The following is a 112,847-nucleotide window of genomic DNA, read 5'->3' as shown; positions in this document are numbered from 1 at the left end:
CGTCGGGACGGACGACGACGTCGTACGGCGGGGAGGTGACGGAGGCCAGGCTGCCGACCCGGTCGGGGTCGTAGCGAAGGCCGCGGAACGGGCTGAGTTCCAGGCCCCGGCGCGCCGTTGCCTCCGAGTGACCTGCAGTGTTCATCCCGGCATCGTACGTGTGTCAGTGGCGTGCGGGATGATCGGGGGAAAGGCGGGAGAACGCCTTGGGACGACGGTTGGACGAGGAGCGATGCGGACATGAGCCAGGCGGTCAGGACGAGGCCCGAGGGCAGTGGGCAGCCCCTGAGCGAGGCGTACGACACGGCGCTGCTCGATCTGGACGGGGTGGTGTACGCGGGCGGGCAGGCGATCGCGCACGCGGTGGAGTCGCTTGCGGTGGCGCACTCCGGCGGCATGCATCTGGCGTACGTCACCAACAACGCGCTGCGGACGCCGGACACGGTGGCCGGGCATCTGACGGAGCTGGGCATACCGACCGGCGCCGATGACGTCATCACCTCCGCCCAGGCCGTCGCGCGGCTGATCAGCGAACAGGTGCCGGCCGGGGCGCGGGTGCTGGTGATCGGTGGCGAGGGGCTGCGGGTGGCGCTGCGCGAGCGGGGCCTGGTGCCGGTGGAGTCGGCGGACGACGATCCGGCGGCGGTCGTGCAGGGCTACGGCGGCCCTGACCTGACCTGGGGGAGATTCGCGGAGGCGTCGTACGCGGTGGCGCGCGGGGTGCCGTGGTTCGCGTCCAACACCGACCTGACGATCCCGAGCGGCCGGGGCATCGCGCCGGGCAACGGAGCGGCCGTGGAGGTCGTCCGGATCGCCACGGGCAAGGAGCCGCAGGTGGCGGGCAAACCGTTGCCGCCGATGCACCGCGAGACGATCCTCCGGACGGGCGCGAAGCGGCCGCTGGTGGTCGGGGACCGGCTGGACACGGACATCGAGGGCGCGTTCAACGGCGGGGTCGACTCGCTGCTGGTGCTGACCGGCGTCACCGACGCCGCCCAGCTGCTCGCGGCGCCGCCGCGGCACCGGCCGACGTACGTGGACGCCGATCTGCGCGGCCTGCTCACCGGCCAGCCGGAGGTCACCGCCGACGGCGACGGCTTCCGCTGCGGCGGGTTCACGGCGACGGCCCGGGCGGACCGGCTGGAGCTGGAGGGCGACGGCGAGGCACTGGACGGACTGCGGGCACTGTGCGCCACGGCCTGGACGGCCGCGGGTGACGGCTCCTGCACGCTGGACGGGGGGAAGGCGCTGGCACGGCTGGGACTGTGAGCGGGCTTGAGGGGTAGGCGCTGGCACGGCTCGGACCGTGACGGGGTCTGGGGCCGGTGACTGCGACCGATTCACCCCGGCATCGCAACCTACAGCGAGGGTAGGCTAACCTAACCTCGTGTTGGTCGACAGTCCTCCGGAACAGCGCGCGGAGTCCGCCCCCGCGCCCCCAACCCGTCGGTCCGCAAGGGCCGTTGGGGTCCTGCTCGCCGCCGTGCTCCTGGTGCTCGTCGCCCTGGCGAGCGTCGCGGTCGGGGCGAAGGCGCTGTCGCCGGACCAGGTGTGGCACGGCCTGTTCCACGGCACGGGGACCTACGGCGACGTGGTCGTGGACGAACGGCTCGCCCGCACGGTCCTGGGCCTGCTGGCCGGTGCCGCGCTCGGTCTCGCGGGCGCGGTGCTCCAGGCGCTCACCCGCAATCCGCTGGCCGACCCCGGGCTGCTCGGCATCAACGCGGGCGCCTCGGCCGGCGTCGTCACCGCCATCACCTACTGCGGCGTCACCAGCCTGACCGGCTATGTGTGGTTCGCCTTCCTCGGGGCCGCGGCGGTCGGGGCGCTGGTGTGGTTCCTCGGCGGCAGCCGGGGCGCCACCCCGGTGCGGCTCGCGCTCGCCGGCACGGCGATCAGCGCCGCCCTGTACGGCTACCTCCAGGCGGTGATGATCCTGGACGACGCGGCGCTGGCCAAGATGCGTTTCTGGACGGTGGGTTCGCTGGCCTCGGCCGACTACTCGACCATCGTGCAGGTGCTGCCGTTCCTCGCGGCCGGCATGGTCCTCGCGCTCGCGCTCGCCCGCCCCCTGAACGCCGTCGCGATGGGCGACGACACCGCCCGCGCCCTCGGCGCGCACCTGGGCCGCACCCGCGCGCTCGCCATGCTGGCCGCGACCGTGCTGTGCGGCGCCGCCACCGCCGCCTGCGGACCCATCGTGTTCGTCGGCCTGATGGTCCCGCACGTCGTGCGCTCCTTCACCGGCCCCGACCTGCGCTGGATCCTGCCGTACGCCACGGTCCTGTCGCCGGTGCTGCTGCTCGGCGCCGACGTCGTCGGCCGGGTCGTGGCGCGCCCCTCGGAACTCCAGGTCGGCATCGTCACCGCGGTCATCGGCGGCCCGGTCTTCATCCTGCTCGTACGACGGCGGAGGACGGCCCAGCTGTGAAGAGGCGAACCACGCACCGGGCCGTCCGCACTCCCGGGGGGCTCTCCCTGCGCCTGGACCTGCGGGCCCTGACCGTCGTCGTGCTGCTGCTGGCCGCCGCCGGTGCGGCCGGGGTGGCGCTGATCGGCACCGGCGACGCGAAGATCCCCGCGGCCGACGTGCTCAGGACCCTCGCCGGGAACGGCAACGCGTACCAGGACTTCATCGTCAACGAGCTGCGGCTGCCGCGGGTGCTGGTCGGCCTGCTGGTCGGCGCCGCGCTCGGCCTCGGCGGCGCGCTGTTCCAGTCCGTCTCGCGCAACCCGCTCGGCAGCCCGGACGTGCTGGGGCTGTCCCAGGGTTCGACGGCCGGCGCGCTCGTGGTGATCGTGCTGCTGTCCGGCAGCACCACCCAGGTCACCGTCGGAGCGCTGGCCGGTGGTCTGGTGACCGGGCTCGCCCTCTATCTGCTCGCCTGGAAGCAGGGCGTGCACGGGTACCGGCTCGTCCTGGTCGGCATCGGCGTCTCCGCGATCGCCACCGCGGTCAACGGCTATCTGCTCACCAAGGCCGACCTGGTCGACGCGGCCCGCGCGGTCGTGTGGATGACCGGCTCGCTGGACGGCCGGGACTGGGACCAGGTCTGGCCGCTGCTCGCCGTGTGCGCGGTCCTCGTCCCGCTGGTCCTCGTCAACGCGCGCGGCCTGCGGATGCTGGAGATGGGCGACGACGTCGCCGGCGCCCTCGGGGTGCGGGTGCAGCGGGTCCGGCTGGTGCTGATGGTCTGCGCCGTGCTGCTCACCGCCGCCGCCACCGCGGCCGCCGGACCCGTCAGCTTCGTCGCGCTGACCGCGCCGCAGCTGGCCCGCCGCCTGACCCGCTCGCCGGGGCCGAACCTGGTGCCCTCCCTGTGCATGGGCGCCGCCCTGCTGGTCGCGGCCGACTGGGCCGCGCAGCGCGCCTTCGGCGCCGACCAGCTGCCCGTCGGCGTGGTCACCGGCGTCCTCGGCGGCGGCTATCTGCTGTGGCTGCTGGTCACCGAGCGCAGGGCGGGCCGGATATGAGCCACATCCCCACGAAGACGACCGGGAGCACCGTGAACCGCCTGTCCGCCGAGAACGTCACCCTCGCCTACGACCAGCGCGTCATCGCCGAACGGCTGTCGGTGGAGATCCCCGACAACTCCTTCACGGTGATCGTCGGCCCGAACGCGTGCGGCAAGTCGACGCTGCTGCGGGCGCTGTCGCGGATGCTCAAGCCCAGCCAGGGCCGGGTGCTGCTCGACGGCCAGGTCATCCAGTCGATGCCCGCCAAGAAGGTCGCCCGCACCCTCGGGCTGCTGCCGCAGTCGGCCGTCGCGCCCGACGGCATCACCGTCGCCGACCTCGTCGGCCGGGGCCGCTACCCGCACCAGGGCCTGCTGCGCCAGTGGTCGGCCGAGGACGAGCGGGTCGTACAGGAATCCATGCGGCAGACCGGGGTCGAGACGCTGGCCGACCGGTACGTCGACGAGCTGTCCGGCGGGCAGCGGCAGCGGGTGTGGATCGCGATGGCGCTCGCCCAGCAGACCCCGCTGCTGCTGCTGGACGAGCCGACCACCTACCTGGACATCCAGCACCAGATCGACGTCCTCGACCTGTGCGCCGAGCTGCACGAGACCCAGGGCCGCACCCTGGTCGCCGTCCTGCACGACCTCAACCACGCGGCCCGCTACGCCACCCACCTCATCGCCCTGCGCGGCGGCGAGGTCATCGCCGAGGGCGCCCCGAACGACATCGTCACCGCCGAGCTGGTGGAGGAGGTGTTCGGGCTGCGCTGTCAGGTCATCGACGACCCGGAGACCGGCACCCCGCTGGTCGTCCCCGCGGCGCGCGGGGCCCGGCGGGAGCGGCTCACAGCAGCTTCCTGAGCCGGAACAGGTCCAGCAGGCTCGCCTCCAGCCGCACCCGGCCCGAGCCCCAGGCGGTCGCGAAGTTCAGCTCGCCGTCCACCAGCGCCACCAGGTCGTCCCCCGCCATGGCGAGCCTGATCTCCGCCTTGTCCCGCGGCGGGCCGGGGTGGGTGTCGTCCACCTCGATCCGCCCGCCCGTCATACGGCCGGCGAAGGTGACGTCCAGGTCGGTGATGTGACAGCTCACCGAGCGGTCCAGCGCGGCGGCCGCGCGGACGCCGCCCTCGGCGCCCTGCATGTTGTCCGAAAGCTTTCCCAGTGCGGCGCGGCACTCCTCGATCGTGGCCATCGCCACCGACCGTACCCCAGCCGTTCGGGGTAGCGTCTGCCCATGAGCGAGTCCGTGACCGAGGCCCCCGCGGATGCCGTGACGGAGGCCGAGCCCGAGTACGACCCCGCCGCGCCCGCCCCCCTGAGGCTCCCGCGCACCCCCACCGGCAACGCCGAGGTCGACGCCCAGCTGGAACGGCTCGCCGACGCCGACCACCTCGCCACCGACGGGCACATGGAGGTGTACGAGGATGTACACCGGGGGCTGCGCGACGCGCTCACCGCGCTCGACGCCCGCCCGGGACCTCCGGCGCCCCCGCCCTCGCACCATCAGAGCAGGAGCTGAACCGAACGTGGCAGGAGTCGCACGTCGCCGTCTGGACGCGGAGCTGGTCCGAAGGAAGCTCGCGCGCTCGCGTGAGCACGCCGGCCAGCTGATCGCCGCGGGGCGGGTCACCGTCGGCAAGACCGTGGCGACCAAGCCGGCCACCCAGGTGGAGACCGCCGCGGCGATCGTGGTCCAGGCCGACGACAGCGACCCCGACTACGTCTCCCGCGGCGGGCACAAGCTCGCCGGCGCCCTGGAGGTCTTCGTCCCGCAGGGGCTCGTGGTCGAGGGCCGGCGCGCACTGGACGCCGGCGCGTCCACCGGCGGCTTCACCGACGTGCTGCTGCGCGCGGGCGCCGCGCACGTCGTCGCCGTGGACGTCGGCTACGGACAGCTCGCCTGGTCGCTCCAGAAGGATGAACGCGTCACCGTCAAGGACCGTACGAACGTACGCGAGTTGACGCTCGAGGCGATCGATGGGGAGCCGGTGGATCTTGTCGTGGGCGATCTGTCCTTCATTCCGCTCGGGCTGGTGCTGCCGGCCCTGAAGCGGTGCGTGACGCCGGACGCCGACCTGGTGATGATGGTCAAGCCGCAGTTCGAGGTGGGCAAGGAGCGGCTGGGCAGCGGGGGTGTCGTACGGAGTCCGCAGCTGCGTGCGGAGGCCGTGCGGGGTGTGGCCGAGAAGGCCTGGGAGCTGGGGCTCGGGGTGCAGTCGGTCACCGCCAGCCCGCTGCCCGGCCCCTCGGGGAACGTCGAGTACTTTCTCTGGCTGCGGGCGGGGGCACCCCAGGTGGACCCGGCCGACGTCGACCGTGCAGTGGCGGAGGGGCCGCGTTGACACAGAACCTGGCGCGTACTGTTTTCCTGCTCGCCCACACCGGGCGGCCCGCGGCGGTCCGCAGTGCGGAACTCGTCGTCAAGGGCCTGCTGCGGCATGGCATCGGGGTGCGGGTGCTGGAGGAGGAGGCGCGCGACCTGCCGCTGCCGGACCAGGTGGCGCTGGTCAAGGAGGCGACCCCGCAGTGCCTCGACGGGTGCGAGCTGCTGATCGTGCTCGGCGGTGACGGGACGCTGCTGCGGGGCGCCGAGTTCGCCCGCGCGTCCGGGGTGCCGATGCTCGGCGTCAACCTCGGCCGGGTGGGGTTCCTCGCGGAGGCCGAGCGCGACGACCTCGACCGGGTGGTCGACCGGGTGGTGGCGCGGTCGTACGAGGTCGAGGAGCGGATGACCGTCGACGTCGTCGTGCACCGCAACGGGGACATCGTGCACACCGACTGGGCGCTGAACGAGGCGGCCGTGCAGAAGGCCGGCGCCGAGAAGCTGCTCGAGGTCGTGCTGGAGATCGACGGGCGGCCGGTGTCGGAGTTCGGCTGCGACGGGGTGATCCTCTCCACGCCGACCGGGTCCACGGCGTACGCCTTCTCCGCGGGCGGGCCGGTGGTGTGGCCCGAGGTGGAGGCGCTGCTGATGGTGCCGATCAGCGCGCACGCGCTGTTCGCCAAGCCGCTGGTCACCTCGCCGGACTCGGTGCTCGCGGTGGAGGTCCTGCCGCACATCCCTCCGGGGGTTCTGTGGTGCGACGGGCGGCGGACCGTCGAGCTGCCGCCGGGGGCGCGGGTGGAGGTGCGGCGGGGGGCGGTGCCGGTACGGCTTGCTCGGCTTCATCACTCTTCGTTCACGGATCGGCTTGTCGCGAAGTTTGCGCTGCCGACGACCGGATGGCGAGGGGCGCCCCACTAGCTCGCCCGGGTGACAATGGCGGGCCATGTGCGCTCCCCGGCCCGGACCTCGTATGGTCTGTTCCGTGTTGGAGGAGATGCGGATACGGTCGCTCGGGGTCATCGACGATGCCGTCGTCGAGTTGTCGCCGGGGTTCACCGCCGTCACCGGTGAGACGGGTGCGGGCAAGACCATGGTGGTCACCAGCCTGGGGCTGCTGCTCGGCGGCCGGGCGGACCCGGCGCTCGTGCGGATCGGGGCCGACAAGGCGGTCGTGGAGGGGCGGGTCACCGTGCCCGCGGACGCCGCCGCCGTCGTACGCGCCGAGGAGGCGGGGGCCGAGCTGGACGACGGCGCGCTGCTGATCAGCCGTACCGTTTCCGCCGAGGGCCGCTCCCGGGCGCACCTGGGCGGGCGCAGCGTGCCCGTGGGGCTGCTCGCCGAGCTGGCCGACGACCTGGTGGCCGTGCACGGGCAGACCGACCAGCAGGGGCTGCTGAAGCCGTCCCGGCAGCGGCAGGCGCTGGACCGGTACGCGGGCGACGCCGTCGCCGTGCCGCTCGCCAAGTACACCGAGGCCTACCGGCGGCTGCGGGCCGTCTCCGCGGAGCTGGAGGAGATCACCACACGCGCGCGTGAGCGGGCGCAGGAAGCCGACATGCTGCGGTACGGCCTGGAGGAGATCGCCGCCGTCGAGCCGCGCGCCGGGGAGGACGCCGAGCTGGCCGAGGAGGCCGAGCGGCTGGGGCACGCGGAGGCGCTGTCGTCCGCCGCGTCGGCCGCGCACGCCGCTCTCGCGGGCAATCCCGAGGACCCCGAGGGGATCGACGCCTCCACCCTCGTCGCGGGCGCCCACCGGGCCCTGGAGGCCGTCAGGTCCCACGATCCGGCGCTCGCCTCGCTCGCCGACCGGATCGGGGAGATCGGGATCCTGCTCGGTGACGTGGCCGGTGAGCTGGCCGGGTACGCCGACGACCTGGACGCCGATCCGCTGCGGCTGGCCGCCGTCGAGGAGCGCCGGGCCGCGCTGAACGTGCTGACCCGCAAGTACGGCGAGGACGTCAACGCCGTGCTCGCCTGGGCCGAGCAGAGCGCCGCGCGCCTGACCGAGCTGGACGGCGACGACGAGCGGACCGAGGAGCTGACCGCCGAGCGGGACGCGCTCCGCGCCGAACTGGGCGGTCTCGCACAGGCGTTGTCGGACGCGCGGAGGGACGCCGCCGAACGGTTCGCCGCCGCCGTGACCGCCGAGCTGGCCTCGCTGGCGATGCCCCACGCGCGCGTGTCCTTCGACATCCGGCAGACCGAGGACCCCGAGGGCGTCGAGGTCGGCGGGCGCACGGTCGCGTACGGGCCGTCGGGCGTGGACGAGGTCGAGCTTCTGCTCGCCCCGCACCCGGGCGCCCCGCCGCGGCCCATCGCCAAGGGCGCGTCCGGCGGTGAGCTGTCCCGCGTGATGCTCGCCGTGGAGGTCGTCTTCGCGGGCACCGACCCGGTGCCGACGTACCTCTTCGACGAGGTCGACGCCGGTGTCGGCGGCAAGGCGGCGGTCGAGATCGGCCGGCGCCTGGCGAAGCTCGCCAGGACCGCGCAGGTCGTCGTGGTGACCCACCTGCCCCAGGTGGCCGCCTTCGCCGACCGCCAGCTGCTCGTGGAGAAGACGAACGACGGCTCGGTCACCCGCTCCGGAGTGAAGGTGCTGGAGGGCGAGGAGCGCATCCGCGAACTCTCCCGCATGCTGGCCGGCCAGGAGGACTCCGAGACGGCCCGCGCGCACGCGGAGGAACTGCTGGCGACGGCCCGGGCGGACCTGTAGCCGGGCTCGGCTTCCAGGGCGGGCGGGTCCGGCTTCCCTGGCAGGCCGGCTCGGCTTCTAGGGTGGCGGGATGATCGTCAAGGGTGCGCCCCGCTCCTTCCTGCTGTCCGCCGCGCTCACCCGGGCCGGCCTCGCCCTGCTGCGCGCCAACCCGCCCGGCGGCGCGGCGCGTTGGCAGCGCGAGAACCACGCCGGCCGGAGTGTCGGGCTGCACGCCGGGCCCGCCGCGGCGCTCGGTGCGGCCGGCGCTGTCGCGCGAGTCTGTCCCGGGGCGGGGCTCGCCGTGCTGGCCGCCGGGGTGTGCGGGGCGTACGACGATGTCGCCGGCGACCACCGGCGGGGGTTCCGGGCGCATCTGCGGGCGCTGAGGGACGGTGAAGTCACCAGCGGGGCCGTGAAGTTGTTCGGGATATCGGCCGCCGGGCTGGTCGCGGGCGCGCTGATGAAGGAGCGGCTGCCGGACAAGGTGCTCGCCGGGGTCGTGATCGCCGGTGCCGCGCACTTCGTGAACCTCGTCGACGTGCGGCCGGGGCGGGCCGCCGGCGCGGTGCTCGCGCTGGGGGCGCCGGGGCTGCTGCGCGAGGGGCCCGCCGCCGGACTGTCGGCCGCCGCGATGGGCGCCGCCGCGGCCGTCCTCCCCGACGACGTCGGGGAACGCGCGATGATCGGGGACACGGGGGCGCACGCCCTCGGCGCCGCGCTGGGGGCGGCCGTCGTGGCGGGCAACCGGCGCGCAGGGCTGCTCGCGCACGCCGTCGCCGTCGTGGCCGCCGCCGTGCACGGGGACCGGGTGAGCGCCTGGGTGCGGGCACTGTGAGCGTCTGACCTCGCCGTATGCGCCGGTGCGGGGTTCACCCGGGCCGGGGCTTCCTTCCCCCGTGTGGGTGACGTGCTCCGGCGCATTGCCCTCGGCCCGCCGCAGGGTGCGCCCCCCGGATTTCCCTGAACGGCCCTGTCGGCTGGCATGCTTGAAGGGCATGCGGTCCGCGCGGGAGGCGCGCGGTGTACGTCCTTGCGCACTCCTGAGCCCGCTACGTTCTGTACGTTTCCTCGTGACCGCCCACGCCGAACCAGGAGTCCCGGCCTCGTGAGCCCCCTGAGCAGCAACGCACCGCACGGCCAGCAGCCGCTGCGCACCGTGCAGGTGCTGGGCGGAGGCAACGCCGGCAGCAGCGCGCATGTGCGCTCGCTGGCCGAGGGGCTCGTCGCGAGGGGCGTGCGGGTCACGGTGTGCGCCCCCGTCGAGGCCGACCGCGCCTACGATTTCACCGGCGTCGGCGCCGAACACGTGCACGTGCCACGCAGCAGCGACCCCGTCGCGGTGGCCGCGCTGCGGACGGCCTGCGCCAACGCCGACCTGGTGCACGCGCACGGGCTGCACGCCTCCTTCCGGGCCGTCCTCGCGCTCAGCGGCCGGCGCACCCCCCTGGTGGTCACCTGGCACAACCGGGCGTGGGCCGAGGGCCCGCGGGCGCATCTGCTCAGGGTGCTGGAGCGGCGGGTGGTGCGGACGGCGGCCGTCGTCCTCGGCACCAGCCCCGACCTGGTGGCCCGGGCACGGGAGACCGGGGCACGGGACGCCCGGCTCGGCGCCGTCGGCCTGCCGGGGCAGCGGCGGCCCGCCGTCCTCGACGACCCCGACCGGCTGCGCCCCAAGGTCCTGGCCGAACTCGGCGCCACCGGACGCCCCTTGCTCCTCGCGGTCGGCTCCCTCGAGCGGCACCGCGGCTACGACGTCCTGCTCGACGCGGCCCGCGCCTGGCGGGACCTGGACCCCGTGCCGCTGGTCGTCATCGCCGGGGAGGGGCCGCTGCGGCCGGAGTTGCAGCGGCGCATCGAGGACGAGGACCTGCCGGTGCGGCTCGTCGGGCACCGCGACGACGTGCCCCAACTGCTCGCCGCCGCCGACCTGGCGCTGCTGACCAGCAGATGGGAGTCGCGGTCCGTGCTCGCCCAGGAGGCGCTGTACGCGCGCGTGCCGCTCGTCGCCACCCGGGTCGGCGGCATCCCCGACCTCGTCGGCGACGCGGCCGAACTCGTCCCGTACGGCGACCCGGAGGCGCTCGCCGCCACCGTCGTACGGCTCCTCGCGGACCCGGAGCGCCGGGAGGAGCTGGCCGCGGCCGGGCCCAGGCAGGCCGCCAGCTGGCCGACCGAGGACGAGACGGTGGCCCAAGTGCTCAGCGTCTACGACGAGTTGACCCAGCCGACACCGCTGGCCTAGGCGCTAGGGCACGTGCCGGCGGGCGCGCAGGGCGAGGCTCAGGGCGAGGACGGTCTGCGGGTCGTCGAGGTCGGTGCCCAGCAACTCCCCGATGCGGGCGAGCCGGTTGTACAGGGTCTGCCGGTTCAGGTGCAGTTCGCGGGCCGTCTCCGCCTTGCGGCCCGCGTGCGCCAGATAGGTCTGCAGCGTCGGCAGCAGCGGCGGCTTGGAGCGGTTGTCGTGGTCGCGCAGCGGGCCGATCGCACGGTCCACGAACGCGGCGAGGTCCGGATGGTCGCGCAGCCGCCACAGCAGCAGGTCGATGTCGAGGCGGCGGGCGTCGTACCAGGGCCGGTCGGTCAGGCCCTGCGCGGCCGTCGCCGTCTCCGCCGCGTGCCTGAGCCCCGCCGACGCGGCCGCCCAGCCGCCCGCCACGCCGACCACCACGACCGGCGGCGGCGAGCCCGGCCGGCGCATCCCGGCCCGCTCCACGCCCGTGCGCAGCGCCGCCGCCACCCGGTCGGCGACGGCCGGGCGCTCCGACTCCGAGCGCAGGCCCAGCAGCACCAGCACCCGGCCCTCCACCGGCCGTACGCCCAGCAGCACCGGCACCCCGACCGCGGCCAGCTCCTCGGAGACGGCCCGGGCGAGCACCGCCCAGCCACCGCCGGGGGAGAGGCTGTCGCCGATCCGCATCACCACGGGCAGCAGCGGGCTGTCGCCGGGCTTGAAGCCGAGGACCCGGGCCTGCGCCGGGGCGTCCTCCGCGGAGATGCGGCCCTCGGCGAGGTCGGTGAGGAAGTCGCCGCGCCCGCGGGCCGCCAGCTCCTCCTCCTGCCGGGCCTGCATCAGCACCACGGCCAGGATGCCCGCGGCCCGCTCGGCGGCGATCCGGTGCACGGGCGCCAGCGGGCCGCGCACCGGCAGCAGCGCCAGTCGGGCCCGGACCGAGCCCGCCGTGCCGGGGCCGCCGCCGGGCACGTCCACCAGCACCGAGCCGGCGGGCGGCGGGGCGTCCTTGCGCGGCCCGCGCAGCCCCTCCCACACCTGGAGCGGGTCCGCTCCCTCGGGCCCCTCACCGGCGGCGTACAGCAGGCGGCCGTCGGCCGTCTCCAGGAACACCGGGTTGCCGCTGAAGTCCGCCAGGATGCCCAGCACCTGCGGCACCCCGCCGCCGCCCAGCAGCGCCTCGGTACACCGCCGGTGCACCTCCTCGGCCCGCTGGAGCAGGGCGTAGTGGCCGTTGACGATCTCCGTGTGGATCTCCTCGGTGACCGTCACGAACGGCACCTCGCGGTGCAACTGCACCAGCGGCAGCCCCGCGGCGCGCGCGGTGTCCACCAGGGCGGCCGGCAGCCGGGTGAAGCGCGGGCCCAGCTCCACCACCAGGGCGGCGATCCCGCGCTCGGCGAGGGTCCGCACGAACGCCCGCTGCTCGGCGGGCCGGGTGCCCAGGCCGTACCCGGTGGTGAGCAGCAGCTCGCCGCCCTTGAGCAGCGAGGCGATGTTCGGCACCTCACCCGCGTGCACCCAGCGCACCGTGCGCCCCAGCCGGTCGGCGCCCGCCAGGATCTCCGGCAGCCCGCTGCGCAGTCCGGGCAGCTCCAGCGCCCGCTGAAGGGTGATCCCGGCGCCCTGGGTGTCGGGTCGGTTGTCCGTACGGCTGTCCATGCAGCGGACGCTACCTGCGACAACGCCCGGAGAACATCTTCGGGCTACACCGGCTTGACGGTGTGGCCGAACCGGAAGACGTCATCGGGGTCCCAGCGCCGCTTGACCTTCTCCAGGCGCAGCAGGTTCCCGGCGCCCAGGCCCGCCCGGAGCCGCTCGGGGCCCTCGTCGCCGACGAAGTCCAGGCAGACGTCCCCGGTGCTCCAGGGCCGCACCTCGGCACACGCCTGCCGCACCCAGGCCGTCTCCCGCTCGTCGTCCGCCGGGTCCGCCCAGCAGGCGAAGGGGTGCGCGACCCAGGACGCGTCCCGGTACGCCACCGGGTACTCGCGGGGGCCGGAGGCGATCGCACCGCCCAGCGGGAACAGCGCGTGCCGGCTGCCGGGCGAGGCGGGCATGCGCTGCGCGCGGGCGTGGAAGAGGTCCACCAGCTCGTCGGGCAGGTCCGCGAGGCACTCGGCCGACCCGTCGTGGCGCACGCCGGGCGGCGGGTCCAGCAGGCACTGCACGTCCGCGTACGGCAGGGTGCCGACGATGTCCGTCTCGTGCGGCAGCGCCAGCAGCGGCTCGGCGAGCTTGCGCAGACCGGACTCGCCGCCCGCGTACGTCAGCAGGGCGGCGCACCGCAGCCCGGACTCCGCCGGCGGACCGGTCAGGTACAGCACGGCGCCGCCGGCCTCGTCGGGCCCGGTACGGACGACCTCACGGAAGGCGCGCACCAGCGCCGGGCCGGACTCCGGCGGGCACAGCAGCAGCGCCACCGAGAACTCCGGCAGTTCGCGCAGCTCCAGGGTGAGCGCCGTCACCACGCCGAAGGCGCCGTCGCCGCCGTGCAGCGCCCAGAACAGCTCCGGGTTCTCGTCGGCGTTGGCGTGCACCCGCTCGGCGTCGGCGGTCACCAGCTCGACGCCCAGCAGCTGGTCCACGGCCAGGCCGAAGGCGCGGTCCAGCCAGCCGGTGCCGCCGCCGAGGGCGTAGCCGCCGACGCCGGTGGTGGAGACGCGGCCGCCGGTGGTCGCCAGCCCGTACGGCTGGGTGGCCCGGTCCAGGTCGCTCATCGTGGCCCCGCCCGCCACCCGGACCGCCTCGGCGGCCGGGTCGACGGTCACTCCGCGCATCCGGCGCAGATCCACCACCAGCGCGCCGTCGACCCTGGGCCCTGCCGGGCCGTGCCCGCCGCCCTGCACGGCGATGTGCAGGTCCAGCTCGCGCGCGAAGCGGACGGCCCGGACCACGTCGGCCGCGTGCGCGCACCGGGCGATCACGGCCGGGCGCCGGTCGATCCGGGCGCCGGACCCGCCCCGGGCCTCGTCGTAGCCCGGGTCCGGCGGGGCGAACACCTCGCCGGCCAGATCCTCACGGAGCGCGGCGAGGGCCGTGTGCGCCTTGGAACGGGCAGCCATGGCAGCCCCCCTTCGGGCAGGGTGCTGCCTTCAGCCTAGGCGCACGGCTCAGCCGCCGTACGCCCCGGAAGCCGTCAGCCGCAGCGCCGTGTCGATCAGCGGCACATGGCTGAACGCCTGCGGGAAGTTGCCGACCTGCCGCTGGCGCCGCGGGTCCCACTCCTCGGCGAGCAGACCGAGGTCGTTGCGCAGCGCGAGGAGCTTTTCGAACAGCCTCCTCGCCTCGTCGACGCGGCCGATCATCGCCAGGTCGTCGGCCATCCAGAACGAGCAGGCCAGGAAGGCGCCCTCGTCGCCCGGAAGGCCGTCGACGCCGGCGTGGGCGCCCTCCGTGGGGTAGCGCAGGATGAACCCGTCCGGAGTGGACAGCTCGCGCTGGATCGCCTCGATGGTGCCGATCACCCGCTTGTCGTCCGGCGGCAGGAAGCCCATCTGCGGAATCAGCAGCAGGGAGGCGTCCAGCTCCTGGGAGCCGTAGGACTGGGTGAAGGTGTTGCGCTCCTTGTCGTAGCCCTTCTCGCACACGTCCCGGTGGATGTCGTCGCGCAGTTCCTTCCAGCGCTCCAGCGGGCCGTCCGCGTCACCGGACTCGATCAGCTTGATGGTGCGGTCCACCGCGACCCAGGCCATCACCTTGGAGTGCACGAAGTGCCGGCGCGGGCCGCGCACCTCCCAGATGCCCTCGTCCGGCTCCTGCCAGTGGTCCTCCAGGTAGCGGATCAGCTTCAGCTGGAGCAGGGAGGCGTAGTCGTTGCGGGCCAGGCCCGTCATGTGCGCCAGGTGCAGGGCCTCGGTGACCTCGCCGTACACGTCCAGCTGGAGCTGGTGGGCGGCGCCGTTGCCCACCCGGACCGGCGCCGAGTTCTCGTAGCCGGGCAGCCAGTCCAGCTCGGCCTCCCCGAGCTCCCGCTCGCCGGCGATGCCGTACATGATCTGCAGGTTGTCCGGGTCGCCGGCGACCGCGCGCAGCAGCCACTCGCGCCAGGCGCGGGCCTCCTCGCGGTAGCCGGTGCGCAGCAGCGACGACAGGGTGATCGCGGCGTCGCGGAGCCAGGTGTAGCGGTAGTCCCAGTTGCGCACGCCGCCGATGTCCTCGGGCAGGGAGGTCGTCGGCGCGGCGACGATGCCGCCCGTGGGGGCGTACGTCAGCGCCTTCAGGGTGATCAGGGAGCGGATCACCGCCTCGCGGTACGGCCCGTGGTAGGTGCAGTGGTCCACCCACTCGCGCCAGAACTCCTCCGTCGCCTCCAGCGAGGCCTCCGGCTCCGGCAGCGGCGGCGGCTGCTTGTGCGAGGGCTCCCACGAGATGGTGAAGGCGATCCGGTCACCCGGACCGACCGTGAAGTCGGCGTACGTGGTCAGCGACTTCCCGTAGGTCTCGGCCTCTGTGTCGAACCACACGGAGTCCGGCCCGGCGACCGCCACCGTACGCCCCTCGTGCTTGTGCACCCAGGGGATGACCCGGCCGTAGGAGAACCGCATCCTCAGGGCCGAGCGCATCGGCACCCGGCCGGTGACGCCCTCCACGATCCGGATCAGCTGCGGGGCGCCGTCGCGCGGGGGCATGAAATCGGTCACGCGGACCGTGCCGCGCGGGGTGTCCCACTCCGACTCCAGGATCAGCGAGTCGCCGCGGTAGCCGCGCCGGGCGGCCGTGGGCGGCTGCGCGTCGGCCGCGTGGGCCGGGCCGAGCCGCCAGAAGCCGTGCTCCTCGGTGCCCAGCAGGCCGGCGAAGATGGCATGCGAGTCGAAGCGGGGCAGGCACAGCCAGTCCACCGTGCCGTCCCGGCAGACCAGTGCGGCGGTCTGCATGTCTCCGATGAGTGCGTAGTCTTCGATGCGCCCGGCCACGTGCAACTCCAGTCGAACGGCCACGTCACCCCCGCGCAGGGGGCTGTCGCTAGTGCGGTCAAGGGGTCGTTTGTTGTGCTCGTTGAGCGGTGAAGCAAAGCAGCCCGCCGAGCCCTGAGGCAACACGACAGTCTTTGCTCAACGAACTGCCGCGCTCTCGTTGTTCCGGGTGATGGTGGCGGGGGTGTGCCGTCGTTCCGGCCGGGCTCGGCAGCGAGTGTCCGAGCAGGATACGACGCACGTAGATGATCTGCGTGCCGCTCCGGGCAACCCGTGTGGGCCGAACGGGTGAGGAGCGGGTGACAGCCGTGTGACCTGCGCGTGCCTGCGGTGACAGGTGTGGCGGGCGGGCCCGGAGCCGGGTGCGCGCGGCCCCCGGCGCCCGGCGGGCGAGGCGCCCCGTGCCCGGCCGGACGCGGAGCGTGGCCGGGAGCCATCCCGGCCGGGCGCTGATACCCTGGTAGCCCGTGGACCGGTGGGCCCCGAAGGAAAAAGAGGCGTCCCCCGAACCGCAGCGACGGCACCCCCGGACTCGTCCGGACCGAAGGCCGTACCGCACGACAGACCGCGACCACGGGAGCCCCCTCTTGGCCATGCCGCCGAAATCTACGACGACCAAGCACATCTTCGTCACCGGGGGTGTCGCCTCCTCGCTCGGCAAGGGCCTCACCGCCTCCAGCCTGGGCATGCTGCTCAAGGCCCGCGGCCTGCGCGTCGTGATGCAGAAGCTCGACCCGTACCTGAACGTGGACCCGGGCACGATGAACCCCTTCCAGCACGGTGAGGTGTTCGTCACCAACGACGGCGCCGAGACCGACCTGGACATCGGACACTACGAGCGCTTCCTCGACCGCGACCTGGACGGCACCGCCAACGTCACTACAGGCCAGGTGTACTCCACGGTGATCGCCAAGGAGCGGCGCGGCGAGTACCTCGGCGACACCGTGCAGGTCATCCCGCACATCACCAACGAGATCAAGCACCGCATCCGGCGCATGGCCACCGACGAGGTGGACGTCGTCATCACCGAGGTCGGCGGCACCGTCGGCGACATCGAGTCGCTGCCGTTCCTGGAGACCGTCCGCCAGGTCCGCCACGAGGTCGGCCGGGACAACGTCTTCGTCGTGCACATCTCGCTGCTGCCCTACATCGGCCCCTCCGGCGAGCTGAAGACCAAGCCGACCCAGCACTCGGTCGCCGCGCTGCGCAACATCGGCATCCAGCCCGACGCGATCGTGCTGCGCTGCGACCGCGAGGTCCCGACCGCCATCAAGCGCAAGATCTCGCTGATGTGCGACGTCGACGAGGCCGCCGTCGTCGCCTGCCCGGACGCCCGCTCGATCTACGACATCCCGAAGACCGTGCACGGCGAGGGCCTGGACGCCTACGTCGTGCGCAAGCTCGACCTGCCGTTCCGCGACGTCGACTGGACGACCTGGGACGACCTGCTGGACCGTGTCCACAACCCCGAGCACGAGATCACCCTTGCCCTGGTCGGCAAGTACATCGACCTGCCCGACGCCTATCTGTCGGTCACCGAGGCGCTGCGCGCCGGCGGCTTCGCCAACCGCGCCCGCGTGAAGATCAAGTGGGTGACCTCCGACGACTGCAAGACCCCGGCCGGCGCCAAGGCCCAGCTGGCGGACGTCGACGGCATCTGCATCCCCGGCGGCTTCGGCGACCGCGGTGTGCTCGGCAAGGTCGGCGCGATCAAGTACGCCCGCGAGAACAGGATCCCGCTGCTCGGCCTCTGCCTCGGCCTGCAGTGCATCGTGATCGAGGCCGCCCGCAACCTGGCCGGCATCCCGGACGCCAACTCCACCGAGTTCGACCCGGCCACCGCCCACCCGGTCATCTCCACCATGGCCGAGCAGCTGGACATCGTCGCCGGCGAGGGCGACATGGGCGGCACCATGCGCCTCGGCATGTACCCGGCGAAGCTCGCCGAGGGCTCGATCGTGCGCGAGGTGTACGACGGCAAGGAGTACGTCGAGGAGCGGCACCGCCACCGCTACGAGGTCAACAACGCCTACCGCGCGGAGCTGGAGAAGAAGGCGGGCATCCTGTTCTCCGGCACGTCGCCCGACGGCAAGCTCGTGGAGTACGTGGAGTACCCGCGCGACGTGCACCCCTACCTGGTCGCCACGCAGGCGCACCCGGAGCTGCGCTCGCGGCCGACGCGTCCGCACCCGTTGTTCGCCGGCCTGGTGAAGGCCGCCGTCGAGCGGAAGATCTCGCAGTAACACAACAGTTGTACGGTGGCCGGGGCGCTCGGGTTCACAACGATCGCGCCCCGGCCGCTTCGCGTACGTGTGGAAGGACAGGGCATGACGATCAAGGACACCCCCGAGGAGTGGGAGATCCGGGCGACCCAGACCCCCTTCCGGGGCAACAAGACCTCCGTCCGCACCGACGACGTGGTCATGCCCGACGGCTCGGTGGCCCGCCGCGACTACCAGGTCCACCCCGGCTCGGTCGCCGTCCTCGCCCTGGACGAGGAGGACCGGGTGCTGCTGATCAACCAGTACCGTCACCCGGTGCGGCACAAGCTGTGGGAGATCCCGGCCGGCCTGCTCGACGTGCCCGGCGAGAACCCGCTGCACGCCGCCCAGCGCGAGCTGTACGAGGAGGCGCACGTCAAGGCCGAGGACTGGCGCGTGCTCACCGACGTCTACACCACGCCCGGCGGCTGCGACGAGGCCGTACGGATCTTCCTCGCCCGCGGCCTGTCCGACGCCGAGGGGGAGCGTTTCGAGGCGGAGCACGAGGAGACCGACATGGAGCACGCGCGCGTGCCGGTCGAGGAACTGGTGCGCCGGGTGCTGGCCGGCGACGTGCACAACAACTGCCTGGTCGTCGGCGTCCTGTCCCTGGTGGCCGCCCGCGCCGGCGACGGCCTCGACGCGCTCCGCCCGGCCGACGCCCCCTGGCCGGCCCGCCCCTTCCAGTCCTGAACCGCGGCCGTTCGGCCCACTGGTGTGACGATCGCCTGATCCGATCAGGGGACGTTTCGGTCGCGCCCGTCACGGCACGTCGCAGAGCGTGAACTAGGCTCTGAAGGGCTCGTCCCGGAAGATCCGGCGGGCTTGCGTGAGGTGGGACGGGAGCGTGGCCCGTGACGGATCAGGCGGTGGACACAGGCGGCGCACGACTCTCGGCGCAGGGCGGCACGCACGACCATTTCCTGGGCCGCGTACGGGAGTTGAAGGAGCTGCGCGCCGACATCGAGCGCGCCGGGCTCGACACCCTCTCCGGCCGCAAGGCGCCACGCGCGCGCGTGCTGCTGATCGCGGGCCGCCCCGGCTCCGGCCGCACCGCCCTCGCCGAGGAACTCGTCCGTCAGGTCGCACACCGTTACCCCGACGGGGTGCTGCGGGCCCGGCTCAGCGAGCCCGACGGCACCCCCGTCCCGCTCGGGCGCGCCGCCCGTGACCTGCTCACCGCGCTCGAGCTGCCGGCCCCCGCCGGCGCCGCCGAGGACGAGCTGACCGAGGCGCTGCGCACCGCCCTCGCCGATCGGCGCGCCGTACTGCTCCTGGACGACGCGGCCGGCGCCGAGCAGGTCGACGCGCTGCTCCCCGAGGCCCCCGACTGCCTCGTGGTGGCCGTCTCCTCCGGCCCGCTCACCGGCATCGCCGACGTGCGCCCCTGCACCCTGGGCGGCCTGGACACCAAGTCGGCGGTGGAACTCCTCACCCGCTACGCCGGCGGCGTGCGCATCACGGTGGACCCGAGGTCCGCAGAGAGCCTGGCCGAGGCCTGCCAGGGCCATCCCGCCGCCCTCGTGCTGGCCGGCGGCTGGCTCGCCGCCCGGCCCCAGGCCGCCCTCTCCGACCTCGCCAAACGGCTGAACACCGACGACGGCACGGACGCCGCCCCGCCGGCCCGCCTCTTCCGGCACGTCCACGCCGACCTGCCCGCCCCGGCGGCCCGGATACTGCGCCTGCTCTGTCTCGCCCCGGCCGGCCTCGTCGACCCGCACACCGCCTCCGCCCTCGCCGGCTGCTCGGTCGACGCCGCCCGCGCCGCCCTGGACGACTTCGTCGCCCTCGGCCTGCTGCGCACGGTGGACTGCCCGCTGCCCCAGTACGACGTCCCCGGCTGGCTGCACCCGCTGCTGCGCGCCCGCGCCGAGGCCCAGGAGCGGCCCGCGGAACTGCAGCTGGCCCGCGCAAGGATGCTGGAGCGGACGGTACGGCTGCTGCAGGCCTGCCGGGCGATCACCGAGACGGACAGCCCGCAGGCCCGGGAGAAGCTCAACGCGATGCCCCGCGAGGTGCGCTTCCCGAACCCCAGGGCCGCCGCCGACTGGCTGCGCGTCCGGCGCCCCGCGCTGCTGGCGTCCGCGCGGCTCGCGGTGGCCGACGGAGAGCTGGACAACCTCGCAAGGCGGCTGATGTCCCAGCTGGTCAGGGCCATGGTGGCGCACGAGGGCACCCAGGCCGCGGCCGCCGACCTGTACGACGTGCACGGCCTCGTCCTCGACGTCGCCGAGCGGCAGGGACTGGCCCGGGAGCAGGCGGCGGCCCTGCTGAACCTGGGCGACGTGGACGCGCGGAGCGGCCGTACCCGCGAGGCGCTGGCACGATATCGGTCGGCTCTGGACGCCGGACGCAGAGCACATGACCCGTATGCGACCGGCCGCGCAATGGAATCCGTAGGTGCCGCCTACCAGGAGCTGGGCGACCACGACCGGGCCGCCGACTGGTTCGGCCGGGCGCTGGCCGAGCGGCTGGCCCGCGGCGAAGACGAGCAGGCCGCCCGGCTCTACGGCCGCATCGCCACCGCTCACGCGCAGGCGGGCCGCCACGGCGAGGCCCTCAGGAACTGGCGGGCCGCCGTCGCCGGCTACCGCAGGAGCGGCGATCTGGCCGCCCACGTGCGGGCGTTGAGCGAGCTGGCCCGGGTGCAGGAGCACGCGGGGCGGCCCGAGGAGGCGCTGCGCACCTGCCACGAGGCGGTGGAGTGCGCCCGGCGCGCCGACGACCTGAGGCTGCACGCCGCGCTGCAGCTCCGGCTCGCCGACACCCTCGAGCACCTCGGCGACCCCACGGCCGCCCGTCTGCACCGCGTGGCGGCCGAGCGCATGCTGGCCGAGGAGGCCCCGGAGGACGAGACAGGGGCGGAACAGGACGCTAACGCCTGCGAAATCCGTAGTGCATCCAGCCAAGATTAATGCAATGAAAGGCTAGACAGCCGGAACACCTTCATTAAACTGGCTCTGCCGCACGTTCCTGCGGTGTCTCCCGGTATGCCCCCGCATGTCTGGGTACGTCTGTAAAGCACCCCCATACCCTCTGAGCCAAGGACCGTGATCGACGTGAAGGTCGGCATCCCCCGCGAGGTCAAGAACAACGAGTTCCGGGTGGCCATCACCCCCGCCGGTGTGCACGAGCTGGTGCGCAACGGGCACCAGGTCGTCGTCGAGCGGGGCGCCGGCCTCGGTTCGTCGATCACGGACGAGGAGTACGCCTCCGCCGGTGCCGCCATCCTCGACACCGCCGACGAGGTGTGGGCCACCGCCGACCTGCTGCTGAAGGTCAAGGAGCCCATCGCGGAGGAGTACCACCGCCTCCGCAAGGACCAGATCCTCTTCACCTACCTGCACCTGGCCGCCTCCAAGGAGTGCACGGACGCGCTCATCGAGTCCGGCACCACCGCCATCGCCTACGAGACCGTCGAGCTGCCGAACCGCGCGCTGCCGCTGCTCGCCCCGATGTCCGAGGTCGCGGGCCGCCTGGCCCCGCAGGTCGGCGCTTACCACCTGATGCGCGCGGCCGGCGGCCGCGGCGTGCTGCCCGGCGGTGTCCCGGGTGTGACCCCGGCCAAGGCCGTCGTCATCGGCGGCGGCGTCTCCGGCTGGAACGCCACCCAGGTCGCCGTCGGCATGGGCTTCGACGTGACCCTGCTCGACCGCGACATCAACAAGCTGCGCGAGGCCGACAAGATCTTCGGCACGAAGGTCAAGGCGATCATGTCCAACTCCTTCGAGCTGGAGAAGGCCGTCCTCGACGCCGACCTGGTCATCGGCGCGGTCCTCATCCCGGGCGCCAAGGCCCCGAAGCTGGTCACCAACGAGCTGGTGGCCCGCATGAAGCCCGGAAGTGTCCTTGTCGACATCGCGATCGACCAGGGCGGCTGCTTCGAGGACTCCCACCCGACGACCCACGCCGAGCCGACCTTCCGGGTGCACAACTCGGTCTTCTACTGCGTCGCCAACATGCCCGGCGCGGTGCCCAACACCTCCACCAACGCCCTCACCAACGCGACGCTGCCGTACATCGTCTCCCTCGCCAACAACGGCTGGGTGGAGGCGCTGCGCCGCGACGCCGCGCTCGCCAAGGGTCTCAACACCCATGACGGCAAGGTCGTTTACAAGGAGGTCGCGGAGGCGCACGGCCTGGAGCACGTGGAGCTGGAGACCCTGCTCGGCTGACCCCTTGACCTGCCAAGTCGCCAAGTCGTCAGGTCATAAAAGGCGATTCGTCAACACGGCTCGTCAACAGCGCGCACCCGGCCGGACCTTGCCCGACAAGGTCCGGCCGGATGTGTGTATGGTCACTTTGCGACTCTCGGTCAACTCGCCTCGAACGCAACCCTTCGACCGATTCGTACACCGGTGAAACCTGCTGTGCGACGGCCGTACGCCCTTGACAGCGAGATGTTTCATTGCCGACACATCCTGCCGGGTCCGGCGGATTGTGTTGCTGCGGACCGCCGACACGCCATAGAGTCGCCAACCGTCGGCATGGTGCCACGCTGACCTTGTCTAGAAGTTTCCTGGTCACCAAGGAGGTAAGACGACTTGTGAATGAGTCGACATTTTCTCCCGGGGGTGGTCAACCAGGAATGCCTGCACGGGGCCGGGGCCCCGCGGGATTCGAGGCTGTCGGCTCCGTAGCTGTGCGCACCTTCGCAGCCCACCAGAGTCCGGGACCGCAGACCGCCCGGACAGCACACCAGAGCATGGATGGCCATCACGTGAACGCCATGGCCGGCGACGGAAGTGGCGCGCCCCACAACCACTTCGCCGACTACGACGAACTGCCCGAGGGGCACTTCTACGACCCCGACGCCGAGTACGAGCCCGATCCCGAGTACGCGGCCACGCTCGCGCCCGACGCGGCCCGCCAGCGCCGTGAGCGCATCGGTCCGACCGGACGCCCGCTGCCGTACTTCCCGATCCCGGGCCCGCTGACCGACCACGGCCCCGCGAAGATCATCGCGATGTGCAACCAGAAGGGCGGCGTCGGCAAGACGACGTCGACCATCAACCTGGGCGCCGCGCTCGCGGAGTACGGCCGGCGCGTGCTGCTCGTGGACTTCGACCCGCAGGGCGCGCTGTCGGTGGGTCTCGGCGTCAACCCCATGGAACTCGACCTGACGGTCTACAACCTGCTCATGGAGCGGGGCATGTCCGCCGACGAGGTCCTGCTGAAGACGGCGGTCCCCAACATGGACCTGCTGCCCTCCAACATCGACCTGTCGGCGGCCGAGGTCCAGCTGGTCTCCGAGGTCGCCCGCGAGTCGACGCTGCAGCGCGCCCTGAAGCCGCTGATGCCCGACTACGACTACATCGTGATCGACTGCCAGCCCTCGCTCGGCCTGCTGACCGTCAACGCCCTGACGGCCGCTCACAAGGTGATCGTGCCGCTGGAGTGCGAGTTCTTCGCCCTGCGCGGTGTGGCCCTGCTGACCGAGACCATCGAGAAGGTCCAGGAGCGGCTCAACCCCGAGCTGGAACTGGACGGCATCCTCGCCACGATGTACGACTCGCGCACGGTGCACAGCCGTGAGGTCCTGGCGCGTGTGGTCGAGGCGTTCGACGACCACGTCTACCACACGGTCATCGGCCGCACGGTCCGCTTCCCGGAGACCACGGTCGCCGGTGAGCCGATCACCACCTACGCCTCCAACTCCGTCGGTGCCGCCGCCTACCGCCAGCTCGCCAGGGAGGTGCTCGCCCGGTGTCACGCCGAGTGAGTCTGCCCGGGGCCGACGAACTCTTCCGTACGACAGGAGGGATGGCGCTTCAGCCGTCGACTCCCCGGCGGGCGGCGGGCGGTGAGGCCCGGGTGCCGGCGCCGGCGGGGGAGAGCGACGACGTGGCCGCCGGCGAGGACGCGCCGCAGTCGGTGCCGGTCCAGGGCGGTGACGGCGAGGGCGCCGAGCACGTCGCGGCGGAGGCCGAGCAGGACGGGACCGGCGAGTCCCGCACCCGCCCGGCGCGCCGGCAGACGGCGCAGGAAGCCTCCGGCGCGCCCTCCGCCACCGCGCAGCCGCGCAAGCGCGGGCGGGCGGCGGCACGGCGGCCCAGCGGGCGCGAACGGCACGACGAGAAGATCACGGTCTATGTGTCGGCCGAGGAGCTGATGGACCTGGAGCACGCGCGTCTGGTGCTCCGCGGCGAGCACGGTCTCGCCGTCGACCGCGGGCGGATCGTCCGCGAGGCGGTGGCCGTGGTCCTGGCCGACCTGGAGTCCCGCGGGGACGCGAGCATCCTCGTACGGCGGCTGCGCGGGCGGTAGGGGTAGCCTGCGGGGGCCATGACCTCGAACGACCATCCCGATCCCGGCGCACCGGCCGGTCGTCGGCGTGCGCTGGGCAGGGGGCCGGGGGCTTCGCGGGCGGAACCGGCCGAGAACGGCCCCGCATCGGCCGCGGCATCCACGGCGTCGGCCGGTCCGGCCGGGGAAAGCCCGCCGGTCACGGAGCCCGAGTCGAAGCCGGCCGTGTCGCTGGGGCAGGGGCCGAAGACCGAAGAGGAACGCGCCCCGCGGGCCGGTGGCGAGGCCGAGCGGCGTGCCGAGCGAGGGCCGGCCGCCGGGGCCGCATCGGATCGGTGGACCGGGTCCGAGCAGCAGCCGGCCGAGCCGGCGCCGGATCCGGGGAGTGAACTCGCGCGGCCGGCGATGCCGGCACAGGCGTCCCCCAGCGAGACCGGGCCGTCGCCCGTCGCCGCCGGTCGGGAGTCCGCGGAGCCGGCCGCACCCGAAGCCCCCGCGGAACCCCCTGCCGACGGTGTCTTCAAGGTCCGCCTGTCGAACTTCGAGGGCCCCTTCGACCTGCTCCTGCAGCTGATCTCCAAGCACAAGCTGGACGTCACCGAAGTCGCCCTCTCCAAGGTCACCGACGAGTTCATGGCGCACATCCGGGCCATGGGACCCGACTGGGACCTGGACCAGACGACCGAGTTCCTCGTCGTCGCCGCCACCCTCCTCGACCTCAAGGCGGCCCGGCTGCTGCCCGCCGCCGAGGTGGAGGACGAGGCCGACCTGGCGCTGCTGGAGGCGCGGGACCTGCTGTTCGCGCGACTGCTGCAGTACCGGGCGTACAAGCAGATCGCGGACATCTTCAACGCCCGTCTCGACGACGAGGCCCGCCGGTGGCCCCGTACCGTCGGCCTGGAACCGCACCACGCCGAGCTGCTGCCCGAGGTGGTCATCAGCATCGGCCCCGAGGGGTTCGCCAGGCTCGCGGTCAAGGCGATGCAGCCCAGGCCGAAGCCGCAGATGTACGTCGACCACATCCACGCTCCGCTGGTCAGCGTGCAGGAGCAGGCCGGGATCGTGATGGCCCGGCTGAAGGAGCTGGGCGAGGCCAGCTTCCGGGCGCTGATCGAGGACACCGAGGACACCCTGACCGTCGTGGCCCGGTTCCTCGCCCTGCTGGAGCTGTACCGCGAGAAGGCCGTCGCCCTGGAGCAGGAGGCCGCGCTCGGGGAGCTGCTCGTGCGCTGGACCGGCGGCGACGCCGACACGGCGCCTATGGTCACCGACGAGTTCGACCGCCCGCCCGAGCGGCCCGAGGAGGAGAAGAAGGCATGAGCGAGACCACCGAGCTGCCCCCGGGGCTGCGCGGCGTCGCCGATCTCGGCCTCAAGCCCGCCCTGGAGGCGATGCTCATGGTCGTGGACGAGCCCGCGACCGAGGAGCACCTGGCCAGGCTGCTGGAGCGGCCGAGACGGCAGGTCGCGGACGCGCTGCGGGAGCTGGCCGACGAGTACACCGTGCAGGGCCGCGGCTTCGAGCTGCGGTTCGTCGCGGGCGGCTGGCGCTTCTACACCCGCGCCGAGTACGCGCCCGCCGTCGAGCGGCTCGTCCTGGACGGCCAGACCGCCCGGCTCACCCAGGCCGCGCTGGAGACCCTCGCAGTGGTGGCCTACCGCCAGCCGGTCAGCCGCAGCCGGGTCTCCGCGGTGCGCGGAGTGAACTGCGACGGTGTCATGCGCACCCTCCTGCAGCGGGGTCTGGTCGAGGAGGCGGGCACGGAACCCGAAACAGGTGCGATCCTGTACAGGACGACGAACTACTTCCTGGAGCGGATGGGCCTGCGCGGCCTGGACGAGCTTCCGGAGCTCGCGCCCTTCCTCCCGGAGGCGGAGGCGATCGAGGCCGAGACCCAGGAAGGAGTTCCGTCGTTCGACCCGGACGCGCCCGACGCGCCCGGTGCAGAGGACGCAGACGACTAAGACGGAACTTTGATGCGAAGCAGCGGCAGCGGCAAGAGTGGCGGACGCGGTAACTACCGCGGCGCCGGCAACAACCGGGACGAGCGGCAGGGGCAGGGCCGTCCCCGCAAGCCCCGCCCCGAGGAGCGCCGCTACGACGTGGGCCCCGGCGCCACCAAGGACGGCCCCAAGGCCGGGCGCGGCGGCGCGGCCCGCGGCGGCCCCAAGGGCGGCCCGAAGAAGCCCCAGCAGCCCGGCCGTACGGCCCCGGCGCGCCCGCGCGAGTACGAGGCGCAGGTCGAGGAGCGCAACCGGCAGCGGTACGCCGGCAAGGAGGACGTCAAGCTGCCCAAGACCTTCCCCGGCGCCGAGCAGGAGGGCGAGCGGCTGCAGAAGGTCCTCGCCCGGGCCGGCTACGGCTCGCGGCGGGCCTGCGAGGAGCTGATCGAGCAGGCGCGGGTCGAGGTCAACGGCGAGATCGTGCTGGAGCAGGGCCGCCGGGTGGACCCCGAGAAGGACGAGATCAAGGTCGACGGCCTGACGGTCGCCACGCAGTCGTACCAGTTCTTCTCGCTGAACAAGCCCGCCGGCGTCGTCTCCACCATGGAGGACCCGGAGGGCCGCCAGTGCCTCGGTGACTACGTCACCAACCGCGAGACGCGGCTCTTCCACGTCGGCCGGCTGGACACCGAGACCGAGGGCGTCATCCTGCTCACCAACCACGGCGAGCTGGCGCACCGGCTCACCCACCCCAGGTACGGCGTGAGGAAGACCTATCTCGCGCACATCGTCGGCCCGATCCCGCGGGACCTCGGCAAGCGCCTGAAGGACGGCATCCAGCTGGAGGACGGGTACGCGCGCGCGGACCACTTCCGGGTCGTGGAGCAGACCGGCAAGAACTACCTGGTCGAGGTGACCCTGCACGAGGGCCGCAAGCACATCGTGCGGCGCATGCTGGCGGAGGCCGGCTTCCCGGTGGACAAGCTGGTGCGCACCGCCTTCGGCCCGATCACCCTCGGCGACCAGAAGTCGGGCTGGCTGCGGCGCCTGTCCAACACCGAGGTCGGGATGCTGATGAAGGAAGTCGACCTCTAAAGCGCCTTGCCGTGATCGCCATCCCCCTTTATTGTCATGGTGACGATAAAGGGGGATGGCGCATATGCCCAAGCAGCCGGCGCCCGGAGCACTCATCGGCCTCGCCCTCGGGGACGCCCTCGGCTTCCCGACCGAGTTCAACGACGTGCCCTCGATCCTCGCCAAGTGCGGGCCCTGGCGGCAGATGGAGCTGCCCGGGAAGGCCTTCGTGTCCGACGACACCCAGATGACCCTCGCCCTCGGGCGAGCCCTGCGCACGGCCATGGAGCGCGGGCCCCTCACGCCGGAGCGTCTGGAGCCGCCCCTGCGCGAGGAGTTCGTGGACTGGTACCGGTCGCCGGAGAACAACCGGGCGCCGGGCAACACCTGCCTGACCGCGTGCGGCCTGCTGGCGGACGAGGGCATGGCCTGGCAGGACGCCAGCCGGATCGGCTCCAAGGGCTGCGGCGCCAACATGCGCGTCGCCCCGATCGGGCTCGCCCCCGGCCTGAGCGACGAACAGCGCTCCGGCGCCGCCCAGTTGCAGTCCGCGCTCACCCACGGCCACCCCACCGCGCTGGCCGCCTCCGACCTCACCGCCCACGCCGTCCACCTGCTCGCCCAGGGAACCGACCCGGCCGGGCTCGTCGGACGGCTGCGCTCCTACGCCCTCGACCACCGCACCTTCTACGACCACACCTGGCTCGGCGACCTGTGGACCCGCTCCCAGGACCCCACCCCCGAGCACTTCGCCGCGCGCGGCTGGGACGAGTGCCTGGCCGTCCTCGACCGGCTCCAACAGGCCGTGCGCACCGTCTCCCCGGAGACCGACCCGTGCCTGGCCACCGGCGCCGGATGGATCGCCGAGGAGGCCCTCGCCACCGGGCTGCTGTGCTTCCTGCTCTTCCCCGACGAGCCCGTCACCGCGCTGCGCCGCGCCGCCTGCTCCTCCGGCGACTCCGACTCCATCGCCTGCCTCACCGGCGCCTTCGCGGGCGCCTGGCTGGGCGCCGAGGCCTGGCCCGCCGACTGGGCCGAGCGGATCGAGTACCGGGGCGGCCTGTCGGCACTGGGAGCGCTCTGGGACGCTTAGGCCCATGATCGACGACCTCGACATCGACCTGAGGACCGTGGTCGCGGAACAGCCCGACCCCCTGCTGTTCGCGACCGTCTCCGGAGCCCATCTGTACGGCTTCCCCTCGCAGGACTCGGACGTGGACCTGCGCGGCGTCCATCTGCTCCCGGCGGCCGACCTCGTCGGGCTGCGCGAGCCGGAGGAGACCCGCTCCCGGGCCTGGGTGCGCTACGGCGTCGAACTGGACCTCGTCACCCACGACCTGCGCAAGTTCGTACGGCTGCTGCTCCGCCGCAACGGCTATGTGCTGGAGCAGCTGCTCTCGCCGCTGGTCGTGCACACCGGTGAGGCCCACCGGGAGCTGGCCGCGCTCGCCCCCGGCGTCCTCACCAGCCACCACGCCCACCACTACCGCGGGTTCGCGGTGACCCAGTGGCGGCTGTTCGAGAAGACCGGTGAACTCAAGCCGCTGCTCTACACGTTCCGGGTGCTGCTCACCGGCATCCACCTCATGCGCAGCGGCGAGGTGCAGGCCCATCTGCCCACCCTGCTGGACACCGTCGGCGCTCCCGCGTACGTGCCCGAGCTGATAGCCGCCAAGCGCGCACGTGAGCACGGGACCGCCGACGTCGACCACGCGCGCGTGGAGGCCGACGTGGAGCGCCTGCACGCCGTGCTCGACGAGGCGCAGGCCGCCTCCGCCCTGCCCGACGCGCCCAGCGCCCACGACGCCCTGCACGACTTCGTGGTCCGGGTCCGGCTGGAGAGCTGACCGCGCGGCGCCGGGGGGTGTCCGCCGTACGCCTAGAGCACCGGCGGGGCCGGCCGGAGCGCCGAGGCCCGGCGGGTGCGGAACAGGAAGTCGGCCACGCGCGCCTCGTCCGGCTCGGGCGCAAGGGGGCTGCGGCGCAGGGCCTGCTCCGTCTCCGCGCCCAGCCGGGCCATCCACGCCTCCACCCCGGCCCAGGAGACCTCGCCCCGCTTCACCGCGAGCAGCGGCTCGCGCTGGTCGCCGACGTCGATCCGCAGCTCGCCGGTGCGCAGCAGGTCGCGGGCGCTCATCAGCAGGCGCAGCAGATGCATGGCGTGCTTCCAGCGCGGGGCGCCCGTGGCGCGGACGTCGGCGTCCAGCTTCCTGCGCTGGCCGAGGGCATACCGGGTGAACGTGTCGTGGGCCCGGCGGGAGAGGAAGGCGCCGCGCAGGGACAGCAGTTCCCGGCCGGTGTCGTCCATGTGCTCCACCAGCGGGGAGTGCAGGCACTCCAGGATGTTCGGGTTGCCGCGCAGCGCCAGTTCGCAGAACCGCTCCAGCTCCCAGGAGAACTGCTCCTCGCCCGGCCCCTCCACATTCGTCGGCGGCTTCTCGAACCGCCAGAACAGGGCGGTGGGGGCGAGGAACACACCCCGCCGGTCGGTGTCGCTCGTGTCCGTCGCCAGACCGAAGGCCCGGGACCCCATGACACAGGCGTAGACGGTGTGGTCGCGTACCAGGGTCTCGGGCTGCATGCCCGGAGCGTACGACGCTCCCTCAGGTCAGTTTGATCGAATTTCCCTGCACCTTGATCGACTTGGGAGGCAGTGGCCGGGTCGCCGGGCCGTGCGCCACCGAGCCGTCGGCGATGCGGAACCTGCTGCCGTGGCAGGGGCAGTCGATCGTGCCGCCCGCGACCCTGTTCACCGTGCAGCCCTGGTGGGTGCAGATCGCCGAGAAGGCCCTGAAGTCGCCCTTCTCCGGCTGGGTGACGACCACCTTCTGGTCCTTGAAGACCTTGCCGCCGCCCTCCGGGATGTCACTGGTCTTGCCCAGATCCCCGCCGCTCTTGACGCCGCTGCCGCTCTCCGTGGTGCTGGTGCTGGCGCCACCGCTCTTGTTGCTGCCGCATGCCGCGACGGGCACGGCGAGCGCCACCGCCGCACCGGTCACCAGAACCGTGCGCCGCCTCACGTCCTCGGTCACTGCCGCCTCCGTACATCTGTCGATATATGAAGAAGTCCATACAAAGGTCTGCCTGCATCGTCTCAGCGATCGGGCGCCGCGCATCTCGGGCGCGCGGGCTGACTACGCTTAACGGACCAGGAACAGATCCGCATGTCAGCAGGGAGCAGCGCCGTGGCGGTACGAGCGGTCCGGGGGGCCGTCCAGCTCGAACGGGACGAGGCCGGGCACATGGACGAGCAGGTCGGCGCCCTGATCACCGCCGTCCTGGAGCGGAACGGGCTGAGCACCGACGACCTGATCAGCATCTGGTTCACGGCCACCCCCGACCTGCACAGCGACTTCCCGGCGGCCGCCGCCCGCAAGCTCGGCATCGTCGACGTCCCCCTGATCTGCGCCCAGGAACTGGACATCGAGGGCGCCATGCCCCGCGTCGTACGCCTCCTCGCGCACATCGAGTCGGACCGGCCCCGCGCCGAGATCAACCACGTCTACCTGGGCGCCGCGGCCGCCCTGCGCAAGGACATCGCCCAGTGAGAACCGCCCTCGTCATCGGCACCGGCCTGATCGGCACCTCCGCCGCCCTGGCCCTGACGCAGCGCGGGGTCACCGTCCACCTCGCCGACCACGACCCCGAGCAGGCCCGTACGGCCGCGGCGCTGGGCGCCGGCACCGACGAGGCGCCCGGGGGCCCGGTCGACCTGGCGATCGTGGCCGCCCCGCCCGCCCATGTGGCCGGCGTCCTCGCCGACGCCCTGCGCCGGGGAGTGGCCCGCGGCTACGCCGACGTGGCCAGCGTCAAGGGCGGCCCGCGCCGCGAGCTGGAGGCGCTCGGCCTCGACCTGTCGGCGTACATCGGCACCCATCCCATGTCCGGGCGGGAGAAGTCCGGCCCGCTGGCCGCGACCGCCGACCTCTTCGAGGGCCGCCCGTGGGTGCTCACCCCGACCCGGGACACCGACACCGAGGTGCTGAACCTCGCCCTGGAGCTGGTCTCCCACTGCCGGGCGGTGCCGGTCGTCATGGACGCCGACGCCCACGACCGCGCCGTCGCCCTCGTCTCCCACATGCCCCACCTGGTGTCCAGCATGGTCGCGGCCCGCCTGGAGCACGCCGAGGAGGCCGCCGTACGGCTGTGCGGGCAGGGCATCCGGGACGTGACCCGGATCGCCGCCTCCGACCCGCGCATGTGGATCGACATCCTCTCAGCGAACCCTGGCCCGGTCGCCGACCTGCTCTCCGACGTCGCCGCCGACCTCGGGGAGACCGTCGAGGCCCTGCGCGCCCTGCAGTCCTCCGACGAGGCCAAGCGGCGCGAGGGCAGCGCCGGCATCGAGGACGTGCTGCGCCGCGGGAACGCGGGCCAGGTGCGGGTACCCGGCAAGCACGGGTCCGCGCCGCGCGTGTACGAGACCGTCGCCGTCCTCATCGACGACCAGCCCGGCCAGCTGGCCCGCATCTTCGCCGACGCGGGACGGGCCGGGGTCAACATCGAGGACGTGCGGATCGAGCACGCCACCGGACAGCAGGCGGGTCTGGTGCAGCTCATGGTCGAGCCGAAGGCGGCGCCGGTGCTCACGGAGGCGCTGCGGGAGCGGGGCTGGGCGCTGCGCCAGTAGGGCGGCCGGTGACGCGGGCGCACGCGTCCGGACGAGTGACCCGTACCCAGTAACCTTGTGCAGGGCGCTCTCGCCCCCTCGCACCCGCCCGCACCGCACCAGGAAGGTGTCCCTCCGTGGAAAACGGCGCCGCCCCGTCCGCCAAGCCCGTGATCGTCGCGATCGACGGTCCCTCCGGCACGGGCAAGTCGAGCACGTCGAAGGCCGTCGCCGCGCAGCTCGGCCTGAGCTACCTGGACACCGGCGCCCAGTACCGGGCGATCACCTGGTGGATGGTGAACAACGGCATCGACCTGGAGGACCCGTCCGCCATCGCCGCCGTCGCGGGCAAGCCGGAGATCGTCTCCGGCACCGACCCGGCGCACCCGACCATCACGGTCGACGGCGTGGACGTGGCCGGCCCGATCCGCACCCAGGAGGTCACCTCCAAGGTCAGCGCGGTCAGCGCGGTGCCCGAGGTGCGCTCCCGGATCACCGAGCTGCAGCGCTCGATCGCCGCCGGCACCGCGCGGGGCATCGTGGTCGAGGGCCGTGACATCGGTACGACGGTCCTGCCGGACGCCGACCTGAAGATCTTCCTCACCGCCTCCCCGGAGGCCCGCGCGGCCCGCCGCAGCGGCGAGCTGAAGGGCGCCGACCTGCACGCCACCCGCGAGGCGCTGATCAAGCGGGACGCGGCCGACTCCTCCCGCAAGACCTCGCCCCTCGCCAAGGCCGACGACGCGGTCGAGGTGGACACCACCGAGCTCACCCTCGCCCAGGTCATCGAGTGCGTCGTCACCCTGGTCGAGGAGAAGCGGGCCGGGAAGTGAGCCTGCCTTCCGTCAGGGGCGCCGAGGTCGGGCGGCGCATCGGCGTCGGCCTGATGCACGGGCTGTTCCGGCCGCGGGTGCTCGGCGCCTGGAAGGTGCCCGCCACCGGCCCGGTGATCTTCGCCGTCAACCACTCCCACAACATCGACGGCCCCATGGTCATGGGCGTGGCGCCCCGGCCGACGCACTTCCTGATCAAGAAGGAGGCGTTCGTCGGCCCCCTGGACCCCTTCCTGACCGGCATCGGCCAGCTGAAGGTGGACCGCTCGTCCGCCGACCGGGCCGCGGTCAGCCAGGCGCTCGGTGTGCTGGAGAACGGCGGAGTGCTGGGCATCTTCCCGGAGGGCACCCGGGGCGAGGGCGACTTCGCCTCGCTGCGCGCCGGGCTGGCCTACTTCGCGGTCCGCAGCGGGGCGCCGATCGTGCCCATCGCGGTCCTGGGAAGCGCGGAGCGGCCCGGACGGTTGATAAAGGCGCTGCCCCCGCTGCGCTCCCGCATCGACGTCGTCTTCGGCGACCCCTTCGACGCGGGCGACGGCAGCGGGCGGCGTACGCGCCGGGCGCTGGACGAGGCGACCGAGCGCATCCAGAAGCAGCTCACCAGCCACCTGGAAAACGCCAGGCGCCTCACCGGGCGCCGGGGCGACACTTGAGTAGTGGATCAGCCCATGCGGGGCTTTTCCACCGATCACCACGAATGAACGACGAGGTACGGACTTCATGAACGACGACATCCAGCCCGGCGACTCGGCTGAGCACGAGTACGACCACGGGGCTCTCGGCGACGCCGAGTACGCGGAGTTCATGGAGCTCGCCGCGGAAGAGGGCTTCGACATCGAGGACGTCGAGGGCGCCATCGAGGCGGCGGGCCACGGCCCGCTGCCCGTGCTCGCCGTCGTCGGCCGCCCCAATGTCGGCAAGTCGACCCTGGTCAACCGGATCATCGGCCGCCGCGAGGCGGTCGTCGAGGACCGGCCGGGCGTCACCCGCGACCGCGTCACCTACGAGGCCGAGTGGGCCGGCCGCCGCTTCAAGGTCGTCGACACCGGCGGCTGGGAGCAGGACGTCCTCGGCATCGACGCCTCCGTGGCCGCGCAGGCCGAGTACGCGATCGAGGCCGCCGACGCGGTCGTCTTCGTCGTGGACGCCAAGGTCGGCGCGACCGACACCGACGAAGCGGTCGTCCGGCTGCTGCGCAAGGCCGGCAAGCCGGTCGTGCTGTGCGCCAACAAGGTCGACGGGCCGAGCGGCGAGGCCGACGCGGCCTACCTGTGGAGCCTCGGCCTCGGCGAGCCGCACCCCGTCTCCGCGCTGCACGGCCGCGGCACCGGCGACATGCTCGACGCCGTCCTGGAGGTGCTGCCGGACGCGCCGCGCGAGACCTTCGGCGGCGCCGGCATCGGCGGCCCGCGCCGCATCGCCCTGATCGGCCGCCCGAACGTCGGCAAGTCCTCGCTGCTGAACAAGGTGGCCGGCGAGGAGCGCGTCGTCGTCAACGAACTGGCGGGCACCACCCGCGACCCGGTCGACGAGATCATCGAACTCGGCGGCACGACCTGGAAGTTCGTGGACACCGCCGGCATCCGCAAGCGCGTCCACCTCCAGCAGGGCGCCGACTACTACGCCTCGCTGCGCACGGCCGCCGCCGTGGAGAAGGCCGAGGTCGCGGTCGTCCTGATCGACGCCTCCGAGAACATCTCCGTGCAGGACCAGCGGATCATCACCATGGCCGTCGAGGCGGGCCGCGCGCTGGTCATCGCCTACAACAAGTGGGACACCCTCGACGAGGAGCGCCGCTACTACCTGGAGCGGGAGATCGAGACCGAGCTGGGCCAGGTCGCCTGGGCCCCGCGGGTGAACGTCTCGGCGCGCACCGGCCGGCACATGGAGAAGCTGGTCCCGGCGATCGAGACCGCCCTCGCCGGCTGGGAGACCCGCGTCCCCACCGGCCGGCTCAACGCCTTCCTCGGCGAGCTGGTCTCCGCCCACCCGCACCCGATCCGGGGCGGCAAGCAGCCGCGCATCCTGTTCGGCACCCAGGCCGGCACCAAGCCCCCGCGGTTCGTCCTGTTCGCCTCCGGCTTCATCGAGGCGGGCTACCGGCGCTTCATCGAGCGCCGCCTGCGCGAGGAGTTCGGCTTCGAGGGCACCCCGATCCACATCTCGGTGCGGGTGCGCGAGAAGCGCGGCGCGAAGAAGAAGTGACGCCGGTACGACGTGAAGGGCGGCGCCTGGTCCTCCAGGGGCCGCCCTTCACGCCGTATGCCGGTCACGCGCCCCGGCGCGGTCCCGGCGGCAGCGCCGCCGGGACGTGGTGCATCCCGGTGTCCTGCTGCCGCCCCAGCGTGCCGACCCGCTGCCACTGCGACTGCTGCCGCGCGCTGTACGCCCCCGCGCTGTAGGCGCTGTACGAGCTGCTGAACGAGCCCGCCCGGTGCCCGCCGTAGCCCCCCGTGCGGTCCGGGAGGTGCCCGAAGGGGCAGAACCGCAGCCCCTCCTCCCCGCTGCGGTCGCCCGGCAGCGTGCGGAAGCTCTTGACCCACTCGGCGTAGAGCGAGTCGTAGATCGGCGTGGCCGAGCCTCCACCACCCCCGTCCTGCGCCAACCGGGCGGAGGGAACAGAGACGAAGGCGGACCGGCGGGGCGGGGAGGTGTCGTATGCGTGCACGTATGTCCAAACGAGCGGAGCCCCGAAGAGATGCGGTTCTGTTACTTTCGGGCGGACGGACTCACGTGCCCGCGAGAGGCAGCGCCGCCGCGACCAGCTTTCCGTTCGCCGCCGCCTTGTCGAGGGACTCCCGCAGCAGGTCCTCCCGCGGCTGGCGCCCGATCGACCCCACCGGCGCCGCGAACAGCAGCACCTGCTGGTGCTTGTTGGCCGCGGCCCGCCAGCTGTCCGTCACCTGCAGCGGCTGGTGCGCCTGCCACCAGGCGACCGGCCGGCCCCCGTGCGCCGAGGGCTGCAGCACCGCGTGCAGCTGTCCGACGGCGAGCAGCACCGACCAGCCGTGCAGCACCGGAGGCACGGACGCCAGCCCGGTCACCGGCATGAACCCCTGCTCGATGAGCAGCGCGAGGAACTCGTCACCGGGCCCGGTGGAGCCCGGCCTGACGATCGGGGAGGTCGGCTCGACGACGAGCGCGGGGTGCAACTCGCCCTCGATCAGGACGAGTCCGCTGGTCACGCCGAGCACCGCCTGCTCGGGCACGGCCCGCTGCGGCTCGGCCGCGGCGGCGGAGCCCGCGCCGTCGGGGACGCCGCCGATGGAGCGGACGGCGCCCTGCAACTGCTCCTCGGTGACCTGGACGACCTGGGAGGGCAGGCAGCTGGCGTGGGCGAAGGCGAGGACGGCGGTCTCGTCGCCGACGAACAGAACGGTGCTGGTGCGCTCCTGCTCGGAGTCGCCCGGGGTGCGGCAGGACGTGCAGTCGTAACTGCCCGGGGCGTTCTCTCCGGCGAGCAGCCGGTCGGCTTCTTCGTCGCCGATCTCGGCGCGTACGGCGTCGCTGACGTCGAGCATGCGCGGCACGGTGGCTCCCTCGGGATGTGGTGCTGGGTCGGCCGGGTGGCTCCCGGCCGCTGAGTCCCGGGGTTCCGGGCTCATGAAGAAGACAACGGACGTCCTGTGGTGGGAGTCACGCCCCACGGGCGACCTGTTCGAACCAACCGGCGCACACGGTCACCGGAACTCCAAAATCCGCTACTCACGGTCAACTCGTCGCTGTGTCAAGGAACTTGGAGTGGTGAAGTGGGTCACAGATCGCCACGACCGTTGGTCGAAAAATCAGGAAATCAGGGAATGTAGTGGGTGGCTGAAAATCGACGATACCGGCGGTAACGGGCAACTGGCCTCGAATGACGGGGCGTTGGTTGATTCCGGCGGCTCGTCCTCCCTACATTCCTCCGCCGTGTGCAACGAGCACCGCTCGGGTACGTCCGACGCCCGGCACCGGCACCGCACCATCGCCGGCACCGGTCACGCGGACGGGGCGGGCACGAGGAACCGCGGTCCTGCGCGGCGAGGCGTGCTCCGCCCGGGGGAGCCCGGGTTCGTGGAGAGGGAATTACATGTCCGAGTGTGCCGATACCACCCGCAGTACCGCCCGTCCCGAGGGCGCCCGCAAGGGCCGTACGACCGCCGCGCTGGCCGGAGCCGCGCTGCTCGCCCCGCTGGGACTGCTCGCCGCCACCGGCAACGCCGCCGCGGCGGACAACGGAGTGTGGGACCGCATCGCCCAGTGCGAGAGCGGCGGCAACTGGCACATCAACACCGGCAACGGCTACTACGGCGGGCTCCAGTTCTCCGCCGGCACCTGGCGCGCGTACGGCGGCACCGCCTACGCCCCGACGGCCGACCAGGCCTCCAGGAGCGCGCAGATCGCCGTCGCCACCAAGGTCCAGCAGGCCCAGGGCTGGGGCGCCTGGCCGGTCTGCTCGGCCCGCGCAGGAGCGTCCGGCGCGGCTCCCGCGGCGGCCCACACCGGCGCCACGGGTACGGCGGCCTCGAAGGGCGTGACGACGAAGTCCGCCCCCGCGAAGACGCCGAAGCGCCCGGCCGGCCACACCAACCGCAGTGAGTCCCGCGGCACGGGTGACTACACCGTCCGCGAGGGCGACACCCTGAGCGTCATCGCCGCCCGGCACGGCACCACCTGGCAGCGGATCTACGCCGCCAACAAGAAGGTCATCGGCGACGACCCCGATCTGATCGTGCCCGGCCAGCGCCTCGCGCTCTGACCGACGGGCACCCGCGCAGAACAGCCGCTGCTCCTCGAGGACAGCGGCTGTCCGCGTTCCCTGACAGACTCGGCCGCATGTTGGACACCTCGGCACGTCTGCTGCGCCTGCTCTCGCTCCTCCAGGCCCACCGCGAGTGGTCCGGCGCCGCGCTCGCCGAACGCCTCGGCGTCACCGCGCGCACCGTCCGCCGGGACGTGGACCGGCTGCGCGAGCTGGGCTACCCGGTCAACGCCACCCCCGGCACCGGCGGCGGCTACCAGCTGGGCGCGGGCGCCGAACTCCCGCCGCTGCTGCTGGACGACGACGAGGCCGTCGCCGTGGCCGTGGGCCTGCGCACCGCCGCCGGACAGGGCATCGAGGGCATCGGCGAGACCTCCGTACGCGCCCTCGCCAAGCTGGAGCAGGTGCTGCCCGGCCGGTTGCGCCGCCGGGTGAGCGCCCTGAACGCCTTCACCGTGCCGATGCTGCGCGGCGGCCCGCCGGCCGCCGCCGTCGACCCGGCGCTGCTCACCGAACTCGCGCATCTGTGCCGGGACGCCGAGCGGCTGCGCTTCGAGTACCGCACCCACGACGGCGCCGACAGCCGCCGTACCGTTGAACCGCACCGGCTGGTGTGCACCGAGCGGCGCTGGTATCTGGTCGCCTGGGACGTCGACCGGGCGGACTGGCGGACCTTCCGCGTCGACCGCATCACCCCCAAACCGCCGCACGGGCCCCGCTTCACCCCGCGCGAGCCGCCCGCCGAGGACCTGGCCGCCTATGTCTCGAAGGGCGTCTCCACGCGCGCGTACGCCGCGCACTCCGCCGTACGGCTGCTGGTGCCGCTGCACGAGGCCGCCGAGCGGATCTCGCCGTCCGCCGGGGTGCTGGAGCCGGACGGGGAGGACGCCTGCGTCCTGCGCAGCGGGGCGCCGAACCTCGAGGTGATGGTCATCCACATCATGATGACCGGCTTCCCCTTCGAGGTGATCGAGCCCGCCGCACTGACCGAGGAGATCAGGCGGATCCGGGACCGGCTCGACGCGGCTCTGGCCCGGACCGCGACTCCCGCGCCTTCTGCGCGTACTCCGGGTGGTGCAGGTCGAACGCCGGGGCCAGGAAGAAGCCGAACGGCGTGAGCAGATACAGGTGCCCGATCTTCTTGTGGTCGGTGGTGGTGAGCCAGTCGACCACCGCCCGGCCGGCCCGCCTGCCGCCGCGCACGGGTCCTGCCGTCGCCCCTACGGTCTCGGTACGGATGCGCCAGGACGCTCCGGGGTCACCCGCTCCGACAGGCGGCGCATGCGCAGATGTGCTGAATCCGTGAAAATTCCTATGCCGCGTCAGGTGCCCTGGCATCACTGCCGGATTGCGCGGGTAATCGCACCCGCAGACCCGTCCGCGGCACGGTCGCCCAGCTTTCCGCGGGACAATTCGGCGGGCCGCTCGGGCATGCGTGAATTCTGTCCGATAACCGCAGCGGGCCATCCGGAAACCCCCGTACGTGTGACCGAGTTCGGGGGAATCGAGGACCGGGAAGCTGTGACAGAAGTGTGACGGGAGCCGGATACGGCTCTTACCTCGCGCTGCGCGGTAGCGTGGCGGCATGGCACCGATTCCCACTCCGCCAGCGGAGCCCCAGGACAGTCCGGAAGGGTACGTCGGCCTGGATGCCGAGAACGCCGAACGGCTCGCCCGGCAACGAGGGTGGTCGACGGTGCGGTCGCTGCCGCCGGGCGCGATCATCACCATGGAGTACCGGGTGGGACGGCTGAACTTCGAGGTGCGGGACGGCGTGGTGGCCCGCGCGTGGAAGGGCTGAGGACCGCCACCGGACAACACCCCCGCGCACACGGCGAAGGCCCCGCTCCCGGAAGAAGAGGGAGACGGGGCCTTCGCCGTGTGCGCGGGGGTGTTGTGCGTACCGGGCCCGCTGCCGGCCGGGGTGGTCAGCCGCCCGTCAGCGGGCGGGCCGGCTGGCCCGTGCCGCGGGGCAGCCGGTGGTCGGTGTGCGGGGGGCGGCGGCTGCCGGCCGGGGTGACCGGGGTGCGCTCCGCGCGGGTCGTGTGCGGTCCCGGGGCCAGATGCGCCGGGGCTCTGGAGGCGCGGGCCGAGGCGACCGGTTCGCGCACCGGGGCCGGCTGCTCCGCCGGTGCGCCGTGCGGTCTGAGCACCACCGGGGTGACGGGGACGGCCGGTTCGGGCACGGGCCGGCTGCGGCGGGCGCGCCAGCGGTCGCGCAGGTCGAACAGCCACACCTCGGCCCGGGCGATCAGCGGCTCGAACCACGGCAGGGCGAGCAGGATCAGCAGGCCGGCGGCCCAGCCCAGCAGCACGTCGCTCAGCCAGTGCGTACCGAGGTAGACGGTGGTGAGGCCGACGCCCAGCGACGTGATCGCGGACAGCGCCGACAGCCAGCGGCGCGCTCGCGGGGTGGAGGCCAGATAGGCCAGGATGCCCCAGGTCACGACCGCGTTGGCGGTGTGGCCGCTGGGGAATATATCGCCGCCCAGGCCCATCTCGTTCGAGCCGATCACGGTCGCGTAGTGCGGACCGAGGCGCCCCATGCCGTACTTGGCGGCGCCGACCGTGATGTTCAGCAGCAGCAGCGAGGTGGCCAGGGTGAGCAGCGGGCGCAGGGTGTGCTGCCGCCAGGAGCGCCAGCCGAGCCAGGCCGCGACCATCACCGCGGTGGGGCCGCGCTGGCCGAGCACCACGTAGTAGTCGAGGAAGGCGTGGATCTGCGGCCACTGCTGGTACGGCCGGAAGAACATGACCTGCCAGTCGAGCCGGACCAGCCAGGACGTGATGACCACGGCCCACACGATCGCGAGGTAGAAAGCCAGGGTCGCGGTGAACAGCACGACCCGGTGCCGGCTCATCCTCGGCACATCGATGTGGGCCGGTCGTTCCGGCTCACGGTCGAGTCTGGCGAACACCCGGTCCAGACGCCGGGTGAGGTTTCGTTCGGTACGCACCCAATCGACGTTACAGCGAGTGAGGTGTGGTCCCGGTCGAAACAGCGGCTTTGTGATGACGATGTGATGTGGGAAACCTCTCAAGGGCGGCCCGAATTCCGCTGATTCCGCAATCCTGTGAGACGGTTCCCTGCAATTCCTTTGATCATGCCGGGCGTTGTTTATATCGCGCTTATGAATGCGTTAACCCGGACCTGGCGCGGAATTCTCCGGAGCGTCATCGGCCGCCCGGGTCGGTCACGGGGGACCGGAGCCGTTCAGCCAGAACGCCCCATAGAGCGCCGCGGCGACCGCCAGTACGGCCGTGACCAGCACGGATCGGGACGTGCGCAGCCGGGCGAGGGCGCCGGCGAGCGGCAGCAGCACCGGGAAGGCGGGCATCAGCAGCCGCGGTTTGGACCCGAAGTAGCTCGACGCGCACAGGGCGAGCGCGAGGACGACACCCGTGTACACCAGCAGTTCGACCGGTTGGCGCCGGCGGACGCCGGCCAGGTACAGCCACAGCAGGAGGGCGACGCCGACGATCAGTCCGACGCCGGCGAACGCGGACGGAATTGACGTGAACTTGTCGGCCACGAAGCACGCGAAGGCGTAACCGCCGTCGAACCCGTTGCGCCATCCGGCCTGAACGTCCAGGTAGCCGAGCGGTCCCTTCCCGGTCCGCTGCCCGACCCAGAGCACATAACCGGCGGCCCCGAGCGGCGCGATGAGCATGCCCAGCGCCCGCCGCCAGGGCGGGGCTTCCGGGGCTGGCATTGCCCATGGGGTCCAAGTGGCCCCTGAGTGCGGGGGTATGTCCACCGTGCGCTCCGGCGTGCGCGCCGATGCGCGCAGATTGTCGGACGCGCCCAGCTCGCGCGCCGGGGCGTGTGCGGAGCTCTGCGCGCCGGGCGTGCGCATCCTGCTCCGGCCTCGTCCGTACGACAGCACGCCCGACACCCACACCGCCGCGACCACCGCGATCCCGACCGGCCGGGTCAGCCCCGCCAGCGCCGCCAGGGCGCCGGCGGTGATCCACCGGCCGGTCAGCACGGCGTACAGCGACCAGGCCGCCAGCGCCGTGAACAGCGACTCGCTGTACGCCATCGACTGCACGACCCCGACCGGCAGCACCGCCCACAGCAGCACGGCGCAGACCCCCGTCCGGGCGCCGTACACCCGCTCGGCGACGGCGAAGATCCAGCAGGCGGCGGCGAGCGAGGCGAGCAGGCTCACGGCGAAACCGGCGTCCGCGTACGACAGCGGCGTCACCGCGTGCAGCAGCCGCTCCAGCCACGGCAGCAGCGGAAAGAACGCCAGATTGGAGTGCACGTCGCCGTTCGGCAGCCGTACCTCGTAGCCGTATCCCAGCTCGGCGACCCGGGTGTACCAGAGCGCGTCCCAGCGCGCGGTCAGCAGGGTGTGGGCGCTCTTGCCGCGCACGGCGCTCCACAGCACCAGCACCACGAGCCCCAGGGCCCGCACCGCCGCATAACCCAGCAGGGCCGGGACGGCCCGGCGCAGGAGAGGGGCGTGGGGCGTGGCCACGCGCGTGTCAAGATCCGTCACGCACCCGATTATCGACGGGAGGTGGAACCGGACCGGCCCCCGGGGCGTGGTCAAGAGGGGTCGACGTGGCGTACGCCACACGGGTTCCGTCCTGCGTGTGAGAGGTCCGCCACGTAGCCCCGTGACGGACTCGCGTACGCTGACGAGTCACCCGCGCCGGGTTGCGCGGGCCGGAGACCCCGCTCCTCTCCGGCCGTACGACAGGGAGTCCCCACCCCGTCGGTCCGCCCCGCGTGAGGCACATCTGGGAGGTACGTACATGTCCGGGACGACCACGGCTGCCGTACGGCCACGCCGTAGGACGGCCGGGCCCGGTGCGAACCGCTGGGTCGTCCTCGTCGTCCTCTGCGTCAGCCTGCTGCTCGTGGCCCTCGACGCGACCGTGCTGCACGTGGCGGTCCCCGCCGTCACCAAGGACCTCAGGCCCAGCGGCATAGAGCTGCTGTGGATCGTCGACGTCTATCCGCTGGTCTGCGCCTCGCTGCTGATCCTCTTCGGCACCCTCGGCGACCGGGTCGGCCGCAGACGCGTCCTGCTGCTCGGCTACGGCCTGTTCGGCGTCGCCTCCGCCGTGGCCGCCCTCGCCCAGACCGCCGAGACGCTGATCCTCGCCCGTGCGCTGCTCGGCGTCGGCGGCGCCATGATCATGCCGGCGACGCTGTCGATCCTGCGTCAGGTCTTCCCCGACCGCCGCGAGCGGGCGCTCGCGATCGGCGTCTGGAGCGCGGTGGCCGCCGTCGGCGCGGCCGTCGGCCCGCTGCTCGGCGGCTTCCTGCTGGAGCACTTCTGGTGGGGCGCGGTCTTCCTCGTCAACATCCCGCTGATGCTGGTCAGCCTGCCGGTGGGCCGGATCCTGCTGCCCGAGTCGTACGGCGACCGGGAAGGCCCCTGGGACGTCGTCGGCGCCCTGACGGCGGCCGGCGGTCTCTTCGGCGTCGTGCTCGGCGTGAAGCGGCTGGGCGGCGGCGAGGCGCCGGCGAGCCCCTTCACCGTGCTGCCGCTGCTGGCCGGCGCGGCCCTCCTCGTGCTGTTCGTACGGCGGCAACGGCGGCTCGCGCACCCGCTGGTGGACCTGCGGATGTTCCGCCGGCCCGGGTTCAGCACCGCGGTGGGCTGCATCGTGCTGGCGATGCTCGCGCTCGTCGGCCTGGAGCTGATCGCCGCCCAGTACCTGCAACTGGTGCTCGGGCTCTCCCCGCTGCAGACCGGTCTGCGGCTGCTGCCGCTGACCGTCGCGGCGATGGCGGCGGGCCTGGCGGGCGCGCGGATGCTGCGCCGCTTCGGGCCGCGCCGGATGGTGTGCTTCGGCTTCTGCCTCACCGCCGGCGCGGTGCTGTTGCTCACCGCGATGGGCGCCGCCGACGACGCGCCGCTGCTGCTGTCCGGTTTCGTGCTGCTCGGCTTCGGTCTGGAGACCACGCTCTTCGGGGCGTACGAGTCGATGCTCAGCGAGTGCCCGGCCGACCAGGCCGGCGGCGGGGCCGCGATCGGCGAGACGTCGTACCAGCTCGGCGCCGGCATCGGCATCGCGCTGCTGGGCAGCGTGATGAACGCGGCCTACACGCCGCATCTGCGCGAAGTGCCGGGCGTTCCCCGGCACGCCTCCCGGGCGGCCGGCCACTCGCTCGGCGAGGCCTACGAGGTCGCCGGACGGCTGGGCGGACCCACCGGCGAGGCACTGCGCCGGGTCGCGCGGGACTCCTTCGTGTACGGGCTGCATGTGACGCTGCTGGTGAGCGCGGGCCTGTTGCTGCTGGGCGCGCTGATGGCGCTGCGGCTGCCGCGGGTCATGCAGTGCGCGGAGCCGTCGGCGGCGGTGGAGCTGCCCGCGCCGAGGGAAGTGGAAGCAGCGGAGCCGAGGGTCTCGGCCTGACGCACTGGACGTGCGGGACACCACGCCGTAACGTCGGCTCCGAAATGTAACTAGCGGTGCTAGTTTTCTTGTGCCGGAGGGTGTCCCATGTCCGCGTCGCCGAAGCCGCCCGCCTTCGACCCCGCCGATCCGCTCGGGATCGACGACCTGCTGGAACCGGAAGACCTGGCCGTACGGGACACCGTGCGGACCTGGGCGGCGGACCGGGTGCTGCCGCACATCGCCGAGTGGTACGAGCAGGGCGAGCTGCCCGGCATCCGTGAACTGGCCAGGGAACTGGGCGGGATCGGGGCGCTCGGGATGTCGCTCAGCGGCTACGGGTGCGCGGGGGCCAGCGCCGTGCAGTACGGCCTGACCTGCCTGGAGCTGGAGGCCGCGGACTCGGGCATCCGGTCGCTAATCTCCGTGCAGGGCTCCCTCGCCATGTACGCGATCCACCGGTTCGGCAGCGAGGAGCAGAAGCTCCAGTGGCTGCCGCGCATGGCGGCCGGCGAGGTCATCGGCTGCTTCGGGCTGACCGAGCCCGACCACGGCTCCGACCCCGCCTCCATGCGCACCCACGCCAAGCGCGACGGCGGCGACTGGGTACTCAACGGCCGCAAGATGTGGATCACCAACGGCTCGGTCGCCGGGGTGGCCGTCGTCTGGGCGCAGACGGAGGACGGCATCCGCGGTTTCGTGGTCCCCACCGACACCCCCGGCTTCTCGGCGCCGGAGATCAAGCACAAGTGGTCCCTGCGCGCCTCCGTCACCAGCGAACTGGTACTGGACGACGTACGGCTGCCCGCATCCGCCGTACTCCCGGAGGTCACCGGACTGCGCGGCCCGCTCAGCTGTCTGTCCCACGCCCGCTACGGCATCGTCTGGGGCGCGATGGGCGCCGCGCGCAGCAGCTTCGAGGCGGCTCTGGACTACGCGAAGACCCGGGAGCAGTTCGGGCGGCCCATCGGGGGGTTCCAGCTCACCCAGGCCAAGCTCGCCGACATGGCGGTGGAACTGCACAAGGGGATCCTGCTCGCCCACCATCTGGGGCGGCGGATGGACGCCGGCCGCCTGCGTCCCGAGCAGGTCAGCTTCGGCAAGCTCAACAACGTCCGCGAGGCCATCGAGATCTGCCGTACGGCGCGGACGATCCTCGGTGCCAACGGGATCTCCCTCGAATACCCCGTGATGCGGCACGCGACCAACCTGGAATCGGTGCTCACCTACGAGGGCACCGTCGAGATGCACCAGCTGGTGCTGGGCAAGGCGCTCACCGGGCTCGACGCCTTCCGGTGAGCCTCCACGCCAGGCAGGGCCGGTGAGCGGCCCTGCCTCAGCTCTGGTTGAAGAAGCCGTCCTCGCGGTGCGCGGCCGGCTCGCCGCTGACGATCTCCGTGTTCGCCGGCGTCAGCAGGAAGACCCGGGTCGCGACCCGCTCGATCGTGCCGCGCAGACCGAAGGTCAGCCCCGCCGCGAAGTCCACCACGCGCTTGGCGTCGGCCGGCTCCATCGCCGTGAGGTTCATGATGACCGGGACGCCGTCCCGGAACAGCTCGCCGATGGCGCGGGCGTCCCGGAAGCTGTCCGGGGTGACCGTGCCGATCCGGCGGCCCTTCTCCTCGGCCGTGTCCGACGCCACCTTCACCCGGGGGTCCGTGACCCAGGCGTCCCCGGATTCGGTGCCCTCGGAGTACTCGTCGTCGTAGTAACGCTCGTCATCGTTGTCGTCGACGAGGCCGAGCCACGCACTCGCCTTGCGTACCGATCCCATGGACGCCTCCTCTCACAGCGGTCTTTTTTCTGCTCTCCGCGTCCCTATGGTCATCCATGATGCGGACGGCGCGCCAAGTGAATAGACGCCGCGCGGGGGGTTTGTGACGGTACTGGTGCACAGCCGATCCGTCGAGAGTCCTTGTGCCCCAAGGGTCGCGACTCATACGGCTGCTGACTGAGAGTGAAATATGATTGTCGGCGGCGGATGGGTGATGATCGGTGCGTCCGGGTGAACGTCAACGTCGTACCACATCACGGGGGATCGTCGTGTTCGGAATCGTCAGACCGTGCGCTCATCGACTCGGGGAAAGCCTGAAGGCCGAGTGGATGGCGCACTTGTGCGGGCTCTGCCTCGCGCTGCGCCGCGACCACGGACAGCTCGCGAGAATCGTGACGAACTACGACGGGCTGCTCATCTCGGTCCTGACAGAGGCTCAGACCGGACGGACCGCCGACGGCCGCCGTACGGCCGGGCCGTGCGCGCTGCGCGGGCTGCGCACCGCGTCCGTCGCCCAGGGCGAGGGCGCCCGGCTCGCGGCCGCCGTCTCGCTGGTGCTGGCCTCGGCGAAGGTGCGCGACCACGTCGCCGACCGGGACGGACTGCTGGCCCGCAGGCCCATGGCCGCCGCCGCCCGCCGGGTCGCCGCCGGCTGGGGCAGGGCCGGAGCCGACAGCGGCGCCGCGGTCGGCTTCGACACCGGCGTCCTCGTCGAGGCCGTCGACCGGCAGCTCGGCCTGGAGGTCCTCGCCGGGTACGGCACCCCGATCCTGACGGTCACCGAGCCGACCGAGACCGCGACCGCCGCCGCCTTCGCGCACACCGCGGTGCTGGCCGGCCGGCCCGGCAACGCGGCGCCGCTCGCGGAGGTCGGCCGGCTCTTCGGGCGGCTCGCGCATCTGCTGGACGCCGTGGAGGACCAGCAGGCCGACGCCGCGTCGGGCGCCTGGAACCCGCTGACCGCCACCGGCACCTCACGGGCCGAGGCCCGCAGGCTCGCCGACGACGCCGTGCACGGCATCCGGCTCGCCCTGCGCGAGGCGGAGTTCACCGACGGCAGGCTGGTCCATCTGCTGCTCGTGCACGAGCTGCGGCGTTCCGTCGACCGGGCCTTCGGCACGCAGACGTGCGGACACCCGCCCGAGGCCGCGTTCGGACCGCCGCCGGGACGGCGGGCGCCCACGCCGCCGGGTCACCCTTACGGCGACCCCTTCGGCGGACACCCCCCGCGCCCCGAGCGGCGCGGCTTCTGGGCCGGCTGCGCGGCCGCCCTCGGCCTGTGCTGCACCTGCAAGGTGTGCTGCGCCGACGAGTTCGAGGGCCCCTGGTCGCGCAAGCGGCGCGAGGGCGCGTGCGCCAACTGCGACTGCGACTGCGGGGACTGCGACCTGTCGTGCTGCGAGATCTGTGAGTGCTGTGCGTGCTGTGACTGCGACTGCTAGCGCGAGGGGAGGGGTGCGCGTGTGAAGGCGAAGGAAAGAGGAGAACGCGAGCGCGCACGCCCGCGGGACGGGCGCATGCAGGGGGTCGGCTCAACAGGAAGAGGACCACACGCGACCGAAGTCGATGTGGGAGCGCGTGACCAGCCACTGCTGCGAATGCATGGGCCAAGTGGAACAGGCATCCGGTTCCGCGTCAACTGACATGAGACGTACGGCTCACAGTATGGACAGCCTTGACAGTGCACCGAAACGCACGCGTACTCTCGACGGACGGTCCTGCTGAGGGGCTCGGCCGTACCGCGCCGCACGGCGCACCCGTGTGAAGGCACCACCCGTGTTCTGACGTCTCTTCGCGTCACGGAGCCTTCGCATGTCATCCGACACCCTCGCCCATTCCCCCGCCGCACCGGGGACTCCCGACCCCGCACCCGCCCCGTCGAGGCCCTCGCTGGTGATCGTCGGAGCCGGTCCGCGGGGGACCGGGCTGCTGGAGCGCATCGCCGCCAACGCCCCCGAGCTGTACGCCGGTTCGGGCCTCGACATCCATCTGGTCGACCCCCATCCGCCCGGCGGCGGCCGCATCTGGCGCCAGGCGCAGTCACCGCTGCTGTGGATGAACTCGCACGCCGAGGACGTCACCATGTTCACCGACGAGACGGTGACCATGGACGGCCCGGTGCGCGAGGGCCCCACCCTGCACGAGTGGGCCGGCCTCGACGCCGCCGCCTTCGCCGACCGGCAGCTCCAGGGCCGCTATCTGCGCTGGGTGTACGAGCGCGCACGGGCCGAGCTGCCCGAGAGCATCGCCGTTCACCACCATGCCCGGCGCGCCGTGCGGATCAGCGGGCCGCGCGACGCACGCCAGCAGGTCTGGCTGGAGGGCCGCCCGCAGCCCCTCCTCGCCGACCTCGTGATCCTCGCGATCGGCCACCTCGACGCCGAACTCGACGACGAACAGGCCGAGTTGGCCGCCTACGCCCGCGAGCACGGACTGGTGCACCTGCCGCCCGACTTCACCGCCGACACCGACCTGAGCGCGCTGCGGCCCGGCGAACCCGTCCTCGTGCGCGGCTTCGGACTGGCCTTCGTCGACCTCATGGTGCTGCTCACCGAGGGGCGCGGCGGGCGGTACGAGGGCGACGCCTATCTGCCCTCGGGCCGGGAGCCGGTGCTCTACGTCGGCTCCCGGCGCGGAGTGCCGTACCACTCGAAGATCGGCTACGACTGGACCGGCGACCGCCCCCCGCTGCCCCGCTTCCTCGGGCCGGCCGAGATCGAGGGCCTGCTGGCCAGGCCGGGGGGTTTCGACTTCCGGCGCGACGTGTGGCCGCTGGTGGAGAAGGAGCTGGGCTTCGCCCACTACCACCGGCTGTTCACCGCCCACGCCGAGCGCACGGCGATGGCCTGGGCCGACTTCGAGGAGAAGTACGCGACCGCCGCAGGCCCCGCCGAGACCCGGGCGCTCGTCGCCGCCGCCGTGCCCGACCCGGCCGACCGGCTCGACCTCACCGCGCTCGACCGTCCGCTCGACGGGGTGCGGTACGCCTCGCACGAGGACTTCCAGGACGGCCTGCGTGCCTACATGGAGAGCGACCTGAACCGGCGTCACGATCCCTCGCACAGCGCGGACCTGGGCGTCTTCCTCGGGCTGCTCTCCGTCTACGGCCAGCTCGTCCGCCTGGGGAACATCGGCCCCTGGTGGCACGGGTTCTTCAGCTATCTGGCGTCCGGGCCGCCCGGACCCCGGCTGCGGCAGATGCTCGCGCTGTCCCGGGCCGGGCTGCTCAGATTCGTCGGCGCCGACATGACCGTCACCGCCGAGCACGGCGTGTTCCGGGCCGGCAGCCCCACCGTGCCCGGCTTCCACGTCGAGAGCCGGGCACTGGTCGAGGCCCGGCTGCCCGAGCCCACCGTCCGGCGGGCCCGCGACAGCCTGCTGCGCCATCTGCACGCCGACGGCGCGGCCGAGACCCCCGAAGGACTGCTCCGGGTCGACCCCGTCGACGGCCGGATCCTCGACGGCGCCGGGCGGCCGCACCCCCGGCGCTTCGCACTCGGCCCGTACACCGACGCCCGTACCCCCGGCGCCTTCACCCGGCCCCGCACCGGGGGCCCCGCGTTCCGGCAGAACGACGCCGCGGCGCGCTCGGCGCTGGCCTTTCTGAGCAGGTCACGGGTGGAGGGGGGCGGGCGATGAGCGTCGCGGTTCCGGGTGTGGGTGCGGGTGCCGATCCGGGGATGGTGTGACATGGGGCCACGGGGGCTGCTGCATCTCGCCGCCGCTGTCGATCTGGCGGACTGTCCGGACGCCGAACCGTACGTCGAGCTGGTCCGGCTGGCCGAGCGCGGCGGGCTGGACTTCGTGACGCTGGACGACACCCTCGCCCGGCCCGGTCCCGACGCGCTGACCGTGCTGTCCCGGGCGGCGCTCGCGACCCGGCGCATCGGCCTGGTCCCGGCCGTCCCGGCCACCCGCACCGGGCCGTTCCCGGCGCCGGCCGCCGTGCAGGCGCTGGACCGGCTCAGCGAGGGGCGGGCCGGGTGGATCGAAGCGGGTGACGCCGGGAACGGCTCGGCGGAGACGGCGCCGGGGAGACGGAGGGAGGGCGCCGAGGTCCTGCCGGTCCGTGTGGTCGACGCCACCGGCAGCCAGGGCCGTACCGCCGCCGCCCGGCACGCGGACGTGGCCCTCATCCGCGCCGCGACCGTGCAGCAGGCCGGCGCCGTACGCGACGAACTGCGCGCCGGAGCCGCCGAGTCGGGGCGGGACCCGGACGGCGTGCGGGTCCTGGTGAGCCTGCTGGTCGACCTCGGCGACGGCGAGTACGCGGCCGCGCCCGGACACGGCGGCGGGGGACCGCGGCCGACCGCGCGGGGGCCGCTGTACCGGGGCGGCCCGGTCGACCTCGCCGAACTGGTCGCCCGCTGGCACGCCGAGGGGGCCGCCGACGGCTTCCACCTCGTCCCCGTCGAGCCGCGCCGGGACCTGGAGCGGCTGGTCAACGGCACGGTGGCGGTGCTCCAGCACCGCGGCCTGTTCCGCACCTTCTACCCGGGCAGCACCCTGCGCGAGCACCTGGGCCTGGGCCGGGCCGGCGGTCCCGGCATGGGGCGGACGAGTGACGGCTTGTACGGACGAGACATGTGGAGGGAAGGAAGCTACGACATGACGACGGACGCGGCCGACGCGTGGAAGCAGTGGCACGAGCAGCGTGTCGAGACGGTCTCGGCGCCCTACGGGCCGCTCGCGCTGACCGCCACGCACTGGGTCGAGGACTATCCGGAGGGTCGACTTCCGGACATTCCCGCGATCTGGGTGGCGGACGGCGACGGGATCGTGCTCACCGCCGCCGAGGGAGACGGCCTGACCGTGGACGGGCGGCCCTTCGCGGGCGAGGTCCGGCTCGCCGCCGACCGCGCGCCGGAGGCGGAGGCGCGCGTCGCGTTCGGCGAGAAGCGGCTCTTCACGCTGGTGCGCGAGGGGGTCTGGGGCGTGCGGGTCTACGATCCCGGGTCCGCGGCCCGGCGATCCTTCCGGGGCATCGAGGCCACGCCGTACGATCCCCGCTGGTCGGTGCCGGGGCGGTTCACGCCGTACGACGGCGCACGCGTCGTACGGGTCGGCAACGCGGACGGGCGCGAGCGGGGGCTCGCCCTCGCCGGGGAACTGGCCTTCGCCCTGGACGGGCGGGAGTCGACGCTGCGGGTCGCGCAGCAGGGGGACGGGGCGCTGTGGGCGGTGTTCGCGGACGGCACCAGCGGCGACACCAGTTTCCGGTTCCGCTTCCTCCACCCGGCCGCGCCGGACGCGCAGGGCCGTACGACCGTCGACTTCAATCGCGCCCAACTCCCGCCGTGCGCCTTCGCCGACCACTTCCTCTGCCCCTTCCCGCCGCCCGGCAACACGCTGGACGTGGCGATCGAGGCGGGGGAGCGGGGGTTGGGCTGACGGGTGCGGGTGCGGGTGCGGGTGCGGGTGCCGGTGGGGTGGTGGAGAAGGTGGGGGAGAGGAGGGTGAGTTGGGGAGGTGCGGGGCGTCGTCGCGTAAAGGTGGTTTAAAGGCCAACGGCCGAAAGGCACTCTTGTGTCGACCGGTCGTTCGGCCGAATACTCCCCCTCAGCGCTTGCCGGGGGGCATACGTGTTCGGAACCCCGCCGTTCCTCCTGGCTGCGCCTCACCGGGCCCCGACCCCACGCGGGCCCCCGACTTCCCCTGGGAGGGAACGACAAGTGAGGATCAAGCGCACCACTCCCCGCAGCGGTATCGCGAGACGGACCCGGCTGATCGCCGTGGCCACCGGCCTCCTGGCCGCGGGCGCGTTCGCCGCCCCCACGGCGAACGCGAGCGACGCGCACACCTTCAGCGCCGCCCAGCTCAACAAGGCCGACTCCGCCGTCCTCAAGGCCGACATACCGGGTACGGCCTGGGCGGTGGACAGCAAGAACGACCGCGTCGTCGTCACCGTCGACAGCACGGTGTCCAAGGCCGAGATCGCCAAGATCAAGCAGCAGGCCGGCGCGAACGCGAGCGCGCTCACCATCAAGCACACCTCCGGCAAGTTCAACAAGCTGATCACCGGCGGCGACGCCATCTACGGCGGCCAGTACCGCTGCTCGCTCGGCTTCAACGTGCACAGCGGCAGCACGTACTACTTCCTCACCGCGGGGCACTGCGGCCAGGTGGCGTCCACCTGGTACAGCAACTCCAGCCACACCACCGTGCTCGGCACCAACGTCGGCTACAGCTTCCCGGGCAACGACTTCGCGCTGGTGCGGTACACCAACTCCTCGATCTCGCACCCGAGTGCCGTGGGCAGCCAGTCCATCACGAGCGCGGCGACGCCGTCCGTGGGCCAGACCGTGTACCGGCGCGGCTCCACCACCGGTACGCACAGCGGCCGGGTGACCGCGCTGAACGCCACCGTGAACTACGGCAACGGGGACGTCGTCTACGGGCTGATCCAGACCACGGTGTGCGCCGAGGGCGGCGACAGCGGTGGCCCGCTGTACGCGGGGTCCGTGGCGTACGGGCTGACGTCGGGGGGCAGCGGTGACTGCACCTCCGGTGGTACGACGTTCTTCCAGCCGGTGACCGAGGCGTTGAGCTACTACGGCGTCACGCTGCCGTAGCGGTCCGACTCACTCCGGCTTTCTGGGAGCCCCTGCGCGCCTTGTGGTGTGCGGGGGCTTCTTTGTGCGGTGGTGCGGTGGTGCGGGTGGTGGGGTGCCGGGTCCTGTTTTGGACAGGTGGTGTCGAGCGCGTTCGGTGGGGGTTCCGTGTGTGTTGTGTTTGCTGTGCGAATTGCTCTGGTGTGACCGCGTGCAGTCAAATAGGGAGGGGTGTGCAAGCCCTCTCTACGCGCGTCCGGAAGTCAACCTTGTGTGCTCCCTGTGTCGTTCGGAAGAGTGGGCCCTCGTCAACCAGCCTTCCGGTCCGGCGAGTTCCCACAGCTCGCGGACCATCCCCCCACAGGAGGACGTGAGTTGAAGCACCGACGCATACCCAGGCGGCGGGCCGCCGTGGCCGGCGCGGGAATCGCCGCACTGGTCGCCGCGGGGGTCACCTTGCAGAATGCGAACGCCAGCGAGCCCGCGAAGTCGGCTCCGGAGGTCAAGGTCCTGTCCGCTCCGGCGGCCGGAAACCTCGCCTCGACGCTGCTGAGCCACCTCGGATCCCGGGCCGCGGGCAGCTACTACGACGCCTCGGCCAAGAACCTCGTCGTCAACGTGGTCGACCAGACCGCGGCGAAGGCCGTCGAGGCGGCCGGAGCCAAGGCGAGACTCGTCACCAACTCGCTGGCCGCGCTCGACGGCGCGCGGACCACGCTGAAGAAGGACGCGACCATACCGGGGACGTCCTGGGCCACCGACCCGGTGAGCAACAAGGTCGTCGTCACCGCCGACAAGACGGTGTCCGGCGCCGCGTGGGCCAAGCTGAGCAAGGTCGTCGACGGGCTCGGCGGCAAGGCGGAACTGAAGCGGTCGAAGGGGGAGTTCAAGCCCTTCATCGCCGGCGGTGACGCGATCAGCGGGTCCGGTGGGCGCTGCTCGCTCGGGTTCAACGTGGTCAAGGACGGGCAGCCGTACTTCCTGACCGCCGGGCACTGCACCGCCGCCATCTCCACCTGGTCGGACTCCAGCGGGAACCAGATCGGGCAGAACGCGGAGTCCCACTTCCCCGGGACCGACTTCGGGCTCGTGAAGTACACGTCGCAGGTCGACCATCCGAGCGAGGTCGACCTGTACAACGGGTCCACGCAGCAGATCACCGGTGCCGCAGAGGCGACGGTGGGGATGAAGGTGACGCGCAGCGGGTCGACGACCCATGTGCACGACGGGACGGTCACCGGACTGAACGCCACGGTGAACTATCAGGAGGGCACCGTCAGCGGGCTCATCCAGACGGACGTGTGCGCCGAGCCGGGGGACAGTGGTGGGTCGCTGTTCTCGGGGAGCAACGCGATCGGGCTGACGTCCGGGGGGAGCGGTGACTGCACCTCCGGTGGGGAGACGTTCTTCCAGCCGGTGACCGCCGCCTTGTCCGCGACGGGGGCGCAGATCGGGTAGTTCGCTCGTTCTGGTTCGTTCGTCCATGGAGTCCCGTCCCCGCGGGTGTGTGGGGGCGGGGCTTCGTACGTCGGGGCGGATGCCTGCGGCGGCCTCTTGTTCGTCGTCGTGGCTTGGGTCGCGCCTGACGGGGTGGGTGAGTCGGTGCCGCGCCGGGGGGTGTCCGTCCTCGGTCCGGCGGGCTCGGGGTCGGGAGGCTCGCCGTGTTCTCGCCGGCCGCTGCGGGCGGACACCCCCCGGCACGTCCCCTCCCCGCCGTGCGCGGCTGCGGCCACGGGGGGGGGCGTCCGGATGCGTCGCCGTGGGGCCCGCCTGTGGTCCGGCTGCGGGTGTGTCGTGTCATGCGCCCACCTGTCTCGCGGTGTTTCTGCAGGTGGGAGGGGGGTGAGTGGAGGTCGTACACGTGTTCGGGAATGGGGGTATGGTGGGGGTGGAAGTAGGGAACTGATGTTCGAGAGACGTGCGAGTGCGGGAGGTGCGTGTGCCGGGCTTCGCGCATCTGCGCACCGTCTCCGGGTTCTCCGTGAGGTACGGGGCATCCCACCCGGAGCGGCTGGCCGAGCGCGCCTCGGAGCAGGGGATGGACGTCCTCGCGCTCACCGATCGCGACACCCTCGCCGGTGCCGTGCGCTTCGCCAAGGCCTGTGCCGGGGTGGGGGTGCGGCCCGTGTTCGGGGTGGATCTGGCGGTCGGCGAGGCCGTACGGCCTGCGCGGCGGAAGGTGCCGGTGCGGGGTGGGGCCTTTGTGGACGAGTCGGCTCCCCGCGTGACCTTTCTCGCCCGGGACGGGGCGCGGGGGTGGGCCGATCTGTGCCGGATGGTCACGGCTGCGCACGCGAGTGAGGGTGCGCCTGTTCTGCCCTGGTCTGCGCATCAAGGGGACGGGCTCGTGGTGCTGCTCGGGCCCGGGTCGGATGTGGGGCGGGCTCTTGCGGCGGGGCGGCCGGACCGGGCCGCTCGGCTGCTCGGGGCGTGGCGGGAGGTCTACGGCGACGCGCTGCGGCTGGAGGCCGTCTGGCACGGGCGTGAGGGTACGGGGCCCGGCTCGCTGCGGCTGGCCGCCCGTACCGTCGGCTTCGCTGCCGAGCAGAGGGTTCGGCCGGTGCTCAGCAACGCCGTCCGGTATGCCGATCCCGGGGCGGGGCCCGTCGCCGACGTGCTGGATGCGGCGCGGCGGCTGGTGCCGATCGATCCGCGCGGGGAGCTGGACTCCGGGGAGGCCTGGCTGAAGGACGCGCAGGCGATGGCGAGGGTGGCCGAGCGGGTGGTGGAGGCTGCCGGGTACCGGCGGGACACCGCCCTGCGGCTGGTGGAGCAGACCCTGGCCACGGCCGAGGAGTGCCGGGTCGATCCCGAAGGGGATCTGGGGATCGGGACCGTTCACTTTCCCGAGGCGCATCTGGTGGGGGCCGGCCGCCGCACCGCCCAGCGGGCGCTCGCCTCACGGGCGGTGGCGGGGATGGTGCGGCTCGGGTACGGCGGGCGGCGTGAGTACTGGGAGCGGATGCATGACGAGCTGGACATCATCGATCATCACGGGTTCGCTTCTTACTTTCTGACGGTTGCTCAGGTTGTCGATGACGTAAGGGAGATGGGAATACGGGTGGCCGCTCGGGGGTCCGGTGCCGGTTCCCTTGTCAATCATCTGCTGGGTATCGCGCACGCCGATCCGGTCGAGCACGGGCTGCTGATGGAGCGCTTCCTGTCCAAGGAGCGTGTGGTGCTGCCCGACATCGACATCGACGTGGAGTCCGCCCGGCGGCTGGAGGTGTACCGGGCGATCATCCGGCGGTTCGGCGAGGAGCGGGTGGCGACCGTGTCCATGCCGGAGACCTACCGGGTGCGGCACGCCATCCGGGATGTGGGCGCCGCCCTGTCCATGGACCCGGCGGAGATCGACCGTATCGCCAAGTCCTTTCCGCACATCCGGGCCCGGGACGCGCGCGCCGCGCTGGAGGAGCTGCCCGAGCTGAAGCGGCTCGCGGCGCAGAAGGAGCGGTACGGCAGGCTGTGGGAGCTGGTCGAGGCGCTCGACGCCCTGCCGCGCGGCGTCGCCATGCATCCGTGCGGGGTGCTGCTGTCCGACGCCTCCCTTCTTGCCCGTACGCCGGTGGTGCCGACCAGCGGTGAGGGGCTGCCGATGTCGCAGTTCGACAAGGAGGACGTGGAGGACCTCGGACTGCTCAAGCTCGATGTGCTGGGCGTGCGGATGCAGTCCGCCATGGCGCACGCGGTCGCCGAGGTGGAGCGGGTGACGGGGGAGCGGATCGACCTGGACGCGGTGCCGGCCGGGGATGCGGAGACGTATCAGCTGATCCGGTCCACCGAGACGCTGGGGTGCTTCCAGATCGAGTCGCCCGGGCAGCGGGACCTGGTGGGGCGGCTGCAGCCGAGCACCTTTCACGATCTGGTCGTCGATATTTCGCTGTTCCGGCCCGGGCCCGTCGCCGCCGACATGGTGCGGCCGTTCATCGAGGCGCGGCACGGGCGGGCGCCGGTGCGCTATCCGCACCCTGATCTGGAGGAGCCGCTGAAGGGGACGTACGGGGTCGTCGTCTTCCACGAGCAGGTCATCGACATCGTCGCCATCATGACCGGGTGCGGGCGGGGCGAGGCCGACCGGGTGCGGCGGGGGCTGTCCGACCCGGAGTCGCAGGGGCGGATCAAGGTGTGGTTCGCGCAGCAGGCCGCGGCCAGGGGATACGACGCGGAAACGATCCGGCGTACCTGGGAGATCGTGGAGGCCTTCGGGTCGTACGGATTCTGCAAGGCGCACGCGGTCGCCTTCGCCGTGCCCACCTATCAGTCGGCCTGGCTGAAGGCCCATCACCCGGCCGCCTTCTACGCCGGGCTGCTCACCCATGACCCGGGGATGTATCCCAAGAGGCTGCTGCTGGCCGATGCGCGGCGGCGCGGGGTGCCGATTCTGCCGTTGGACGTCAATGTGTCCGGGGTCGCCCATCGGATCGAACTGGTGTCTGAATCAAGAGTGTGGGGGCTGCGGCTCGCCCTGTCCGATGTGCACGGCATCAGCGAGGCCGAGGCGAAGCGGATCGCGGACGGACAGCCGTACTCCTCCCTGGTGGACTTCTGGGAGCGGGCCCGGCCGAGCCGGCCGCTGGCACACAGGCTCGCCCAGGTGGGCGCGTTGGACGCCTTCGGCGCCAACCGGCGTGACCTGCAACTGCACCTGACCGAGCTGCACCGGGGCGCCCGGGGCGGTGGTGGCGGTCAGCTGCCGTTGGCGGGCGGGCGGAAGACCGCGCCGGCGGGGCTGCCGGACCTGACCTCGGCGGAGCGGCTCAGCGCCGAGCTGGGCGTGCTGTCCATGGACGCCTCGCGCAATCTGATGGACGACCACCGGGAGTTCCTCCAGGAGCTGGGCGTGGTCTCCGCGCGCCGGCTGCGCGAGGCGCGGCACGGCGAGACCGTGCTGGTCGCCGGCGCCAAGGCGGCCACCCAGACGCCGCCGATCCGCTCCGGCAAGCGGGTCATCTTCTCCACGCTGGACGACGGCACGGGACTGGTCGACCTGGCCTTTTTCGACGACTCGCACGACGCGTGTGCCCATACCGTCTTCCACTCGTGGCTGCTGCTGGTGCGGGGAGTGGTGCAGCGGCGCGGTCCGCGCAGTCTGAGCGTGGTGGGGTCCGCCGCCTGGAACCTCGCCGAGCTGGTGGAACTGCGGGCCGAGGGCGGTCTCGAGGAGGTGGCGGCGCGGCTCGCGGAGCCCGTGGCCGAGGGCGCGGGCGGCGATCCGACCGGCGGGCGGCGGATCCAGCTGCCGACCGGGTACCAGATGCATCCGTGGGCCGACCTGCGGCCCGCGGGGCAGGAGGCCTCACAAGGGCCTGCTGCCGTACGGAAGTTGTGGCACCAGAGTCCGGGGAGTGCGGGATGACCATTCTCTGCGTACGTTTCCAGCTGCCGCCGGCGCACGAGGCGGCCCTGCCGGGACTGCTCGGACTGCTGGAGGAGTTCACTCCGGTCGTCGAGGCGCTGCCCCCGGACGGCGCGCTGGCCGATCTGCGCGGCGCCGAGCGGTACTTCGGGCGCAGCGCGGTGGAGCTGGCCTCCGTGATCCGGGTGCGGGCGCTCGCGCGGTACGGCGTCGACTGCGTGATCGGCGCCGGTCCGGGGCCGATGCTGGCCCGCGTGGCGCTCGGCGACGCCCGGCCCGGGGTGACCTGCGCGGTGCCGGAGGACGCCGTCGCCGAGTTCCTCGCCGGCAAGCCCGTCGCCGCGCTGCCCGGTGTCGGCACGGCGACCGCCCGCACCCTGAGCGAGTACGGTCTGGACACCCTGGGCCTGGTCGCCGCCGCGCCGCTGTCCACGCTCCAGCGGCTGATCGGCGCCACGGCCGGCCGCGAGCTGCGCGAGAAGGCGAGCGGCATCGACCGGGGCCGGGTCGTGCCGAACGCCGTGTCCCGGTCACTGGCGACGGAACGCGCCTTCGACCTCGACGAGTTGAACCCCGACCTGCACCGCACGGCACTGCTGTCGGCCGCCGAGGAACTGGGCGCCAGGCTGCGCGCGGTGCGGAAGATCTGCCGCACCCTGACCCTCACCGTCCGCTACGCCGACCGGTCCTCGACCACCCGCAGCCGCACCCTGAAGGAGCCGACCGCGCACTCGGCGGCCCTGACCAGGGCGGCCTACGGCATGTACGAGGCGCTCGGCCTGCAGCGCGCCCGGGTCCGCGCGCTCGTCCTGCGCGCCGAGGGCCTGGCCCCCGCCGACCAGGCCTCCTACCAGCTCACCTTCGATCCCGTGGACGAGAAGGTCCGCCGTGTCGAGGAGGTCGCGGACCGTGCGCGGGCCAAGTTCGGGCCCAGGGCGGTGATGCCGGGGGCGCTGGGGCGCCGCGGCGGGGGCTCCTCGTCGGTCAATTGGCCCAGGGCGGCGTGATGCGGGTGCCGTCGGCCGGTTCCGCCTCCAGGCCGATGGACGTGGTGACCCAGGACAGCGCGGCGTGATCCGTGGGGTTCTCCAGGGCGAGGGCCGTGCCGGGGTTGATGGGGCGCCTTGGTGCCCGCCGGGATCTCCCCGCGCGCGGTGTCCGTGTTGCCGGCGCCGCCCGGCGCAGTTGGGCACCGTCGGACGCCCTGACCGTCCAAGCCGCGCAGCGGGCTCGTAGGGGGATGGGCCGAACTGCTGGGCGAGGGTGAAGTGCGCGTGTTGGGGGAGCGTTTGGCGCGGATCGCTCCCTATGGTCCGGTCAGGCCTGCCTGGTGATGATCCGTCGGCGTTCGGTTATCACTGGAAGTTTTTTACTGACACGTAACTTCACACATGCCCTACTCGCCCGTAACTTGACGAGTGAACAGCATCCTCGTGATCCGGATCACAGGGTAAGGCCCCCACCTCCCTTGAGCCGCAAGGAGATCACCCGATGCTGCCCTGGAAGCGAGCGTTCAGACCCCTCGCCGCGCTGCTCCTCACCGCCGCCGCGCTCACCGTTCCCGCCGCCACCGCCACCGCCACCGCTGCCGCCGACTCCGCGCCGTCCAGCGGCTGGAACGACTTCTCCTGCAAGCCCTCCACCGCCCATCCCCGCCCGGTGATCCTGGTGCACGGCACCCTGGGCAACTCGGTCGACAACTGGCTCTCGCTCGCCCCCTACCTGGAGAGCCGCGGATACTGCGTCTACTCCCTGGACTACGGCCAACTGGCCGGCGTCCCCGTCTTCCACGGCCTCGGCCCCATCACCGCGTCGGCCCAGCAGCTGTCGGCCTACGTGGACAAGGTGCTCGCCGCGACCGGAGCCGCCAAGGCCGACCTGGTCGGCCACTCCCAGGGCGGCATGATGCCCCGCTACTACCTGAAGTTCCTCGGCGGAGCCGCCAAGGTGAACGCCCTCGTCGGCCTCGCCCCCGACAACCACGGCGCCACCCTGAGCGGCCTCACCAACCTGCTGCCGTACTTCCCCGGCGCCTCCGACCTGATCAAGGCCACCACCCCCGGCCTCGCCGACCAGGTCCCCGGCTCCGACTTCCTCACCAAGCTCAACGCGGGCGGCGACACCGTGCCCGGAGTGCACTACACCGTCATCGCCACCAAGTACGACGAGGTGGCGACCCCCTGGCGGAGCCAGTACCTGAGCGGCTCCGACGTCCACAACGTCCTGCTGCAGGACCTGTGCCCGGTCGACGTGTCCGAGCACGTCGTCATCGGCCTGTTCGACCGCATCGCCTTCCACGAGGTGGCCAACGCGCTCGACCCGGCCCACGCCACCGCCACCACCTGTGCGTCCGCGCTCAGCTGACGTGCCGCCGGGGTCTGTCCGGCCTGAGCCGCCGGACAGACCCCGGAACCTCACCGGCGGCGGCCGCCGCCCGCCGCGTGCCGCCGCACCGACAGGAACAGCGCCGCCGAACCGAGCGCCATCGCCGCCGCGCCGCCGATCGCGAGGTACGAGGTGGCGGGTGAGGCGCCGGTCTGAGCGAGGCCGCTCGAAGTCCCGGCCGCCTCCGGCCGGTTCGGCGCGGTGGAGGGCTGCGGCGCGGGAGCGGCCGTCGGGTCGCCGCCGTGACCGTGGTGCCGCATCGTCGACTTGCCGGCGCCGGCCGCGATCTGCCGGTCGGAGGGCGCGGAGGCGGCCGGTGCGGGGCTGCCGCCCTGCGCACCGGAGCCGCCGAAGTCCACGTCGGAGCAGGAGTAGAACGCCTCCGGGCTGTCCGAGCGCTGCCAGACCGCGTACAGCACCTGCCGGCCGGACCGTTCGGGCAGAGTGCCGGAGAAGGTGGAGAAGCCGCCCGAGGCGACCGGGTCGGTGGCCGTCACCACCGGGTGCTCCAGATCCAGCTCGGACCAGGACAGCGGCTCGGCGGGGTCGTAACCGGGCTTGGTCAGGTACACCGTGAAGGTCCCCTTGTGCGGGGCCGTCACCCGGTACCTGAACGTGTACGACCCGCTGTGCACGCTCGTCGCCGGCCAGTCGGCGCGGGCCAGATCGAGGCCCTTGAACTCGTCGTTGTTCGCGCTGCACAGCTTGCCGTCCGGGATCAGCTTCCGGTGCTGCCCGGCGGCGTCGCCGATCCGGACCCCGTTCCAGTCGTACAGCGCCTGTGTGCCGCCGGCCGCCACCGCCGCCTTGCACGCGGCCGACCTCGGGCTCTCCGGGCTCTCCGCGTAGCACTGCGCGACCCGGCTGACCGGGTCGCCCATCGAACCGTGCGCGGACGCCGGTGCGGCGGCGAGCGCCGTCAGGGCGAGGGGCGCCGCCCCCAGCACGGCGACGGCGGCGGCACCGCGCCGGGCGCGTGCGGGCGTACGACGGGCACGAGCGAGCGTACGGCGGGCGCGTGCGGGCATGCGGAACTCCTCGGCAGACGGTCCTTCGGCGCGGCGGGAACCCGTGGGGGGGCGCATCCGAAACTAGCCCCGGAAAACCGGGACATCGCCTGCTGGAGGCCGGTGCGGGAGATCCTTATGCCGGCGTTAAGGGGGTGCTCAGGCTGCGCTCAGGTAGATAGCGTGCGCCCATGATCGAGAAGAACACCGAGGGCGTCCGGGCGGCCGTCGCCGCCGATGTGCCGGCCGTCGCGGCCGTGACGGACGCGGCCTACCGCCCCTACATCGAGCGCATCGGCGTGGTGCCGCAGCCCATGGAGGCCGACCACGCCGCGAACGTGGCCGCCGGCAAGGTGTTCGTCACCGGCGAGCCCGTCCACGGGCTGGTCGTGATCGAGGCGTGCGCCGGCCATCTCTTCCTGGACAGCATCGCCGTCCACCCCGACGCCCACGGCACGGGCGTCGGACGCCGTCTGCTGCACTTCGTCGACGCACGCGCGCGTGAGCTCGGACTCGGCGAGATCAGGCTCTACACGAACGCGTTGATGTGGGAGAACCAGAAGATCTATCCGAGGTACGGATACGAGGTCGTGGAACGCCGTACCGACGGACCCTACGACCGGATCCACTACCGCAAGCGGCTGGACTGACGGTCAAGCGGGCCGCTCGCCGGATCAGCCGTCGGGCCACCAGGTGCGGGCGATGTCCTTGCGCACCTCGGGGCGGCCCACGGGGCGGTCCTCGGGCTCGTCGCGGACGCGGCGGCTGTCCGTCTTCTTCAGGGGCTTGTGCACTGTTGTGCGGCGCATGGCGGCCTCCTTCAGTGCCTACCGAGTTTCCGTGTTGTCACGGTGGTAGACGCTTTCGGCGAGAGTTCCTCATCGGAGCCGGATTGTCAGTGGCGGGTGTCACTCTGTGAGCATGACGAATCTGCAGGAGAACACGGATGCGCCGGGTCCCTCCGAGGTCGACTGGGACGCCGAGGCCGCGGCCTTCGACGAGGAGCCGGACCACGGCCTGCGCGACCCCGGGACCCGCGCGGCCTGGGCGGCGCGGCTCGGCTCCTGGCTGCCCGAGCACCCCGCCGACGTCCTCGACCTCGGCTGCGGCACCGGCAGCCTGTCGCTCCTCGCGGCCGAACAGGGACACCGGGTGACGGGCGTCGACGCGTCGCCGGCGATGGTCGAGCGGGCCCGCGCCAAGCTCGCCGGCCGCGACGCCGCCGTCCTGCACGGCCAGGCCGCGGCCCCGCCGGTGGGCGAGCAGCGCTTCGACGTCGTCCTCGTACGCCACGTGCTGTGGACGCTGCCCCGGCCCGACCGCGCGCTGCGGCACTGGCGCGACCTGCTGCGCCCCCAAGGCCGCTTCGTCCTGGTCGAGGGCGTCTGGGGCACGGTGCACCCCGTGGGCATCCCCGCCGACCGGCTCACCGCCCTCCTGGCACCGCTCACCGCGGACGTACGCGTGGAGCGACTGTCCGACGACTCCCTGTTGTGGGGGAAGGAGGTGGAGGACGAACGGTACGCGGTGGTGGCGAGGGTGTGAGGCGGTGCTCCGAGGCCTCTCGTGTCCCGGGTCAGGCGAGCAGGTGGTCGAAGCCGACGGTGCGGGCCAGGGACTCCAACTCCTCCAGGGCGGCTACGGCGGCGGATGCGGCCTCGGGATCCGTCCGCGCCAGACCGCTCTCGGCGAACTCGTCCTCGTCCAGACGCCGTACGTCCGTGCCGTCGGCGGAGCGCCACAGGTCCAGGTCGAGGTCCTCCACGACCAGCTCACCGCCGGTGCGGACCGCCGGACGGGTGATGTCGCAGTACCAGCCCTTCACGGCGCCGTCGACGGCGCGCACCTCCTTCACCGAGTACCACCGGTTCCGCCAGTAGTACTCGGTGAACAGGTCGCCCGGCTCGAAGCGGACGAAGCCGAAGTCGCGGACGCCGGAGCCCGCCCACGGGGCGCGTACGGCGATGCGGATGCCGTCGTCCTGGAGCAGCTCGGCCGGGTAACGGATCTTCGTCCGGCCCGCCTTGACCAGGACGACCTCCAACTGCTCCGCCGGTTCAGGCGAGTTCGCGGACATAGCGCACCTCCGTCGCGCAGATCTCGTATCCGAGCCACTTGTTGATCGCGATCATGGGCTCGTTGCCCGCGTCGTTGCCGGTGAAGGCCTCGGTGAGACCGGCGGCGCGGGCCCGGTACAGCGAGTGGGTCTTGGCGAGCTTGGCCAGGCCGCGCCCGCGGTGGGCGCGGGCGGTGCCGGTCATGGCGGTGGAGTAGCCGGTGGCGCCGTCGGTGTAGGCCACGCTGAACGCGACCGGACGGCCGTCGACACAGGCGGCCACCGTCAGCTCGCGGTTGAGCAGCGGATGTTTCCAGTACTGCTCGATCCAGGCGTCGTAGTCCGTGTACGCGACGTCCACGTCGCTCGGTTCGTCCTGCATCGTCTCCGCGTCCAGCGCGAACAGCGGGCGCGGGTCGTCCGCGAAGTCCGCGGCCGTGCGCAGCTCGACGCCCGGTGGCGTCGGTGGCAGCGGAGGCAGGGCGGCGCCCGCCAGATCGAGGCGGAGGAAGTGGGCGGGCCGGCTGGCCTGATAGCCGTGCCGCTGCGCGAAGGCGCGGTTGGCCGGCTCGTCGAGGACCCAGCCGAGCAGCCTGGTCGCCCCCTGAGCGGCGAGGTGCTCCTCGGCCGCCCGCAGCAGCAGCCCGCCGGCCCCGCGGCCCGTCCGGTCCGGCCGGACGTAGATGCTCAAAAGGCCCTGGCCCGGCTCGCTGCTGTCGTGGGCCAGGTGCACCTGCGCCGCGCCGATCACCTCGCCGTCCTCCTCCGCGACCAGCGGACGGTAGCGGGCCTCGGGCGGCATGTGCAGGGCGTTGTGGCGGACCGAGTCCGAGGTGAACAGGATGTAGGGCAGAGCGAGACGGCGGACCCGGGCGAAGCCCTCGGTGTCGGCCGGGGCGTCGGAGCGGAGGTCGCGCACGATCACTGTCATGGTGAGGCACCGTACGGGGCTGCGTGCCGGGGATGCCTCTCATTTTCCGCCGGGTACGGGACAATCGGCCCGTGAGCCTGAAGATCCGCATCGATGACAGCGCGCCCCCGTACGAGCAGGTGCGGGCGCAGATTTCCGAGCAGGCGCGGTCCGGGGCACTGCCGGTGGGGTACCGGCTGCCGACCGTGCGGGGGCTGGCCGAGTCCCTGGGCCTCGCGGTGAACACGGTGGCCAAGGCGTACCGGGCCCTGGAGGGCGACGGGGTGATCGAGACACGGGGGCGCAACGGAACGTTCGTGGCTGCCGCCGGCTCGGCCGCGGAACGCGAGGCGTCCCTGGCTGCTCAGGCGTACGTGGAGCGGGTGCGGCGGCTGGGGCTGGGGGAGTCGGAGGCGCTGGCCGCCGTGCGGGACGCCCTGCGGGCGGCTTACGGGGGATAGGTTTTTGCCGGGGGAGCGGTCACCGGCGTGACATCGGCTCCGGGGTTCTGGTCACCGTCAACCCCGCCCGTTCCGCCGCTCTGCCGAACGTCACCGCGTCCCGTACCGCCGCGCCGCCCGGGTCGTTGTTGAAGTAGGCGTAGACGTCCTCTCCCTGCTCCCAGGTCGTCGCGATGCGGTCGACCCATGTCTCCAGGGACCGTTTGCCGTAGCGGGGCCAGGGCTGGGCGCGGCCCTGGTGGAAGCGGACGTAACCCCAGCCGGCGGTGCGCCACAGCGGGGTGACCGGGCGGGCCAGGACGTCCGCCCAGCACAGGGCCGCGCCCCTGGCCGACAGGACCGCGCGGACCTCGGGTGTCCACCAGGAGTCGTGCCGCGGCTCGACCGCGACCCTCGTACCGGACGGGAAGCAGGCCAGGCAGGCGTCCAGCAGGGCCGGGTCCGCGCGCAGGGTCGGCGGGAGCTGGAGCAGGACGGGGCCCAGGCGGTCGCCGAGGCCCGCCGCGTGGGTCATCAGGCGGTGGACCGGCTCCTCCGGCTCCTTCAGGCGCTTGATGTGGGTGAGGAAGCGGCTGGCCTTGACCGCGACCACGAAGTCCTCCGGCACCCGCTCCCGCCACGCCGCGAAGGTCTCGCGGGACGGCAGCCGGTAGAACGCGTTGTTGATCTCCACCGTCGCGAAGAGGCGCGTGTACTCCTCCAGCCACAGCCGCGCCGGGACCCCGGCCGGATAGACGAGGTCCCGCCAGTCCTTGTACTGCCACCCGGAGGTGCCGACGAGCAAGGTCACAGCACCATCAAAGCACTACAGGTACAGGCCCGCGTCCGCGCCGTCGCGCGCCCCCGGCACCGAGGTCGGCGCCGTGCCCCGGCGCAGCGCGTACAGTTCGGCCAGCGTCGCCCCGTCCCGCCCGACGCCCTCCTCGGTGCCGAGCCACTCCACCGCCTCGCGCCGGGTCAGCGGGCCCACCTCGATACGGGCCAGGCAGCGGCCCGGGCGGACCACGGCGGGGTGCAGCCGCTCCAGGTCCTCGTTGGTGGTGACGCCGACCAGGACGTTGCGGCCCTGGCCGAGCAGGCCGTCGGTGAGGTTCAGCAGCCGGGACAGGGCCTGGCCCGCGGTGTGCTTGGCCTCGCCGCGGATCAGTTCGTCGCAGTCCTCCAGCAGCAGCAGCCGCCAGCGGCCCTTGCCCGCGCCGTCCTCCTCGCCGATGGCGATGTCCATCAGATAGCCGACGTCGCTGAACAGCCGCTCCGGGTCCAGGACGCAGTCGACCTGGCACCAGTCGCGCCAGGAGCGGGCCAGCGTGCGCAGCGCGGAGGTCTTGCCGGTGCCGGGCGGCCCGTGCAGCAGGAGCAGACGGCCCGCGATGTCCTCGGGGGTCGTCCGCATCAGCCGGTCCATCGCCTGCGCCACCGGCGCGGTGTAGTTGGACCGGACCTCGTCCCAGGTGCCCGCGGAGATCTGCCGGGTGGTGCGGTGCGGGCCGCGCCGCGGGGAGACGTACCAGAAGCCCATCGTCACGTTCTCGGGCTGGGGCTCGGGCTCGTCGGCGGCGCCGTCCGTGGCCTGGTCGAGGACCTTCTCGGCCAGTTCCGCGCTGGTCGCGGTCACCGTGACGTCCGCGCCGCGGCTCCAGCGGGACACCAGCAGGGTCCAGCCCTCGCCCTCGGCCAGGGTGGCGCTGCGGTCGTCGTCGCGGGCGATCCTGAGCACCCGGGCGCCGTCGGGCAGCAGGGTCGCGCCGGAGCGGACGCGGTCGATGTTCACCGCGTGCGAGTACGGCTGCTCGCCCGTCGCGAAGCGGCCGAGGAACAGCGCGTCGACGACGTCGGAGGGCGAGTCGGAGTCGTCGACGTTGAGCCGGATCGGCAGAGCGTCGTGTGGGTTCGCAGACATGCGGCCATGATCCGGCACAGGTGCGCTCCGCGCACGGTATTTCGGCTCGGGGGCGAAGAGTGGTTCGCCGGCCGTGGGCCGTCCGTGGCCGGCCGCAGGGACAGCTGATCGCGCCGCCCTCATCCGGCCCGGGTTCCTCCTTGCCTCCTGCGGTATCCGTCCAGGACGTCCTGGCGGAGCAGGAATCCGAAGCCGGCGGACTCCAGCCGCAGCCCCAGCTGGGCCTCGGTGATGCCGAGACCGGCGGCGGTGTCCGCCAGGTGCCAGTCGTGCGCGGCGAGCCTGCTGAGAAGGTGACCGCGGCGGACCTGGTTCTCCGACAGACGGAAGGTCTTGAGGTAGGCGATCCTGCCGCTGCCGTCGGTGATGGCCTCACCGATGTGGTTCTCCTGCTTGGGGCGGAACTCCGGCAGGAAGCGGGAGAGCGTGAAGCGTCCCATCCGGTGGACCGTCTGCCAGGTGTACGCGTGCTCCAGCAGGCCCGTCGGCATGGTCGTGTCGTGAAAACGCGCCCAGCTGCGCTCCTGTTCGGCAACTGCCGTGCGCAGATGGGCCAGGGAGCGGATGCGCGCGTCGGGGATGCGGGCCCGGAAGTCCTGCACCGGCGGCATCAGTGTGGCGTAGTGGTGGATCAGTTCGCCGTACAGGTCCTGCACCAGTGTGGGGTGGAGTGCGCGGTAGTCGTCGGGATGCGGGACCGCGAACGCGGCCGCGAGGGCGTCGGCGACGTAGACCATCACGCCGCACTGGCCGGGGTGGATCTCGAAGATGCGCAGCGCGTCGGCGAGTCCGCGTATGTCGGCGCCCGCGTAGGCTTCCTCGGCGCGCGGCGAGAGCCCGTGGCGGACGGCACGCTGCGACCACTCCTCCCAGGCGATCGAGGGGCCGCCGAAGTGCAGTGCCAGATAGCCTTCCAGCGCCAGGTGCATGGGGAGGAACCGCAGCCGGTCCTTGGCCTGGCGGCGGGCCATTCCGCGGTGGAAGCGCAGGCCCATGGTGGCGGCAGGAGCCGAGTCGCCGTCGGCGGAGAGCTGGGTGCCGTAGGCGGCTGCCGGCGTGCCGTCACCCGTCCACGTGGCGACGAATCCGTGCGGGATGTAGGAGACATAGGCGTGGCGCGGGCCGACCTCGACCAGGCCGGCCGCGTCGCCGTAGAGCTGCGGGCGCAGACGCAGATCCTCGACAGGTGCCGCACGCACGAGCGGCACCAGGCGGACGGCGCCCCACACCTGTGAGGGGCGGGTGGCCAGGCCGGTCAGGTCCAGTGTGGTCATCGCGCCCGCTCCCGGTCGTGGCCGCTCGTCATGCGGGCCGCACGGGTGTCCATGTAGGCGATCAGTTCGGCCAGGCCGGTCCGGCCTTCCGCGAACTGGGCGAGTTCCACCAGCGAGGGAAGGTCCTCGGCGTTCCGGATGCCCGCGGTGGGCACCGCCGGGGACAGGCGGCGCACGTCGAAGTCGGCCGCGTCGTAGACGGGGTTGAGATGCACGATGCTGGTACGGCGCTCGGGGTCGAGCCGGGTCCGCCAGACGCGCAGCACCTCGGCGGCCAGGCCGGGAGGTGCGTTGTCCCACCCGTCGGAGACGATCACCAGCCTGGACGGTGCGGTGTCCAGCGCGTCGAGGATCCGCCGGCCCACCGGCGTCGGCCCGTACGGATACGTCAGCAGCGCGTCACTCCGCCCGGACGTCCACAGCCCGGTGTAGTCGCCGGCGAGGGCCGCGAGCAGGTAGTGGCAGGCCAGGGCCACGGCCAGCGGCCGGCGGCGCTTGTGGACCGAACCGAAGGCGGAAAAGCTGTCGTCCAGGACGGCGGTGACCCTGCCCCAGCTCCCCCGGTGGGTTCCGGCCACCCGGCCGGCGGCCGATTCCAGGGCGTGGGTCAGCTCGGCACGCCGGCGCAGGCGGTCCTCGACCGGCAGCGAGAGCACATAGGCCGCCAACCGGGTCAGCGGCATCCTGGCCAGGTCCGCCTGTACCTCTGTGGCCCCGTTCCTGTGTGCCGACTCCTGCAGCCGCAAGGTCTCCAGACGGGTCATCCGCGGGGCTATGCGATCGAGGAAGACGTCCCGGGGGATGCCGTGCTTGGCGGCGAAGCCCTCGGCGGCCGTATAGGGCAGCTCGTACAGGGCGGCCTGCTCGTAGTGCGCGCGGCGCCAGGTCTCCAGGAGGGGGGTCGCATAGTGCTTGCGGGTCAGCGGCGCGAAGAGGAACGGCCCCAGCTCCTCTGCGGTGGGGGCCAGGTGTGCGTGGCGAAGGGCACGCTTGAGGCCGCTGCGGTACTTCACGGCATCGAACGCCAGGTCAGGGCGGGCGGCCAGCCAGTCGCGCATGATCGCGCGGGTGCGACGGTTGTTCACCCCGGCCCGGCGCAGCGCACCGAACAGCCCGTACACACGTGGGGGCGGCAGCGTCGCCAGACGGCACGCGATCAGCCGGCCCTCGCTGCGACGCTGCTCGGCCGTGGCCTCCCCGGCGGTCTCCAGCAGCCGTCGGATGACGAGGGCTGCGTTGTGGTCGTTGATGTCGAGCGCGAGGACCCTGGCGTACAGGTCACGGTAGTTGCCCAGCATGTACGCATGGAGGAAGTCCAAGGAGAGCCGCTGCTCGTCCGCGTCGCTGTGGAATTCACGCTGGCCGGTGGAGGTGATCGCCGCGTTGACGAAGAGCAGCACATCGTCGGCTGCGATGAGGTCCCCGTACGAATCCATCCGATTCTTCCCCCGTAGGCGTGGATGCCGGCCGGGGAATGGGGGCACGAGCTGCGAATCATTGCTTTACAGGCAGGTTCCGGAAGTCGCACCGGAGTCCCGCGGCCGGCCCCAGGACCGTAACAGAGCAGGCCACAAGCCCTCTACCGACTTCCTGGCCCGCCGGCACGGGGCACGGCGGCCGGCGCCCCGCGATCGAGCCGCTCGTCCGTCCCAAGAACGGCGCAATCCCTGCCGGAGGCCAGGCCTCCGCCGTTACTGTGTCCCTGATGGCACGTCATGGGTGGGATTCGGATACTCGGCGGTGGCGGCTCACCGCCCTGCTCGGTGTGGGCGCCGCCGTACTGGCCCTGGCGGTGACCCTGTTCGGCACGCTGTCCGGCGGGCCCAGCACGGACGGCACCACCCGCGACGGCGACAAGGTGCACGGCACCCCCGCGAGCCCCGGCGCGACACCGGAGCCGTACGTCGGCTGGGGCTTCACACACACCCAGTACAGCGGCGACGAAGGCGCCGGCGCGGCCACCGAGCGCGTGAAGAAGCTGCTGGGGCAGGACGACGGGCTGGCTCAGAACCAGGCCATCATGGGCTGGGGCGCCGACAATCCCGAACCGGTCGAGGGGCACTACGACTTCGGCGCGCTGGACCGCCGTGTCGACTTCATCCGCGCCTCCGGCGGCACCCCGGTCATCACCCTGTGCTGCTCACCGGACTGGATGAAGGGCGGCAAGCCCGGCACCGACCACACGAACTGGAGCCAGGCGGCGCTGGAGACGGCGCCCACCCGCGGCCACTACCAGGACTTCGCCGACCTCGCCGCGACCGTCGCCCGGCGCTACCCGGACGTGAAGCACTTCATCGTCTGGAACGAGTTCAAGGGCTTCTGGAACGACGCGAAGTCCCGCTGGGACTACGAGGGTTACACGACGATGTACAACCTCGTGTACCGGGCGCTGAAGAAAGTGGACAAGGACATCATGGTTGGCGGGCCGTATCTGGTGATGGACAGCGTCGACCCGCGCGACCCGAACGCCTCCGGCGCGCTGAAGGGTCCTTGGGGCGCCATGGACCGGCGGGTGCTCGACGCCTTCGCCTACTGGAACGCGCACAAGGCGGGCGCCGACTTCACCGTGGTCGACGGTTCCAGCTACACCAACGACGACGACCTGCTGCCCGACGAGTTCGCCGCCACCGACAAGCTCACGGCCGTCAGCGCGTGGGTACGGCGGCAGACGCACGGACTGCCGCTGTGGTGGGCCGAGTACTACGTGGAGCCCGCCGACGGCAACGACGACCGCAAGGGCTGGACCGAGCCGCACCGGGTGGCCGTGCAGGCCGCCGGCATGATCGCCATGGTCAAGGGCGGCGCCGGCTCCGGCTTCTACTGGAACCCGGAGGAGAAGACCGGCTCCGGCTGCGCCGGCTGCCTGTGGACGCCCACCGACAGCGCGGGCGGAGGCACCGCTCTGCCCATGTTCGGCCTGGTGTCGCGGTTCGCCCAGGCGTTCCCGCCCGGCGCCCGGTACGAGACGGTGCGGGTCGCGCCGGACGACGTGCCCAACGTCCGCGTCCTGGCCACCGCGAGGACGGTGCTCGTGGTCAACACCCTGAACCGGACGATCAGTGCGCAGGTCGACGGCAAGCGGTTCGACATGGGACCGTACGAGGTGAAGTGGCTCGACCGCTGAGCCACCCCACCCCCCTCACTTCATCGTCAAAAACCGCTGCACCAGCGAGGCCAGCACCACCGCCAGCAGCGGCAGCGCGAACCAGAACGTGCCCTGCAGCAGCCGCAGTTGGCGAACGCCGGGCCGGACCGCGACCCGTACGGCCTCCCGCACGGCCAGCAGCAGGATCAGGACGACGGCGGCCAGCGCGCCGACCACCGACCACGGGGTCCAGGTGATCCGCGGCCCGATCGGCCCGGGATGCGGCCGCGGTACGGCGCCCGGCGGTCGCTTGCGCAGCGCGTACACGGTGACGTCGTCGTTGACCAGGGCCTTGGTCAGCTCCTGCCGGTTGTCCAGGTTCTCGATCAGCCGGGGCTCCCAGGTCGCCGAGTAGCCGGCGTCGAGCTGCAGATAGGTGACCTGGCTGCGGTTGATCATCAGATACGCGTTCGGGCCGGCGTCCTTGAGCGCCTTGACCAGGCCCGACACCAGCACCGGGTCGGCGGGTGCGAGGGTGGGCACATAGTCCACCCGCTCCATGTCCTTCGCGCCCCACGGCATCGCCGGAGTCACGTCGTTGACGGTGTCCTGGGTCAGCCACAGCAGCCGTACGGTCGGCCTGTCGTGGGCGTACACCCAGTTCATGGCCGCGACCTCGCCGGGCCGGGTGCGCTCGAACGACTCGTTGCCCCAGCGGGCCACCAGGAAGCCGCCGATCAGCAGCAGCCCGGCGAGCAGCGCGGCCAGCGGGGCAAGGCTCACCCGGTCCTTCGCGCGCTCCCCGGCCGTGGCCCCGGTGCGCGGGAAGAGGGCGAGGGCGCCGAGCAGGGCGGCGCCCGGCACCGCGAACATGAAGACGCGCAGCGCCATCTCACCGCCGTACGACTGCATGCCGAAGCCCAGGAACGGCACGAAGGTCAGGACCAGCAGCGAGCGTTCGCGGTAGCGGTGGAAGCGCCGCCGCCACCAGCCCCAGCAGGCGAACGCCATGACCGAGCCGGCCAGCAGCACCCGGGTGTAGAGCACGAGTTTGTGGGTGGAGTCGCCGCCCTGGATCCGGCCGGAGACGGAGGTGGAGACATTGCTGCCGACGCCGCCGACCCCGCCGAACAGGTCGTTGAAGTGCCCGGACCAGTACGGCTCGGCCATGAAGCCCACCCAGACCGCGACCAGCACCGCGAACAGCAGCGGCAGGCCCCGCAGTTCCGAGCGGCCGAGCAGGACGAGCGCGGCGAGCACGCCGAGCATGACGAACGGGGTGAGCTGGTGCGCGGGCACGCTCGCCGCGTACAGGCCGATCAGCACGAGCAGCAGCACGGCCCGTTGCCGGCGGCCGGCCGGTTCCACCTCGGCCTCGCCCGGCCGGAACCTCGTCCAGATCACGCGGGGCGGGCGGAACCACACCAGCAGGATCGCCACGAACATCAGGTACAGCAGATAGGTGAAGCCCTGCGGCGAGAAGTAGTCCTGGCCGACCCAGCCGCACAGCACGAACAGCCAGACGCCGGTCCACTTCGCCCGCCAGTTCGCCCTCAGCGACCGGGTGAGCAGGAACATCGGGGCGAGATAGGCGAGTTGGATCGCCGTCGGCCACCAGCGGATGACCTCGGTGAAGTCGGTGACCCCGCAGGCCCGGCCGGCGAACGCGGCCACCGCGAAGAATCCCGGCCAGCTCCAGCGGGCGTCCAGGTCGGGTACGGCGGACCCGGTGCGGTCGATGTAGTCGAGGAACCCCAGGTGCTGCCAGGCCGTCGGGAACCGCGGCTCGGTCTCGATCACGGCGGGCAGCGCGTGCAGCGACACGACCGTCGCGAGCAGCGTGAGCAGCAGCAGCGCCCGGTGTTCCCGGCGCAGCCAGAGCAGCGCGGCGAACACGGTGACCAGCAGGGCCGCTCCGAGAAGGGTCGGCAGCGGCAGCACCGAGACCAGCCCGAGGCCGCCCATCCGGTCCAGGTCGGCCTCGCCGAGCCGCAGCGCGGGCACCCAGTACAGCAGCAGCGCGGCGATCAGCAGACAGCCGAGGACGACACCGCTGCGGGTGGGCAGCAGCCGTCGCCGCACGGAGGCCGGGGCCGGCGGCTCCTCGGGCGCGGGCTCGTCCGCTGCGGCGGTCCGCGCGGGCTCCGGCACGGGCGGGTCGGTCGTCCCCATGGGGCCGTTCCTGCCCACCGACGCTTCCAGTTCCTCCTCGGTGAACGGCGCGTCCACCTCCGCCGCCTCCGGGCCCGGCGAGTCCTCGCCGCGCGGTGCTCTCTCCTCCACGGGCAGTCCCAGCGGGGGCACCGGCGTGCCGGCGGGCGGGGTGCCGGGGCCCGGGCGGACGTCCGGGCGGCGTTCCACATGGTCGAAGTCGACGTGGACGCCGAGGGCGAGGGTGTCGGAGTCCAGCGCCCAGGCCGGGCTGTGCCGGCGCGCGGGCGAGCCGGCCGGGACCTCGGGCGCCCCCAGGTCGGCGAGGTCGCCGTCGGGCGGCACCGTGTCCGGTACGGCGTCCGCCGCGACGCGGACCGTCCTGAACAGCTTCGGCGCGGCGATCGCCGCGACCACGGCGAGGCTGCCGGCCTCGGCGACGCCCGCGCCGGTCAGCCCCATCCGGGGCAGGAGCAGCAGCGTCAGGCCCAGCACCAGCACGCACAGCAGGCCCTGCAGCCAGGCCAGCCCGGCGGTGCGGCTGCGCGCGCGCAGCACGGCGAAGTACGTCTCGATCACCACGCGCAGCACCGAGCCGACCGCGAACCAGCGCAGCAGCGGGGTCGCCGCGTGCGCGTAGCCCGAGCCGAACACGCCGAGGATCCAGGGCGCGCCGATGATCCACAGGGTGGCGATCGGCAGCATGATCCTGGCCATCCGCTTCAGCGCGGCGCGGGTGAAGGCGGCCAGCCGGGCCGGGTCGTGTGAGCCCTCGACCGTCAGGGACGCGCCCATGTTGATGGCGAGGAGGTCGGTGGTGCCGCCGATGGTGGTGGCGATGTAGAAGTAGGCGTTCTCCGCCGAGCTGACCTGCGCCGCGACGATCACCGGGACGAGGTAGATCACGGCGAGCGAGAACAGCGAACCGGTGTAGTCCCCGGCCAGGAACCGGCCGACCTGGCGCAGTGTCGGCGGCGGGGCGTGGCCCTCGGTGGCCTTGGTGTGCCGGGGCACGAGCCGCCGGAACACCAGCCAGCCCAGCGGCACCACCGAGGTGGCGATCGCGGCCACCCAGGAGACGAAGACGCCGCTGGTCGGGACGGCGACGGCGAACGCGACGAGCAGGGCCAGCTTCACCGCCGAGAACACGGTGTTGCCGACCGGCACCCAGGTGGCGCTGCGCAGCCCGGTCAGCACCCCGTCCTGCAGGGTGAGCACGTTCCAGGCGATGACGGCCGCGATGAAGCCGAGCCCGTTGACCGTCCCGTGCAGGAAGCGGTACGACGGCCCCCAGCTGTCCAGGGTCAGCAGGAAGACGCCCGCCGCCACCGCCACCAGCAGCGAACTGCCCGCGTAGGTACGGAAGATGAGCGTGCCGGTGCGGGCCCCGGCGATCGGGATGAAGCGGGCGAGGGCGCCGGTGAGGGTCACCGCGGTCAGCCCGGCGAGGAACTTCATCGCGGCGATGGCGGCCGAGCCCTGCCCGACCGCCGACTCGGAGTAGTAGCGTGCCGCGGCCAGCCAGAAGCCGAGCCCGAGGACGGCGGAGATGCCGGTGTTGAGCATCAGCGCGTAGGCGTTGCGGAACAGCGGGCTGCCGCCGGGGGACCGGCCCGTGCCGGGCAGCCGCAGGCGGCGCCCGGACTTCTCGGGCGCCTCGGCACCGGTCGTCGCGGACTCGGTGGTGGTGGTCGTGTCAGACACGGGAACGGATGGCCTTCCGGCGGACCTGACGGGCTCTGCGGACGAGGGCGTACCCCTTGGTGAGGGCACGGTCCCTGGCGAAGGCGCGGGCGAGGGACCGGCCGTGGAGCAGCCGCTCGAACTCCTCCACGCCGGTGGAGCGGCGGACCGTGACCCGCCGCAGCGCGTACGGCCCCTGGCGGCGGCGGGCGAGGCCGTTGCCGACGGCGAGCGCCTGGGCGTACCCGCCCGCGCGCACCGCTTCGCGGACCCGGCGGTCGGAGTAGCCGTACGGGTAGGCGAACGAGGCCGGGCGGGCGCCGAGTTCGTCGGCCACGATCTCGGTGCAGCGGGTCAGCTCGGTGCGCAGCGCGGCGTCGTCGAGCTGGTCGAGCTGCGGGTGGGTGTGGCTGTGCCCGCCGATCTCGACGCCGGCGGCGGCGAGGTCGCGCACCTGCCGCCAGTCCAGCATGGTGTCCAGACCGCCCCCGGTGCCGTACGCGCCCCTGATCCAGCCGGTGGAGACGAACAGGGTGGCCGGAAAGCCGTGCTTGGCGAGGACGGGCAGCGCGTGCCGGTGCACGCCCTCGTAGCCGTCGTCGAAGGTGATCAGCACCGGCCGGGCGGGCAGCGGCCGGCCGGAGCGCCAGCGCGCGGCGAGGCCGGCGGTGGTGACCGGGGTCAGGCCCAGGTCGCCGATGAGCGCCATCTGCTCCGCGAACGCCTCCGGTGCGACCGACAGGGCGCGGGTGGCGTCGTTGGGCGCGGTGGCGACGGAGTGGTACATGAGGATGGGCACGGCGGTGTCAGCCATGAGCCCCCTCCTCGATCGGCGCCACCGAGAACGTCGTACCGCCCCGCCGTGCCCTCAGGCTCCCGATCGCGTAGCCGCCGGCGGCGCTCAGCACCCCGGCGACGATCGCGCCCGCGCGGCCCGCGCCGCCCGGCCGGGCCAGCAGGGCGTCCCGCAGGCCACGAGCGACGCCCGCGGGCAGCACCCGGGTGGTGTACCGGCGTTCGGACTCCAGGCCCTTGTCCGCGCCGACGCTCTTCGCGACGAGCGCCTTGGACAGGCCCTCGGCGTAGGTGCGGGTGCGGAAGTAGGCGAAGTGCTCGCGGGGTTCGGGGACCCGGTGGTGGATGACCGCGCGGTCGTCGATGAGCAGGACGGCGTCGGGGCGGGCGCGGGTGAGGCGGATGCACAGCTCCGTCTCCTCGCAGCCGAGGGGGCGGCGGTCGTCGTCACGGCCGATGCCGGTGGCGAAGCCGCCCGCCGCCTCGAACGCCGTACGCCGGAAGGAGGCGTTCCCGCCGAGCACGTTGCGCACCCGGACCCGGCCCGGCGGCAGCCCCCGGTAGGTGCAGCCCACGACCCAGTCGAACTCCTCCGGGAACCAGGCGGGCCGCCGGCCCGACGCCCAGACCGGCACCGTGCGGCCGCCGACCGCCATGACGCGCGGATCGGCGTAGCCCTCGGCGAAGCGGCGCAGCCAGTCCCGTTCGGCCACGGCGTCGTCGTCGAGGAAGGCGATGACCTCGGCGCGGGAGGCGGCGATGCCGGTGTTGCGGCCGGCGGACAGGCCGCGCGGACCGGCGTTGGCCAGCACCCGGACGCCCCCGGTCTCCTTGTACTCGCGCTCCAGCCGGTCCTTCAGCACCGGGTTGTGGTCCACGACCAGGAGCGTCTCCAGCGCCGGATACGACTGCGCGCGCACCGAGGAGACCGCCGCGAGGACGTCCTCCCAGCGGTCCTCGGTGTACACGCAGATCACGACACAGATGCCGGGATCTCTCAAGACACCTCTCCCCGGACCGTGTCGAGCATCGGCGAGTGGTGTTCCTGGCGGCGCAGTTCACGCCGGTTGGAGCGCTCCTTGAGGATGACCTTGAGCACCCGGAACCCGTCGCGCACGGCCCGCAGATTGCTGGTGCCGTGGATGCGCAGGTACTCGTGGCTCGGGATCTCCTGGACCTTCAGGCCGGCCTTGACCACTCTGATGTTCATCAGCGTCTCGACCTCGAAGCCGGTGCAGTCGAGGTCGATCTTGTCCAGGCAGTGCCGCCAGAACGCGTTGTAGCCGTAGCACAGGTCGGTGTAGCGGGCGCCGAACTTGCGGTTGACGACGGTGCAGAGCGCCCAGTTGCCGAGCTTGCGGATGAAGGTCATGTCGTCGGTGCCGCCGCCGTTGGCGAAGCGCGAGCCCTTGGCGAAGTCGGCGCCGGAGACCAGCGCGGAGACGTAGCTGACGATCTCGTTGCCGTCGGCCGAGCCGTCCGCGTCGACCATCACGATGATGTCGCCGCTGCACGCCTCGAACCCGGTGATCAGGGCATCCCCCTTGCCCCGGCCCTGCTGTTCGACGACCTTGACGTCCGGCCACAGGGAACGGGCCACGTCGACGGTCTCGTCCGTGGAATTGCCGTCCACCAGGACGACTTCGTGTATCCAGTCGGGAAGCGTCTTGAAGACGTAGGGCAGGTTCTCCGCCTCGTTCATGGCGGGAATCACCACGCTCACCGGCGGAGTGATCGCCAGGTGGGAGGAGATCGGCCGGTAGTGCGCGGCGATTAAGGGATCGTGCCCGGAACTCGGCGGGCGCAGGACGGAACTCATGGGTCTTTTCCCTCTCGTCCGGTGGGCCGCCCACCCCCGGGCAGCCCGGATCTGTGTCCGGTTCGAAAGGGGGGTTCTCCTCGTCGGCACGGTGAACTGATCTCCGTGCACGCCGATGAGCTGGCAAAGCTGACCGGTCCGCCGGAGAAAGACGGCAGCCGGTCGCGCGGCACGGCTCGGTCACCAGTGCGGTCACCGAGCACGGCACCCCCCTACCGCGCCCCGCGCCGGTGGACGCCGCGGCCCCTGAGCCCTCCCCTGGTGCCGTGTGCCGACGTGCCGGTGCGGGTGAGATGTACGACGGTATTGACGATTGAACCGTATAGGCAACCCCTGGGGGCTGACTCACGGTTTTGTTGGTTTGGCCGTTACACAACTTTGGCCGGTGTTGCTCGGTTATGTGTGCGTTTTCCGGAAATTCGTTCCCGGAGCGCGACCAGGAGCAGAAGCAGCACGCTCAGCACGGTCACCGCGACCACCCCGCCGCGGACCGACCAGCGGTGGACCGCGAGCATGCCCTGGGCCACCAGCATGTCGACGACGACCGAGCCCGCAAGCGCGCTCAGCACCCGGGCGAAGGGATCCAGCCCGCGCAGCGCCGCGGCGAGTGCCACGGCCGGCGCCGCCAGCAGGAAGAACAGGGTGCACGGGCCGCGCAGCCAGGATGCGGAATCGATGAGAGCGAGCAGCGCGCCGCACCCCGCGACAGCGGTCGCGGCCCCCGTGAGCAGCGGCAATGAAGATGTCTTGATGCGGATGGTCTGCATTGGCGACTTTGCCCCCCGACGCGCCGGATGCCGGGCTTCAATGTGGCCCAGCGCCGGGGAGGGCGTCAAGACGGACCGGTCCGTCTTTGAACATTCATGCCTCACTGCCCGATTGACGCCGTGTCAACAGATTTGGCATGCACACGCAATAGATGCGCGGTGAACGTTTCGCGTTGGTCCTGTTGAGACCCCAAAAGTTTTGGCATGGACACTTCCCGTCAACACGCGTAGTTGCTACCACAGTTATGGCAGAGATCCTGCTAAAGGGAGGTTCCATGAGACGTTCCCGACTTACCGGATTCGTGACCTCGCTCCTCCTCGCCGCCGGCCTCGGTCTCTCCGGAGCCGGTCACGCGACGGCCGCGACCGGCGGCTATGTGGCCCTGGGCGACTCCTACTCCTCCGGAGTCGGCGCGGGCAGCTACATCAGCTCCAGCGGCTCCTGCGACCGCAGCACCAACGCCTACCCGTACCTGTGGAACGCCGCGCACAGCCCGTCCTCGTTCGCGTTCAACGCCTGCTCGGGCGCCACGACGGACGACGTCATGGCGAACCAGCTCGGCTCCCTGAACTCCTCCACCTCACTGGTGTCCATCAGCATCGGCGGCAACGACGCGGGCTTCTCCGACGTCATGACGACCTGTGTGCTCCAGTCGGACAGCGACTGCCTCGCCCGGATCGCCACCGCCGAGGCGTACGTCGACAACACGCTCCCCGGCAAGCTGGACACCGTCTACAACGCGATCAGCGCCAAGGCCCCGGGCGCCCGGGTGGTCGTCCTCAGCTATCCCCGCTTCTACCTGCTCGGCCAGACCTGCCTCGGGCTCTCGGACACCAAGCGGTCCGCGATCAACGGCGCCGCCGACCACATGGACGCCGCCATCCAGAAGCGTGTCCAGGCCCACGGCTTCGTCTTCGGCGACGTCCGCTCCGCCTTCTCCACCCACGAGATCTGCTCCGGCAACTCGTGGCTGCACAGCGTGAACTGGACCGACATCAGCGAGTCGTACCACCCCACCGCGGCCGGCCAGTCGGGCGGCTATCTGCCGGTGTTCACCAACAACGCCTGACCCGAACGGCCTCGCCCGTCAGGGTGAACTCTCCGGCGAGCCGGAGGCCGAGGCGGAGGCCCCGCCCGACGGGGTCTCCGTCGGCGACGCCGTCGCGCAGTCCACCGAGAACGGCACCATGTTCGACGTGGTCTGCACGGGCGCGCGCACCTTCACGCCGACCTGGTCCCCGCTCGATGCGCCGCCCCGGTACACCGTCAGCGTCACCCGCACCTGCCGGGTCTTCTCGCCGCCCTCCGGGAACGACAGCGTGCGCCATCCCGGGTCGGACACCGATCCCCGTGCCGTCACCCACCGGTACTCCACCTGCGCCGGCAGCCGCCCGACCGTGAACGTCGCCGTGAACGAGGGCGTCTGCGCGGACGGCGGCGGACAGCTCCCCAAGTACGCCGTGTGCGCGCCCGCCACCGTGACCCGCACGGACTGCTCCGGCTGCGTGCTCGACGCCCTGCTGCTGCTCGTGGCCGAGGGCGTTGTCGCACCCGAGTCCGTGCCGCCGTGCGCGGTCGGCGTCCGCGCGCCGCCGCTCGTCCCGCCGGTGCCGCCCGCGCTCTGCTGGTCGCCGTCGTCCTGGTTCAGCAGCGCGTACGTCAGCCCCGCCAGCGCCAGGACGAGCACCAGGACGCCCGCCACCAGCACCGCGACCGTGCGCCGCCCGCGCTCCGGCGCGCCGGAGGACGTGGCCGCCGTGGTGCCGGACAGGGGCAGCGGCGGGGTGGGGGAGGACGGCTCCGCTTGCTGGTACGGCTGCCCGTGCCGCGCGGCGACGGTCGGCGCGGCGTACGGCGGCAGCGGCGCCGTGGCCGCCTGCGCGCCTCCGGGGGAGGGGACACCCCCGGCCGCGACGATCCGCAGGTCGTGCTCCGCCCGCTCGGCGTCGATGCGCTCCGCCGGGTCCTTGCGCAGCAGCCCCTCGATGACGCCGGCCAGCGGGCCGGCCCGGCGCGGCGGCGGCAACTCCTCGTCCACCACGGCGCGCAGGGTGCTGAGCGGGGTGTCGTACCGGAACGGCGAGACGCCCTCCACCGCCGCGTACAGCAGCACCCCCAGCGACCACAGGTCCGACTCCGGGCCCGGTGTCCGCCCGAGCGCCCGCTCCGGAGCGAGGAATTCGGGCGAGCCGATCACCTCGCCGGTCATGGTCAGCGCGGAGCTGCCCTCGACCGAGGCGATCCCGAAGTCGGTCAGCACCACCCGGCCGTCGTTCGCGAGCAGCACGTTGGCCGGTTTCACGTCCCGGTGCAGCACCCCGGCGGCGTGCGCGGCGCGCAGCGCGGACAGCACCTCGGCACCGATGTGCGCGGCCCGCTGCGGCGTGAGCGGACCCTCCGCCTCCAGCTGGTCGGCGAGCGACAGCCCGCGCACCAGCTCCATCACGATCCACGGCCGGCCGCCCTCCACGGCCACGTCGTACACCGTGACCACGTTGCGGCCCGCGACCCGGGCCGCCGCCCGCGCCTCCCGCTCCAGGCGCGCGTACATCCGCTCCACGTCGGAGGCGGGCAGCCCGGCCGGGGCCCGCACCTCCTTGACGGCCACCTCGCGGTGCAGCACCTCGTCCCGGGCGCGCCACACCGTGCCCATGCCGCCCTCGCCGAGCGGGGACAGCAGACGGTAGCGGCCCGCGATCACACGTTCGCGGCCGGGCTCTTCGGTCACGGTCTCCCCCCAGACACGTCGCGCACATCCCTGTCGCGCAGTTTTTCTCAAAGTAGCTCAGCCGAGCACGGATGCGGCCCTTTTGAACACCAATCCGGCGCCCGGGAACACGGACGGCCGGCGCGGACGCGCGAGCGGTACGGAGCGGTCAACAGGACGGCGCGCCCGGCGAGTCGCACCCCCGCCGGCGCCGGCCGGCGGCGGCGAACCGCCGCAGCGCGGCCACACGCGGATCGGGGGCGCCCTTGCCGGGGCCGGTGGAGGAAGAGCCTGGGCCGGCACCCTGCGGGTCCGGGACCTGGCCGTCAGGGGCGCTCACCGTCGCGCGCTTGCTCAACGGCGGCCCAGCGTCGGGGCGTTGACCGGACCCGGGCCCCGTGCCGCCGCTCCGGCCGACCCTCTCGGTGTCCTGGCTGTGCGCGTCCATGGCGTCTCCCGCGTCCGTCGGTCGTGTGCGAGGCGCGGCCCGCCGTGGGGGAGGGGGAAGTACGGGCCGCGCCGGTCCGGGGTGGGGCGGGGTCGTCTGCTCGGTGCCGCCCTGGCCTTCCCGGACAGGTCTTCGGAGCCGGCCCGCCGTGCGGATTGGCCGGGCGGGGAAAAACTTTCGGGGCGCCGCCGGCCCGCGTTTTCGGGCCGCCGATCCGTATCACCCGCGGGAGGTGTGCGTTCGTGCGGATGCGTGGAGTGCGCGGAAGAGCCGGCTGCGGGCACAAAGAGGCGGCCGGTGAACGGGCGGACGAGCTGCTGGTGCTCGTCGCCGGCGGCGACCAGCGGGCGTTCGAGGACCTGTACGCCCTGGTGTCCGGGCCGGTGTACGGACTCGTACGGCGGGTGGTGCGCGACCCCGCCCAGTCCGAGGAGGTCGCCCAGGAGGTCCTGCTGGAGACCTGGCGGCAGGCCGCCCGGTACGACCCCGGCCGGGGCAGCGCGCTGTCCTGGATCCTGACCCTCGCCCACCGCCGCGCCGTCGACCGGGTGCGCAGCGCCCGCGCGGCCGGCGAACGCGAGCAGCGTGAGGCCCTGCGCGCCGGGGAGCCCGCCTTCGACCAGGTCGCCGAGGAGGTCGAGGCCGGCATGGAACGCGAGTGGGTGCGCCGCTGCCTGCGCCGCCTGACGGACCTGCAACGCCAGTCCGTGACCCTCGCCTACTACGACGGCTACACCTACCGTGAGGTCGCCGAGCGGCTCTCGCTGCCGCTCGGCACGGTCAAGACGCGCATGCGCGACGGGCTCACCCGGCTCCGCGAGTGCCTGGGAGGAGCCGTATGAGCGTCCTCGGCCACCTGCTGCGCCGCGAGGGCCCGCACTCCCTCGCCGCGCCCTACGTCCTCGACGCCCTGGAACCGGCCGAGCGGCGCCGGTTCGTCAAACACCTGCGGGGCTGCGACCGCTGCACCGCCGAGGTGCGGGAACTGGCCGAGGACGCCGTGCGCCTCGCCTGGTCCACCGCGGCCCACGCGCCCCCCGCGCTGCGCGAGCGGGTGCTGGCCGCCGTACGCACCACCCCGCAGGAGCGGGACCGGACGCCGGTGCCGGAGCGCACCCCCCAGCTGCCCCCGCACGTCTGGGGTGCCCAGCCACCGCCGGGACGCACCCGTACGCCCCGCACGCGCCCTCTGTTCGTGCCGCTGGCCACGGCGACCGCGGCGGCGGCCCTCGTCGTCGCCTCGCTCTTCGCCGTGCAGGCCCAGCGCGCCCAGGGCCGGCTGGACGCGGAGCGGTCGCGGGCACGTGAGATCGCCCACGTTCTGGCCGCGCCCGACGCCCGCGCCGCCACCAGCGAGGACACCCGGGGCCGCGGGATCGGAGTGATCGCCTCCGCCGCGGAGGGCGAAGCCGTCGTCACCCTCAGCGGATACGGCGCCCCGCCCGCCGGCCGCGTCCACCAGCTCTGGCTCATGCGCCCCCGCGCGCAACCGCGCTCCCTCGGGCTCTTCGCGGGCGACACGCCCTTGGTCGCGAAAGGTCTCGGCACCTCCGCGACGTCACTCGCCGTGACCGTCGAGCCTGACGGTGGGTCAGCACAGCCCACCGGCCAGCCCATTGTCCAACTCACCCTGAAATCGGTCGGATTCGGAGAGTAGTCAACGACGGATGGTCAACCGCCTTGCAGGGAAGGTGAATCCTGTGGCCGAGATACACGCGTGCCCCACTGGGGCGATAGGGTTACTCTGCCCGGGCCGGGTGGACTCGTACGGGTGGGGAGTGACATGGAGCAGATAACAGTGCGCAGCAGGGCCAGGGTCCCTGCGATCACCTGCGGGAGCAGCGCGACCAGTTCGCGCCTCGACCGCCATCTGTCGGTGCTGGCGGGTCCCGCCATACCGCAGCGGGAGACGGTCGAGGCGACCTCGCTGATGCGTGAGCTGACGGCGCGTGACACCGCACACGAGCGCAGCGACCGGGGCCGGCGGGTCAGCCGCGTCTCCCTGTTCGCGCCACTGCGCCGGCTGCGCCGCTCGCTGTTCGGCGGCCACTGACCGGGCGCCGAACCGCCCCCTGGCCACCTCGAGCCGCCCTCGACCTGGCAGGCGGCCGATCCTGAGCCCCTCCGCAAGGCCGGCGCTCAGGCCGCCACACCGTCCCGGCGCATCGCTGCGATCTCGTCGTCCGTCATCCCCACGGCACGCAGCAGCGTCCCGGTGTGCTGCCCGAGCGCCGGCACCTCACCCATCCGTGCCTCGTCCCCGCCCGGCAGCGTGATGGGAGGCAGCAGCGCCTTCAGCGGCCCGACCGGCGACCCCACCTCACGCCACCGCTCCCGGGCCGCGAGCTGCGGGTGCGCGGCCAGTTCCCGCAGATCCCGCAGCCGGGCGCAGGCGATGCCCGCCTTCTCCAGCCGGGCCAGCGCCTCCCCGGTGTCCAGCACGCCGAGCGCCCGCGCCACCAGCTCGTCCGTCGTCTCCCGGTTCGCCACCCGTGCCGCGTTCGTCGCGTACGCCGGGTCCCTCGCCAATTCCGGGCGCTGTATGACCTGTTCGGCCAGCCGCCGCCACTCCCGGTCGTTCTGCACCGACACCAGCACGCGTCCGCCGTCCGCCGTCGCATAGGCGTCGTACGGCGCGATGACGGCGTGCGCCAGACCGGTGCGCGCCGGCGGCTCACCCCCGTGCATCGTGTGGTGCAGCGGATGCCCCAGCCACTCCGCGAGCGCCTCCAGCATCGACACCTCCACCGGCCCGCCCCGCCCGGTCGTCCCCCGCCGCACCAGGGCCGCCAGGACGCCCGAGAACGCGTACATGGCCGCCGCGATGTCCGCCGCCGGAATCCCGGCCTTCACCGGCTGCTCCGCCGTCCCGGTCACCGACACGAGCCCGGCCTCGCACTGCACGAGCATGTCGTACGCCCGCTTGTCCGCGTACGGCCCCGAGGAGCCGTATCCGGAGATGTCCACGGCGATCAGCCGGGGATGGGCCGCGCACAGGGTGGCCGCGTCGAGGCCGAGCCGGGCCGCCGCCCCGTGTGCGAGGTTCTGCACGAACACGTCCGCGTCCGCGATCAGCCGGCGTACGGCCTCCAGGCCCCGCGGGTCCTTCAGGTCCAGGGCGACGGACTCCTTGCCGCGGTTGCACCACACGAAGTGCGAGGCGAGACCGCGGGCCGCCGTGTCGTACCCGCGCGCGAAGTCGCCGCCGTCGACCCGCTCCACCTTGATGACCCGGGCGCCCAGATCGGCGAGCTGCCGGGTCGCGAACGGCGCGGACACGGCCTGTTCGACGGCGACGACGGTGAGGCCCGCGAGGGGCAGGGGCTGGGTGTCCGTGCGCTGTTCCATGCCCGGATCATGGCCCGTGACCGGCGGGTTTGTCAGCAGGCCGGCACCAGCCCGTCCCCGCCGGCGCGTTCCCTCAGGGTGCTGCCGTGAGGGAGCACGGGGACATCGACTGGTTCGCCCGGGGTGAGGACGCCGGGCCGCTCGCCGGGATGCTGGTCGGGCTCGGTCACACACCGGTGGCCGGACCCCCGCCCGGCCTGCAGCTGGACTTCGTCAAGGACGGGCTGGACAGCAGCTTCACCCTCCTGGACCGGGACGCGGCCGGCCGCGTGGTCGTCGCGGGCGGACCCTGGGCCGGAACGCCCTGGCCCGACGGCCTGCTGGACGGCGGAACGGGACGTATCGGGGACGTCGAGGCGCCGATCGTCAGCCCCGCCGCGCAGATCGAGATCAAGCGCATGATGCCCGTCTGGGACCCCTCCCGGCCCCGCCGGGCCAAGGACGCCGAGGACGTCGCCCGGCTGGAGGCCGCCCTCAAGCGCCGCTAGATCAGCGCGAACTGGCCCTCCGGGCCCTCCTCGTGATGGTCCAGGACCGAGGCCGGGCGGCGGGACGCCTCCGGCACCGGCAGGACGCCCGCCCGCCGCAGTTCGGCCGCGCCGATCGCGGACGTCACCTTCAACTCCGCCCGCAGCGGCCGCAGTTCCGCCAGCAGGGCGAGGACCGTGATCAGCTCCAGCAGCTCCGACGTCCAGGTCTGCGGCCAGCCGGCCGGGCGGATCGCGGCCAGCGTGCCCGGTTCGGGCGCGGTCGTGCGGGCCGCGAACCAGGACTCCAGCACCCGGGCCCCGGCCGCCTCGTACTCCCAGGCCTCCGGCGGGACGGGCGAGATACGGCCCTCGTCGAGGTGGAGGGTCTCCTCGTCGGGGTCGTAGCGCAGGGTGAGGGGCCGGGCCGGCAGGGGCGCGCGGACGTAGGGGCGGCGGCCGCCGGGCAGCTTGGGGCGTTCGCCGTCGCGGCGCATCAGCCACAGCATGCGGCGGCCGAGCTCGACGCCGGCCGTCCACACGGCGGGGTCGTCGGTGAGCGGGACGGTCAGGTCGGGGGCGGCGGCCGCCAGGATCCAGGCGAGGACGTCGACCGGAGCGGCCGGCTCGCCCAGGCGGCCGGAGAGATGGGCCGTCAGGCCGGGCGCGAGGTTCGGTTCCGCGCCGCCGGGGCGGCGGTACAGGGGGCGGATGCGGCCGGTGCGGAGCGTGGGGAGCAGCGAGGTCGCCAGCAGGGGATCCTCGCCGCCCGTCTCCACCGTGAAGACCTGGTGGGCGTCCGCCACCCGCCACAACTCCGGCCGCGCGGCGTCGATCAGCCGGTGGTCCGGGATCAGCCACTGCGCGTCGAAGGGCGCCGCGAGGACGCGGACCGGCTCGGCGCAGGGGCCCTCGGCGCGGGCGAGCCGGCCGGTGCCGGTGGACTGGCCGGGGAGCTGGCCCACCGCCGAGTCGAGAGTGCGGGCGCGGGTCGGCTCGAACAGGGCCGCCCGGGCGGGGCCCTCGGCCTTCAGCAGGGCGTCCCAGCGGGCCTTCAGGGAGGCGGGGTCGGGCGCCGTCGGCCAGGCGCGGCCCGGCCGCAGCGGTGCGACGGACCACGGCATGAGGTCCGCCAGCAGCGGAGCGTCGTCGTGCGTCACGCAGGGCATCGTACGGCCTGACCGGGACCCCGTATCAGGTCGCGTCCAGGGTCACGGTGAAGGAGAACCGGTCCCCCCGGTAGTGGATCACCGCCACGTCCAGGACCCGCCCGTCGCTGTCGTACGTCACGCCCGTGTAGTGCAGGATCGGGCTCAGCAGCGGCACCTGGAGGAGCCGGGCGGTCTCCGGGTCGGCGAGCCGCGCCTCCACGGTGTCCGTGATACGGCTGATGTCCGCCCCGACCACGTCCCGCAGCACCTTCGTCATCGGCCAGCGGATCAGGTCCTCCAGGTGGATCCGCGCGGCGAGTTCGGGGCGGACGTGGTTGACGGCGTGGTTGGTCGGCTCGCCGGTCTTCTCGTCGCTGCGCAGCCGGTGGTACGCGGCCACCTCGGCGAGATCCGGGAAGTACTCGGCGAGAGCGGCCGGCACGGGCACCTTGCCGTGGTCCAGCAGCTCGGTCGTCATCCCCGACTGCTGGGCCACGATGGCGTCCACCGAGCCCAGCAGCCGCACCGGCGCGCCCCGCCGGACGTCGGGCTCGATGAACGTGCCGCGCCGCCGGTGCCGGCTGATCAGGCCCTCGTCCTCCAGCTCCTTCAGCGCCTGCCGCATCGTCAGCACGCTCACGCCGTAGTGCTCCGCCAGTCGCTCCTCCGTCGGCAGCCGCAGCGGGTCCTCGGGGGAGCGGCCGAGTATCGAGGCGCGCAGCGACTGCGACACCTGGTACCACAGCGGCAGCTTGCGGTTCAGGACGATGGAGTCCGGGGCGAAGGAGGTCACTCGGCTATCCGTACCGGTCGACGAACGGGAGGCGCAACAGCGGTGTCAGGCGCGGAAATGGCTCTCGAGCCCCTTCCAGACGTCGTCGTAGCGCCGCTGGAGGTGGTCGGCGGACGCCGCGTGCGCGGTGAGGGTCACCGGCCAGCGGGTCTCGAACATGAAGGCCAGGCCGTCGTCGACCTTCTGCGGCCGCAGCTCCGCCGTGCTGGCCCGGTCGTAGGTCTCCCGGTCCGGGCCGTGCGCCGACATCATGTTGTGCAGGGAGCCGCCGCCCGGCACGAAGCCCTCCGCCTTGGCGTCGTAGGCGCCCTCGATCAGGCCCATGTACTCGCTCATCACGTTCCGGTGGAAGTACGGCGGCCGGAAGGTGTCCTCGCCCACCAGCCAGCGCGGGGCGAAGACGACGAAGTCGACCCCGGCCAGGCCCGGGGTGTCCGAGGGGGAGGTCAGGACCGTGAAGATGGACGGGTCAGGGTGGTCGTAGGAGATGGTGCCGATCACATTGAAACGGCGCAGATCGTAGAGGTACGGCACATGGTTGCCGTGCCAGGCGACCACGTCGAGCGGGGAGTGGTCGTAGGTCGCCGTCCACAGGTTGCCGCAGAACTTGTTCACCACCTCCACCGGGCCGGTCACGTCCTCGTACGCGGCGACCGGAGCCTGGAAGTCGCGTGCGTTGGCGAGGCCGTTGGCGCCGATCGGGCCGAGGTCGGGGAGCCGGAAGGGCGCGCCGTAGTTCTCGCACACATAGCCCCGGGCCGACTCGTCAAGCAGCTCCACACGGAAGCGGACCCCGCGGGGGATCAGCGCCACATGGGCCGGCTCCACGGCCAGCCGGCCGAACTCGGTGTGCAGCAGCAGTCCGCCGCGCTCCGGCACGATGAGCAGTTCGCCGTCGGCGTCGGAGAAGACGCGCTCCATCGAGGCGTTGGCGTGGTACAGGTGCACGGCCATGCCGGTGCGCTGGGTGGCGTCGCCGTTGCCGCCGAGGGTCCACAGGCCGGCGAGGAAGTCGGTGCCGGCCGGCGGCTCGGGGAGCGGGTTCCAGCGCAGCCGGTTGGGGTCGGGCACGGTCTCGGTGAAGGGGGCCGTGCGGATCGCGCCGTTGCCGGTGCGGGTGAACGCCGGGTGCGCGGCCGAGGGGCGGATGCGGTAGAGCCAGGAGCGGCGGTTGTGTGCCCGCGGCTCGGTGAACGCCGTACCGCTCAGCTGCTCCGCGTACAGCCCGAGCGGTGCCCGCTGCGGCGAGTTGCGGCCCTCGGGCAGCGCGCCGGGCACCGCCTCCGAGGCGTGCTCGTTGCCGAATCCGGTCAGGTACGACAGCCCCGCCGCGGTCTTCCGCGCGTCCCCGCTCATGATCGCTCCCTTGCGCTCCTGATTCCTATGCAACACCGTAGGAATAGGTGGGTGGCGGATGCAAGAGGGCGACGGGGGTCCGCTGGGAAGGAAGGCGCGGCCGGCACTCCACCCCCGGGGCGCCGGGCGTACTCCGTCAGGCGGATCTCCAAGGGCTGCCGGAACCCGACTTCAGGCGGATTCGGCGGGCCGGCGCGTTGTCCTACTCTCCCGGCATGCCCAGGACGTCGTGGATCCGCAGGACGCTCGCCGCGCTCGCGGCGGCCGTCCTGCTGCCGCTCGGCGCGGCGGGCTGCGCGTCCGGTCACCACGGCGGCGGCGGGATCTCGCCCTCCCCGGTCGGCAAGGTCCTCGACGACACCGACGACACCGGCCGCCATCTGCGCGAGGTCGACAAGAAGGACGCGCCGCAGGTCGCCGTCGAGGTGACCCCGGACCCGGCCGGCGGCTGGGACGTCCGGCTGACGTTCCGTCACTTCCGCTGCTCCCCGCCCGGCACCGGCGCGACGGCGGTCGGCGGGCGCGGGCTCGTGCACCTCTTCGTCGACGGCCGCCGGATCGCCCGGCTGCGCTCCCACGGCTACCACCTGCCCGCGGGCCTCGTCCCGCACGGCACCCACCACGTCACCGCGCGCCTGTACGCCGACGACGGCACCGTCTGGGCCGTGCACGGAAGGCCGGTGCAGAGCACCGCCGACATAACGGTGTCGGACCCGGAGCCGGCCGGCCCCTCGGCGAGTACGGCGACCCCGGCGGGCCGGACATGAGTGCACCGGCCACTGTTCTCCGTACAGGAGGGTGAGGTTCACCGCACCCCGGCGGGGAGGCATCATGAGGTCCGTGCCCCACGCGACATCGCTCCGCCGCGCGCCCGTCCAGCGGCGCAGCGCCGAACGGCTGACCAGGATCCTGGACGCCTGCGCCGAACTCCTCGACGAGGTCGGCTACGACGACCTGAGCACCCGCGCGGTCGCCCAGCGCGCCGGTGTGCCCATCGGCTCCGTCTACCGGTTCTTCGGCAACAAGCGGCAGATGGCCGACGCCCTCGCCCAGCGCAACCTGGAGCGGTACAGCGAGCGGGTCACCGAGCGGCTGAAGAAGGCGGACCAGGGGGACTGGCGGGCCGCGATGGACGCGGTCCTGGACGAGTACCTGGCCATGAAGCGCACCGCGCCCGGCTTCTCCCTGGTCGACTTCGGCAACCAGATACCGGTCGGCGCCCGCCACACCGAGCCCAACACCCGTGTCGCCGACCGCCTCACCGACCTGCTCTCCGGCTACCTCGGCCGCACCCCCGACGGTCATCTGCGCCGCGTCTTCCTGGTCGCCGTGGAGAGTGCCGACACCCTCGTCCAGCTGGCTTTCCGCACCGACCCGGACGGCGACGAGGCGATCATCACCGAGACCCGCGAACTGCTGCGGGCGTATCTGGGACGCGTGCTGGACTGAGTTCCGGCCGCGGTGCGGTATGGCAAAGGACTCCCCTTAAGGGACTCCCCTCCATGCATACCGGTCGGTATGCTCACCGGCAGGCCGAGCCCGTCCGTGCTCGCCCCGGCACCGCCGCCGACCCCCGGGAGGACCCGTGTCCCGCACCGCCCTGCGAATCTGCCCCCTGTGCGAGGCCACCTGCGGGCTGACCCTCACCATCGAGGGCACCCGGGTCACCGGCGCCCGCGGTGACCGCGAGGACGTCTTCAGCAAGGGGTTCATCTGCCCCAAGGGCGCCTCCTTCGGGGCGGTCGACTCCGATCCCGACCGGCTGCGCACCCCGCTCGTGCGCAGGGACGGCGAGCTGCGCGAGGCCACCTGGGAGGAGGCCTTCGACGCGGTCGCCGCCGGTCTGCGCCCGGTGGTGGAGGGGTACGGCCCGGACTCCGTCGGCGTGGTCCTCGGCAACCCCAACGTGCACACCGTGGCGGGCGCCCTCTACCCGCCGGTGCTCCTCGCCGGCCTGCGCACCCGCAGCCTGTTCACCGCCTCCACGGTCGACCAGATGCCCAAGCACGTCTCCAGCGGCCTGCTCTTCGGCGACGCGAACGCCATCCCGGTGCCCGACCTGGACCACACCGACCACCTGCTGCTCATCGGCGCCAACCCGCTGGAATCCAACGGCAGTCTGTGCACCGCCCCCGACTTCCCCGGCAAGCTGAAGGCGCTCAAGGCCCGCGGCGGCCACCTCACCGTGGTGGACCCGCGCCGCACCCGTACCGCCCGGCTCGCCGACCGGCACCTGGCGATCCGGCCCGGCACCGACGCCCTGCTGCTCGCGGCGATGGCGCACACCCTCTTCGCGGAGGACCTGGCCGACCTCGCGCACCTCGCCCCGCACGTCCAGGGCCTCGACGAACTCCGGGAAGCGGTGGAGGACTTCACCCCCGACGCCGTGGCCGAGGCGTGCGACATCGACGCGCCGACCATCCGCGCCCTCGCCCGCGAACTGGCCGCCGCCCCCACCGCCGCCGTCTACGCCCGCATCGGCAGCTGCACCGTGCCGCACGGCACCCTGGCCAGCTGGCTGGTGGACGTCCTCAACATCCTCACCGGCAACCTGGACCGGCCCGGCGGCGCCCTCTTCCCGCAGGCCGCCACCGACAAGACGCCCCGCCCGGCGGGCCCCGGCCGGGGCTTCGCGCTCGGCCGCTGGCACTCCCGGGTACGTCGACTGCCCGAGGCCAAGGGCGAGTTGCCGCTCTCCGCGCTCGCCGAGGAGATCGACACCGCGACGGACGAGGGCGAGCCGGTCCGCGCGCTGATCGTCGTCGCCGCCAACCCGGTGCTGTCCGCGCCCGACGGCGACCGCCTCGACAAGGCGCTGGACTCGCTGGACTTCATGGTCAGCGTCGACCCGTACCTGAACGAGACCTCCCGCCACGCCGACGTCGTCCTGCCCCCGCCCCCGCCCTCGCAGAGCCCGCACCACGACTTCGCCTTCAACACCCTCGCCGTGCGCAACCAGGTCCGCTACAGCCGCCCCGCCGTCCCGCTGGAGCCGGGCCGGATGGCCGAGAGCGAGATCCTCGCCCGGCTGATCCTCGCGGCCACCGGCATGCACGGCGCCGACCCCGCCGCCGTCGACGCCATGGTCATCGAGCAGACCCTCGGCAAGGCCGTGACCGACAAGCACTCGCCGGTGTACGGCCGCGACCCGGAGGAACTCGCCGGGCAGCTGACCGGGGAGAGCGGTTCCGAGCGACGGCTGGACATGATGCTGCGCCTCGGCCCGTACGGCGACGGCTTCGGCGTACGGCCCGACGGACTGAGCCTGGCCGAGCTGCTCGCCCACCCGCACGGCATCGACCTCGGCCCGCTGCGCCCGCGCCTGCCGCAGCCGCTGAAGACCCGCAGCGGCAAGGTCGAGCTGCTGCCCGAGCCGATCGCCGCCGACCTGCCCCGGCTGCGCGAGGTGCTGCGCGAACGGCCCGCGGGACTCGTCCTCGTCGGCCGCCGCCATCTGCGCTCCAACAACAGCTGGATGCACAACGTGCCGGCCCTCACCGGCGGTTCCAACCGCTGCACCCTGCACATCCACCCCGAGGACGCGGCCCGGCTCGGCGTCCGTGACGGGGCGGACGTCCGCGTCAAGGGCGCCGGGGGAGAGGTGGTGGCGCCGGCCGAGGTCACCGACGCCGTACGGCCCGGGGTGGTGAGCCTCCCGCACGGCTGGGGCCACAACCGCCCCGGAAGCCGGATCAGCCACGCCGCGCAGGACCCCGGCGTCAACGTCAACCAGCTCCTCGACGGCAGCCTGCTCGACCCGCTCTCCGGCAACGCGGTGCTCAACGGCGTCCCCGTCCAGTTGGCCGCAAGCCTGTGACCTGGACTTTCGCGCGTATTGCTCACGCGTCAACATCTTGTTAACGCCGATCGACGGGACCTAACGTCAACGCACCGCCGACCCCCAGGTGGGATGTTCAAGGGCGAACGTTAGGTATCCACTCATGCTCACCATCCTCGGCTTCGCCATGATCGCGACCTTCCTGGTCCTGATCATGCTGAAGAAGATGTCGCCGATCGCGGCGCTCGTGCTCATACCCGCGCTGTTCTGCGTGTGCGTGGGCAAGGGCGGCAGACTCGGCGACTACGTCATCGACGGCGTCACCAGTCTCGCCCCCACCGCGGCGATGCTCATGTTCGCGATCGTCTACTTCGGCGTGATGATCGACGTCGGCCTCTTCGACCCGGTCGTGCGGGGCATCCTCAGGTTCTGCAAGGCCGACCCGCTGCGCATCGTCGTCGGTACGGCGGTCCTCGCCGCGATCGTCTCCCTGGACGGCGACGGCTCCACCACCTTCATGATCACCGTCTCGGCGATGTACCCGCTGTACAAGCGCCTGAAGATGTCCCTGGTCGTGATGACCGGTGTGGCCGCCATGGCCAACGGCGTGATGAACACGCTGCCCTGGGGCGGCCCGACCGCGCGTGCCGCCACCGCGCTGAAGGTCGACGCGAGCGACATCTTCGTACCGATGATCCCGGCCCTCGCCGTGGGCCTGCTGTTCGTCCTCGTCCTCGCCTACGTCCTCGGCCGCCGCGAGCGCAGGCGGCTCGGCGTCCTCACCCTGGACGAGGTGCTGGTGGAGGAGCCCGCCGAGGCCGTTCTCGTGGGCGCCGGCTCCGGCACGTCACCGGCCCGCAACGGCGGTTCCGGTCCCGGCCTGCCCGAGGGCCCGGACGGCGACGACGGCTTCAAGGGCCTCGACCCGCACCGCGCGACCCTGCGCCCGAAGCTGTACTGGTTCAACGCGCTGCTCACCGTCGCCCTGCTCACCGCCATGATCATGGAGTGGCTGCCGATCCCGGTGCTGTTCCTGCTCGGCGCGGCCCTCGCCCTGACCGTCAACTTCCCGCACATGCCCGACCAGAAGGCCCGGATCGCTGCCCACGCCGAGAACGTCCTCAACGTCTCCGGCATGGTCTTCGCCGCCGCCGTCTTCACCGGCGTGCTCCAGGGCACCGGCATGGTCGACCACATGGCGACGTGGCTGGTGGACAACATCCCGGCCGGCATGGGCCCGCACATGGCCCTGGTCACCGGCGTGCTGAGCATCCCGCTGACGTACTTCATGTCCAACGACGGCTTCTACTTCGGCATCCTGCCCGTGCTCGCCGAGGCCGGCCACGCGCACGGCGTCTCCACGCTGGAGATCGCCCGCGCCTCGATCATCGGCCAGCCCCTGCACATGTCCAGCCCGCTCGTCCCCGCCGTCTACGTCCTGGTCGGCATGGCCAAGGTCGAGTTCGGCGACCACACCCGGTTCGTGGTCAAGTGGGCCGCCCTGACATCCCTGGTGGTGCTCGGGGCAGGGATCCTCTTCGGCATCGTCTGACGCTCGGGAAGGGGACCGTTCCATGGCGCCCGGTGGGAACCGCGGCTGGCTGCTCCGCCTCGTCCTCGCCTTCGGCTTCGCGCAGGGCGCGGTGTCGATGGCCCGGCCCGCCGTCTCCTACCGGGCGCTCGCGCTCGGCGCCGACGAGCGGGCGGTCGGCGTCATCGCCGGCGTGTACGCGCTGCTGCCCCTGTTCGCCGCCGTACCGCTCGGCCGGCGCACCGACCACGGCCGCTGCGCGCCCCTGCTCCCGGCCGGCGTGGTCCTGATCTTCGGCGGCTGCGCGCTCAGCGGGCTGGCGGGCTCCCTGTGGGCCATGGCCCTGTGGAGCGGGGTGATGGGCCTCGGGCACCTCTGCTTCGTCATCGGCGCCCAGTCGCTGGTCGCCCGCCAGTCGGCGCCGCACGAACAGGACCGCAACTTCGGCCACTTCACCATCGGCGCGTCCCTCGGCCAGCTCATCGGCCCGGTCGCCGCCGGCGCCCTGATCGGCGGCTCCGACCGGGCGCACAGCAGCGCGCTCGCCCTGGTGGCGGCGGGCGCGGGCGCGGCGGCCGCCTTCGCCTCGCTGTGGCGCATCGAGGACCGTACGGCCGCCACTTCCCGTGCGCCGCAGGGCGATCGCGTGCCGGTGGGCCGCATCCTGCGCGCCCGGGGCGTACCCGCGGGCATGCTGATCAGCCTCTCCGTGCTGTCCGCGACGGACATCCTCACCGCGTACCTCCCGGTGGTCGGCGACCACCGGGGCATCGCGCCGTCGGTGATCGGCGTCCTGCTGAGCCTGCGCGCGGGCGCCACGATCGCCTGCCGCCTGGTCCTCACCCCGCTGCTGCGGCTGCTCGGCCGTCCGGCGCTGCTCACCCTGACCTGCCTCCTCGCGGCCCTGCTGTGCGCGGGGGTGGCGCTGCCGGCGCCGGTGTGGGCGCTCGGGGCGATGCTCACGGTCCTCGGCTTCTGCCTGGGCGTGGGCCAGCCGCTGTCGATGACGACGGTGGTGCAGGCGGCGCCCGAGGAGGCCCGCTCCACGGCGCTCGCGCTGCGCCTGACCGGCAACCGGCTCGGCCAGGTGGCGGCGCCGGCCGCCGCGGGCCTGGTCGCGGGCGTGGCCGGGGTGGCGGCGCCGTTCGTGATGCTGGGCGCGTTGCTGCTGCTGTCCTCGGGGGTGGCGGTGCGGTCGCCGCAGAGACAGCAGAAGCCGAGGGGGCCGGGGCGGACGGCCGGAGAGGGGACCGGGCGCGCGGGATTGCGCCGCACGAGCGATCTCTGACGACGCGCCGGGTGTCGGGTCGTCAGATCACCTGTCCATCAAGCACAGTCCAGGCGAAAGAGCGATTTGTATGAAAATCGTCTGACGCGGAGGAATGTGCATGCCCACCCTGACCTCACCACGTGTTTTCGGGCCCCGCGCGGGCGCCACTGTCGTCCTCACCGCCCTCGCCGCGGCGGGCGTGTCGTGGGTGGTGGCACCGACCGCGGCCGCCCTCGGGGAGAACGGCGACATCATGATCCAGCCTGTGGGCGACCACTCCGAAGACGGCACCGACGACGCCCCGGTGGTGTGCAAGTTCAGGCTGGACGCCGTCAACTTCGACTCGCTGCCCACCATCGCCTACACCATCACCCCGCTGCCTCCGCTGCCCAGCGCGGCCACCGCCGCCGGCACCATCCAGCTCGGCGGGGGCACCGGTCGCACGGACACGATCGGGCTGGCCGACGGGAAGTACACGCTCAGCTGGATCGTGGGCACTCCCAGCACCACCAAGCAGAAGATCTTCCGGGTCAACTGCCACGGCAGGAGGCACGAGGAGCGGCCCGGGCCGGGCGGTCAGATCGCCGACGACCACCGCGACGACGGCGCCTGGGGCCGGGGCGACCACAACGACCCGCGCGGCGGCGTGCACGCGGGCGGCGGCGGCCTGATCGACAAGGCCGCGGCCTACACGCCGGTGGCCGCCGCGGGCGCCGTGGGCCTCACCGCGATCGGCGGTGCCGTGTACGTCCGGCGCAGCCGCCGGCGGCCCCATGGCGCCGCGTAGGCGGAGGAGAAGGCCCTGGTACCGGACCCGCGCCTACCGCCTCACCAGGACGGCCCTGCTGATCACCGTCCTGGTGACGGTCACCGGCCGGTGCGGGGGGCACGGCGGGGCCGCCGGGGGTGGCGGCCCCGACGTGGCGGCCGCCGCCGGGCCGGGGTCCGCGCAGTCCGACGGGCGCCCCACGCCCCCGCCCCGCCCGCTGCCCCGGTCCCGGCCGGCCTCCTTCCGCATCCCCTCGCTCGGGATCGCGGCCCCGGTCGCGGGCGTCCGCCTGGACCCGGAGGGGCGTCTTGAGACACCGCCCGTCGACCGGCCCAAGCTGGTCGGCTGGTACGAGGGCGGCGCCACACCGGGGGAGTCCGGCACCGCGATCGCCGTCGGCCACCGCGACACCACCACCGGTCCCGCCGTCTTCGCGGCGCTCGCCTACGTCAAACCCGGCAAAACCGTCGAGGTCCGCCGCGCCGACGGCCGTACCGCCGTCTACACCGTGGACCGGGTGAAGGTGTTCGACAAGACGGGCTTTCCGGACAAGGAGGTCTACGGCCGCACCCGGCGCCCCGAACTGCGGGTGCTGACCTGCGGCGGCTTCTACAGCCGGCGGACGGGCTACACCAGCAACGTGGTGGTCTTCGCCCACCTGTCCGCCACCAAGTGACCGGCCGTGCCGCACGAGTCTTCCCCCCGCCGGGCACATTCCGTTAACTTCCGTGACCGACAGGCCCCGTTCGACCCGCACGGGGCCTTCGGACCACGGAGCGGCGAGGCTCCGGACAGCCCCCGGGGGCGGCAGCCATGACACGCGCCATCGCACTGCACGACGTGAGCAAGGCCTACGCACGCGGCCCCCGCGTGGTCGACGGGCTCTCGCTGGACATCGCGCCCGGCGAGTTCCTGGTCCTGCTCGGACCGTCCGGCTGCGGCAAGTCCACCGTGCTGCGGATGATCGCCGGGCTGGAGGACATCGACGAGGGCGAGCTGCTGCTCGACGGCGAGCCGGCCGACGACTGGCTGCCCTCCGAGCGCGGCATGGCCATGGTCTTCCAGAACTTCGCCCTCTATCCGAACATGACCAGCGCCGACAACATCGGCTTCCCGCTGCGCATCGAGGACCCCGGCACCGACCCCCGCCCGCGCGTCGGCGCCACCGCCCGCATGCTGGGCATCGAGGAACTGCTCGACCGCTTCCCGAGCCAGCTCTCCGGCGGGGAGCGGCAGCGGGTGGCGATGGGCCGGGCCATCGCCCGCCGTCCGTCCGCCTTCCTCATGGACGAGCCGCTGTCCAACCTCGACGCCAAGCTGCGCAACCACCTGCGCGCCGAGATCTCCCAGCTCACCCGGGAGCTGGGGGTCACCACGGTGTACGTCACCCACGACCAGACCGAGGCGATGTCGCTGGGCGACCGGGTCGCCGTACTGCGCGGGGGAGTGCTCCAGCAGGTCGGCACCCCGCGCACGGTCTACGCACTGCCCCGCAACGTCTTCACCGCCGCCTTCATCGGCACCCCGCGCATCAACCTGCTGCGCGGTCTGGTGCGGGCCCCGCTGGACGGCGCCATGACCATCAGCCTGGGCAAGCAGGCCCTGCGGCTGCCCGAACCGCTCTCGCTGGACCACCAGTTGCTGCGCGTGCAGCAGGGCCGCGAGGTGATCGTGGGGCTGCGCTCGGAGGCGGTCCGCATCGCCAAGCACAGCGCCGCCCGGCCGGGCGAGGTCGCGCTCACCGGTCTCGTGGAGCACCTGGAGTTCCAGGGCCACGAGATGCTCGTCCACTTCAACACCGGCTCCCGGCCCGCCGTCGTACCCGAACTGGAGGCCCCGCGCCCCGCCGCCCGGCCGGTGCGGCGGCGCCGCCGGGAAGGCCCGAACGTGCTGGACCGGCTGCTGGAGCGGGCCGGTGCGCGGCGGCCCGGACCGGTGGCGACGCTCGAACACCCCGCGGACGCCGGGCCCGACCCCGCGCCCCCGGAGGGCCGGCTCCCCGGCGACCTGGTGGTCCGCACCACCCCCGACCTCCGGCTGCACCACGGCATGCAGGTCCCGCTCCTGGTGGACCTCGCCCATCTCTTCGTCTTCGACCAGCACGGAGACCGTATCTGCCCGTCCCCCGACCGGCTGCCCGACCTGGACGAGTGAGCCCCGGCACAGGGACGCGTGAGCACCGGCCACCCCGGCGATGATGTCCTGGTACCTCTGGCGCCAGAAAACTAACACCGCTAGTTTGTGTGCCGGACGACGCAGACCCGCCGGGAGGAAGCACCATGAAGGCACACGACGGCCTCTACATCGACGGCGCCTGGCGCCCCGCCGAGACCACGGACGTCATCGAGGTCGTGAACCCCGCCGACGAGCAGGTCATCGCGAGCGTGCCGGCCGGCGGCGCCCTGGACGTCGACACCGCCGTACGCGCCGCGCGCGCCGCCCTGCCCGGCTGGGCCGCCACGCCCCCGGCCGAGCGCGCCGCACGCCTGAGCGCCCTGCGGGACGTCCTCGCGGCCCGCAAGGAGGAGATCGCCGAGACGGTCACCGCCGAACTGGGCTCCCCGCCGGCCTTCTCGCAGGCCGTGCACGCGGCGGTGCCGATCGCGGTCGCCGGCTCCTACGCCGAGCTGGCCGCGACCCACACCTTCGAGGAGAAGGTCGGCAACTCCACCGTCCTCAGCGAGCCCATCGGCGTGGTCGGCGCGATCACGCCCTGGAACTACCCCCTGCACCAGATCGTCGCCAAGGTGGCCCCCGCGCTCGCCGCCGGCTGCACGGTGGTCCTCAAGCCCGCGGAGGACACCCCGCTCACCGCCCAGCTCTTCGCCGAGGCCGTCCACGAGGCCGGCCTGCCCGCCGGTGTGTTCAACCTGGTCACCGGGCTCGGCCCGGTCGCCGGGCAGGCCCTCGCCGAGCACCCCGACGTCGACCTGGTCTCCTTCACCGGCTCCACGGCCGTCGGCCGGCGGATCGGCGCGGTGGCGGGCGGAGCCGTCAAGAAGGTGGCCCTCGAACTCGGCGGCAAGTCCGCCAACGTCATCCTGCCGAGCGCCGACCTCGCCAAGGCGGTCAACGTCGGCGTCGCCAACGTGATGTCGAACTCCGGCCAGACGTGCAGCGCCTGGACCCGCATGCTGGTCCACCGCGACCAGTACGACCAGGCCGTCGAGCTGGCCGCCGCGGCCGCCGCCAAGTACGGCGACCGCATCGGGCCGCTGGTCAACGCCAAGCAGCAGCAGCGGGTGCGCGGCTACATCGAGAAGGGCGTCGCCGAGGGCGCCCGGCTGGTCGCGGGCGGCCCCGAGTCCCCGCGCGAGAAGGGCTACTACGTCAGCCCGACCGTCTTCGCCGACGTGACCCCCGAGATGACGATCGCGCAGGAGGAGATCTTCGGCCCCGTCCTGTCGGTGCTGAGGTACGACGACGAGGAGGACGCCCTGCGCATCGCCAACGGCACCGTCTACGGCCTCGCGGGCGCCGTCTGGGCCGGCGAGGAGTCCGAGGCGGTGGCCTTCGCCCGGCGCATGGACACCGGCCAGGTCGACATCAACGGCGGCCGGTTCAATCCGCTGGCCCCCTTCGGCGGCTACAAGCAGTCCGGGGTCGGCCGCGAACTCGGCGCGCACGGACTCAGCGAGTACCTCCAGACCAAGTCCCTCCAGTTCTAAGGAAGTACGCGACCCATGGCCGTACGAGCCGCCGTCCTGCCCGCCATCGGCGCACCCCTGGAGATCACCGGCATCGACCTGCCCGACCCGGGCCCCGGACAGGTCCGCGTCCGCCTCGCCGCCGCCGGGGTCTGCCACTCCGACCTGTCCCTGTCCAACGGCACCATGCGCGTCCCGCTCCCGGCCGTCCTCGGCCACGAGGGCGCCGGAACGGTCGTGGCCGTCGGCGAGGGCGTGGCGCATGTCGCCGAGGGCGACCCCGTCGTCCTCAACTGGGCTCCTTCCTGCGGCAGTTGCCACGCCTGCGCGCTCGGCGAGGTCTGGCTGTGCGCCAACGCCCTGAACGGCGCCGCCGACGTCTACGCCCGCACCGCCGACGGCACCGACCTGCACCCCGGCCTGAACGTCGCCGCGTTCGCCGAGGAGACCGTCGTCGCCGCGTCCTGCGTACTGCCGCTGCCGCAGGGCGTCCCCCTCACCGACGCCGCCCTCCTCGGCTGCGCCGTCCTCACCGGCTACGGCGCCGTCCACCACTCGGCGCGGGTCCGCGAGGGCGAGACGGTGGCCGTGTTCGGCGTCGGCGGGGTCGGCCTCGCCACCCTCCAGTCGGCCCGCATCGCGGGCGCGTCCCGGATCATCGCCGTCGACGTCTCCCCGGAGAAGGAGCACCTGGCCCGCGCGGCCGGCGCCACCGACTACGTCCTCGCCTCCGACAACACCCCCCGGGAGATCCGCGCCCTCACCGGCAAGCAGGGCGTCGACGTCTCCATCGAGTGCGTGGGCCGGGCGGTGTCGATCCGGGCGGCCTGGGAGTCCACCCGCCGGGGCGGCCGTACGACGGTCGTCGGCATCGGCGGCAAGGACCAGGAGGTCACCTTCAACGCCCTGGAGATCTTCCACTGGGGCCGCGCCCTGTCCGGCTGCGTCTACGGCAACAGCGACCCGGCCCGCGACCTGCCGGTGCTCGCCGAGCACGTACGGCAGGGCCGCCTGGACCTGTCCGCGCTCGTCACCGAACGCATCGCCCTCGACGGCATCCCGGCCGCCTTCGAGAACATGCTCGCGGGCAAGGGCGGCCGCGCGCTGGTGGTCTTCTGACGGCTCAGCCGACCTTCTGCGACGGCCCGGGCCGCGGCTCCACACCGGCCGCGACCCGGACCGCCCGCCCGCCACGCGCTCGCGACCGCGACACCGCCACGCCCGCGAGACACAGCACACCGCCGCCCAGCGTCAGCACGCCCGGCACCTCGCCGAGCACCAGCCAGGACATCAGCACCACCAGCGCGGGCACGGCGTACGTCGTCGCGCCCATCCGGCTGGCGGTGGTGCGGGCCAGGGCGTAGGCCCAGGTCGTGAAGGCGAGCGCGGTCGGAAAGACGCCGAGATAGACCATGCCGAGGGTGGCCGGCAGCGGCGCGTGCGCGGCCTGGTGCGCGAGCTGCCCGGCGAACGGCAGACACGCCACCGCCCCGACCAGACACCCGAACGTCGTCACCTGCAGCGCGCTCGCCCGCCCCAGGGCCGGCTTCTGCGCGACGACTCCGGCGGCGTACGCCACCGCGGCGAGCAGGCACAGCACCACCCCGAGCACGGAGGCCCCGCCGCCGCCCGACATCGACAGGCCCACGGTCACCGCACCGGCGAACGACACGCCCATGCCCGCCAGCAGCCGCCGCGGCATCGGATCGCCGAGCAACCGGGCGCCGAGCAGAGCGATCAGCAGCGGGCCGACGTTCACCACGAGGGCCGCGGTGCCGGCGTCCACCTGCTGCTCGCCCCAGTTCAGCACGACCATGTAGAACCCGAACCACAGCAGCCCGGACAGCAGGATCCCGCGCCAGGCCTCCCTGGGCGGCAGCCCCTCCCGGCGCACCGCCCATATCACCCCCAGCGCGAGCACCCCCGACGCCAGCCGCCCGAGGGCCAGCGCGCCGGGGGAGTACTCCTGCCCCGCACTCCGGATCGCCACGAAGGCCGACGCCCAGAGAACGACGGTGACGACGGCCGCGGCGGCGGGCAGCAGGCGGTGGCGTGGGACGGCGTTCATCATGCTCCCGAGGTTAGGCAGGGGACGGTGCACTGGCTGGCGGACATCGGACGGGCAAGCGCCTCGAGGGCGCCGGAGCCGCGGGCCCCGTAAGAGGCGCGGGGAACGGCGCGGGCAACCACCGCGCGCCCGCACCCGGCAGACCACGGAACGACCCGCCCCGGTAGCCGCGCTCAGCACAGCTCTTCCCGCGCGATACCCAGCAGCGCCGACAACTCCCGCTCCCCCGACGGCGTCACCTTCACGGCCCGCTCCGACCCGATCCGCACGCACCACCCCGTGTCCAGCGCATGCCGGCACAGCGCCGCGCCCGCCGCGCCCGCGAGGTGGGGCCGCCGCTCGGTCCAGTCCAGGCACGCACGGGCCAGCGGACGCCGGCCCGAGACCTCGAGCGGGATCCCCACCGCGCCGAACCACTCCAGCCCCGCGTCCGTCAGCGCGAACCCGGTGTCCTGCCGCAGCAGCCCCCGCAGGGTCAGCGCATCGGTGACCGCGATACCGAGCCGCCCCGCGAGATGGTCGTAACAGGTACGGCCCCGGGCCATGGCCGATCCGGCGCTCGACTCACGCAGGCTGCGCGGAGCCCGCCGCCCAGCCGCCGGAGGCACCTGCGCCGCGAGGTCCTCCACGAGCTGCGCCACATGCGCGTCGGCCAGCCGCACATACCGGTGCCGGCCCTGCCGTTCCTCCGCGAGCAGGCCTCCGGCGACCAGCTTGCCCAGATGTTCGCTGAGCGTCGACGCGGCGACCCCGGCGTGCCGGGCCAGCTCGCCGGCGGTCCAGGCCCGCCCGTCGAGCAGCGCCAGCAGGCACGTGGCCCGGGTCTCGTCGGCGATCAGGGAGGCCAGCGCGGCGAGGCCCGCGGCCTGCGGATCCTTGGCGGTCATACGTCCAGCATGCGGCAGGGACACTTCGGCCCGCGCCGCATCATCGCCGCACGCTCTGCCGTACCTGCTCGTACTGCTGCGCCAGCCCGTCCAGCAGTGCCGAAAGACCCGTCTCGAAGGCCCGCTCGTCGATCTTCTCCTGCTGCTCGGCGAGCAGATGGGCCTGGCCGAGATGGGGGTAGTCGGCGGGGTCGTACGCGCTCGCGTCGTCCACGAAGCCCCCGGCGAACGAGCCCAGCGCGGAGCCCATGATGAAGTACCGCATCAGCGCGCCGATGGAGGTCGCCTGGGCCGGCGGCCAGCCGGCGTCGACCATCGCGCCGTACACCGCGTCGGCGAGCCGCAGCGCGGCCGGCCGGCGGCCGGGGCCGCGCGCCAGGACCGGGACGATGTTCGGGTGGTCGCGCAGGGCGGCCCGGTAGGAGACGGCCCAGTCGTGCAGCGCGGTGCGCCAGTCGCGGCCGTCCTCGAACATCGACAGGTCCACCAGGGAGCTGACCGAGTCGGCGACCGCCTCCAGGATCTGGTCCTTGGTGCGGAAGTGGTTGTACAGCGAGGGCCCGCTGACCCCCAGCTCGGCGGCGAGCCGGCGGGTGGAGACGGCCGCCAGTCCCTCCCGGTCCACGAGGTCCCGGGCCGTCTCGACGATCCGGTCGGTGCTGAGGAGGGGCTTGCGCGGTCGGGCCATGGCGCACATAGTAGGGCTGCGGCTGGAAACTAGCAGTGCTAATTTAAATGTACGCCTTTCAAGATCTGTCTCGGATCCCTTCTCCGGATCCTGTCTTCTGTGGGGTGATCGCGTGGTGAACCTGGAGCTGAGCGAGGAGCAGGCCGCCGTACGGCAGCTCGCCCGGGACTTCGTGCAGCGCGAGATCGCCCCGCACGTCGTGGAGTGGGACCGCGCCGAGGAGGTCGACCGGGGCATCGTGAAGAAGCTCGGCGAGGTCGGCTTCCTGGGGCTGACCGTCGACGAGGAGTACGGCGGCTCGGGCGGCGACCATCTCGCGTACTGCCTGGTCACCGAGGAGCTGGGGCGCGGTGACTCCTCGGTGCGCGGGATCGTGTCCGTGTCCCTCGGGCTCGTCGCCAAGACGATCGCCGCCTGGGGCGGTGAGGAGCACAAGCGGCGCTGGCTGCCGGGGCTGACGGCCGGCGAGTACGTCGGCTGCTTCGGCCTGACCGAGCCCGGCACCGGCTCCGACGCGGGCAACCTCGCCACCCGCGCCGTACGCGACGGCGACGCCTACGTCATCAACGGCACCAAGATGTTCATCACCAACGGCACCTGGGCCGACGTCGTCCTGCTGTTCGCCCGCTCCACCGACGCCCCCGGCCACAAGGGCGTCTCCGCCTTCCTCGTGCCCACCGACACGCCCGGCCTGACCCGCCGCACCATCCACGGCAAGCTCGGCCTGCGCGGCCAGGCCACCGCCGAACTCGTCCTCGAAGACGTCCGGGTGCCGGCGTCCGCGATGCTCGGCGAGGAGGGCAAGGGCTTCTCCGTGGCCATGTCCGCGCTGGCCAAGGGGCGGATGTCGGTGGCCGCGGGCTGTGTCGGCATCGCCCAGGCCGCACTGGACGCGGCCGTGCGCTACGCCGGTGAGCGCGAGCAGTTCGGCAAGCCCATCGCCCGGCACCAGCTGGTGCAGGAGCTGATCAGCGACATCGCCGTCGACGTGGACGCCGCCCGGCTGCTCACCTGGCGGGTCGCCGATCTGATCGACCGCGGCCGGCCCTTCGCCGTCGAGGCCTCCAAGGCCAAGCTGTTCGCCTCCGAGGCCGCCGTCCGCGCCGCCAACAACGCCCTGCAGGTCTTCGGCGGCTACGGCTACATCGACGAGTACCCGGCCGGCAAACTCCTGCGCGACGCCCGCGTGATGACCCTCTACGAGGGCACCAGCCAGATCCAGAAGCTGCTCATCGGCCGTGCCCTGACCGGGGTGTCGGCGTTCTGAGTAGCCGGTCTGAGTATCCGTGCGGATGTGGCGCGGGCCACGTCCGCCGATGCTCTTCCCATGAGTGACACACCGGTCAAGCAGCAGAGCACGGCCGCGTTCTACGGCCAGGCCGTCGCCTCCTTCTCCATCGCCCTGGCGGCCACGGCCGTCGGCGTCTACCAGCTGGACACCAGCGCCTGGGTCCGGGGCTTCCTCGCGATCGCGGTCCTGTACCTCGTCACCTCCGCCTTCACCCTCGCCAAGGTGATCCGGGACCGCCAGGAGGCCGGGCAGATCGTCAGCCGCGTCGACCAGGCCCGGCTGGAGAAGCTCCTCGCCGAGCACGACCCCTTCGAGAAGCTCTGATCCGGACAGCCACGCTAAGCGCTCGCTCACCGTCGGCGGTATGGTGGTGCTCCTGTCACCGAGAGGGGCGAGCGAGCGATGAGTACGGCGGAGGAGACGACCGGCGGCGAAGTGGAGCCGTGGGAAGAGGTCACCCCGGACGCGGCCCGGCGGCTGCTCGTCGCCGCCGTGGAGGCCTTCGCCGAGCGCGGCTACCACGCGACGACCACCCGCGACATCGCGGGCCGCGCCGGCATGAGCCCGGCCGCGCTCTACATCCACTACAAGACCAAGGAAGAACTGCTCCACCGGATCAGCCGGATCGGCCACGACAAGGCCCTCGACATCCTGCGCACGGCCGCACGGCGGGAGGGCACCGCGACCGAGCGGCTGGCCGACGCGGTCAGCTCCTTCGTCCGCTGGCACGCGGGGCGGCGCACCACCGCGCGGGTCGTGCAGTACGAGCTCGACGCGCTCGGCCCCGAGGCGCGCGCGGAGATCGTCGCGCTGCGCCGGCAGGTCGACGCCGAGGTGCGCGGGATCATCGAGGACGGCGTCGCCTCGGGCGAGTTCGACGTGCTGGACGTCCAGGGCACCACGCTCGCCGTGCTGTCGCTGTGCATCGACGTGGCCCGCTGGTTCAGCGTGAACGGCCCGTTCACCCCCGAGGAGGTCGGCGCGCTCTACGCCGACCTCGTACTCCGGATGGTCGGGGCGAAGTAGCCCGGGCGGCTACAGGTAGTACCGGGACACCGACTCCGCGACGCACGCCGGCTTGTCGCCGCCCTCGCGCTCCACGGTGAAGGCGACGCTCACCTGCACGCCGCCGGTGACGTCCTCCACGCCGGTGATCTTCGCGGTGGCGCGCAGCCGGGAGCCGACCGGGACGGGGGAGGGGAAGCGCACCTTGTTGGTGCCGTAGTTCACGCCCATCTTCACGCCCTCGACCCGGATCAGCTGCGGTCCGAAGAGCGGCAGCAGCGAGAGGGTCAGGTAGCCGTGGGCGATGGTCGTCTTGAACGGTCCCGCGGCGGCCTTCTCCGGGTCGACGTGGATCCACTGGTGGTCGCCGGTGGCCTCGGCGAACAGGTCGATGCGCTTCTGGTCGACCTCCAGCCAGTCGGTGTACCCCAGCTGCTCGCCGACAGCGGCCTTCAGCTCGTCGGGGGAGGTGAAGGTCCTCGGTTCTGCCATGTCCCGGCCTCTCGCTCGCGTCTCGCTCATGCTCTAAGCAACTGCTTAGCATGGTCGGGTGCGGGGCCTCTGTCAACGGCACGCTGCCGCTAGGCTCTCAGGGGTGCCGCAGATTCCCGAGAAGATCCATGAGCTGACCGTCGGGCAGTTGTCCGCGCGCAGCGGCGCCGCGGTGTCCGCGCTGCACTTCTACGAGTCCAAAGGCCTGATCAGCAGCCGCCGCACAGCCGGCAACCAGCGCCGGTACAGCCGCGACACCCTGCGCAGGGTCGCCTTCGTCCGGGCCGCCCAGCGGGTCGGCATCCCGCTGGCCACGATCCGCGACGCGCTGGCGGAACTGCCGGAGGAGCGGACGCCGACGCGGGAGGACTGGGCGCGGCTGTCCGAGAAGTGGCGCTCGGAACTCGACGAACGCATCAGGCAGCTGAACCGCCTGCGCGACCATCTGACCGACTGCATCGGCTGCGGATGCCTTTCCCTGGAGAACTGCGTCCTGTCCAACCCGGACGACGTCTTCGGCGAGCGGCTGACCGGCTCGCGACTGCTGGCCGAGGGACGGTGAGGCTCGGCTACGGGAGAGGGGGTCCTGTGGCCTGCCGACTGCCGGTCCGTCGTGGCTGATCGCGCAGTTCCCCGCGCCCCTTCGGGGCGCTGCCGGCCACAGCGCCGCGCGACCGGTCACTCGTACTCGGTGCCACCGTTGCGCGCCGTACGGCCCCGCGTCCTCGGCCGAAGATGCCGACGCGCCGGTGTGCGCCGCTGGTAGCGTCGTCCTCTTCGGCCGGCGGCGACGCCGGGCACGGAGTAGCGAACGGGGCCCGACTCCCATGCAGCACCCCGCACTTGCCGCCGCCCTCGCGGACATCGACACCGTCTTCAACGGCTTCGCCAGCCCCGCCGAGACCGGCTGCGAGCGCTGTTTCGCACCGGAGGAGACCGCGTATCTGCGCACGCCGTACACCCGTCTCCCGCCCGGCCTGCTGAGCCGCTTCCTGCGCAAGACGCCGGACCACTTCGAGGACCACGCCGCCGTCATGCGGCGCCTGCTGCCCCAGTGCGCGCACGCGATGGCGGACGGCACCCTCGACGACATCGGCTGGGCGCCGCACGGGCTGAGCCGGGTGGACTGGCGCTCCTGGCCGGCCGAGCAGGCCGCGGCCGTCGAGGCGTTCGTGCTCGCCTGGTGGCAGGACGTGCTCGCCACGCCCGAGCCGCCGTACAGCGCCCACGACATCTTCGAGACCTGTGTCTCCATCCTGCGCGCCATGACCCCGCTGCTCGAGCGCTGGCCGGACGGTCCGGTCGCCGACGCGCATCTCGTGGACTGCGCCCGGAGCTGGCTGTACGACCTGGTCAACGACGACTGGCCGTTCACCTGGTGGACCCCGGACGACAAGGCCGCCGCTGTCGCCGGACTTCAGGCCTGGCTCGCACGGCACGGTCCCGAGCGGCTGATCGGCCAGGGGGAGACGGACCTGGCGATCCGCGCCCGGCTCGTCGGGCTGCCCTACGACGAGCGCTGGAACGACCCGTACTGGAGCAGCCCCTCGGCGACCAGTTGAGCGTTGCCGGACGCCCGTCGGCCGTCCGGCAGGAACAGGGTGTCCTCCAGGCCGATCCGGGTGGCCAGGCCCAGCCGGGCGGCCAGCCGCAGCACCGGCCAGGTGCCGCCCTCCTCGCCGTGCAGCAGCACCGGGCGGCCGTGCGCCGGGCCCAGGCCGGCGAGGAGTGAGCGCGCCGAGTCCTCGGCGGTCGCCGGGTCGGGGTCGGTCACCTCGGCCAGTACGCGCAGCACCCTCGGCCCGAGGGGTGAGGCCGCGAAGCGGGCCGCGCCGTCGGTGCCGGACCAGATGCCCGCCTCGACGCCCACGCCCAGGGCGAGGAGTTGTCCGGCGACCGCTTCGGCGCCCGGCTCATGCCAGTTGACCGAGGTGAAGTCGGGCAGCACGGACCAGCTGCGCACCCGGGCGAGACGGACCGCGGGATCGGGCTCCGCCCAGGCGCCCGTGGTCACGCCGACCGGCACCCGCACCCGGGACCCTATCGCCTCCAGGGTCGCGGCGAGGACGCGCGGGGAGAGGCTGTCCCGCCCGCACGGCGTCTTCGGATGGACGTGCACCTGCGTGGCCCCGGCCGCCACGGCCTGTGCCGCCGCACGGGCCAACTCCTCGGGCGTCAACGGCAGCACCGCGCCCTCGGCGGCCGAACGGCTTCCGTTGAGACACACCTGCACCATGCCCCGATGGTGCAGGTCGGCACCGACAACGGGCCGGGTCGCCGACAGCGCAGGGGGCGCGGCACCCCCTGCACGCCCCCCTTGGAAAAGCCCCCCGTTGACCAGCGGCCCGGTGCTCAGGCCGACATCAGCAGTGCCCCCCGGCGGGCGGACTCCAGTGCCCGCGGTGTGAGGACCGGGCGCGGCACGAGGATGCCGCAGTCGGTGCAGACCGGGCCGGAGGACGGCTCGTGGTCCAGGCCGTACCGCCAGACCAGGCGGTCGCCGCCGCACACCGGGCAGCACGAGCCCGGTTCCCGGTTCAGCGCGGCGATCAGCCGGCGCAGCACCTCCGCCAACGGCTCGTGCGGGTGGACCCGCGGGTCGTCGCACCAGGCGACGCCGAAGCCGCCCCAGGTCAGCCGGTGCCAGTCGTCCACGCTGCCCGGCCGGCGCAGCCCGTCGTGCTTCTCCTTCCTGCGCCGCTCGGTGAAGTCGGTCTCGTAGGCGAGCCAGACGGACCGGGCCTCCTCCAGCTCCTCCAGTGCGGCCACGAGCCGCGCCGGGTCGGGGGAGCGGTCCTCGGGCCCGAAGCCCGCCCGGGAGCACAGATGGTCCCAGGTCGCCCGATGGCCGTAAGGGGCGAACTTCTCAAGGCACTTGCGCAGTGAGTACCGCCGCAGCGCCAGATCGCAGCGCGGATCTCGTACTTGTCTCGCCAGACTCCGGAAACCTGCCATCGCCCTGCACCTCCGTCACACCTGCACCTGTACTTCGGTCACTTCGGCGTCGTCGCACGGACGTCGCCGAATAGACGTATCGACAGGCGATTCGGCTCCATCTCTTCCTTGGTCTTCTCGTGCGTTCTGCTTGCGGACTCCGGAAAGTGACGCATGTTCATCTTTAAAGCTGGGGATACCGGCGGTAACGTTCGGCCACCTCTGTCGCTAGGAGCTGCCATGCCACGGCGAACCCCACGGACCACCCTTGACAGACTGAGAACGTCCCGCCGCTTCCCCGGGTTCCTGAAGACGGCGTCCATATGCGTTCTCGTCGCCGGACTTCTCTCCCCCCTCACCCAGCAGGCGGCCGCCGCCACCGCCGCCGCCCCGAACGACTACTGCGGCGGCCAGTGCTCCGACATCCTGCCGCCCGGCGAGAACGGCAACGCCACCCTCGCCCAGATCCTGCTCAACCAGGCCTTCGGCACCCAGCCCTCGCACGCCGAGGACCAGCTGGGCCCGTACGCCAACCTGGCCACCGGCTACTCGGGCCTGACCGACTCGACCGTCAACACCTTCTTCAACGACGCCTCCTTCGGCGTCCCCTCCGACCAGGTCGCCTCCAGCGAGAAGCCCGGCGGACGCGGCGACGTCACGATCGTCCGGGACAAGAAGAGCGGTGTGCCGCACATCACCGGCACCACCCGGTACGGCACCGAGTACGGCGCCGGGTACGCGGCGGCCGAGGACCGGCTGTGGCTGATGGACGTCTTCCGGCACGTCGGCCGCGGCCAGCTGACCTCCTTCGCCGGCGGCGCCGCCGCCAACCAGGGCCTGGAGCAGCAGTTCTACCGCAACGCCCCCTACACCGAGGCCGACCTCCAGGCGCAGATCGACAAGGCCGTGGCCGACAACGGCGCCCGCGGTCAGCAGGCCCTCGCCGACGTCAAGGCCTACCTCGACGGCGTCAACGCCTACATCGACGCCTCCGACAGCGGCCGCTACTTCCCCGGCGAGTACGTCCTGACCGGCCACAAGGACGCGATCACCAACGCCGGCACCATCGAGCACTTCAAGGTCACCGACCTCGTGGCGCTGGCCTCCGTCATCGGCTCCCTCTTCGGCTCCGGCGGGGGCGGTGAGGTGAACAACGCCCTCTCCCTGCTCGCCGCCCAGCAGAAGTACGGCGTCGAGGAGGGCACCAAGGTCTGGGAGTCCTTCCGCGAGCGCAACGACCCCGAGGCCGTCCTGACCGTCCACGACGGCCAGAGCTTCCCGTACGGCGGCAAACCCGCCGACGCCAAGGGCGAGGCGCTGCCCGACGCCGGCTCGGTCACCCAGGAACCGCTGGTCTACGACCGTACGGGCAGCGCGACCACCACCGCCGCCAAGAACGCCTCGGCCACCGCGGCGAAGACCACGCTCGGCTCGGCCCGGCGCGGCATGTCCAACGCGCTCGTCGTGAGCGGCAAGTACACCGCGAGCGGCCACCCGATCGCCGTCTTCGGGCCGCAGACCGGCTACTTCGCGCCGCAGCTGCTCATGCTCCAGGAGATCCAGGGCCCCGGCATCAGCGCCCGCGGCGCCTCCTTCGCCGGCCTGAGCATGTACGTCGAACTCGGCCGCGGCCAGGACTACTCCTGGAGCGCGACCACCTCGGGCCAGGACATCATCGACACCTACGCCGTCGAACTGTGCCAGGACGACCACCACTACCTGTACCACGGCGCCTGTACGGCCATGGACGAGGTCGAGCAGAAGAACTCCTGGTCGCCGACCACGGCCGACAGCACCCCCGCGGGGTCGTACACCATGCGGGTGTGGCGGACGAAGTACGGCCCGGTGGAGTACCGGGCGACCGTCGGCGGCAAGAAGGTCGCCTACACCACCCTGCGCTCGTCCTATCTGCACGAGGCCGACTCGATCATCGGCTTCCAGATGCTGAACGACCCCGGCTTCGTCAAGGGCCCCCAGGACTTCCAGGCCGCGGCCCAGCACATCAACTTCACCTTCAACTGGTTCTACGCCGACTCCCAGCACACCGCGTACTACAACAGCGGTGACAACCCGGTCCGGGCGTCCGGTGTCGACGCGGAGTTCCCGGTCTGGGCGCTGCCGGCGTACGAGTGGCGGAACTGGGACCCGGCCACCAACACCGCCGACTACACCCCGGCCTCCGCCCACCCGGGCTCGGTCGACCAGGACTACTACGTCTCCTGGAACAACAAGCAGGCCAAGGACTACACGACCGCGTCCTGGGGCGACGGGTCCGTGCACCGCGGCAACCTGCTCGAGGACCGGGTGAAGAAGCTGGTCGCGGCCGGCGGGGTGACCCGCACCAAGCTGGTGCAGGCCATGGCCGACGCGGCCCTCGCCGACCTGCGCGCCGAGGACGTGCTGCCGAAGCTGCTGAAGGTGATCGACTCCTCCACGGTGACCGACTCCACGGCCGCCGCGGCGGTCGCCAAGCTGAAGGCGTGGGTGAACGCGGGCGCCAAGCGCACGGAGACGTCCGCCGGTTCGCACACCTACGCCGACGCCGACGCGATCCGCATCCTGGACGCCTGGTGGCCGCTGCTGGTCAAGGCGGAGTTCGAACCGGGCCTCGGCAGCGATCTGTACAACGCCTTCACGAACAACCTGTCCGTCGACGAGGCGCCGTCCGCCGGACACGGCCCGACCGGCTCGCACGCGGGAAGCTCCTTCCAGTACGGCTGGTGGAGCTATGTCGACAAGGACATCCGGGCGGTGCTCGGGGAGAACGTGCGGGGCGGCCTCACCGAGAAGTACTGCGGCGGCGGCAGCCTCAGCGCCTGCCGGGACATGCTGATCAGCACCCTGGACCAGGCGGCCGGGATGACCGCCGCGCAGGTCTACCCGGGCGACGACCAGTGCTCGGCCGGCGACCAGTGGTGCGCCGACTCCATCGTCCAGCGCACCCTGGGCGGCATCAAACACGGCAAGATCAGCTGGCAGAACCGGCCGACGTTCCAGCAGGTCGTGGAGTACACGTCGCACCGGTGAGGTGACGCGGGCGGCGGGTCATGCGATGCGGCCCGCCGCCAGTATCACCCGGGCCAGTTCGGGGTGCAGGATGTCGCTGTGCGCGCCGGGCGGTGGGCCGCCGCGGCGGACGACCGCGGCCGCGTCGACGTTGGCGCAGCCTCTCGCGGGCAGGCCGCCGGCCAGGGCTGCCGCGAGGTCGAGCCGGGCGGTCCCCGGTACCGCCTGCACCCCGTCGTGTCCCATCGCGCCCCACTGAGGTCCCAGCACGGCGGCGATCTCGTGGCCGAGGCACGAGCGGTCGTCCCCGGCCAGCCGGGAAGCCAGCGGATAGAACGTGCCGAGCGCCGTGTCGAAGTGCGAGTAGCAGCACACCAGCGGGCCGTCGATCCGCCGCTGCCGGTCCTTGAGCGCCCCCGCCTTGTGCGGGGCCTGCGGCAGCCGGTCCGCGAAGGCGTAGTGCGAGAAGGCGCCCTGGAGCAGGGTCACGGACTTCACCGTGCCCACCCCGTCGGGCAGCCCGAGCAGCGCGAACGACACCAGCCGCCCGCCGAAGCTGTGCCCGGCCAGATGCACCCGCACCCCGGGCGCCGCGTGCGCCAACTGCCCGAGCACCGGCCCGAGTCCGTGCGCGCCGACCGTGCCGGCCCGCCGTTTCATCGTGTAGTACGTGGCCTGCCGCAGCAGTTCCTTGGCGCCGTCCCAGGGGTTCGGAAGGCTGAAGCCCTCGCCCGGCGCGCCGGGTGAGCCGGCTGCCGCGAGCGCGTCGGCGAACTCGGCGCAGGCGGTCGCCGGGTCACCGGTGAACACGGTCGGCTCGCCGTCCTCGTCCGTGTCGGCCGTGCCCTGCCGCCGCCCGTCCTCCACCAGCAGCCCCGCCAGCCGCCCGAACTCCGTCAACGCGCCGGTGCCGGCGGGCCGTTCGTCCAGCATCCGGGCCAGCCGGTCGATCACGGACGCCCGGCCGGGGAAGGCCGCGAGCAGGGCGCGCCGGGTGTCCTTGTCCAGCGCGGGACCGGGAGCCGCCTGGGCCTCCGTGGCGGCCACGGAGCGCGGGAAGTCGGGGATCGGCTCGTCGCTGAACCGCATCGACGGCCAGATCACCCCGACGTACCCGAGCCGGGCCCGGGGCGCGAGCGCGGGGACCGGCGCGAAGAAGCTCCGGTACAGCGCGGTCGCGCCCGAGCGGTCGTTGTTCCAGCCGTGGGCGAAGACGATCAGGTCACGGACGCCCCGCGCCGTGACCTGCGCCACCAGCCGGTCGCGTTCGGGGCCGTCCACGTCCCCGTCCGCGTCGAAGGTCAGCTCCCAGTAGGGAGTCACGCTCATCCCAGGATCCGCCATGCCAGGCTCCCTCGTCCCCCCGGAAACGATGCGTTACGGGCGTATCGTCCTGCGCGGGGGCGAAGTTGGCCATACAGTGCGGCTCATCCGGTGCGGCTCACCTGTACAGCAGGTATTGCCTGCGGATCCGCCGGAACGCGGCCAGCTCCTCCTGCCAGGCGCCGACCACCTCGTCCGTGCCGGCGCCCGCGTCGATCATC

At 72.8% G+C, this 112,847-nt stretch carries 102 protein-coding genes and 3 pseudogenes (2 of these 105 only partly in view); 66 read left to right on the top strand and 39 right to left on the bottom strand.

The window, feature by feature from the left end; all coding sequences use genetic code 11:
- Positions 1-145, bottom strand: partial view of a DUF1015 domain-containing protein gene (locus AB0950_RS31930; RefSeq protein ID WP_366779960.1) — the 5' portion only. It extends 1,139 nt beyond the left edge of the window; 145 of the gene's 1,284 nt are visible here — the first part of the coding sequence; its start codon is at positions 143-145; its stop codon lies beyond the left edge, outside the window.
- A 95-nt stretch (positions 146-240) separates the two neighbouring features.
- Here AB0950_RS31930 and AB0950_RS31925 point away from each other — a divergent pair, with 95 nt between their 5' ends.
- The 4 genes from AB0950_RS31925 to AB0950_RS31910 all read left to right on the top strand — a co-directional run bounded on the left by AB0950_RS31925 (position 241) and on the right by AB0950_RS31910 (position 4,319).
- Positions 241-1,269, top strand: a complete 1,029-nt coding sequence (locus tag AB0950_RS31925; RefSeq protein ID WP_366779959.1) for an HAD-IIA family hydrolase — start codon at positions 241-243, stop codon at positions 1,267-1,269.
- 118 nt (positions 1,270-1,387) lie between these two features.
- The gene (locus tag AB0950_RS31920; RefSeq protein WP_360576069.1) at positions 1,388-2,431 is read left to right on the top strand and encodes an iron ABC transporter permease; all 1,044 of its coding nucleotides are present in this window, start codon (positions 1,388-1,390) and stop codon (positions 2,429-2,431) included.
- Positions 2,428-3,474 (top strand): iron chelate uptake ABC transporter family permease subunit, encoded by a 1,047-nt coding sequence (locus tag AB0950_RS31915; RefSeq protein ID WP_360576071.1) that lies wholly within the window; start codon positions 2,428-2,430, stop codon positions 3,472-3,474. The genes AB0950_RS31920 and AB0950_RS31915 overlap by 4 nt, the downstream gene beginning before the upstream one ends.
- The gene (locus AB0950_RS31910; RefSeq protein WP_360158818.1) at positions 3,471-4,319 is read left to right on the top strand and encodes an ABC transporter ATP-binding protein; all 849 of its coding nucleotides are present in this window, start codon (positions 3,471-3,473) and stop codon (positions 4,317-4,319) included. The genes AB0950_RS31915 and AB0950_RS31910 overlap by 4 nt, the downstream gene beginning before the upstream one ends.
- On the opposite strand, the gene AB0950_RS31905 is transcribed toward AB0950_RS31910, so the two are convergent.
- Complete coding sequence (locus tag AB0950_RS31905) at positions 4,303-4,650, bottom strand: sterol-binding protein (protein WP_360158821.1); 348 nt, start codon at positions 4,648-4,650, stop codon at positions 4,303-4,305. The two genes, AB0950_RS31910 and AB0950_RS31905, sit on opposite strands and share 17 nt — an antisense overlap.
- 42 nt (positions 4,651-4,692) lie before the next feature.
- On the opposite strand from AB0950_RS31905, the gene AB0950_RS31900 reads away from it, so the two are divergent.
- The 6 genes from AB0950_RS31900 to AB0950_RS31875 all read left to right on the top strand — a co-directional run bounded on the left by AB0950_RS31900 (position 4,693) and on the right by AB0950_RS31875 (position 10,721).
- Positions 4,693-4,977, top strand: coding sequence for a hypothetical protein (locus tag AB0950_RS31900; protein WP_360158823.1), 285 nt, complete (start codon positions 4,693-4,695; stop codon positions 4,975-4,977).
- 7 nt (positions 4,978-4,984) lie between these two features.
- The gene (locus tag AB0950_RS31895) at positions 4,985-5,800 is read left to right on the top strand and encodes a TlyA family RNA methyltransferase (RefSeq protein ID WP_360158826.1); all 816 of its coding nucleotides are present in this window, start codon (positions 4,985-4,987) and stop codon (positions 5,798-5,800) included.
- Positions 5,797-6,702, top strand: coding sequence for an NAD kinase (locus AB0950_RS31890; protein ID WP_360158829.1), 906 nt, complete (start codon positions 5,797-5,799; stop codon positions 6,700-6,702). The genes AB0950_RS31895 and AB0950_RS31890 overlap by 4 nt, the downstream gene beginning before the upstream one ends.
- Positions 6,703-6,754: 52 nt before the next feature.
- Positions 6,755-8,497, top strand: coding sequence for a DNA repair protein RecN (gene recN / locus AB0950_RS31885; RefSeq protein ID WP_366779958.1), 1,743 nt, complete (start codon positions 6,755-6,757; stop codon positions 8,495-8,497).
- 70 nt (positions 8,498-8,567) lie between these two features.
- Positions 8,568-9,314, top strand: a complete 747-nt coding sequence (locus AB0950_RS31880; RefSeq protein ID WP_366779957.1) for a hypothetical protein — start codon at positions 8,568-8,570, stop codon at positions 9,312-9,314.
- A gap of 270 nt (positions 9,315-9,584) precedes the next feature.
- Entirely contained in the window at positions 9,585-10,721 is a 1,137-nt protein-coding gene (locus AB0950_RS31875; protein ID WP_360576075.1) for a glycosyltransferase family 4 protein, read from the top strand.
- A 3-nt stretch (positions 10,722-10,724) separates the two neighbouring features.
- Here the strand turns inward: AB0950_RS31875 and AB0950_RS31870 are convergent, their stop codons facing one another.
- The 3 genes from AB0950_RS31870 to AB0950_RS31860 are packed head-to-tail and all read right to left on the bottom strand — an operon-like array spanning position 10,725 to position 15,625.
- Positions 10,725-12,371 (bottom strand): PucR family transcriptional regulator ligand-binding domain-containing protein, encoded by a 1,647-nt coding sequence (locus AB0950_RS31870; RefSeq protein WP_360158841.1) that lies wholly within the window; start codon positions 12,369-12,371, stop codon positions 10,725-10,727.
- 44 nt (positions 12,372-12,415) lie between these two features.
- The gene (locus tag AB0950_RS31865) at positions 12,416-13,774 is read right to left on the bottom strand and encodes an FAD-binding protein (protein WP_360158844.1); all 1,359 of its coding nucleotides are present in this window, start codon (positions 13,772-13,774) and stop codon (positions 12,416-12,418) included.
- Positions 13,775-13,822: 48 nt separating this feature from the next.
- The gene (locus AB0950_RS31860; RefSeq protein WP_360159225.1) at positions 13,823-15,625 is read right to left on the bottom strand and encodes a glycoside hydrolase family 15 protein; all 1,803 of its coding nucleotides are present in this window, start codon (positions 15,623-15,625) and stop codon (positions 13,823-13,825) included.
- Between the two features lie 593 nt (positions 15,626-16,218).
- Between AB0950_RS31860 and AB0950_RS31855 the strand changes: the two genes are divergently transcribed.
- The 11 genes from AB0950_RS31855 to AB0950_RS31805 all read left to right on the top strand — a co-directional run bounded on the left by AB0950_RS31855 (position 16,219) and on the right by AB0950_RS31805 (position 28,996).
- The gene (locus AB0950_RS31855; RefSeq protein WP_360159228.1) at positions 16,219-17,868 is read left to right on the top strand and encodes a CTP synthase; all 1,650 of its coding nucleotides are present in this window, start codon (positions 16,219-16,221) and stop codon (positions 17,866-17,868) included.
- An 84-nt stretch (positions 17,869-17,952) separates the two neighbouring features.
- On the top strand, positions 17,953-18,579 hold the full coding sequence (locus tag AB0950_RS31850; RefSeq protein ID WP_360158847.1) for an NUDIX hydrolase: 627 nt from the start codon (positions 17,953-17,955) through the stop codon (positions 18,577-18,579).
- Positions 18,580-18,740: 161 nt separating this feature from the next.
- Positions 18,741-20,801, top strand: coding sequence for a tetratricopeptide repeat protein (locus tag AB0950_RS31845; protein ID WP_366779956.1), 2,061 nt, complete (start codon positions 18,741-18,743; stop codon positions 20,799-20,801).
- A gap of 144 nt (positions 20,802-20,945) precedes the next feature.
- The gene (gene ald / locus AB0950_RS31840; RefSeq protein WP_360159231.1) at positions 20,946-22,061 is read left to right on the top strand and encodes an alanine dehydrogenase; all 1,116 of its coding nucleotides are present in this window, start codon (positions 20,946-20,948) and stop codon (positions 22,059-22,061) included.
- A gap of 413 nt (positions 22,062-22,474) precedes the next feature.
- A complete protein-coding gene (locus AB0950_RS31835) occupies positions 22,475-23,608 on the top strand; it encodes a ParA family protein (RefSeq protein ID WP_360158853.1) in 1,134 nt (377 codons plus the stop codon).
- A complete protein-coding gene (locus AB0950_RS31830; RefSeq protein ID WP_360576079.1) occupies positions 23,593-24,153 on the top strand; it encodes a hypothetical protein in 561 nt (186 codons plus the stop codon). Before AB0950_RS31835 ends, AB0950_RS31830 begins: the two co-directional genes overlap by 16 nt.
- An 18-nt stretch (positions 24,154-24,171) precedes the next feature.
- Complete coding sequence (locus tag AB0950_RS31825) at positions 24,172-25,452, top strand: segregation/condensation protein A (RefSeq protein ID WP_366779955.1); 1,281 nt, start codon at positions 24,172-24,174, stop codon at positions 25,450-25,452.
- Positions 25,449-26,096: an SMC-Scp complex subunit ScpB gene (scpB, locus tag AB0950_RS31820; protein WP_360158862.1), complete on the top strand. Its 648-nt coding sequence runs from the start codon at positions 25,449-25,451 to the stop codon at positions 26,094-26,096. The genes AB0950_RS31825 and scpB overlap by 4 nt, the downstream gene beginning before the upstream one ends.
- Positions 26,097-26,108: 12 nt before the next feature.
- Positions 26,109-27,170 carry a pseudouridine synthase gene (locus AB0950_RS31815; RefSeq protein WP_360158865.1) on the top strand — a complete coding sequence of 354 codons (1,062 nt, stop codon included), beginning with the start codon at positions 26,109-26,111 and terminating at the stop codon, positions 27,168-27,170.
- 64 nt (positions 27,171-27,234) lie between these two features.
- On the top strand, positions 27,235-28,242 hold the full coding sequence (locus AB0950_RS31810) for an ADP-ribosylglycohydrolase family protein (RefSeq protein WP_366779954.1): 1,008 nt from the start codon (positions 27,235-27,237) through the stop codon (positions 28,240-28,242).
- Positions 28,243-28,246: 4 nt separating this feature from the next.
- Positions 28,247-28,996, top strand: coding sequence for a nucleotidyltransferase domain-containing protein (locus AB0950_RS31805; RefSeq protein WP_360576085.1), 750 nt, complete (start codon positions 28,247-28,249; stop codon positions 28,994-28,996).
- 32 nt (positions 28,997-29,028) lie between these two features.
- Here the strand turns inward: AB0950_RS31805 and AB0950_RS31800 are convergent, their stop codons facing one another.
- Positions 29,029-29,730 (bottom strand): nucleotidyltransferase domain-containing protein, encoded by a 702-nt coding sequence (locus AB0950_RS31800; protein WP_360576087.1) that lies wholly within the window; start codon positions 29,728-29,730, stop codon positions 29,029-29,031.
- A 22-nt stretch (positions 29,731-29,752) separates the two neighbouring features.
- Positions 29,753-30,181: a Rieske (2Fe-2S) protein gene (locus AB0950_RS31795; RefSeq protein ID WP_360576089.1), complete on the bottom strand. Its 429-nt coding sequence runs from the start codon at positions 30,179-30,181 to the stop codon at positions 29,753-29,755.
- Between the two features lie 153 nt (positions 30,182-30,334).
- Here AB0950_RS31795 and aroH point away from each other — a divergent pair, with 153 nt between their 5' ends.
- The 5 genes from aroH (at position 30,335) to der (ending at position 34,796) form a co-directional block, all read left to right on the top strand.
- Positions 30,335-30,697, top strand: a complete 363-nt coding sequence (gene aroH / locus AB0950_RS31790; protein ID WP_360158880.1) for a chorismate mutase — start codon at positions 30,335-30,337, stop codon at positions 30,695-30,697.
- Positions 30,694-31,779 (top strand): prephenate dehydrogenase, encoded by a 1,086-nt coding sequence (locus AB0950_RS31785; RefSeq protein WP_360158883.1) that lies wholly within the window; start codon positions 30,694-30,696, stop codon positions 31,777-31,779. The genes aroH and AB0950_RS31785 overlap by 4 nt, the downstream gene beginning before the upstream one ends.
- A 116-nt stretch (positions 31,780-31,895) precedes the next feature.
- Entirely contained in the window at positions 31,896-32,591 is a 696-nt protein-coding gene (cmk, locus tag AB0950_RS31780; protein ID WP_360158886.1) for a (d)CMP kinase, read from the top strand.
- A 53-nt stretch (positions 32,592-32,644) separates the two neighbouring features.
- Positions 32,645-33,244: a lysophospholipid acyltransferase family protein gene (locus AB0950_RS31775; protein WP_366779964.1), complete on the top strand. Its 600-nt coding sequence runs from the start codon at positions 32,645-32,647 to the stop codon at positions 33,242-33,244.
- Between the two features lie 67 nt (positions 33,245-33,311).
- Positions 33,312-34,796 carry a ribosome biogenesis GTPase Der gene (gene der / locus AB0950_RS31770; RefSeq protein WP_366779953.1) on the top strand — a complete coding sequence of 495 codons (1,485 nt, stop codon included), beginning with the start codon at positions 33,312-33,314 and terminating at the stop codon, positions 34,794-34,796.
- A 64-nt stretch (positions 34,797-34,860) separates the two neighbouring features.
- Here der and AB0950_RS31765 read toward each other — a convergent pair whose 3' ends face one another.
- Together AB0950_RS31765 and AB0950_RS31760 are read right to left on the bottom strand one after the other, a co-directional pair.
- On the bottom strand, positions 34,861-35,259 hold the full coding sequence (locus tag AB0950_RS31765) for a hypothetical protein (protein ID WP_360158892.1): 399 nt from the start codon (positions 35,257-35,259) through the stop codon (positions 34,861-34,863).
- A 61-nt stretch (positions 35,260-35,320) separates the two neighbouring features.
- A complete protein-coding gene (locus AB0950_RS31760) occupies positions 35,321-36,121 on the bottom strand; it encodes a hypothetical protein (protein WP_360158895.1) in 801 nt (266 codons plus the stop codon).
- Positions 36,122-36,660: 539 nt separating this feature from the next.
- Between AB0950_RS31760 and AB0950_RS31755 the strand changes: the two genes are divergently transcribed.
- The 3 genes from AB0950_RS31755 to AB0950_RS31745 all read left to right on the top strand — a co-directional run bounded on the left by AB0950_RS31755 (position 36,661) and on the right by AB0950_RS31745 (position 39,133).
- Entirely contained in the window at positions 36,661-37,329 is a 669-nt protein-coding gene (locus AB0950_RS31755) for a transglycosylase family protein (protein ID WP_360158898.1), read from the top strand.
- Positions 37,330-37,406: 77 nt separating this feature from the next.
- Positions 37,407-38,450 (top strand): YafY family protein, encoded by a 1,044-nt coding sequence (locus AB0950_RS31750; protein WP_360158901.1) that lies wholly within the window; start codon positions 37,407-37,409, stop codon positions 38,448-38,450.
- A 467-nt stretch (positions 38,451-38,917) separates the two neighbouring features.
- Positions 38,918-39,133, top strand: coding sequence for an I78 family peptidase inhibitor (locus AB0950_RS31745; protein WP_360158904.1), 216 nt, complete (start codon positions 38,918-38,920; stop codon positions 39,131-39,133).
- 127 nt (positions 39,134-39,260) lie between these two features.
- Here AB0950_RS31745 and AB0950_RS31740 read toward each other — a convergent pair whose 3' ends face one another.
- A complete protein-coding gene (locus tag AB0950_RS31740; RefSeq protein ID WP_360575462.1) occupies positions 39,261-40,289 on the bottom strand; it encodes a phosphatase PAP2 family protein in 1,029 nt (342 codons plus the stop codon).
- 237 nt (positions 40,290-40,526) lie between these two features.
- A complete protein-coding gene (locus tag AB0950_RS31735; RefSeq protein ID WP_366779952.1) occupies positions 40,527-41,837 on the bottom strand; it encodes a glycosyltransferase family 39 protein in 1,311 nt (436 codons plus the stop codon).
- Between the two features lie 259 nt (positions 41,838-42,096).
- On the opposite strand from AB0950_RS31735, the gene AB0950_RS31730 reads away from it, so the two are divergent.
- Both AB0950_RS31730 and AB0950_RS31725 read left to right on the top strand, forming a co-directional pair.
- Entirely contained in the window at positions 42,097-43,710 is a 1,614-nt protein-coding gene (locus AB0950_RS31730; protein ID WP_366779951.1) for an MFS transporter, read from the top strand.
- Between the two features lie 87 nt (positions 43,711-43,797).
- Positions 43,798-44,988 (top strand): acyl-CoA dehydrogenase family protein, encoded by a 1,191-nt coding sequence (locus AB0950_RS31725; protein ID WP_366779950.1) that lies wholly within the window; start codon positions 43,798-43,800, stop codon positions 44,986-44,988.
- A 37-nt stretch (positions 44,989-45,025) separates the two neighbouring features.
- Here the strand turns inward: AB0950_RS31725 and AB0950_RS31720 are convergent, their stop codons facing one another.
- A complete protein-coding gene (locus AB0950_RS31720) occupies positions 45,026-45,463 on the bottom strand; it encodes a cell division protein SepF (protein WP_330340919.1) in 438 nt (145 codons plus the stop codon).
- Between the two features lie 269 nt (positions 45,464-45,732).
- On the opposite strand from AB0950_RS31720, the gene AB0950_RS31715 reads away from it, so the two are divergent.
- The 8 genes and pseudogenes from AB0950_RS31715 to AB0950_RS31680 all read left to right on the top strand — a co-directional run bounded on the left by AB0950_RS31715 (position 45,733) and on the right by AB0950_RS31680 (position 58,380).
- The gene (locus AB0950_RS31715) at positions 45,733-46,905 is read left to right on the top strand and encodes a DUF5685 family protein (RefSeq protein ID WP_366779949.1); all 1,173 of its coding nucleotides are present in this window, start codon (positions 45,733-45,735) and stop codon (positions 46,903-46,905) included.
- 370 nt (positions 46,906-47,275) lie between these two features.
- Complete coding sequence (locus tag AB0950_RS31710; protein WP_366779948.1) at positions 47,276-49,102, top strand: FAD/NAD(P)-binding protein; 1,827 nt, start codon at positions 47,276-47,278, stop codon at positions 49,100-49,102.
- A gap of 51 nt (positions 49,103-49,153) precedes the next feature.
- Positions 49,154-49,990 (top strand): annotated as a pseudogene (locus AB0950_RS31705) (LLM class flavin-dependent oxidoreductase); the annotation flags it as partial.
- Between the two features lie 81 nt (positions 49,991-50,071).
- The gene (locus tag AB0950_RS31700) at positions 50,072-50,854 is read left to right on the top strand and encodes a DUF1684 domain-containing protein (protein WP_366779963.1); all 783 of its coding nucleotides are present in this window, start codon (positions 50,072-50,074) and stop codon (positions 50,852-50,854) included.
- 281 nt (positions 50,855-51,135) lie between these two features.
- On the top strand, positions 51,136-52,035 hold the full coding sequence (locus tag AB0950_RS31695) for a S1 family peptidase (protein WP_360158925.1): 900 nt from the start codon (positions 51,136-51,138) through the stop codon (positions 52,033-52,035).
- 354 nt (positions 52,036-52,389) lie between these two features.
- Positions 52,390-53,472, top strand: a complete 1,083-nt coding sequence (locus AB0950_RS31690; protein WP_366779947.1) for a S1 family peptidase — start codon at positions 52,390-52,392, stop codon at positions 53,470-53,472.
- A 481-nt stretch (positions 53,473-53,953) separates the two neighbouring features.
- Positions 53,954-57,373 carry a DNA polymerase III subunit alpha gene (locus AB0950_RS31685; protein ID WP_360575468.1) on the top strand — a complete coding sequence of 1,140 codons (3,420 nt, stop codon included), beginning with the start codon at positions 53,954-53,956 and terminating at the stop codon, positions 57,371-57,373.
- The gene (locus tag AB0950_RS31680; protein WP_360158934.1) at positions 57,370-58,380 is read left to right on the top strand and encodes a hypothetical protein; all 1,011 of its coding nucleotides are present in this window, start codon (positions 57,370-57,372) and stop codon (positions 58,378-58,380) included. The genes AB0950_RS31685 and AB0950_RS31680 overlap by 4 nt, the downstream gene beginning before the upstream one ends.
- Here the strand turns inward: AB0950_RS31680 and AB0950_RS31675 are convergent.
- Positions 58,358-58,489 (bottom strand): annotated as a pseudogene (locus AB0950_RS31675) (cupin domain-containing protein); the annotation flags it as partial. The gene AB0950_RS31680 and the pseudogene AB0950_RS31675 overlap by 23 nt on opposite strands.
- A gap of 125 nt (positions 58,490-58,614) precedes the next feature.
- Here AB0950_RS31675 and AB0950_RS31670 point away from each other — a divergent pair.
- A pseudogene (locus tag AB0950_RS31670) lies at positions 58,615-58,707 on the top strand (MarR family transcriptional regulator); the annotation flags it as partial.
- A gap of 157 nt (positions 58,708-58,864) precedes the next feature.
- Positions 58,865-59,737 carry an alpha/beta fold hydrolase gene (locus AB0950_RS31665; RefSeq protein WP_366779946.1) on the top strand — a complete coding sequence of 291 codons (873 nt, stop codon included), beginning with the start codon at positions 58,865-58,867 and terminating at the stop codon, positions 59,735-59,737.
- Positions 59,738-59,787: 50 nt separating this feature from the next.
- Here AB0950_RS31665 and AB0950_RS31660 read toward each other — a convergent pair whose 3' ends face one another.
- A complete protein-coding gene (locus AB0950_RS31660) occupies positions 59,788-60,786 on the bottom strand; it encodes a lytic polysaccharide monooxygenase (RefSeq protein WP_366779945.1) in 999 nt (332 codons plus the stop codon).
- A gap of 170 nt (positions 60,787-60,956) precedes the next feature.
- Between AB0950_RS31660 and AB0950_RS31655 the strand changes: the two genes are divergently transcribed.
- Complete coding sequence (locus tag AB0950_RS31655; RefSeq protein WP_360158942.1) at positions 60,957-61,415, top strand: GNAT family N-acetyltransferase; 459 nt, start codon at positions 60,957-60,959, stop codon at positions 61,413-61,415.
- A gap of 24 nt (positions 61,416-61,439) precedes the next feature.
- Here the strand turns inward: AB0950_RS31655 and AB0950_RS31650 are convergent, their stop codons facing one another.
- Positions 61,440-61,574: a hypothetical protein gene (locus tag AB0950_RS31650; protein ID WP_360575471.1), complete on the bottom strand. Its 135-nt coding sequence runs from the start codon at positions 61,572-61,574 to the stop codon at positions 61,440-61,442.
- A 112-nt stretch (positions 61,575-61,686) separates the two neighbouring features.
- On the opposite strand from AB0950_RS31650, the gene AB0950_RS31645 reads away from it, so the two are divergent.
- Complete coding sequence (locus AB0950_RS31645; protein ID WP_360158948.1) at positions 61,687-62,310, top strand: class I SAM-dependent methyltransferase; 624 nt, start codon at positions 61,687-61,689, stop codon at positions 62,308-62,310.
- Positions 62,311-62,341: 31 nt separating this feature from the next.
- Here the strand turns inward: AB0950_RS31645 and AB0950_RS31640 are convergent, their stop codons facing one another.
- Positions 62,342-62,842 (bottom strand): DUF402 domain-containing protein, encoded by a 501-nt coding sequence (locus AB0950_RS31640; protein ID WP_366779944.1) that lies wholly within the window; start codon positions 62,840-62,842, stop codon positions 62,342-62,344.
- Positions 62,823-63,752 carry a GNAT family N-acetyltransferase gene (locus tag AB0950_RS31635; RefSeq protein ID WP_366779943.1) on the bottom strand — a complete coding sequence of 310 codons (930 nt, stop codon included), beginning with the start codon at positions 63,750-63,752 and terminating at the stop codon, positions 62,823-62,825. Before AB0950_RS31635 ends, AB0950_RS31640 begins: the two co-directional genes overlap by 20 nt.
- 71 nt (positions 63,753-63,823) lie before the next feature.
- Here AB0950_RS31635 and AB0950_RS31630 point away from each other — a divergent pair, with 71 nt between their 5' ends.
- Positions 63,824-64,192, top strand: coding sequence for a GntR family transcriptional regulator (locus AB0950_RS31630; RefSeq protein ID WP_360158957.1), 369 nt, complete (start codon positions 63,824-63,826; stop codon positions 64,190-64,192).
- Positions 64,193-64,211: 19 nt separating this feature from the next.
- Here the strand turns inward: AB0950_RS31630 and AB0950_RS31625 are convergent, their stop codons facing one another.
- From AB0950_RS31625 to AB0950_RS31610, 4 genes are all read right to left on the bottom strand, one after another.
- Positions 64,212-64,982 (bottom strand): DUF72 domain-containing protein, encoded by a 771-nt coding sequence (locus AB0950_RS31625; RefSeq protein WP_360575474.1) that lies wholly within the window; start codon positions 64,980-64,982, stop codon positions 64,212-64,214.
- A gap of 15 nt (positions 64,983-64,997) precedes the next feature.
- Positions 64,998-66,092 carry a DUF5925 domain-containing protein gene (locus AB0950_RS31620; protein WP_366779942.1) on the bottom strand — a complete coding sequence of 365 codons (1,095 nt, stop codon included), beginning with the start codon at positions 66,090-66,092 and terminating at the stop codon, positions 64,998-65,000.
- 119 nt (positions 66,093-66,211) lie between these two features.
- Positions 66,212-67,366, bottom strand: coding sequence for a hypothetical protein (locus AB0950_RS31615; protein ID WP_366779941.1), 1,155 nt, complete (start codon positions 67,364-67,366; stop codon positions 66,212-66,214).
- Positions 67,363-68,802, bottom strand: coding sequence for a hypothetical protein (locus tag AB0950_RS31610; RefSeq protein ID WP_366779940.1), 1,440 nt, complete (start codon positions 68,800-68,802; stop codon positions 67,363-67,365). Before AB0950_RS31610 ends, AB0950_RS31615 begins: the two co-directional genes overlap by 4 nt.
- A gap of 269 nt (positions 68,803-69,071) precedes the next feature.
- Between AB0950_RS31610 and AB0950_RS31605 the strand changes: the two genes are divergently transcribed.
- Entirely contained in the window at positions 69,072-70,490 is a 1,419-nt protein-coding gene (locus tag AB0950_RS31605) for a xylan 1,4-beta-xylosidase (RefSeq protein ID WP_366779939.1), read from the top strand.
- Positions 70,491-70,505: 15 nt separating this feature from the next.
- On the opposite strand, the gene AB0950_RS31600 is transcribed toward AB0950_RS31605, so the two are convergent.
- The 5 genes from AB0950_RS31600 to AB0950_RS31580 form a co-directional block, all read right to left on the bottom strand.
- Positions 70,506-74,306: a lipopolysaccharide biosynthesis protein gene (locus AB0950_RS31600; RefSeq protein WP_366779938.1), complete on the bottom strand. Its 3,801-nt coding sequence runs from the start codon at positions 74,304-74,306 to the stop codon at positions 70,506-70,508.
- Entirely contained in the window at positions 74,299-75,099 is an 801-nt protein-coding gene (locus AB0950_RS31595; RefSeq protein ID WP_366779937.1) for a polysaccharide deacetylase family protein, read from the bottom strand. The genes AB0950_RS31600 and AB0950_RS31595 overlap by 8 nt, the downstream gene beginning before the upstream one ends.
- Positions 75,092-76,081 carry a glycosyltransferase family 2 protein gene (locus AB0950_RS31590; RefSeq protein ID WP_366779936.1) on the bottom strand — a complete coding sequence of 330 codons (990 nt, stop codon included), beginning with the start codon at positions 76,079-76,081 and terminating at the stop codon, positions 75,092-75,094. The genes AB0950_RS31595 and AB0950_RS31590 overlap by 8 nt, the downstream gene beginning before the upstream one ends.
- The gene (locus AB0950_RS31585; protein WP_360158985.1) at positions 76,078-76,899 is read right to left on the bottom strand and encodes a glycosyltransferase family 2 protein; all 822 of its coding nucleotides are present in this window, start codon (positions 76,897-76,899) and stop codon (positions 76,078-76,080) included. The genes AB0950_RS31590 and AB0950_RS31585 overlap by 4 nt, the downstream gene beginning before the upstream one ends.
- Before the next feature lie 368 nt (positions 76,900-77,267).
- Positions 77,268-77,666 (bottom strand): hypothetical protein, encoded by a 399-nt coding sequence (locus tag AB0950_RS31580; RefSeq protein WP_360158988.1) that lies wholly within the window; start codon positions 77,664-77,666, stop codon positions 77,268-77,270.
- Between the two features lie 275 nt (positions 77,667-77,941).
- On the opposite strand from AB0950_RS31580, the gene AB0950_RS31575 reads away from it, so the two are divergent.
- Positions 77,942-78,736 carry an SGNH/GDSL hydrolase family protein gene (locus tag AB0950_RS31575; RefSeq protein WP_360158990.1) on the top strand — a complete coding sequence of 265 codons (795 nt, stop codon included), beginning with the start codon at positions 77,942-77,944 and terminating at the stop codon, positions 78,734-78,736.
- Between the two features lie 18 nt (positions 78,737-78,754).
- Here the strand turns inward: AB0950_RS31575 and AB0950_RS31570 are convergent, their stop codons facing one another.
- Positions 78,755-80,395 (bottom strand): serine/threonine-protein kinase, encoded by a 1,641-nt coding sequence (locus AB0950_RS31570; RefSeq protein WP_366779935.1) that lies wholly within the window; start codon positions 80,393-80,395, stop codon positions 78,755-78,757.
- Between the two features lie 675 nt (positions 80,396-81,070).
- Here AB0950_RS31570 and AB0950_RS31565 point away from each other — a divergent pair.
- The 3 genes from AB0950_RS31565 (at position 81,071) to AB0950_RS31555 (ending at position 82,875) form a co-directional block, all read left to right on the top strand.
- Positions 81,071-81,664 carry a sigma-70 family RNA polymerase sigma factor gene (locus AB0950_RS31565; RefSeq protein ID WP_360159240.1) on the top strand — a complete coding sequence of 198 codons (594 nt, stop codon included), beginning with the start codon at positions 81,071-81,073 and terminating at the stop codon, positions 81,662-81,664.
- Positions 81,661-82,479, top strand: a complete 819-nt coding sequence (locus AB0950_RS31560) for an anti-sigma factor (protein ID WP_360158996.1) — start codon at positions 81,661-81,663, stop codon at positions 82,477-82,479. The genes AB0950_RS31565 and AB0950_RS31560 overlap by 4 nt, the downstream gene beginning before the upstream one ends.
- Before the next feature lie 126 nt (positions 82,480-82,605).
- Entirely contained in the window at positions 82,606-82,875 is a 270-nt protein-coding gene (locus AB0950_RS31555; protein ID WP_360158999.1) for a hypothetical protein, read from the top strand.
- Between the two features lie 86 nt (positions 82,876-82,961).
- Here AB0950_RS31555 and AB0950_RS31550 read toward each other — a convergent pair whose 3' ends face one another.
- Positions 82,962-84,170 carry a CaiB/BaiF CoA-transferase family protein gene (locus AB0950_RS31550; protein ID WP_360575482.1) on the bottom strand — a complete coding sequence of 403 codons (1,209 nt, stop codon included), beginning with the start codon at positions 84,168-84,170 and terminating at the stop codon, positions 82,962-82,964.
- Between the two features lie 86 nt (positions 84,171-84,256).
- Between AB0950_RS31550 and AB0950_RS31545 the strand changes: the two genes are divergently transcribed.
- Positions 84,257-84,658: an aminoglycoside adenylyltransferase gene (locus tag AB0950_RS31545; RefSeq protein ID WP_360575483.1), complete on the top strand. Its 402-nt coding sequence runs from the start codon at positions 84,257-84,259 to the stop codon at positions 84,656-84,658.
- Here AB0950_RS31545 and AB0950_RS31540 read toward each other — a convergent pair.
- From AB0950_RS31540 to hmgA, 3 genes are read right to left on the bottom strand one after another with little or no spacing between them, the layout of a single operon-like run.
- Positions 84,655-85,806 carry a type ISP restriction/modification enzyme gene (locus AB0950_RS31540; protein ID WP_366779934.1) on the bottom strand — a complete coding sequence of 384 codons (1,152 nt, stop codon included), beginning with the start codon at positions 85,804-85,806 and terminating at the stop codon, positions 84,655-84,657. The genes AB0950_RS31545 and AB0950_RS31540 overlap by 4 nt on opposite strands.
- 25 nt (positions 85,807-85,831) lie before the next feature.
- Positions 85,832-86,581: a GntR family transcriptional regulator gene (locus AB0950_RS31535; RefSeq protein WP_360159011.1), complete on the bottom strand. Its 750-nt coding sequence runs from the start codon at positions 86,579-86,581 to the stop codon at positions 85,832-85,834.
- Between the two features lie 45 nt (positions 86,582-86,626).
- Positions 86,627-87,937, bottom strand: coding sequence for a homogentisate 1,2-dioxygenase (gene hmgA, locus AB0950_RS31530; protein ID WP_360159014.1), 1,311 nt, complete (start codon positions 87,935-87,937; stop codon positions 86,627-86,629).
- Between the two features lie 215 nt (positions 87,938-88,152).
- Between hmgA and AB0950_RS31525 the strand changes: the two genes are divergently transcribed.
- The 10 genes from AB0950_RS31525 (at position 88,153) to AB0950_RS31480 (ending at position 100,051) form a co-directional block, all read left to right on the top strand.
- Positions 88,153-88,704: a hypothetical protein gene (locus tag AB0950_RS31525; RefSeq protein ID WP_360159017.1), complete on the top strand. Its 552-nt coding sequence runs from the start codon at positions 88,153-88,155 to the stop codon at positions 88,702-88,704.
- Positions 88,705-88,768: 64 nt separating this feature from the next.
- Positions 88,769-89,386 (top strand): TetR/AcrR family transcriptional regulator, encoded by a 618-nt coding sequence (locus AB0950_RS31520; protein ID WP_360159020.1) that lies wholly within the window; start codon positions 88,769-88,771, stop codon positions 89,384-89,386.
- A 136-nt stretch (positions 89,387-89,522) separates the two neighbouring features.
- Positions 89,523-91,754 carry a molybdopterin oxidoreductase family protein gene (locus AB0950_RS31515; protein ID WP_366779933.1) on the top strand — a complete coding sequence of 744 codons (2,232 nt, stop codon included), beginning with the start codon at positions 89,523-89,525 and terminating at the stop codon, positions 91,752-91,754.
- Positions 91,755-91,878: 124 nt separating this feature from the next.
- Positions 91,879-93,267 (top strand): citrate:proton symporter, encoded by a 1,389-nt coding sequence (locus AB0950_RS31510; protein ID WP_360159026.1) that lies wholly within the window; start codon positions 91,879-91,881, stop codon positions 93,265-93,267.
- 22 nt (positions 93,268-93,289) lie between these two features.
- Positions 93,290-94,534 (top strand): MFS transporter, encoded by a 1,245-nt coding sequence (locus AB0950_RS31505; protein ID WP_366779932.1) that lies wholly within the window; start codon positions 93,290-93,292, stop codon positions 94,532-94,534.
- A 100-nt stretch (positions 94,535-94,634) separates the two neighbouring features.
- Positions 94,635-95,303 (top strand): hypothetical protein, encoded by a 669-nt coding sequence (locus AB0950_RS31500; RefSeq protein WP_360159032.1) that lies wholly within the window; start codon positions 94,635-94,637, stop codon positions 95,301-95,303.
- Entirely contained in the window at positions 95,290-95,961 is a 672-nt protein-coding gene (locus AB0950_RS31495) for a class F sortase (RefSeq protein ID WP_360159035.1), read from the top strand. The genes AB0950_RS31500 and AB0950_RS31495 overlap by 14 nt, the downstream gene beginning before the upstream one ends.
- Positions 95,962-96,098: 137 nt before the next feature.
- A complete protein-coding gene (locus AB0950_RS31490) occupies positions 96,099-97,439 on the top strand; it encodes an ABC transporter ATP-binding protein (RefSeq protein ID WP_366779931.1) in 1,341 nt (446 codons plus the stop codon).
- Between the two features lie 125 nt (positions 97,440-97,564).
- Positions 97,565-98,953, top strand: coding sequence for an aldehyde dehydrogenase family protein (locus tag AB0950_RS31485; protein WP_366779930.1), 1,389 nt, complete (start codon positions 97,565-97,567; stop codon positions 98,951-98,953).
- Between the two features lie 15 nt (positions 98,954-98,968).
- Positions 98,969-100,051: a Zn-dependent alcohol dehydrogenase gene (locus AB0950_RS31480; RefSeq protein ID WP_366779929.1), complete on the top strand. Its 1,083-nt coding sequence runs from the start codon at positions 98,969-98,971 to the stop codon at positions 100,049-100,051.
- A 4-nt stretch (positions 100,052-100,055) separates the two neighbouring features.
- Here AB0950_RS31480 and AB0950_RS31475 read toward each other — a convergent pair whose 3' ends face one another.
- The 3 genes from AB0950_RS31475 to AB0950_RS31465 all read right to left on the bottom strand — a co-directional run bounded on the left by AB0950_RS31475 (position 100,056) and on the right by AB0950_RS31465 (position 102,575).
- On the bottom strand, positions 100,056-101,000 hold the full coding sequence (locus tag AB0950_RS31475) for a DMT family transporter (RefSeq protein WP_366779962.1): 945 nt from the start codon (positions 100,998-101,000) through the stop codon (positions 100,056-100,058).
- 173 nt (positions 101,001-101,173) lie between these two features.
- The gene (locus AB0950_RS31470; protein ID WP_360575492.1) at positions 101,174-101,887 is read right to left on the bottom strand and encodes a winged helix-turn-helix domain-containing protein; all 714 of its coding nucleotides are present in this window, start codon (positions 101,885-101,887) and stop codon (positions 101,174-101,176) included.
- A gap of 40 nt (positions 101,888-101,927) precedes the next feature.
- Positions 101,928-102,575, bottom strand: a complete 648-nt coding sequence (locus tag AB0950_RS31465; protein WP_360159050.1) for a TetR/AcrR family transcriptional regulator — start codon at positions 102,573-102,575, stop codon at positions 101,928-101,930.
- Positions 102,576-102,690: 115 nt separating this feature from the next.
- On the opposite strand from AB0950_RS31465, the gene AB0950_RS31460 reads away from it, so the two are divergent.
- The 3 genes from AB0950_RS31460 to AB0950_RS31450 all read left to right on the top strand — a co-directional run bounded on the left by AB0950_RS31460 (position 102,691) and on the right by AB0950_RS31450 (position 104,892).
- Positions 102,691-103,842, top strand: a complete 1,152-nt coding sequence (locus AB0950_RS31460; protein WP_360575522.1) for an acyl-CoA dehydrogenase family protein — start codon at positions 102,691-102,693, stop codon at positions 103,840-103,842.
- Positions 103,843-103,902: 60 nt separating this feature from the next.
- The gene (locus tag AB0950_RS31455; RefSeq protein WP_360575493.1) at positions 103,903-104,190 is read left to right on the top strand and encodes a YiaA/YiaB family inner membrane protein; all 288 of its coding nucleotides are present in this window, start codon (positions 103,903-103,905) and stop codon (positions 104,188-104,190) included.
- 78 nt (positions 104,191-104,268) lie between these two features.
- Positions 104,269-104,892, top strand: coding sequence for a TetR/AcrR family transcriptional regulator (locus AB0950_RS31450; protein WP_360159056.1), 624 nt, complete (start codon positions 104,269-104,271; stop codon positions 104,890-104,892).
- A 9-nt stretch (positions 104,893-104,901) separates the two neighbouring features.
- Here AB0950_RS31450 and AB0950_RS31445 read toward each other — a convergent pair whose 3' ends face one another.
- Positions 104,902-105,363 carry a MaoC family dehydratase gene (locus tag AB0950_RS31445; RefSeq protein ID WP_360159059.1) on the bottom strand — a complete coding sequence of 154 codons (462 nt, stop codon included), beginning with the start codon at positions 105,361-105,363 and terminating at the stop codon, positions 104,902-104,904.
- Between the two features lie 103 nt (positions 105,364-105,466).
- Here AB0950_RS31445 and soxR point away from each other — a divergent pair, with 103 nt between their 5' ends.
- Positions 105,467-105,925, top strand: coding sequence for a redox-sensitive transcriptional activator SoxR (gene soxR, locus AB0950_RS31440; RefSeq protein ID WP_360159062.1), 459 nt, complete (start codon positions 105,467-105,469; stop codon positions 105,923-105,925).
- Positions 105,926-106,190: 265 nt separating this feature from the next.
- A complete protein-coding gene (locus AB0950_RS31435) occupies positions 106,191-106,925 on the top strand; it encodes a hypothetical protein (protein ID WP_360159065.1) in 735 nt (244 codons plus the stop codon).
- On the opposite strand, the gene AB0950_RS31430 is transcribed toward AB0950_RS31435, so the two are convergent.
- Both AB0950_RS31430 and AB0950_RS31425 read right to left on the bottom strand, forming a co-directional pair.
- Complete coding sequence (locus tag AB0950_RS31430; RefSeq protein WP_360575495.1) at positions 106,871-107,599, bottom strand: 3-keto-5-aminohexanoate cleavage protein; 729 nt, start codon at positions 107,597-107,599, stop codon at positions 106,871-106,873. The two genes, AB0950_RS31435 and AB0950_RS31430, sit on opposite strands and share 55 nt — an antisense overlap.
- A 116-nt stretch (positions 107,600-107,715) precedes the next feature.
- Positions 107,716-108,318, bottom strand: a complete 603-nt coding sequence (locus AB0950_RS31425) for a hypothetical protein (protein WP_360159070.1) — start codon at positions 108,316-108,318, stop codon at positions 107,716-107,718.
- A gap of 219 nt (positions 108,319-108,537) precedes the next feature.
- Here AB0950_RS31425 and AB0950_RS31420 point away from each other — a divergent pair, with 219 nt between their 5' ends.
- Positions 108,538-111,324 carry a penicillin acylase family protein gene (locus AB0950_RS31420; protein ID WP_366779928.1) on the top strand — a complete coding sequence of 929 codons (2,787 nt, stop codon included), beginning with the start codon at positions 108,538-108,540 and terminating at the stop codon, positions 111,322-111,324.
- Between the two features lie 18 nt (positions 111,325-111,342).
- Here the strand turns inward: AB0950_RS31420 and AB0950_RS31415 are convergent, their stop codons facing one another.
- Both AB0950_RS31415 and AB0950_RS31410 read right to left on the bottom strand, forming a co-directional pair.
- Positions 111,343-112,647 (bottom strand): serine-threonine protein kinase, encoded by a 1,305-nt coding sequence (locus tag AB0950_RS31415; protein ID WP_366779927.1) that lies wholly within the window; start codon positions 112,645-112,647, stop codon positions 111,343-111,345.
- 97 nt (positions 112,648-112,744) lie between these two features.
- Positions 112,745-112,847, bottom strand: the 3' portion of a protein-coding gene (locus AB0950_RS31410; RefSeq protein WP_360575498.1) for a DUF1343 domain-containing protein. 1,130 nt of this gene lie beyond the right edge of the window; 103 of the gene's 1,233 nt are visible here — the last part of the coding sequence; its start codon lies beyond the right edge, outside the window; its stop codon occupies positions 112,745-112,747.

This window comes from Streptomyces sp. NPDC007189, from assembly GCF_040703635.1.
Taxonomy (GTDB): domain Bacteria; phylum Actinomycetota; class Actinomycetes; order Streptomycetales; family Streptomycetaceae; genus Streptomyces.
Note: the sequence above shows the minus strand (reverse complement) of the source record. Positions and strands in the feature narration are given on the sequence as shown.

Excerpts from the sequence above, each read along its gene's own strand:
- AB0950_RS31665 (WP_366779946.1), top strand. The coding sequence starts at position 58,865 with ATGCTGCCCTGGAAGCGAGCGTTCAGACCCCTCGCCGCGCTGCTCCTC.
- AB0950_RS31870 (WP_360158841.1), bottom strand. The coding sequence starts at position 12,371 with ATGGACAGCCGTACGGACAACCGACCCGACACCCAGGGCGCCGGGATC.
- AB0950_RS31415 (WP_366779927.1), bottom strand. The coding sequence starts at position 112,647 with ATGGCGGATCCTGGGATGAGCGTGACTCCCTACTGGGAGCTGACCTTC.
- AB0950_RS31825 (WP_366779955.1), top strand. The coding sequence starts at position 24,172 with ATGACCTCGAACGACCATCCCGATCCCGGCGCACCGGCCGGTCGTCGG.
- AB0950_RS31750 (WP_360158901.1), top strand. The coding sequence starts at position 37,407 with ATGTTGGACACCTCGGCACGTCTGCTGCGCCTGCTCTCGCTCCTCCAG.
- AB0950_RS31800 (WP_360576087.1), bottom strand. The coding sequence starts at position 29,730 with ATGCAGCCCGAGACCCTGGTACGCGACCACACCGTCTACGCCTGTGTC.
- AB0950_RS31610 (WP_366779940.1), bottom strand. The coding sequence starts at position 68,802 with ATGGATTCGTACGGGGACCTCATCGCAGCCGACGATGTGCTGCTCTTC.
- AB0950_RS31485 (WP_366779930.1), top strand. The coding sequence starts at position 97,565 with ATGAAGGCACACGACGGCCTCTACATCGACGGCGCCTGGCGCCCCGCC.
- AB0950_RS31480 (WP_366779929.1), top strand. The coding sequence starts at position 98,969 with ATGGCCGTACGAGCCGCCGTCCTGCCCGCCATCGGCGCACCCCTGGAG.
- AB0950_RS31650 (WP_360575471.1), bottom strand. The coding sequence starts at position 61,574 with ATGCGCCGCACAACAGTGCACAAGCCCCTGAAGAAGACGGACAGCCGC.
- AB0950_RS31455 (WP_360575493.1), top strand. The coding sequence starts at position 103,903 with ATGAGTGACACACCGGTCAAGCAGCAGAGCACGGCCGCGTTCTACGGC.
- AB0950_RS31905 (WP_360158821.1), bottom strand. The coding sequence starts at position 4,650 with ATGGCCACGATCGAGGAGTGCCGCGCCGCACTGGGAAAGCTTTCGGAC.
- AB0950_RS31635 (WP_366779943.1), bottom strand. The coding sequence starts at position 63,752 with ATGACAGTGATCGTGCGCGACCTCCGCTCCGACGCCCCGGCCGACACC.
- AB0950_RS31585 (WP_360158985.1), bottom strand. The coding sequence starts at position 76,899 with ATGAGTTCCGTCCTGCGCCCGCCGAGTTCCGGGCACGATCCCTTAATC.
- AB0950_RS31445 (WP_360159059.1), bottom strand. The coding sequence starts at position 105,363 with ATGGCAGAACCGAGGACCTTCACCTCCCCCGACGAGCTGAAGGCCGCT.
- AB0950_RS31490 (WP_366779931.1), top strand. The coding sequence starts at position 96,099 with ATGACACGCGCCATCGCACTGCACGACGTGAGCAAGGCCTACGCACGC.
- AB0950_RS31520 (WP_360159020.1), top strand. The coding sequence starts at position 88,769 with ATGAGGTCCGTGCCCCACGCGACATCGCTCCGCCGCGCGCCCGTCCAG.
- AB0950_RS31420 (WP_366779928.1), top strand. The coding sequence starts at position 108,538 with ATGCCACGGCGAACCCCACGGACCACCCTTGACAGACTGAGAACGTCC.
- AB0950_RS31435 (WP_360159065.1), top strand. The coding sequence starts at position 106,191 with ATGCAGCACCCCGCACTTGCCGCCGCCCTCGCGGACATCGACACCGTC.
- AB0950_RS31700 (WP_366779963.1), top strand. The coding sequence starts at position 50,072 with ATGACGACGGACGCGGCCGACGCGTGGAAGCAGTGGCACGAGCAGCGT.
- AB0950_RS31495 (WP_360159035.1), top strand. The coding sequence starts at position 95,290 with ATGGCGCCGCGTAGGCGGAGGAGAAGGCCCTGGTACCGGACCCGCGCC.
- AB0950_RS31835 (WP_360158853.1), top strand. The coding sequence starts at position 22,475 with ATGCCTGCACGGGGCCGGGGCCCCGCGGGATTCGAGGCTGTCGGCTCC.
- scpB (WP_360158862.1), top strand. The coding sequence starts at position 25,449 with ATGAGCGAGACCACCGAGCTGCCCCCGGGGCTGCGCGGCGTCGCCGAT.
- AB0950_RS31660 (WP_366779945.1), bottom strand. The coding sequence starts at position 60,786 with ATGCCCGCACGCGCCCGCCGTACGCTCGCTCGTGCCCGTCGTACGCCC.
- AB0950_RS31755 (WP_360158898.1), top strand. The coding sequence starts at position 36,661 with ATGTCCGAGTGTGCCGATACCACCCGCAGTACCGCCCGTCCCGAGGGC.
- AB0950_RS31640 (WP_366779944.1), bottom strand. The coding sequence starts at position 62,842 with ATGTCCGCGAACTCGCCTGAACCGGCGGAGCAGTTGGAGGTCGTCCTG.
- AB0950_RS31580 (WP_360158988.1), bottom strand. The coding sequence starts at position 77,666 with ATGCAGACCATCCGCATCAAGACATCTTCATTGCCGCTGCTCACGGGG.
- AB0950_RS31880 (WP_366779957.1), top strand. The coding sequence starts at position 8,568 with ATGATCGTCAAGGGTGCGCCCCGCTCCTTCCTGCTGTCCGCCGCGCTC.
- AB0950_RS31865 (WP_360158844.1), bottom strand. The coding sequence starts at position 13,774 with ATGGCTGCCCGTTCCAAGGCGCACACGGCCCTCGCCGCGCTCCGTGAG.
- AB0950_RS31500 (WP_360159032.1), top strand. The coding sequence starts at position 94,635 with ATGCCCACCCTGACCTCACCACGTGTTTTCGGGCCCCGCGCGGGCGCC.
- AB0950_RS31620 (WP_366779942.1), bottom strand. The coding sequence starts at position 66,092 with ATGTCTGCGAACCCACACGACGCTCTGCCGATCCGGCTCAACGTCGAC.
- AB0950_RS31475 (WP_366779962.1), bottom strand. The coding sequence starts at position 101,000 with ATGAACGCCGTCCCACGCCACCGCCTGCTGCCCGCCGCCGCGGCCGTC.
- hmgA (WP_360159014.1), bottom strand. The coding sequence starts at position 87,937 with ATGAGCGGGGACGCGCGGAAGACCGCGGCGGGGCTGTCGTACCTGACC.
- AB0950_RS31540 (WP_366779934.1), bottom strand. The coding sequence starts at position 85,806 with ATGCCCTGCGTGACGCACGACGACGCTCCGCTGCTGGCGGACCTCATG.
- AB0950_RS31805 (WP_360576085.1), top strand. The coding sequence starts at position 28,247 with ATGATCGACGACCTCGACATCGACCTGAGGACCGTGGTCGCGGAACAG.
- recN (WP_366779958.1), top strand. The coding sequence starts at position 6,755 with ATGGTCTGTTCCGTGTTGGAGGAGATGCGGATACGGTCGCTCGGGGTC.
- AB0950_RS31505 (WP_366779932.1), top strand. The coding sequence starts at position 93,290 with ATGGCGCCCGGTGGGAACCGCGGCTGGCTGCTCCGCCTCGTCCTCGCC.
- AB0950_RS31725 (WP_366779950.1), top strand. The coding sequence starts at position 43,798 with ATGTCCGCGTCGCCGAAGCCGCCCGCCTTCGACCCCGCCGATCCGCTC.
- AB0950_RS31655 (WP_360158942.1), top strand. The coding sequence starts at position 60,957 with ATGATCGAGAAGAACACCGAGGGCGTCCGGGCGGCCGTCGCCGCCGAT.
- AB0950_RS31550 (WP_360575482.1), bottom strand. The coding sequence starts at position 84,170 with ATGGAACAGCGCACGGACACCCAGCCCCTGCCCCTCGCGGGCCTCACC.
- AB0950_RS31605 (WP_366779939.1), top strand. The coding sequence starts at position 69,072 with ATGGCACGTCATGGGTGGGATTCGGATACTCGGCGGTGGCGGCTCACC.
- AB0950_RS31680 (WP_360158934.1), top strand. The coding sequence starts at position 57,370 with ATGACCATTCTCTGCGTACGTTTCCAGCTGCCGCCGGCGCACGAGGCG.
- AB0950_RS31555 (WP_360158999.1), top strand. The coding sequence starts at position 82,606 with ATGGAGCAGATAACAGTGCGCAGCAGGGCCAGGGTCCCTGCGATCACC.
- AB0950_RS31450 (WP_360159056.1), top strand. The coding sequence starts at position 104,269 with ATGAGTACGGCGGAGGAGACGACCGGCGGCGAAGTGGAGCCGTGGGAA.
- AB0950_RS31565 (WP_360159240.1), top strand. The coding sequence starts at position 81,071 with ATGCGTGGAGTGCGCGGAAGAGCCGGCTGCGGGCACAAAGAGGCGGCC.
- AB0950_RS31810 (WP_366779954.1), top strand. The coding sequence starts at position 27,235 with ATGCCCAAGCAGCCGGCGCCCGGAGCACTCATCGGCCTCGCCCTCGGG.
- AB0950_RS31425 (WP_360159070.1), bottom strand. The coding sequence starts at position 108,318 with ATGGCAGGTTTCCGGAGTCTGGCGAGACAAGTACGAGATCCGCGCTGC.
- AB0950_RS31710 (WP_366779948.1), top strand. The coding sequence starts at position 47,276 with ATGTCATCCGACACCCTCGCCCATTCCCCCGCCGCACCGGGGACTCCC.
- AB0950_RS31720 (WP_330340919.1), bottom strand. The coding sequence starts at position 45,463 with ATGGGATCGGTACGCAAGGCGAGTGCGTGGCTCGGCCTCGTCGACGAC.
- AB0950_RS31470 (WP_360575492.1), bottom strand. The coding sequence starts at position 101,887 with ATGACCGCCAAGGATCCGCAGGCCGCGGGCCTCGCCGCGCTGGCCTCC.
- AB0950_RS31560 (WP_360158996.1), top strand. The coding sequence starts at position 81,661 with ATGAGCGTCCTCGGCCACCTGCTGCGCCGCGAGGGCCCGCACTCCCTC.
- AB0950_RS31595 (WP_366779937.1), bottom strand. The coding sequence starts at position 75,099 with ATGGCTGACACCGCCGTGCCCATCCTCATGTACCACTCCGTCGCCACC.
- AB0950_RS31850 (WP_360158847.1), top strand. The coding sequence starts at position 17,953 with ATGACGATCAAGGACACCCCCGAGGAGTGGGAGATCCGGGCGACCCAG.
- AB0950_RS31525 (WP_360159017.1), top strand. The coding sequence starts at position 88,153 with ATGCCCAGGACGTCGTGGATCCGCAGGACGCTCGCCGCGCTCGCGGCG.
- der (WP_366779953.1), top strand. The coding sequence starts at position 33,312 with ATGAACGACGACATCCAGCCCGGCGACTCGGCTGAGCACGAGTACGAC.
- AB0950_RS31510 (WP_360159026.1), top strand. The coding sequence starts at position 91,879 with ATGCTCACCATCCTCGGCTTCGCCATGATCGCGACCTTCCTGGTCCTG.
- AB0950_RS31775 (WP_366779964.1), top strand. The coding sequence starts at position 32,645 with ATGCACGGGCTGTTCCGGCCGCGGGTGCTCGGCGCCTGGAAGGTGCCC.
- AB0950_RS31465 (WP_360159050.1), bottom strand. The coding sequence starts at position 102,575 with ATGGCCCGACCGCGCAAGCCCCTCCTCAGCACCGACCGGATCGTCGAG.
- AB0950_RS31910 (WP_360158818.1), top strand. The coding sequence starts at position 3,471 with ATGAGCCACATCCCCACGAAGACGACCGGGAGCACCGTGAACCGCCTG.
- AB0950_RS31855 (WP_360159228.1), top strand. The coding sequence starts at position 16,219 with ATGCCGCCGAAATCTACGACGACCAAGCACATCTTCGTCACCGGGGGT.
- AB0950_RS31925 (WP_366779959.1), top strand. The coding sequence starts at position 241 with ATGAGCCAGGCGGTCAGGACGAGGCCCGAGGGCAGTGGGCAGCCCCTG.
- AB0950_RS31900 (WP_360158823.1), top strand. The coding sequence starts at position 4,693 with ATGAGCGAGTCCGTGACCGAGGCCCCCGCGGATGCCGTGACGGAGGCC.
- AB0950_RS31645 (WP_360158948.1), top strand. The coding sequence starts at position 61,687 with ATGACGAATCTGCAGGAGAACACGGATGCGCCGGGTCCCTCCGAGGTC.
- AB0950_RS31730 (WP_366779951.1), top strand. The coding sequence starts at position 42,097 with ATGTCCGGGACGACCACGGCTGCCGTACGGCCACGCCGTAGGACGGCC.
- AB0950_RS31615 (WP_366779941.1), bottom strand. The coding sequence starts at position 67,366 with ATGACCACACTGGACCTGACCGGCCTGGCCACCCGCCCCTCACAGGTG.
- AB0950_RS31745 (WP_360158904.1), top strand. The coding sequence starts at position 38,918 with ATGGCACCGATTCCCACTCCGCCAGCGGAGCCCCAGGACAGTCCGGAA.
- AB0950_RS31575 (WP_360158990.1), top strand. The coding sequence starts at position 77,942 with ATGAGACGTTCCCGACTTACCGGATTCGTGACCTCGCTCCTCCTCGCC.
- AB0950_RS31815 (WP_360158865.1), top strand. The coding sequence starts at position 26,109 with ATGCGAAGCAGCGGCAGCGGCAAGAGTGGCGGACGCGGTAACTACCGC.
- AB0950_RS31430 (WP_360575495.1), bottom strand. The coding sequence starts at position 107,599 with ATGGTGCAGGTGTGTCTCAACGGAAGCCGTTCGGCCGCCGAGGGCGCG.